Source organism: Micromonospora sp. NPDC007220 (assembly GCF_040634035.1).
Classification (GTDB): domain Bacteria; phylum Actinomycetota; class Actinomycetes; order Mycobacteriales; family Micromonosporaceae; genus Micromonospora; species Micromonospora reichwaldensis.
Genome location: NZ_JBEYEU010000007.1, coordinates 55456 through 167496, shown reverse-complemented (window position 1 = coordinate 167496; position 112041 = coordinate 55456). Strand labels below are relative to the sequence as shown.

The 112041-nt window shown below is 72.8% G+C and carries 106 protein-coding genes, 2 tRNA genes and 2 pseudogenes (2 of these 110 cut by a window edge); 47 read left to right on the top strand and 63 right to left on the bottom strand.

The annotated features are described in order from the left end of the window. Both ABZ573_RS16445 and ABZ573_RS16440 read left to right on the top strand, forming a co-directional pair. On the top strand, positions 1–697 hold the 3' end of the coding sequence (locus ABZ573_RS16445) for an HAD-IC family P-type ATPase (protein ID WP_151452772.1). The gene continues 3734 nt to the left of window position 1, outside the view; only the last 697 of its 4431 coding nucleotides appear in the window; its start codon lies off the left edge, out of view; the stop codon is at positions 695–697. A 91-nt stretch (positions 698–788) separates the two neighbouring features. After that, complete coding sequence (locus tag ABZ573_RS16440; RefSeq protein WP_151452771.1) at positions 789–1592, top strand: MBL fold metallo-hydrolase; 804 nt, start codon at positions 789–791, stop codon at positions 1590–1592. A gap of 169 nt (positions 1593–1761) precedes the next feature. Here ABZ573_RS16440 and ABZ573_RS16435 read toward each other — a convergent pair whose 3' ends face one another. Beyond that, a complete protein-coding gene (locus ABZ573_RS16435; RefSeq protein ID WP_151452770.1) occupies positions 1762–2181 on the bottom strand; it encodes a CBS domain-containing protein in 420 nt (139 codons plus the stop codon). Positions 2182–2321: 140 nt separating this feature from the next. After that, positions 2322–3308, bottom strand: coding sequence for an L-threonylcarbamoyladenylate synthase (locus ABZ573_RS16430; RefSeq protein ID WP_151452769.1), 987 nt, complete (start codon positions 3306–3308; stop codon positions 2322–2324). Positions 3309–3416: 108 nt separating this feature from the next. On the opposite strand from ABZ573_RS16430, the gene ABZ573_RS16425 reads away from it, so the two are divergent. From ABZ573_RS16425 to ABZ573_RS16415, 3 genes are read left to right on the top strand one after another with little or no spacing between them, the layout of a single operon-like run. Then, a complete protein-coding gene (locus tag ABZ573_RS16425; RefSeq protein ID WP_151452768.1) occupies positions 3417–3959 on the top strand; it encodes a DapH/DapD/GlmU-related protein in 543 nt (180 codons plus the stop codon). Between the two features lie 30 nt (positions 3960–3989). Continuing rightward, positions 3990–4745, top strand: a complete 756-nt coding sequence (locus tag ABZ573_RS16420; protein ID WP_192581254.1) for an HAD family hydrolase — start codon at positions 3990–3992, stop codon at positions 4743–4745. Beyond that, positions 4742–5380 (top strand): class I SAM-dependent methyltransferase family protein, encoded by a 639-nt coding sequence (locus ABZ573_RS16415; protein ID WP_151452766.1) that lies wholly within the window; start codon positions 4742–4744, stop codon positions 5378–5380. Before ABZ573_RS16420 ends, ABZ573_RS16415 begins: the two co-directional genes overlap by 4 nt. A 50-nt stretch (positions 5381–5430) precedes the next feature. On the opposite strand, the gene ABZ573_RS16410 is transcribed toward ABZ573_RS16415, so the two are convergent. The 6 genes from ABZ573_RS16410 to gyrB all read right to left on the bottom strand — a co-directional run bounded on the left by ABZ573_RS16410 (position 5431) and on the right by gyrB (position 11529). Next, positions 5431–5506 (bottom strand) — tRNA-Ala (locus ABZ573_RS16410). A 42-nt stretch (positions 5507–5548) separates the two neighbouring features. Further along, positions 5549–5677: a DLW-39 family protein gene (locus tag ABZ573_RS16405; RefSeq protein WP_210834795.1), complete on the bottom strand. Its 129-nt coding sequence runs from the start codon at positions 5675–5677 to the stop codon at positions 5549–5551. A gap of 44 nt (positions 5678–5721) precedes the next feature. Then, a tRNA-Ile gene (locus tag ABZ573_RS16400) sits at positions 5722–5795 on the bottom strand. 221 nt (positions 5796–6016) lie between these two features. Further along, the gene (locus ABZ573_RS16395) at positions 6017–6928 is read right to left on the bottom strand and encodes a DUF3566 domain-containing protein (RefSeq protein ID WP_358118822.1); all 912 of its coding nucleotides are present in this window, start codon (positions 6926–6928) and stop codon (positions 6017–6019) included. A gap of 4 nt (positions 6929–6932) precedes the next feature. Continuing rightward, positions 6933–9452, bottom strand: coding sequence for a DNA gyrase subunit A (gyrA, locus tag ABZ573_RS16390; protein ID WP_151452764.1), 2520 nt, complete (start codon positions 9450–9452; stop codon positions 6933–6935). Between the two features lie 130 nt (positions 9453–9582). Then, positions 9583–11529, bottom strand: a complete 1947-nt coding sequence (gyrB, locus tag ABZ573_RS16385; RefSeq protein WP_151452763.1) for a DNA topoisomerase (ATP-hydrolyzing) subunit B — start codon at positions 11527–11529, stop codon at positions 9583–9585. A gap of 506 nt (positions 11530–12035) precedes the next feature. Here gyrB and ABZ573_RS16380 point away from each other — a divergent pair. After that, positions 12036–12590: a hypothetical protein gene (locus tag ABZ573_RS16380; RefSeq protein WP_151452761.1), complete on the top strand. Its 555-nt coding sequence runs from the start codon at positions 12036–12038 to the stop codon at positions 12588–12590. On the opposite strand, the gene ABZ573_RS16375 is transcribed toward ABZ573_RS16380, so the two are convergent. Further along, a complete protein-coding gene (locus ABZ573_RS16375; RefSeq protein WP_358118819.1) occupies positions 12575–13051 on the bottom strand; it encodes a MarR family transcriptional regulator in 477 nt (158 codons plus the stop codon). The genes ABZ573_RS16380 and ABZ573_RS16375 overlap by 16 nt on opposite strands. Positions 13052–13145: 94 nt before the next feature. On the opposite strand from ABZ573_RS16375, the gene ABZ573_RS16370 reads away from it, so the two are divergent. Continuing rightward, positions 13146–13373, top strand: a complete 228-nt coding sequence (locus ABZ573_RS16370) for a hypothetical protein (RefSeq protein WP_132235445.1) — start codon at positions 13146–13148, stop codon at positions 13371–13373. Positions 13374–13376: 3 nt separating this feature from the next. On the opposite strand, the gene ABZ573_RS16365 is transcribed toward ABZ573_RS16370, so the two are convergent. The 5 genes from ABZ573_RS16365 to dnaA all read right to left on the bottom strand — a co-directional run bounded on the left by ABZ573_RS16365 (position 13377) and on the right by dnaA (position 19789). After that, a complete protein-coding gene (locus tag ABZ573_RS16365; protein ID WP_358118817.1) occupies positions 13377–14006 on the bottom strand; it encodes a DciA family protein in 630 nt (209 codons plus the stop codon). Continuing rightward, positions 13996–15129 (bottom strand): DNA replication/repair protein RecF, encoded by a 1134-nt coding sequence (gene recF / locus ABZ573_RS16360; RefSeq protein WP_358118815.1) that lies wholly within the window; start codon positions 15127–15129, stop codon positions 13996–13998. Before recF ends, ABZ573_RS16365 begins: the two co-directional genes overlap by 11 nt. A gap of 17 nt (positions 15130–15146) precedes the next feature. Then, positions 15147–16019 carry a phosphogluconate dehydrogenase (NAD(+)-dependent, decarboxylating) gene (gene gnd / locus ABZ573_RS16355; protein ID WP_132235451.1) on the bottom strand — a complete coding sequence of 291 codons (873 nt, stop codon included), beginning with the start codon at positions 16017–16019 and terminating at the stop codon, positions 15147–15149. Between the two features lie 41 nt (positions 16020–16060). Beyond that, positions 16061–17194: a DNA polymerase III subunit beta gene (dnaN, locus tag ABZ573_RS16350; protein WP_358118812.1), complete on the bottom strand. Its 1134-nt coding sequence runs from the start codon at positions 17192–17194 to the stop codon at positions 16061–16063. Between the two features lie 762 nt (positions 17195–17956). Continuing rightward, the gene (gene dnaA, locus ABZ573_RS16345; RefSeq protein ID WP_327030046.1) at positions 17957–19789 is read right to left on the bottom strand and encodes a chromosomal replication initiator protein DnaA; all 1833 of its coding nucleotides are present in this window, start codon (positions 19787–19789) and stop codon (positions 17957–17959) included. Between the two features lie 633 nt (positions 19790–20422). Here dnaA and rpmH point away from each other — a divergent pair. The 9 genes and pseudogenes from rpmH to ABZ573_RS16300 form a co-directional block, all read left to right on the top strand. Next, positions 20423–20560: a 50S ribosomal protein L34 gene (gene rpmH, locus ABZ573_RS16340; RefSeq protein ID WP_088959667.1), complete on the top strand. Its 138-nt coding sequence runs from the start codon at positions 20423–20425 to the stop codon at positions 20558–20560. Positions 20561–20596: 36 nt separating this feature from the next. Next, complete coding sequence (rnpA, locus tag ABZ573_RS16335) at positions 20597–21013, top strand: ribonuclease P protein component (protein WP_132235457.1); 417 nt, start codon at positions 20597–20599, stop codon at positions 21011–21013. 44 nt (positions 21014–21057) lie between these two features. After that, entirely contained in the window at positions 21058–21297 is a 240-nt protein-coding gene (gene yidD, locus ABZ573_RS16330; RefSeq protein ID WP_207914193.1) for a membrane protein insertion efficiency factor YidD, read from the top strand. Positions 21298–21300: 3 nt separating this feature from the next. Continuing rightward, the gene (gene yidC, locus ABZ573_RS16325; protein WP_151452754.1) at positions 21301–22287 is read left to right on the top strand and encodes a membrane protein insertase YidC; all 987 of its coding nucleotides are present in this window, start codon (positions 21301–21303) and stop codon (positions 22285–22287) included. Positions 22288–22501: 214 nt separating this feature from the next. Beyond that, positions 22502–23092 (top strand): R3H domain-containing nucleic acid-binding protein, encoded by a 591-nt coding sequence (locus ABZ573_RS16320; protein ID WP_151452753.1) that lies wholly within the window; start codon positions 22502–22504, stop codon positions 23090–23092. A gap of 236 nt (positions 23093–23328) precedes the next feature. Beyond that, the gene (gene rsmG, locus ABZ573_RS16315; RefSeq protein WP_358118941.1) at positions 23329–24048 is read left to right on the top strand and encodes a 16S rRNA (guanine(527)-N(7))-methyltransferase RsmG; all 720 of its coding nucleotides are present in this window, start codon (positions 23329–23331) and stop codon (positions 24046–24048) included. Between the two features lie 277 nt (positions 24049–24325). After that, positions 24326–25630 carry an AAA family ATPase gene (locus ABZ573_RS16310; RefSeq protein ID WP_358118809.1) on the top strand — a complete coding sequence of 435 codons (1305 nt, stop codon included), beginning with the start codon at positions 24326–24328 and terminating at the stop codon, positions 25628–25630. A gap of 27 nt (positions 25631–25657) precedes the next feature. Further along, positions 25658–26704, top strand: a complete 1047-nt coding sequence (locus ABZ573_RS16305) for a ParB/RepB/Spo0J family partition protein (protein WP_358118807.1) — start codon at positions 25658–25660, stop codon at positions 26702–26704. A 1550-nt stretch (positions 26705–28254) separates the two neighbouring features. Beyond that, positions 28255–28848, top strand: a pseudogene (locus ABZ573_RS16300) (hypothetical protein); the annotation flags it as partial. A gap of 329 nt (positions 28849–29177) precedes the next feature. Here the strand turns inward: ABZ573_RS16300 and ABZ573_RS16295 are convergent. Both ABZ573_RS16295 and ABZ573_RS16290 read right to left on the bottom strand, forming a co-directional pair. Further along, positions 29178–30176 carry a D-alanine--D-alanine ligase gene (locus tag ABZ573_RS16295; RefSeq protein ID WP_151452750.1) on the bottom strand — a complete coding sequence of 333 codons (999 nt, stop codon included), beginning with the start codon at positions 30174–30176 and terminating at the stop codon, positions 29178–29180. Positions 30177–30183: 7 nt separating this feature from the next. Then, positions 30184–31497 (bottom strand): PLP-dependent aminotransferase family protein, encoded by a 1314-nt coding sequence (locus tag ABZ573_RS16290; RefSeq protein ID WP_358118804.1) that lies wholly within the window; start codon positions 31495–31497, stop codon positions 30184–30186. A 294-nt stretch (positions 31498–31791) separates the two neighbouring features. Between ABZ573_RS16290 and ABZ573_RS16285 the strand changes: the two genes are divergently transcribed. Then, complete coding sequence (locus ABZ573_RS16285; RefSeq protein ID WP_132235474.1) at positions 31792–32457, top strand: GNAT family N-acetyltransferase; 666 nt, start codon at positions 31792–31794, stop codon at positions 32455–32457. Between the two features lie 58 nt (positions 32458–32515). On the opposite strand, the gene ABZ573_RS16280 is transcribed toward ABZ573_RS16285, so the two are convergent. The 7 genes from ABZ573_RS16280 to murJ all read right to left on the bottom strand — a co-directional run bounded on the left by ABZ573_RS16280 (position 32516) and on the right by murJ (position 41084). Then, entirely contained in the window at positions 32516–33679 is a 1164-nt protein-coding gene (locus ABZ573_RS16280; RefSeq protein ID WP_151452748.1) for an N-acetylmuramoyl-L-alanine amidase, read from the bottom strand. A 150-nt stretch (positions 33680–33829) separates the two neighbouring features. Next, positions 33830–34153, bottom strand: coding sequence for a thioredoxin (gene trxA, locus ABZ573_RS16275; RefSeq protein WP_151452747.1), 324 nt, complete (start codon positions 34151–34153; stop codon positions 33830–33832). Between the two features lie 32 nt (positions 34154–34185). Next, on the bottom strand, positions 34186–35139 hold the full coding sequence (trxB, locus tag ABZ573_RS16270; protein ID WP_327030040.1) for a thioredoxin-disulfide reductase: 954 nt from the start codon (positions 35137–35139) through the stop codon (positions 34186–34188). A 177-nt stretch (positions 35140–35316) separates the two neighbouring features. Further along, positions 35317–36429, bottom strand: coding sequence for a hypothetical protein (locus tag ABZ573_RS16265; protein WP_358118801.1), 1113 nt, complete (start codon positions 36427–36429; stop codon positions 35317–35319). Next, positions 36426–37190 (bottom strand): RNA polymerase sigma factor SigM, encoded by a 765-nt coding sequence (sigM, locus tag ABZ573_RS16260; protein ID WP_225852282.1) that lies wholly within the window; start codon positions 37188–37190, stop codon positions 36426–36428. The genes ABZ573_RS16265 and sigM overlap by 4 nt, the downstream gene beginning before the upstream one ends. Before the next feature lie 64 nt (positions 37191–37254). Further along, positions 37255–38859, bottom strand: a complete 1605-nt coding sequence (locus ABZ573_RS16255; RefSeq protein ID WP_151455435.1) for a protein kinase family protein — start codon at positions 38857–38859, stop codon at positions 37255–37257. 461 nt (positions 38860–39320) lie between these two features. Next, a complete protein-coding gene (gene murJ / locus ABZ573_RS16250; protein ID WP_358118798.1) occupies positions 39321–41084 on the bottom strand; it encodes a murein biosynthesis integral membrane protein MurJ in 1764 nt (587 codons plus the stop codon). A 132-nt stretch (positions 41085–41216) separates the two neighbouring features. On the opposite strand from murJ, the gene ABZ573_RS16245 reads away from it, so the two are divergent. Next, entirely contained in the window at positions 41217–42677 is a 1461-nt protein-coding gene (locus tag ABZ573_RS16245) for a CCA tRNA nucleotidyltransferase (RefSeq protein ID WP_151455437.1), read from the top strand. A gap of 143 nt (positions 42678–42820) precedes the next feature. On the opposite strand, the gene ABZ573_RS16240 is transcribed toward ABZ573_RS16245, so the two are convergent. The 4 genes from ABZ573_RS16240 to ABZ573_RS16225 all read right to left on the bottom strand — a co-directional run bounded on the left by ABZ573_RS16240 (position 42821) and on the right by ABZ573_RS16225 (position 46630). Continuing rightward, positions 42821–44338: a flotillin family protein gene (locus ABZ573_RS16240; protein ID WP_101413437.1), complete on the bottom strand. Its 1518-nt coding sequence runs from the start codon at positions 44336–44338 to the stop codon at positions 42821–42823. Positions 44339–44366: 28 nt separating this feature from the next. Beyond that, positions 44367–44888 carry a hypothetical protein gene (locus ABZ573_RS16235; RefSeq protein WP_225852283.1) on the bottom strand — a complete coding sequence of 174 codons (522 nt, stop codon included), beginning with the start codon at positions 44886–44888 and terminating at the stop codon, positions 44367–44369. A 90-nt stretch (positions 44889–44978) separates the two neighbouring features. Further along, positions 44979–46118 (bottom strand): hypothetical protein, encoded by a 1140-nt coding sequence (locus ABZ573_RS16230; protein ID WP_327030037.1) that lies wholly within the window; start codon positions 46116–46118, stop codon positions 44979–44981. Continuing rightward, positions 46115–46630, bottom strand: a complete 516-nt coding sequence (locus tag ABZ573_RS16225) for a SigE family RNA polymerase sigma factor (protein ID WP_327030036.1) — start codon at positions 46628–46630, stop codon at positions 46115–46117. The genes ABZ573_RS16230 and ABZ573_RS16225 overlap by 4 nt, the downstream gene beginning before the upstream one ends. A gap of 254 nt (positions 46631–46884) precedes the next feature. Here ABZ573_RS16225 and ABZ573_RS16220 point away from each other — a divergent pair, with 254 nt between their 5' ends. Continuing rightward, a complete protein-coding gene (locus ABZ573_RS16220; protein WP_151455442.1) occupies positions 46885–47364 on the top strand; it encodes a methylated-DNA--[protein]-cysteine S-methyltransferase in 480 nt (159 codons plus the stop codon). A 26-nt stretch (positions 47365–47390) separates the two neighbouring features. On the opposite strand, the gene ABZ573_RS16215 is transcribed toward ABZ573_RS16220, so the two are convergent. The 3 genes from ABZ573_RS16215 to ABZ573_RS16205 form a co-directional block, all read right to left on the bottom strand. Beyond that, the gene (locus ABZ573_RS16215) at positions 47391–48125 is read right to left on the bottom strand and encodes a hypothetical protein (protein ID WP_327030035.1); all 735 of its coding nucleotides are present in this window, start codon (positions 48123–48125) and stop codon (positions 47391–47393) included. Between the two features lie 143 nt (positions 48126–48268). Continuing rightward, positions 48269–49348, bottom strand: coding sequence for an inositol-3-phosphate synthase (locus ABZ573_RS16210; RefSeq protein ID WP_089002814.1), 1080 nt, complete (start codon positions 49346–49348; stop codon positions 48269–48271). A 23-nt stretch (positions 49349–49371) separates the two neighbouring features. Then, complete coding sequence (locus ABZ573_RS16205) at positions 49372–50010, bottom strand: PadR family transcriptional regulator (RefSeq protein WP_358118794.1); 639 nt, start codon at positions 50008–50010, stop codon at positions 49372–49374. A 174-nt stretch (positions 50011–50184) separates the two neighbouring features. Here ABZ573_RS16205 and ABZ573_RS16200 point away from each other — a divergent pair, with 174 nt between their 5' ends. The 4 genes from ABZ573_RS16200 to ABZ573_RS16185 all read left to right on the top strand — a co-directional run bounded on the left by ABZ573_RS16200 (position 50185) and on the right by ABZ573_RS16185 (position 55839). Then, positions 50185–50652: a DUF5318 domain-containing protein gene (locus ABZ573_RS16200; protein WP_358118792.1), complete on the top strand. Its 468-nt coding sequence runs from the start codon at positions 50185–50187 to the stop codon at positions 50650–50652. Between the two features lie 197 nt (positions 50653–50849). Further along, positions 50850–53783, top strand: coding sequence for a transglycosylase domain-containing protein (locus ABZ573_RS16195; protein WP_358118790.1), 2934 nt, complete (start codon positions 50850–50852; stop codon positions 53781–53783). Positions 53784–53901: 118 nt separating this feature from the next. After that, positions 53902–55461, top strand: a complete 1560-nt coding sequence (locus ABZ573_RS16190) for a glycosyltransferase 87 family protein (RefSeq protein WP_358118788.1) — start codon at positions 53902–53904, stop codon at positions 55459–55461. Between the two features lie 45 nt (positions 55462–55506). After that, positions 55507–55839 (top strand): hypothetical protein, encoded by a 333-nt coding sequence (locus ABZ573_RS16185; RefSeq protein WP_358118786.1) that lies wholly within the window; start codon positions 55507–55509, stop codon positions 55837–55839. Positions 55840–55845: 6 nt separating this feature from the next. Here ABZ573_RS16185 and ABZ573_RS16180 read toward each other — a convergent pair whose 3' ends face one another. After that, positions 55846–58047: a hypothetical protein gene (locus ABZ573_RS16180; RefSeq protein WP_358118784.1), complete on the bottom strand. Its 2202-nt coding sequence runs from the start codon at positions 58045–58047 to the stop codon at positions 55846–55848. Further along, positions 58044–58835 (bottom strand): deoxyribonuclease IV, encoded by a 792-nt coding sequence (locus tag ABZ573_RS16175; RefSeq protein ID WP_151456172.1) that lies wholly within the window; start codon positions 58833–58835, stop codon positions 58044–58046. The genes ABZ573_RS16180 and ABZ573_RS16175 overlap by 4 nt, the downstream gene beginning before the upstream one ends. 639 nt (positions 58836–59474) lie before the next feature. On the opposite strand from ABZ573_RS16175, the gene rpsF reads away from it, so the two are divergent. From rpsF to rplI, 4 genes are all read left to right on the top strand, one after another. Continuing rightward, positions 59475–59765 (top strand): 30S ribosomal protein S6, encoded by a 291-nt coding sequence (rpsF, locus tag ABZ573_RS16170; protein ID WP_121397433.1) that lies wholly within the window; start codon positions 59475–59477, stop codon positions 59763–59765. Between the two features lie 81 nt (positions 59766–59846). Then, positions 59847–60386, top strand: a complete 540-nt coding sequence (locus ABZ573_RS16165) for a single-stranded DNA-binding protein (RefSeq protein WP_199729229.1) — start codon at positions 59847–59849, stop codon at positions 60384–60386. 41 nt (positions 60387–60427) lie between these two features. Beyond that, entirely contained in the window at positions 60428–60667 is a 240-nt protein-coding gene (gene rpsR / locus ABZ573_RS16160; protein WP_007073789.1) for a 30S ribosomal protein S18, read from the top strand. A gap of 14 nt (positions 60668–60681) precedes the next feature. Further along, positions 60682–61128 (top strand): 50S ribosomal protein L9, encoded by a 447-nt coding sequence (gene rplI / locus ABZ573_RS16155; protein WP_151456174.1) that lies wholly within the window; start codon positions 60682–60684, stop codon positions 61126–61128. A 216-nt stretch (positions 61129–61344) separates the two neighbouring features. Here rplI and ABZ573_RS16150 read toward each other — a convergent pair whose 3' ends face one another. Then, positions 61345–62952 (bottom strand): hypothetical protein, encoded by a 1608-nt coding sequence (locus ABZ573_RS16150; protein ID WP_358118781.1) that lies wholly within the window; start codon positions 62950–62952, stop codon positions 61345–61347. A 377-nt stretch (positions 62953–63329) separates the two neighbouring features. Here ABZ573_RS16150 and ABZ573_RS16145 point away from each other — a divergent pair, with 377 nt between their 5' ends. Continuing rightward, positions 63330–66032, top strand: a complete 2703-nt coding sequence (locus tag ABZ573_RS16145; RefSeq protein WP_358118780.1) for a replicative DNA helicase — start codon at positions 63330–63332, stop codon at positions 66030–66032. A 15-nt stretch (positions 66033–66047) separates the two neighbouring features. Here ABZ573_RS16145 and ABZ573_RS16140 read toward each other — a convergent pair whose 3' ends face one another. The 5 genes from ABZ573_RS16140 to ABZ573_RS16120 all read right to left on the bottom strand — a co-directional run bounded on the left by ABZ573_RS16140 (position 66048) and on the right by ABZ573_RS16120 (position 71701). Further along, entirely contained in the window at positions 66048–66728 is a 681-nt protein-coding gene (locus ABZ573_RS16140; protein ID WP_151456177.1) for a maleylpyruvate isomerase N-terminal domain-containing protein, read from the bottom strand. A gap of 119 nt (positions 66729–66847) precedes the next feature. Then, positions 66848–67264 carry a zf-TFIIB domain-containing protein gene (locus tag ABZ573_RS16135; RefSeq protein WP_327030029.1) on the bottom strand — a complete coding sequence of 139 codons (417 nt, stop codon included), beginning with the start codon at positions 67262–67264 and terminating at the stop codon, positions 66848–66850. A 22-nt stretch (positions 67265–67286) separates the two neighbouring features. Further along, positions 67287–67919, bottom strand: a complete 633-nt coding sequence (locus ABZ573_RS16130) for a phosphoribosyltransferase family protein (RefSeq protein ID WP_358118777.1) — start codon at positions 67917–67919, stop codon at positions 67287–67289. Positions 67920–67928: 9 nt separating this feature from the next. Next, entirely contained in the window at positions 67929–69233 is a 1305-nt protein-coding gene (locus ABZ573_RS16125; protein ID WP_358118775.1) for a glycosyltransferase 87 family protein, read from the bottom strand. A 65-nt stretch (positions 69234–69298) separates the two neighbouring features. Next, positions 69299–71701, bottom strand: coding sequence for a bifunctional diguanylate cyclase/phosphodiesterase (locus ABZ573_RS16120; RefSeq protein ID WP_358118939.1), 2403 nt, complete (start codon positions 71699–71701; stop codon positions 69299–69301). 999 nt (positions 71702–72700) lie between these two features. On the opposite strand from ABZ573_RS16120, the gene moaC reads away from it, so the two are divergent. The 4 genes from moaC (at position 72701) to ABZ573_RS16100 (ending at position 75447) form a co-directional block, all read left to right on the top strand. Further along, positions 72701–73192: a cyclic pyranopterin monophosphate synthase MoaC gene (gene moaC / locus ABZ573_RS16115; protein WP_358118773.1), complete on the top strand. Its 492-nt coding sequence runs from the start codon at positions 72701–72703 to the stop codon at positions 73190–73192. After that, positions 73189–73659 (top strand): MogA/MoaB family molybdenum cofactor biosynthesis protein, encoded by a 471-nt coding sequence (locus tag ABZ573_RS16110; RefSeq protein ID WP_358118771.1) that lies wholly within the window; start codon positions 73189–73191, stop codon positions 73657–73659. The genes moaC and ABZ573_RS16110 overlap by 4 nt, the downstream gene beginning before the upstream one ends. Positions 73660–73741: 82 nt before the next feature. After that, positions 73742–75001 (top strand): molybdopterin molybdotransferase MoeA, encoded by a 1260-nt coding sequence (locus ABZ573_RS16105; protein WP_358118769.1) that lies wholly within the window; start codon positions 73742–73744, stop codon positions 74999–75001. Then, positions 74998–75447: a molybdenum cofactor biosynthesis protein MoaE gene (locus ABZ573_RS16100; RefSeq protein ID WP_327030025.1), complete on the top strand. Its 450-nt coding sequence runs from the start codon at positions 74998–75000 to the stop codon at positions 75445–75447. The genes ABZ573_RS16105 and ABZ573_RS16100 overlap by 4 nt, the downstream gene beginning before the upstream one ends. Before the next feature lie 16 nt (positions 75448–75463). On the opposite strand, the gene ABZ573_RS16095 is transcribed toward ABZ573_RS16100, so the two are convergent. Together ABZ573_RS16095 and ABZ573_RS16090 are read right to left on the bottom strand one after the other, a co-directional pair. After that, the gene (locus ABZ573_RS16095; RefSeq protein WP_151456337.1) at positions 75464–76906 is read right to left on the bottom strand and encodes a glycosyltransferase 87 family protein; all 1443 of its coding nucleotides are present in this window, start codon (positions 76904–76906) and stop codon (positions 75464–75466) included. A 215-nt stretch (positions 76907–77121) separates the two neighbouring features. Further along, positions 77122–77667 carry a DoxX family protein gene (locus ABZ573_RS16090; RefSeq protein WP_151456336.1) on the bottom strand — a complete coding sequence of 182 codons (546 nt, stop codon included), beginning with the start codon at positions 77665–77667 and terminating at the stop codon, positions 77122–77124. 125 nt (positions 77668–77792) lie between these two features. Here ABZ573_RS16090 and ABZ573_RS16085 point away from each other — a divergent pair, with 125 nt between their 5' ends. After that, entirely contained in the window at positions 77793–78347 is a 555-nt protein-coding gene (locus ABZ573_RS16085) for an N-acetyltransferase (protein WP_151456335.1), read from the top strand. A gap of 26 nt (positions 78348–78373) precedes the next feature. On the opposite strand, the gene ABZ573_RS16080 is transcribed toward ABZ573_RS16085, so the two are convergent. The 3 genes from ABZ573_RS16080 to ABZ573_RS16070 all read right to left on the bottom strand — a co-directional run bounded on the left by ABZ573_RS16080 (position 78374) and on the right by ABZ573_RS16070 (position 81360). Further along, positions 78374–79615: an ATP-binding protein gene (locus tag ABZ573_RS16080; protein ID WP_151456334.1), complete on the bottom strand. Its 1242-nt coding sequence runs from the start codon at positions 79613–79615 to the stop codon at positions 78374–78376. A gap of 141 nt (positions 79616–79756) precedes the next feature. After that, positions 79757–80794, bottom strand: a complete 1038-nt coding sequence (locus ABZ573_RS16075) for a hypothetical protein (protein ID WP_358118765.1) — start codon at positions 80792–80794, stop codon at positions 79757–79759. A 23-nt stretch (positions 80795–80817) separates the two neighbouring features. Further along, positions 80818–81360, bottom strand: coding sequence for a hypothetical protein (locus ABZ573_RS16070; protein ID WP_192581353.1), 543 nt, complete (start codon positions 81358–81360; stop codon positions 80818–80820). Positions 81361–81587: 227 nt separating this feature from the next. On the opposite strand from ABZ573_RS16070, the gene ABZ573_RS16065 reads away from it, so the two are divergent. Continuing rightward, positions 81588–82616 carry an EamA family transporter gene (locus ABZ573_RS16065; protein WP_358118763.1) on the top strand — a complete coding sequence of 343 codons (1029 nt, stop codon included), beginning with the start codon at positions 81588–81590 and terminating at the stop codon, positions 82614–82616. Positions 82617–82625: 9 nt separating this feature from the next. Then, positions 82626–83348: a prepilin peptidase gene (locus ABZ573_RS16060; RefSeq protein WP_358118761.1), complete on the top strand. Its 723-nt coding sequence runs from the start codon at positions 82626–82628 to the stop codon at positions 83346–83348. A gap of 102 nt (positions 83349–83450) precedes the next feature. Here ABZ573_RS16060 and ABZ573_RS16055 read toward each other — a convergent pair whose 3' ends face one another. The 6 genes from ABZ573_RS16055 to ABZ573_RS16030 form a co-directional block, all read right to left on the bottom strand. Beyond that, entirely contained in the window at positions 83451–86645 is a 3195-nt protein-coding gene (locus ABZ573_RS16055; protein ID WP_358118759.1) for a UvrD-helicase domain-containing protein, read from the bottom strand. 100 nt (positions 86646–86745) lie between these two features. After that, positions 86746–87990 (bottom strand): metallophosphoesterase, encoded by a 1245-nt coding sequence (locus ABZ573_RS16050; RefSeq protein WP_132235534.1) that lies wholly within the window; start codon positions 87988–87990, stop codon positions 86746–86748. A 13-nt stretch (positions 87991–88003) separates the two neighbouring features. Then, complete coding sequence (locus ABZ573_RS16045; RefSeq protein ID WP_151454019.1) at positions 88004–88243, bottom strand: MoaD/ThiS family protein; 240 nt, start codon at positions 88241–88243, stop codon at positions 88004–88006. A 134-nt stretch (positions 88244–88377) separates the two neighbouring features. Next, complete coding sequence (gene moaA, locus ABZ573_RS16040; RefSeq protein ID WP_151454012.1) at positions 88378–89391, bottom strand: GTP 3',8-cyclase MoaA; 1014 nt, start codon at positions 89389–89391, stop codon at positions 88378–88380. Beyond that, complete coding sequence (locus tag ABZ573_RS16035) at positions 89388–90302, bottom strand: fructosamine kinase family protein (protein ID WP_151454011.1); 915 nt, start codon at positions 90300–90302, stop codon at positions 89388–89390. The genes moaA and ABZ573_RS16035 overlap by 4 nt, the downstream gene beginning before the upstream one ends. 135 nt (positions 90303–90437) lie before the next feature. Beyond that, the gene (locus ABZ573_RS16030) at positions 90438–91829 is read right to left on the bottom strand and encodes an MFS transporter (protein ID WP_151454010.1); all 1392 of its coding nucleotides are present in this window, start codon (positions 91827–91829) and stop codon (positions 90438–90440) included. 167 nt (positions 91830–91996) lie between these two features. Here ABZ573_RS16030 and ABZ573_RS16025 point away from each other — a divergent pair, with 167 nt between their 5' ends. From ABZ573_RS16025 to ABZ573_RS16015, 3 genes are all read left to right on the top strand, one after another. Continuing rightward, a complete protein-coding gene (locus tag ABZ573_RS16025) occupies positions 91997–92578 on the top strand; it encodes an NAD(P)H-dependent oxidoreductase (RefSeq protein ID WP_151454009.1) in 582 nt (193 codons plus the stop codon). 77 nt (positions 92579–92655) lie between these two features. After that, entirely contained in the window at positions 92656–95346 is a 2691-nt protein-coding gene (locus ABZ573_RS16020) for an AAA family ATPase (protein ID WP_358118756.1), read from the top strand. A 98-nt stretch (positions 95347–95444) separates the two neighbouring features. Continuing rightward, complete coding sequence (locus ABZ573_RS16015) at positions 95445–96485, top strand: DUF4192 domain-containing protein (protein WP_151454007.1); 1041 nt, start codon at positions 95445–95447, stop codon at positions 96483–96485. Positions 96486–96490: 5 nt separating this feature from the next. On the opposite strand, the gene ABZ573_RS16010 is transcribed toward ABZ573_RS16015, so the two are convergent. From ABZ573_RS16010 to ABZ573_RS15990, 5 genes are all read right to left on the bottom strand, one after another. After that, entirely contained in the window at positions 96491–97663 is a 1173-nt protein-coding gene (locus ABZ573_RS16010) for a serine hydrolase domain-containing protein (RefSeq protein ID WP_358118753.1), read from the bottom strand. Between the two features lie 201 nt (positions 97664–97864). After that, positions 97865–98299: a hypothetical protein gene (locus tag ABZ573_RS16005; RefSeq protein ID WP_327030015.1), complete on the bottom strand. Its 435-nt coding sequence runs from the start codon at positions 98297–98299 to the stop codon at positions 97865–97867. A 15-nt stretch (positions 98300–98314) separates the two neighbouring features. Then, positions 98315–98767 carry a hypothetical protein gene (locus ABZ573_RS16000; RefSeq protein WP_151454004.1) on the bottom strand — a complete coding sequence of 151 codons (453 nt, stop codon included), beginning with the start codon at positions 98765–98767 and terminating at the stop codon, positions 98315–98317. A gap of 71 nt (positions 98768–98838) precedes the next feature. Beyond that, entirely contained in the window at positions 98839–99219 is a 381-nt protein-coding gene (locus ABZ573_RS15995; RefSeq protein WP_151454003.1) for a hypothetical protein, read from the bottom strand. 122 nt (positions 99220–99341) lie between these two features. Then, on the bottom strand, positions 99342–100184 hold the full coding sequence (locus tag ABZ573_RS15990) for a helix-turn-helix domain-containing protein (RefSeq protein WP_358118750.1): 843 nt from the start codon (positions 100182–100184) through the stop codon (positions 99342–99344). Positions 100185–100209: 25 nt separating this feature from the next. Here ABZ573_RS15990 and ABZ573_RS15985 point away from each other — a divergent pair, with 25 nt between their 5' ends. After that, complete coding sequence (locus ABZ573_RS15985; RefSeq protein WP_132240483.1) at positions 100210–100716, top strand: VOC family protein; 507 nt, start codon at positions 100210–100212, stop codon at positions 100714–100716. Between the two features lie 63 nt (positions 100717–100779). On the opposite strand, the gene coaD is transcribed toward ABZ573_RS15985, so the two are convergent. Beyond that, positions 100780–101202, bottom strand: coding sequence for a pantetheine-phosphate adenylyltransferase (gene coaD, locus ABZ573_RS15980; protein ID WP_151454001.1), 423 nt, complete (start codon positions 101200–101202; stop codon positions 100780–100782). A 163-nt stretch (positions 101203–101365) separates the two neighbouring features. Between coaD and ABZ573_RS15975 the strand changes: the two genes are divergently transcribed. Beyond that, the gene (locus ABZ573_RS15975; RefSeq protein WP_151454000.1) at positions 101366–102154 is read left to right on the top strand and encodes a class I SAM-dependent methyltransferase; all 789 of its coding nucleotides are present in this window, start codon (positions 101366–101368) and stop codon (positions 102152–102154) included. A 72-nt stretch (positions 102155–102226) separates the two neighbouring features. Here ABZ573_RS15975 and ABZ573_RS15970 read toward each other — a convergent pair whose 3' ends face one another. The 5 genes and pseudogenes from ABZ573_RS15970 to ABZ573_RS15950 all read right to left on the bottom strand — a co-directional run bounded on the left by ABZ573_RS15970 (position 102227) and on the right by ABZ573_RS15950 (position 105570). Beyond that, complete coding sequence (locus tag ABZ573_RS15970) at positions 102227–103159, bottom strand: alpha/beta hydrolase (RefSeq protein WP_358118747.1); 933 nt, start codon at positions 103157–103159, stop codon at positions 102227–102229. Between the two features lie 395 nt (positions 103160–103554). Next, positions 103555–103665: pseudogene (locus tag ABZ573_RS15965) on the bottom strand (DUF397 domain-containing protein); the annotation flags it as partial. After that, positions 103662–104333, bottom strand: coding sequence for a hypothetical protein (locus tag ABZ573_RS15960; protein WP_358118745.1), 672 nt, complete (start codon positions 104331–104333; stop codon positions 103662–103664). The gene ABZ573_RS15960 and the pseudogene ABZ573_RS15965, both read right to left, overlap by 4 nt. Positions 104334–104641: 308 nt before the next feature. Continuing rightward, positions 104642–104836, bottom strand: coding sequence for a DUF397 domain-containing protein (locus tag ABZ573_RS15955; RefSeq protein ID WP_151453997.1), 195 nt, complete (start codon positions 104834–104836; stop codon positions 104642–104644). Then, entirely contained in the window at positions 104824–105570 is a 747-nt protein-coding gene (locus ABZ573_RS15950) for a helix-turn-helix transcriptional regulator (protein WP_151453996.1), read from the bottom strand. The genes ABZ573_RS15955 and ABZ573_RS15950 overlap by 13 nt, the downstream gene beginning before the upstream one ends. A 253-nt stretch (positions 105571–105823) precedes the next feature. Here ABZ573_RS15950 and ABZ573_RS15945 point away from each other — a divergent pair, with 253 nt between their 5' ends. The 3 genes from ABZ573_RS15945 to ABZ573_RS15935 all read left to right on the top strand — a co-directional run bounded on the left by ABZ573_RS15945 (position 105824) and on the right by ABZ573_RS15935 (position 107250). Next, positions 105824–106105, top strand: a complete 282-nt coding sequence (locus tag ABZ573_RS15945; RefSeq protein ID WP_151454017.1) for a hypothetical protein — start codon at positions 105824–105826, stop codon at positions 106103–106105. Beyond that, complete coding sequence (locus ABZ573_RS15940) at positions 106102–106347, top strand: flavin reductase (protein ID WP_358118742.1); 246 nt, start codon at positions 106102–106104, stop codon at positions 106345–106347. The genes ABZ573_RS15945 and ABZ573_RS15940 overlap by 4 nt, the downstream gene beginning before the upstream one ends. Before the next feature lie 207 nt (positions 106348–106554). Further along, on the top strand, positions 106555–107250 hold the full coding sequence (locus ABZ573_RS15935) for a GAP family protein (protein WP_358118740.1): 696 nt from the start codon (positions 106555–106557) through the stop codon (positions 107248–107250). A 9-nt stretch (positions 107251–107259) separates the two neighbouring features. Here ABZ573_RS15935 and fdhD read toward each other — a convergent pair whose 3' ends face one another. Next, entirely contained in the window at positions 107260–108111 is an 852-nt protein-coding gene (fdhD, locus tag ABZ573_RS15930) for a formate dehydrogenase accessory sulfurtransferase FdhD (RefSeq protein WP_151453993.1), read from the bottom strand. A gap of 132 nt (positions 108112–108243) precedes the next feature. Here fdhD and ABZ573_RS15925 point away from each other — a divergent pair, with 132 nt between their 5' ends. Then, positions 108244–108858, top strand: coding sequence for a response regulator transcription factor (locus ABZ573_RS15925; RefSeq protein ID WP_358118737.1), 615 nt, complete (start codon positions 108244–108246; stop codon positions 108856–108858). An 18-nt stretch (positions 108859–108876) separates the two neighbouring features. Here ABZ573_RS15925 and ABZ573_RS15920 read toward each other — a convergent pair whose 3' ends face one another. Next, positions 108877–109134, bottom strand: coding sequence for a hypothetical protein (locus tag ABZ573_RS15920; RefSeq protein ID WP_151453991.1), 258 nt, complete (start codon positions 109132–109134; stop codon positions 108877–108879). A 317-nt stretch (positions 109135–109451) separates the two neighbouring features. Here ABZ573_RS15920 and ABZ573_RS15915 point away from each other — a divergent pair, with 317 nt between their 5' ends. The 3 genes from ABZ573_RS15915 (at position 109452) to ABZ573_RS15905 (ending at position 111522) form a co-directional block, all read left to right on the top strand. Continuing rightward, positions 109452–110072 carry an NTP transferase domain-containing protein gene (locus ABZ573_RS15915; protein WP_358118735.1) on the top strand — a complete coding sequence of 207 codons (621 nt, stop codon included), beginning with the start codon at positions 109452–109454 and terminating at the stop codon, positions 110070–110072. Continuing rightward, entirely contained in the window at positions 110069–110335 is a 267-nt protein-coding gene (locus ABZ573_RS15910; protein WP_151453989.1) for a DUF6457 domain-containing protein, read from the top strand. Before ABZ573_RS15915 ends, ABZ573_RS15910 begins: the two co-directional genes overlap by 4 nt. 80 nt (positions 110336–110415) lie before the next feature. Further along, on the top strand, positions 110416–111522 hold the full coding sequence (locus tag ABZ573_RS15905) for a YbjN domain-containing protein (protein ID WP_151453988.1): 1107 nt from the start codon (positions 110416–110418) through the stop codon (positions 111520–111522). Positions 111523–111628: 106 nt separating this feature from the next. Here ABZ573_RS15905 and ABZ573_RS15900 read toward each other — a convergent pair whose 3' ends face one another. Beyond that, a protein-coding gene (locus tag ABZ573_RS15900) for a beta-propeller domain-containing protein (RefSeq protein ID WP_358118732.1) crosses the window boundary here: on the bottom strand, positions 111629–112041 show its 3' portion. Its footprint extends 1471 nt past the window's final position; only the last 413 of its 1884 coding nucleotides appear in the window; its start codon lies off the right edge, out of view; its stop codon occupies positions 111629–111631.

Below are 112041 nucleotides of genomic sequence, written 5' to 3'. Positions count from 1 at the left end.
GGCGGCCGACCTGGTGGTCACCGACGACCGGCTGGAGACCATCATCGCCACCCTGGTCGAGGGCCGGGCGATGTGGTCCTCGGTACGCCACGCGCTCAGCATCCTGGTCGGCGGGAACCTCGGCGAGATCGCGTTCAGCGTGCTGACCGCCGCCGCGACCGGCCGCTCGGCGCTCACCGGCCGGCAACTTCTCCTGGTCAACCTGCTCACCGACCTGGCACCGGCGTTGGCGATCGCGATCCGGCCACCCGACGCGGACCACGCCGACGGCCTGCTCCGGGAGGGCCCCGACACGTCGCTGGGCGAGACGATGACCCGGGAGATCGGGCTGCGCGCCGCCGCCACGACGCTGGGCGCCACCGCTGGCTGGACGTTGGCCCGCTACACCGGGCGACGCAGGCGGGCGGGCACCGTCGCACTGGTCTCGCTGGTCGGCACCCAGCTCGGGCAGACGGTGCTGGCCGGCGGCACCAGCCCGGCCGTACTGGCCTCCACCGCCGCGTCGCTCGGGGCGCTGGTGGTGGTCGTCCAGACACCGGGGGTCAGCCACTTCTTCGGCTGCACACCGCTCGGCCCGGTCGGCTGGACCATCGCGACGGGCTCCGCGCTCGGCGCCACCTTCGCCAACGGCGCGCTCACCCGCCTCGTGGAGCGCCTGCCCGGCTCCGGGTCCGGCACGGACGACGAAGCGGCGTGAGCGGGCCCGGCGTCCGCAGTCGACCAGCACGCCGTGACCCCGGCCCGAATGGGCCCGCCGATCACGGGTAGGGCTACCGGTGGAGGTGCACATGTCGACGACACAGCCCGAGGTCACGTTCATCGGCACCGCCACCACGGTGCTGCGGATCGGCGGGTTCACCCTGCTCACCGACCCGAACTTCCTGCACCGGGGCCAACGCGCGTACCTGGGCAAGGGGCTCTGGTCGCGACGGCGCACCGACCCGGCGCTGCGGATCGCCCAACTGCCGTCGCTGGACGCGGTCGTCCTCTCCCACCTGCACGGCGACCACTTCGACCGCGTGGCCCGCCGGGAACTCGACCGGGAGTTGCCCATCGTCACCACTCCCGCCGCCGAGCGGAAGCTGCGCCGCTGGGGCTTCCGGGCCGCCGAGGGGCTGCCCACCTGGAACTCCCGGGAGCTGCGCCGCGACGGCGAGACGCTGCGGCTGACCTCGATGCCGGGCAGGCACGGGCCGGGCGCGCTGGACCTGCTGATGCCCGACGTGATGGGCACGATGATCGACCTGGAACGTGACGGCAGCCGCCGGTTCCGCCTCTACGTCACCGGCGACACGCTCAACCGGCCGATGCTGGCCGAGATCCCCGAGCGGTACCCGGACATCGACGCGATGCTGATCCACCTCGGCGGCACCCGGATCGCCGGCATCCTGCTCACCATGGACGCGCGGCAGGGCGCCGACCTCGTCGAGTTGGTCCGGCCGAAGCTCACCGTGCCGATCCACTACGACGACTATCCGGTGTTCCGCTCGCCGCTGGGCCACTTCGTGGCGGAGGCCCGGCGGCGCGGCCTCGCCGGAACCGTCCGCACCATCGCCCGCGGCGAGACCGTCCCGCTGACCCCGCCGGACTGAGCCGCCGGCCCCCGGCCCATCCGGTCCCGCCAGCGCCTCCTCCCGCGCATCCGGCCCACCCGGTCCCGCCAGGGCCGCCTCCCGCGCATCCGGCCCGTCGGTGCCCCGCGTACGCCGATCGCCGCCTCCCAGCCGGGGCCGGAGGGCGGCGATCGGTCGTGACGTGCGGTCAGACGCGCTCGGAGATGGCCTCGATGAGGTCCCCCACCGGGCGCTCGGGCAGGGAGCGGGCCACGTCGGCGACGGCCACGATGCCGACGAGCTCGTGCCCGTCGATCACCGGCAGCCGGCGCACCTTGTGCTGGCTCATGGTCCGCAGGATCTCCGCCGCGTCGTCGTCGGCGCCGATCGTCACCGCCTCGCCCTGGGCGAGTTCACCGGCGGTGACGCCGCCCGGGTCGCGGCCCTCGGCGAGGACCTTCACCACGATGTCGCGGTCGGTCAGCATTCCCTTGAGGCGGTTGTCGTCCCCGCAGATCGGCAGCGAGCCTACGCCCAGCTGGGCCATCTGCTTGGCGGCCGTCTTGAGGTCGTCCTGCTCACGGATGCAGGTCACGTCGTTCGTCATGATCTCGCGTGCGGTCGGCACTGGCTGACACCTCACTTCCAGGGGGTCGTTGCCGTTTCTCCTACCCCCGTCCTCCCGGCCCATGCGCCCGGGAGGAACCGCCGGCACCGACAGCGTTCGCGCCCGCCGGGAGGCGGCGCCGCCCGACCCGGGTGCCCGCGTCAGGCCGTCGGGTGCCAGGTGGCGGCGGCGCGGCGCAGCCGGTCGTTGACCGCGCGGCCGACGCCCACCTCGGGAACCGGCTCGACCAGGATCTCGCCGACCCCGGCGGCGTCCAGCTCGTGCAGCGCGTCGAACAGCCGCGCGGCGGCCTCCGTCAGGTCGCCGGCGGCGGAGAGCACCTCCACGGCCGCCCAGTCGCCCGCCGGCCGGTCCCGGAAGGCCAGGAAGCCGCGCCGGACCCCGTCGGCCGCCGGCGGCTCGCCGCCCGAGGCCAACCGCAGCGGCGTACGCGGGGCGTAGTGCGCCGCCAGCGTGCCGGGCGCGACGGGCTGACCGGAGCTGCCCGGGCGTACGGTCACCGGGCCGGCCGCCTCCTCCAGCGCCTCCACGGGCAGCGCGCCGAGGCGCAGCACCACCGGCCGCCCGCCCCGGGCGTCCACGATGGTCGACTCGATGCCGCACCGCGTCGGCCCACCGTCGAGCACCACGTCCACGGCGGCACCCAGGCCCCGCACCACGTGCTCCGCCCGCGTCGGGCTGAGCTGGCCGAACCGGTTCGCGCTCGGCGCCGCCACCGGCACCCCGGCCTCGGCGATGAGCGCCCGCGCGTACGCGTTGTCCGGCACACGGACCGCCATCGTCGCCAGCCCGGAGGTGACGATCGGCGGGATCGCCGCCGGCCGGTCCACGATCAGCGTGAGCGGCCCGGGCCAGAAGCGCTCGGCCAACGCCGTCACCGCCGCCGGCACCGCCCCGACCAGCTTCTCCAGCTCGGCCGCGTCCGCGAGGTGCGTGATCAGCGGATCGAAGCTGGGCCGCGCCTTCGCCTCGAAGATCCGGGCGGCGGCCCGGGCGTCCAACGCGTTCGCGCCGAGCCCGTAGACGGTCTCGGTGGGAAAGGCCACCAACCCGCCGGTACGCAGGACGGAGGCCGCCTCGGCGATGCCGCTGTCGGCCGGGAGCACGCGTGGGGATCCGGTGGTCACGCCTCCGACGCTAACCTGCCGAGGCGGGCGGCTCGTGGGCGGCCGGGCGGAACCGCGGTGCCCTGCGCCGGCCGCGCCCACGCGTGAGCCGACAGGAAGGATCGTGGCGTGTCCAGCGACCGTCTGATGCGTATCCACAGCCCCGAGTTCCAGGCCATGGCCGAGCGGGTCCTGCGGGTCACCGAGCTCACCTCCCGTCTGAACGTCCTGCCCTTCGAGGACGAGGCGGGCAAGGCGAAGCTGTTCGCACAGATCCTCGGCAGGCCGCTGCCGAAGAGAGTCACGATCTATCCACCCTTCTACACCGACCACGGCCTCCGCCTGGACCTCGCGGAACGCGTGTTCGTCAACCAGAACTGCACGTTCCTGGACTACGCCGGCATCCGGCTCGGTCAGGGAGTGATGGTCGGGCCGAAGGCCACCTTCATCACCGTCGGCCACCCGGTCGATCCGGAGGAGCGACGGGGCTGGCTCAGCGGAGGGCCCATCGACGTGGCGGAGAACGTGTGGATCGGCGCCGGTGCCACGATCCTCCCCGGCGTCAGCATCGGCCGGGACGCGGTGGTCGCCGCCGGCGCGGTCGTGGCCGAGGACGTACCGCCGGCCAGCCTGGTGACGGGCGGCAAGGCGACCGTGTATCGACAGTGGTGACGCCTGTCCCGGTGCGCGAGGATGACGGGCATGCTTCGTCCCCCTCGGGCTCTCCTGCTGGACTTCGGCGGCGTCCTGGCCGACGCGCCACCCCAACCGCCGGCCCCGCCGGGTCTGGTGCGGCGCCTCGCCGAACTCGTCGACGGCGCCGTACCGGACGAGCAGATCACCCGTGACCTGGGCGAGGGCTCGCGGGCCTACGCCCTGTGGCGCGACGACGTGGGCAGGACGGACGACCCGGTCGAGCTGCCGCACGCCCAGGTGTGGGCCGACTTCGTGACCCGGTCCTGGCCGCAGGAGGCCCGCGCCGCCGTCGAGCGGGAGGCGACCCCGCTGGCGTACGCCTGGACCTGGCGCCGGGAGTGGGCGGTGCGTCCCGGCATCGGCGAGGCCCTGCGGCACGCCGCCGACGCCGGCCTGCCGATGGCGGTCGTCAGCAACACGCTCTGCGGCGCCGCCCACCGGGACTTCCTGGCCGCCGCGGGGCTCTCCGGGCTGTTCGGGGCCGAGTTCTACAGCGACGAGGCCGGGCCCCGGAAGCCGAACCCGGAACTGGCGCTGCTGGCGGCACGCGCCATCACGGTGCCGATCGGCGACTGCTGGTTCGTCGGCGACACCGTGCACCGCGACGTCGTGTGCGCCCGTCGCGCCGGCACGGGCGCCGCGATCCTGATGCGCTCGCCCCGCACCGACCGGGAACCGGCGCTCCCGGGAGTCGAACCGGACGCGCGGATCGAGGACGGCCACGGGCTCCTCGCGCTGCTGCGTGAGCACGCCCGCCCGTGACCGGCGGTACCGACTGGCAGGCGTGGCACGAGCCGTACGCCGACGTGGACTCCCCGCTGTCGCGTCGGCTGCGGCTGGTGCAGCAGCACATCGCCTCGTGGCTCGACGAGCGCTCCGAGGAACGGCTGACGGTGGTCAGCGCCTGCGCGGGGCAGGGCCACGACCTCATCGGTGTCCTCGCCGCACGGCCCGCCTCCCCGCGCATGCACGTGACCCTGCTCGAGTACGACGCCGGCAACGTGGCCGCCGCGCGGGCCGCCGCCGACCGGGCCGGCCTCTCCCACCTCGTGATCAGGCAGGCGGACGCGGGCCAGCTCTCCTCCTACGCCGGGACGGTTCCGGCCGACCTGGTGCTCATGGTCGGAGTCTTCGGCAACATCCCGGACGCCGACGTGCAGCGGACGGTCGCCGCCCTGCCCCAGTTCTGCGCGGCGGGTGCCACCGTGATCTGGACCCGGGCGCGGCGGGCACCGGACCTCACGCCGGCCGTACGGGGGTGGCTTCGCGACGCCGGCTTCGTTGAGGAGGCGTTCCACGCTCCGGCCGACGTGCGGTTCTCCGTCGGCGTCCACCGGTTCGAGGGCACACCGCGACCTCTGGACGCCACGGGAACGCTCTTCACCTTCCTGCGCTGACCGGTGATGCTGTCGCGAGCGTCAGGAACGAGATCAACCAAGGGAAGTGCTGGTGGAGCCCAGGGGACTCGAACCCCTAACCCCTGCCTTGCAAAGGCAGTGCTCTGCCAGTTGAGCTAGGGCCCCGGGAGGCGGACGAAGCCGCCGGTGCCGGCAGTGCCAGCGAGGTCAGCGCAGGTCGGGCGCGGTGGTCGCCTCGTGCCACAGGGCGCGCTCGTCGTTGGAAGCCTTGACCTTCCTGGCCACCACGGCTGCCACACCAACGACGCCGGCCAGGATCAGAAGCTTCTTGAACATGGGGCCTACCCCTCGCGCTCGACTGCCGTCGGACGAATGTGCGGTGGGGCTAGCTGGAATCGAACCAGCGACCTCAGAGTTATCAGCTCTGCGCTCTAACCGACTGAGCTATAGCCCCGCGTGGCGACGAGCAAGGTTAACCCATCCGTCCGTCCGGCCCCAAATCGGGGGCCGCCGCGACGTCCGGGCGTTGCCGTCGCTTCTGAACCTACCGGAGGCTTCCCGCCCGGCCCAGCCGATTACGTCGCCCGCACGCCCCGCCCGGACGCCCGGTGACGTGCTCCGGACGCACGGAAGCCGGGGCTCCGCGCTCGGCGGTGCCCCGGCTTCCGAGGTGGTTCAGTCGCGCTCGGCGAGGGTCAACTCGATACCGCCGACCAGGTCCGCGCAGACGTTGTAGACGAAGGCCCCGAGCGTGGCGAGCGCCGTGAACAGCACGACGTTGACCAGGCCGATCAGCGCCGAGCTCAGGATCACGCCCTTGGCGGTGATCTGGAAGCCGCTGGTGCTCTGGCCGCCGCCCGCGCTGACCAGGTCGGTCAGGCTGTCGTTGACGCTGGTGAACACGCCCATCGCGTCGAGGGCCAGGTAGAGCACCGAGGTGGCCACCACCACGACGATGAAGAGCACCACCGAGACCGCGAACGCGAACTTCATGACGGACCAGGGGTCGATCCGCTTGAGGTTCAGCCGGGCCCGGCGCGGCCCGCGCGACGCGGCCGAACTGACCGACGTACGCGCGGCGCGTACCGCATCACCCACACGGGCCGCCCCGACGGCGGCGGCGCCGCTGATACCCGGCGGCAGGCCGCCCCCGTTGGCGGGGCGGCCGGCGCCGGCCGGGCCGCCGCCGTCCGGCTGCGGCTTCGCGGTGCCCGTCACGCGGGGCTGCGTGCCGGTGGTGCCGGTGATCCGCGGCTGTGTCCCGGTGGTGCCGGTCGACTGGGCGGCACCGACCTTCAGCGGCTGCGTCGTCGTCGGTGTGGCGGCGGCCGGCTTGGCGGCGGGGGCCGGCTTGTCGACCCCCACCGCTTCGGTCCGGTCCGCCGCGTCGCCGTCCTCGGAGGGCTTGTCCGGAGGCGGTGTCATCCCGGGCGCCCGGGTGAATTTCGGGGCAGGCGCGTCGGCGGGGACGGTCGCCCGACCCACGGCCGCGCGGCCGGTCGCTGGTGTGCCGCTCTTCGCGGCCTCCTCGTCGACCGGGGTGGCCGAGGTCCCCGTGTTCCCCGACTTCGCCTGTGTCTCCGTCATTCAACTAGTCCTGTTCGTCAGGCTCGTCGGCATTGCGAGCAATCGCCACGATAGTCACGCCATCCGGAAGGTCCATCAGCTTGACCCCCATTGTGTTCCGGTCACGCGTACGGCGTACAGGCTTCACCGGAGTCCGGATGACACCACCGTTGCTGGTGATCGCGAACAGCTCGTCGTCCGGGTCGATCACCACCGCGCCGACCAGACCACCGCGCCGCTCGGTGATCTTCGCAGTCAGCACGCCCTTACCTCCCCGGCCCTGCACGGGGTATTCCTCGATCGGGGTGCGTTTCGCATATCCCCCGTTCGTGGCCACCAGAACGTCCAGTCCCTCGCGGACCACCTCCATGGCCAGCAGGACGTCTTCCTCGCTGAAGCGCATGCCGATCACGCCCGAGGTGGCCCGCCCCATCGGGCGCAACGCCTCGTCGCTCGCGTTGAACCGGATCGCCTGCGCGTTCTTCGAGACCAGCAGCAGATCCTCCTCCGGCGCGACGAGCGCCGCCCCGACCAGCTCGTCCTCGTCGCGCAGGTTGATCGCGATGATGCCGCCGGACCGGGGGGAGTCGAACTCCTCGAGCCGAGTCTTCTTCACCAGGCCGTTCTTCGTGGCAAGTACCAGGTAGGGAGCCACCTGGTAGTTCGGAATCTCGATGATCTGCGCGATCTGCTCGTCGGGCTGGAACGCAAGCAGATTGGCCACGTGCTGGCCCTTGGCCACCCTACTGGCCTCCGGCAGTTCGTACGCCTTCGCCCGGTAGACGCGCCCCTTGTTGGTGAAGAAGAGCATCCAGTCGTGGGTCGAGCATACGAAGAAGTGGCTGACGATGTCGTCCTGTCGGAGCGTCGCACCGCTGACACCCTTGCCGCCGCGCCGCTGTGACCTGTAGAGGTCGACCTTGGTCCGCTTCGCGTAACCCGTACGGGTGATCGTGACCACCACGTCCTCGCGGGCGATGAGGTCCTCCATGGAGACCTCGCCCTCGAACGGCACGATCTTGGTGCGCCGCTCGTCGCCCCACTTGGCGACGATCTCGCCCAGCTCCTCCGAGACGATCCTGCGCTGCCGCTCGGGCTTGGCGAGGATGTCCTTGAGGTCGGCGATCTCCACCTCCAGCTTTGCCAGGTCGTCCAGGATCCGCTGCCGCTCCAACGCGGCGAGCCGGCGCAGCTGCATGTCGAGGATCGCGGTCGCCTGGATCTCGTCGATCTCCAGCAGCCGGATCAGGCCCTGCCGGGCGTCCTCGACCGTGGGCGAGCGCCGGATCAGGGCGATCACCTCGTCGAGGGCGTCCAGCGCCTTGGACAGACCGCGCAGGATGTGCGCCCGCTCCTCCGCCTTGCGCAGCCGGAACGCCGTCCGCCGGCGGATCACGTCGATCTGGTGCTCGACGTAGTAGCGGATGAACTGGGCCAGGTTGAGCGTGCGCGGCACCCCGTCGACCAGCGCCAGCATGTTGGCGCCGAAGGTCTCCTGGAGCTGGGTGTGCTTGTAGAGGTTGTTCAGCACCACCTTGGCGACGGCGTCGCGCTTGAGCACGAGCACGATCCGCATGCCGGTACGCCCGGAGGACTCGTCGCGGATGTCGGCGATGCCGGCGAGCTTGCCCTCCTTGATCAGCTCGGCGATCCGCTCGGCCAGGTTGTCCGGGTTCACCTGGTAGGGCAGTTCGCTGACGACCAGGCAGGGGCGACCCCGCTTGTCCTCCTCGACCTCCACCACGGCCCGCATCCGGATCGACCCGCGCCCGGTGCGGTACGCGTCCTGGATCGCCTGCGTGCCCACGATCAGGCCGTGGGTGGGGAAGTCCGGCCCCTTGACGATCTCCAGCAACGCGTCGAGGGTGGTGGCCTCGTCCTCCTCCGGGTGCTCCAGGCACCACTGCACGGCCGCGCCGATCTCGCGCAGGTTGTGCGGCGGGATCTTGGTGGCCATGCCGACCGCGATGCCCTCGGAGCCGTTGACGAGGAGGTTCGGGATCCGCGACGGCAGGATGGTGGGCTCCTTGGCCCGGCCGTCGTAGTTGTCCTGGAGGTCGACGGTGTCCTCGTCGATGTCCCGCAGCATCTCCATGGCCAGCGGGTCCAGCTTGCATTCGGTATATCTCATCGCGGCAGCAGGATCGTTGCCCGGCGAGCCGAAGTTGCCGTTGCCGTCGACCAGCGGGTAGCGCAGCGACCAGGGCTGCGCCATCCGGACCAGCGCGTCGTAGATCGCCGAGTCGCCGTGCGGGTGGAACTGACCCATCACGTCGCCGACCACACGGGAGCACTTCACGTAGCCCCGGTCCGGCCGGTAGCCGGAGTCGAACATGGCGTAGAGGATCTTGCGGTGGACCGGCTTGAGCCCGTCCCGGACGTCCGGCAGCGCCCGCCCGACGATGACGCTCATCGCGTAGTCGAGGTAGGAGCGCTGCATCTCCACCTCGAGCCCGACCGGTTCGATGCGGTCGTGCGCGACGACGGCGGCAACGGTCTCCGGGAGCTCGGGCTCGTTGGGTGTGGACTCGGGGATATCGGTCACTGTTAACCCTTATCAGACTCAGAGTCGTTTTCGTGCTGTGGATAACGGCTGTGGATACCGGCCGTGCTGTGGATAACTCTGTGGACAGGCGGGTCGGCCGGTGGATGACCGGCCGGCCCGCCGGGACCCGTCAGATGTCCAGGAACCGGACGTCCTTGGCGTTGCGCTGGATGAACGAGCGGCGCGCCTCGACGTCCTCACCCATCAGCACGCTGAACAACTCGTCGGCGGTGGCCGCGTCGTCGAGCGTGACCTGACGCAGCGTACGCGTTGCCGGGTTCATCGTGGTCTCCCACAGTTCGGGGTAGTTCATCTCGCCGAGGCCCTTGAACCGCTGGATGTCGTCCGGCTTCGCGTTCGGCTTCTTCTGCTGGCGCAGCGCGATCAGGCCGTCCCGCTCGCGGTCCGAGTACGCGTACTGCGCGTCGTCGCCGCGCTTGTTCCACTTGATCTTGTAGAGCGGCGGGGCGGCCAGGTAGACGTGCCCCATCTCGACCAGCGGGCGCATGAAGCGGAAGAGCAGCGTGAGCAGCAGCGTCTGGATGTGCTGGCCGTCGACGTCGGCGTCGGCCATCAGCACCACCTTGTGGTAGCGCAGCTTCTCCATGTCGAAGTCGTCGTGGATGCCGGTGCCCAGCGCGGTGATCAGCGCCTGGACCTCGTTGTTCTTCAGCACCCGGTCGATCCGGGCCTTCTCCACGTTGAGGATCTTGCCGCGGATCGGCAGGATCGCCTGGGTTCGCGGGTCGCGGCCCTGCTTGGCGGAGCCGCCAGCCGAGTCGCCCTCGACGATGAAGACCTCGGACTCGCGCGGGTCGGTGGACTGGCAGTCGGCCAGCTTGCCCGGCATCGAGCCGGACTCCAGCAGGGACTTGCGCCGGGCCAGCTTGCGCGCCTGCTGCGCGGCGATCCGGGCCCGGGCGGCCTGGGACGCCTTCTGGATGATGATCTTCGCCTCGGCCGGGTTGCGGTCGAACCAGTCGACCAGCCGGTCGTTGCAGACCCGCTGCACGAAGCTCTTCACCGGGGTGTTGCCCAGCTTGGTCTTGGTCTGGCCCTCGAACTGCGGGTTGGCCAGCTTGACCGAGATGATCGCGGCCAGGCCCTCGCGGATGTCCTCGCCGGAGAGCTTCTCGTCGCCCTTGAGCAGCTTCTTGTCGGTGCCGTAGCGGTTGACGACGCTGGTCAGCGCGGCCCGGAAGCCCTCCTCGTGGGTGCCGCCCTCGTGCGTGTTGATCGTGTTGGCGAAGGTGTAGACCGACTCGCCGTACGACTCGTTCCACTGCATGGCGATCTCGACCGACATGCCCTCCTCCTCGGCGCCGAACTCGACCACGGTCTTGTGGATCGGGTTCTTCGAGGCGTTGAGGTGCCGGACGAAGTCGGCGATGCCGCCCTTGTAGCAGAAGGTGACCTCGCGCGGCTTGCCCTCCTCGCCCTCCGGGACCCGCTCGTCGAGCAGGTGGATGGTGAGGCCCCGGTTGAGGAAGGCCATCTCCTGGAGCCGCCGGTAGATGGTCTGGAAGTCGAAGTCGACCGTCTCGAACACGTCGGCGTCGGGCCAGAAGGCCACCGCGGAACCGGTGCGGTCGGTCGACTCGCCCTTCTCCAGCGGGGTCGGCTTGGAGTTGTGGTACTGCTGCCGCCAGACGAAGCCGGACTTGTGGATCTCCACCGCCATCTTGGTGGAGAGGGCGTTCACCACGGAGACGCCGACGCCGTGCAGACCGCCGGAGACCGCGTACGCCTTGCCGTCGAACTTGCCGCCCGCGTGCAGCACGGTCAGCGCCACCTCGACACCCGGCTTCTTCAGCTTCGGGTGCAGGTCGACCGGGAAACCCCGGCCGTTGTCGGTGACCCGGACCCCGCCGTCGGCGAGCAGCACCACGTCGATGGTGTCGCAGTGGCCGGCCAGCGCCTCGTCCACCGCGTTGTCGACGACCTCCCACACCAGGTGGTGCAGACCGCGCTCACCGGTCGACCCGATGTACATACCGGGGCGCTTCCGGACCGCCTCCAGCCCCTCGAGAACGGTGATCGACCCGGCGCCGTACTCCTGCTTGTCCTGCGCTGCCACCTTCGGCCACTTTCTCGCGCCGTCCGCACCTGGTGGCGCGTCGGGCGCGGGTTCGGCGGACAGGACGCGACGTCGACGCGCAGACCGGCACCGGGGACAATTCCGGGGTACGGGTCGAACGCGCCGGTCGCCGCGGTTGCCCGCGGATCGCGATCGGCTCGACCCGACGTGGACAATGATCGCGGGCCCCGCTCCGGGCCCGTGTCTCGTCGCTCCGCACCGGGTCTTCGTCTCAGGGTCAATCTTACTGTGCGCGGACGACAGAACCACCACTCGGCACCCCTGCGAGGCGGCTGAGACCGACGTAGCCGGCCGAACCGCGCCGCCCGCGACTCCCCCTACACGCCAGGGTGCGTTCGGGGGCGGCGCCGCCTGACGATCGGTGCGGGTCGGACGGCGGGAACGCCACCGCCGCCACGCCGTCGGCCCGGCCTTGATCTTTTCGGGCCGGAACCGGACGATCGAGCCGTTACGAACTATCCGTGCTCTCGAAGAGGTGACGCCCGATGGGGCTGGACAACGTCGCGGTGCAGTGGCCGCGGACCGGCCGCTTCTACGATCCGGTCGCGCCGGCCGAGTTCGTCGACTTCGGCGACATCGTCGACATGCCCCGCATCTCCGCGCCCACCGCGGCGCTCGCCGAGTTGATCGCCAAGACCGGCACCGTGCGGGCGACCGTGTACACCGAACTGGTCGACCTCCTGCTCGGCCTGGAGGGTGTGCTCTACGCCACTGACGCGGCGGCCGAGGACGAGGATCCGGTGATCGATCCCGACGGCTGTGCCTGGGTCGCCGGCGGCATCGAGCGGTTCGTGACCGGCCACCGCCCGCACGGCGAGGCCGTCACCTTCGACTCGGTGAGCCAGGTGCTGCGGTCGCTGCTCGCCGACGGGCGGTTGGCCGAGCAGCAGCTGCGCTGGCTCGACAGCCGCCTGGACGCGCTGCGCGACGAGAGCGGCGAGCCGCCGCAGTGGAACTTCACCTGCGCCGAGCTGGCCGTGCTGGCGGCCTTCTACCGGCGCTGCGCCGACCGCGGCTTCGCCGTCTACGCCGACGCCTGACCCCGCTCGCCGGCGGACCCGCGGTTGGCGGCGTCGATGACCCGGGTCAGCACGGCGTGCAGGTGGCGCAGGTCCTCGACCGGCATGCCGAGCCGTTCGACGATCGCTGGCGGGATCTGCTCGGCCCGCGCCCGCAGCGCCTGGCCGGCGGCGGTCAGCGTCACCGCGAGGCTCCGCTCGTCGGCGGGGTCGCGTTCGCGCCGGACGTAGCCGGTCGCCTCCAGCCGCTTGAGCAGGGGCGACAGTGTGCCGGGGTCGAGCTGGAGCAGGCGGCTGAGGTCGCGTACGGACAGCGGCGCGTGCTGCCAGAGGGCGAGCATCACCAGGTACTGCGGATGGGTGAGCCCCATCGGCTCCAGCAGGGGCCGGTAGACGGCGACGACGCCGCGTGCGGCGACGGAGAGCGCGAAGCACACCTGCTGTTCCAGCGCCAGGGGATCCCCGTCGGGCTGGTCGGTCACGGGCGGGCCTCCTCGTCGTCGTTGCGAGCGTACCAATGATTGGTGTACCAATGATTGGTACGCCAATCGTTCCCGTCGCACCGGAGGCCAGGCGATGACCGAGGAGAAGCCCACCCCGAAGGCCCCGGGCGAGGGCGGCCGCCTGATGGCCTGGGCGTTCCGGCGCCTCGCCGGCCCGCCGGAGGTCCAGGGCGCGGTGCAGGGCGGCTCGAACCACGCCCGGGAGGCGTGGAAGCGAGACCTGGAGCGGCGCAAGCAGTGGAGTCGCGAGCAGCGCGAGCGCAAGCGCGCCGAGCGGGAGGCCCGGCGCGAGGGTCGCTGACCGTCAGCCGTAGGTGTCCCGCGGGCCGCGGCCACGGACCCGGCGCGGGCCCTTCGACCAGGAGGGCGCTGCCGGGCCGTGGATGTGCAGCTTGCGCACCACGTTGTGGCCGACCTCGCTGGCGATCTGCTTGAGCAGCGAGCCGGCCAGCAGCCGCAGCTGGGTGGCCCACGCGGTCGAGCGGGCCTCCACGGTCAGCTCGCCGTCCTCCAGCTTCACCGGCCGGCTGTGCTGGGCCACATCCGGGCCCACCACCCGCTCCCAGGCGCCGAACACCGTCGCCTCGGCCGCCGGCTGCTGCCAGCCACGCGCCTTGACGAGCCGGTTGAGCACCGCGCCGAGCAGCTGCGGATCGCGCGGGTCCGGCCCGGGGCCGGAGTAGCCGCGCAGCCGCCGCTGGCCGCCCTCGCCGTCGCCCCCGCCGGAGGTACGCCGACGCGTACGGGCCGCCGACTCCCGACGGGCGCGCGCCGCGTCCAGCACGGCCCGCGCCAGCTCCGGGCCGCTCGCCCCGGCCGGCGGCGCGTCGCCGCCCGTCGCGCTGCCACCCGTCGCGCTGCCGGAGTCGCCGCCGGTCGTTCCGCCGCCACGGCCCGGGCCGAGCCGGGCCGGCGGAAGCTGCTCATCCGGCACGTCGCACCGTCCCCTCGCTCACGGCGTACCGGGCGCCGCGCAGGGACACCGGCACGTCCTCGTCGACCGCGCAGGTCACCAGCAGCTGGCTCGCCCCGCCGACCAGCTCCGCCAGCCGCTCCCGCCGCCCGGCGTCCAGCTCGGCGAAGACGTCGTCGAGCACCAGCACCGGCTCGATGCCGTCGGAGCGGAGCAGGTCGTAGGCGGCGAGCCGCAGCGCCAGGGCGTACGACCAGGACTCGCCGTGGCTCGCGTACCCCTTGGCGGGCAGCGGGCCCAGGGTCAGCGCCAGTTCGTCGCGGTGCGGGCCGACCAGGGTGGTGCCCCGCTCGACCTCGGCGGGGCGGGACTCGACGAGCGCGGCGGTCAGCGCCGCCGCCAGGGCCTCCCGGTCGGTGGTGGGCTCCGCCAGTTCCACCGACGGCCGGTACGCGATCCCGGCGGCCCCCCGTCCCGCCGCGACAGCGTCGTACGCCTTCGTCACGTGCGGGCCCAGCGCGGCGACCAGTTCCAGCCGGCCGGCGAGCAGCTCGGCGCCGTGTCGGGCCAGGTGGGTGTCCCAGACCGCGAGGGTCGACAGGTCCCCGCCCCGCGACCCGCCCGTCTTGCGGGCCAGGTACGCGGTGCGCAGCAACGCGTTGCGCTGCTTGACCACCCGCTCGTAGTCGGCCCGCACCCCGGCGAACCGGGGCTGGCGGCTGACCAGCAGGTCGTCGAGGTAGCGGCGGCGCTCGGCCGGGTCGCCCCGGACGAGCTCCAGGTCCTCCGGGGCGAACAGCACGAGCCGGAGCGCGCCGAGGACGTCCCGCGCCCGGCGGGCCGGCGACCGTCCGAGCCGGGCCCGGTTGGCCTTGCCCGGAACGATCTCCAGCTCGACCAGCAGCTCGCGCCCCTCGTGCACGACCGCGCAGCGGATCACCGCCGAGGAGGCGCCCATCCGGACGAGGGGGGCGTCCGTGGCGACCCGGTGCGAATCCAGGGTCGCCACGTAGCCCAGCGCCTCGACCAGGTTCGTCTTGCCGACGCCGTTGGCGCCGATCAGGACGTTCGCCCCCGGCTCCAGGTCCACGCCGACCCGCTCGTACGAGCGGAAGTCGACCAGTTCGAGCCGGCGGACGTACACAGGCGCGGGGATTCCGGTCAGCGCTTGCGGACGGCGTGACCGCCGAACTGCTGGCGCAGCGCGGCGACGGCCTTCATGGCGGGCGAGTCGTCCTGGCGGGAGGCGAAGCGGGCGAAGAGCGAGGCGGTGATCACGTTCAGCGGCACGGCCAGCCGGACCGCCTCGTCGACCGTCCAGCGGCCCTCGCCCGTGTCCTCCGTGTAGCCGCTCAGCTCGGCCAGCTCCGGGTCCTCGTCGAGGGCCCGGTCCAGCAGGTCGAGCAGCCAGGAACGGACCACGGTGCCCTCGCGCCAGGACTTGAACACCCCCGGCACGTTGGTGACCAGCTCGGACTTGGCCAGCAGCTCGTAGCCCTCGGCGTAGGCGTGCATCAGGCCGTACTCGATGCCGTTGTGCACCATCTTGGCGTAGTGCCCGGCGCCGACCGGCCCGGCGTGCACGAAGCCGAATTCGCCCTCCGGCTTCAGCGACTCGAAGATCGGCATGAGCCGGTCGACGTGCTCCTGGGCGCCGCCGACCATCAGCGCGTAGCCGTTCTGCCGGCCCCAGACGCCACCGGAGACGCCGGCGTCGAGGTAGCCGATGCCGCGCTCGTTCAGCCGCTCGGCGCGGGGCGCGTCGTCGCTGAAGCGGGAGTTGCCACCGTCGATGATGATGTCGCCCTCGCCGAGGACGTCGGCGAGTTCGTCGATGGTCGCGTCGGTGACACCGGCGGGAACCATGACCCAGATCGCGCGGGGCGACTCCAGCTTCTCCGCCAGCTCCGCCAGGGTCGCGACATCGCTCAGCTCCGCGTTGTGGTCGAAGCCGACCACCTCGTGCCCGGCGGCGCGCAACCGCTCGCGCATGTTGCCGCCCATCCGGCCGAGCCCTACCAGGCCGAGCTGCATGTGTTCCTACCTCCGTGCGTCGGGGTCTTCTCGGGGTGCGATCAGCGGGAGACGCGGATCGGCATGATGAGGTACCGGTACCCGGGGATGACCTCGCCATCCTCGCTGGCGGGCGAAATCACCGCGGGCTTGAAGGCGTCGACGAACGAGAGCACGGCGAACTGGGCCCCCAGGTTGGTCAGGCCGTCGATCAGGTACTGGGGGTTGAAGCCGATGGTCAGCGGGTCACCGGTGAAGGTGGCCTCCATGGCCTCGCTGGCCCGCGCCTCCTCGGTGCCGCCGGCCTCGACCACCAGGCCGTCGGTGCTGAAGCTGAGCAGCACCGGGGTGGTCCGCTCGGCCACCAGGGCGACGCGCTTGACGACCTCGATCAGGGTGCTGACGGGCACCCGCGCCTCGGCGTTGTGGCTGGCCGGGAAGAGCGAGCGCACGGGCGGGTAGTTCGCGCCGTCGAGCAGCCGGCTGGTGGTGCGCCGGGTGCCGCCCGCGAAGCCGATCATGCCTTCGCCGGCCGCGCCCTGGGAGAGCGCCATGACGACCTGGCCGCCGATCGGGCCGAGGGCCTTGGCGGTGTCGTGCAGGGTTCGGGCCGGCACGAGGGCGTTGACGCTCACCTCGGCGTCGTCCGGGTTCCACTCCATCTCGCGCAGGGCCAGCCGGTAGCGGTCGGTGGCGAGCATGGCCAGCGTGCCGCCGGAGAGCTCGATGCGTACGCCGGTCATCATCGGCAGCGTCTCGTCGCGCCCGGCGGCGATGGCCACCTGCGCGACCGCGGCGGCGAAGGCGGCAGCGTCGACGGTGCCGGTGCTCTCCGGCATCTCCGGCAGGGACGGGTAGTCCTCGACCGGCATGGTGGGCAGGGTGAACCGGGCGCTGCCGCAGACCAGCTCGAGGTGCGCGCCGACGGCGGCGATGTCCACCGGCTTGGCGGGCAGTGCCTTGGTGATCTCGGCCAGCAGCCGGCCGGAGACCAGGGCGGCGCCGTCGGCGTCCCCCTGCACCTCGACGGTCACCTGGCTGGAGACCTCGTAGTCGAAGCCCGAAACCTGCAGGTTGCCGTCGGTGACGCGCAGCATCACGCCGGCGAGCACCGGTACGGACGGCCGGTTGGGCAGGCTCTTCGCGGTCCAGGCCACGGCCTCGGCGAGCGCGTCGCGCTCCACTCGGAACTTCATCAATGCCTCCGCGTCGACGTCAGCGACAACTCTCTCATGCCGACCGCTGCCTACCGACCCGCCTGTCCGTGCGGGTACCCATCGCACCTTAGGGCGCGTGGGCATCGGCTGTGCGCCCGACCCCGTGGACTCCTGGTGCCGGGAGGCCGTCCACGACGGCGTTCCGGCCAATCCACAGGAAGTCCAACGGTGATGATTGGTTTTTGTTCTCTTAGAAGAGATAACTCGTCATCTTCATCGCACCTGTGCAAACTGTGGAGAACCCGCGTTTGCGCAGCTCAGACACGTTATCCACCGGTGGTTTACCTGTGGAGAACCCGGGGTAAAACTCGCGTCCCGGTCCACAGGCGGCCAGCGCCCCCGAGTTGTCCACCGCCGTCCACCGGTTATCCACCGGTTATCCACCGACTTTCTCCCCAGACCTGTGGACAGGCGGAAGCCGCACCGACGGCGTCATCCCCAGAACCTTCAACAGGTTTCCCACAGGTAGATCGTCTTCGGTGGACAACCAACCGGTTGTCCCCAGGCGTCCACAGGCTCGTCCCCAGGGTTTGTCCACAACCTGTGGGTAACTGGGGGGTGGACGGACCGTAGTTTCCCACAGGCTGTGGACAACGAGATGTGGACAACGATCCGGGCGGTGGACGGTCACGGCTCAGATGCTGTGGCCTAGACCATGTCGAGGGTCAAGCCGGGACCGGGTGTGGAGGACGAAAAAGCGCCCGACCGATGGTCCGGTCGGGCGCGTCCGTTAGCCGTCGCTCAGGTGTTCTGCTTGATCCGGTTGGTCAGCTCGGCGATCTGGTTGTAGAGCGACCGGCGCTCGGCCATCTGCTGGCGGATCTTGCGGTCGGCGTGCATGACCGTGGTGTGGTCCCGGCCGCCGAAGGCCTGCCCGATGCGGGGCAGCGACAGGTCGGTCAGCTCCCGGCACAGGTACATGGCCACCTGGCGGGCGTTCACCAGCACCCGGGAGCGGGAGTGGCCGCGCAGGTCCTCCAGGCTCACCCCGAAGTAGTCGGCGGTGGAGACCATGATCTGGTCGGCGGTGATCTCCGGCCCGGCGCCGTCCGGGATGAAGTCCCGCAGCACCTCCTCGGCCAGCGCCAGCTCGACCGTCGAGCGGGTCAGGCTGGCGAACGCCGTCACCCGGATCAGCGCGCCCTCCAGCTCCCGGATCGAGTTCGACACCCGCGAGGCGATGAACTCCAGCACGTCCGGTGGGGCGTAGAGGCGCTCCTGCGCCGCCTTCTTCTGCAGGATCGCGATCCGGGTCTCCAGGTCCGGCGGCTGGATGTCGGCGAGCAGTCCCCACTCGAAGCGGGTACGCAGCCGGTCCTCCAGGGTCGCGAGCTGCTTCGGCGACCGGTCCGAGGTGATCACGATCTGCTTGTTGGCGTTGTGCAGGGTGTTGAACGTGTGGAAGAACTCCTCCTGCGTACGCTCGCGGTTCTCCAGGAACTGGATGTCGTCGATCAGCAGGATGTCGACGTCGCGGTAGCGCCGCTGGAACGCACTGGTCTTGTCGTCCCGGAGCGAGTTGATGAAGTCGTTGGTGAACTCCTCGGTCGAGACGTACCGGACCGAGCGCGCGTTGCCCAGCGTCGTGGCGTAGTGCCCGATGGCGTGCAGCAGGTGCGTCTTGCCCAGCCCCGAGCTGCCGTAGATGAACAGCGGGTTGTACGCCTTCGCCGGCGACTCGGCGACCGCGACGCTCGCCGCGTGGGCGAAGCGGTTGGACGAGCCGATGACGAACGTTTCGAACATGTACTTCGGGTTGAGCCGGTTGCCCCCGCCGTCGGCGCCGGGCATGCGGCGGTCGTCCCGGCCACCGGGCCGGTGATCCGCGCCACCCCGTCCGGGCCCGTTGTCCGTGCCGGTGTCGCGGGGCAGCGCCCGGATCACGTGCTGGTCCCGGGGGGAGACGGCGTCCTCGCGGTAGCGCGGCTCGTACCCCCGGGTGTCGGCGGTCGGCCGGTCCAGCCGGGCTGCCTGCTCGTCGTAGCTCCGGCGCTCGGACGGGTGCCGGAGCGGCCCCGACCGGTCGGGGCGCGGCGGCTCGGCGAAGGCGGTGCTGAACAGGGCCTCCTGCCCGTCCCGGTCGTCCGGCCGGTGCCCGTCGTCGCCCGGCGACGACGTGTCGGGCCGGCGCCGGGGGTGCGCCTGTTCGGGGATGAGCGGCGACTGCCCGGCGTCGTGGTCCCCGCCGTCGCGCTGCCCGGGCAACCCGTCGTAGCCGGCGTCGGCGTAGCCGGGCGGCCCGCCGTCGTGGTCGGCCGGCCCCGGCTCGGGAACACTGCGGTAGACGGTCCCCGCCGGGCGGCCGGAACCGTCGTCGGGCACGCGTACGGTCACCGCGACCTGGATCGGCCGGCCCAGTCGGCGGGTGAGCGCCTCCGTGATCGCCGGGCGCAGGCGGGACTCGATCACGTCCCGGGTGAAGGCGTCCGGGACGGAGAGCAGCGCCGTGTCCTCGACGATGGCCCGCAGCCGGGTCAGCCGCAGGTACGCCCGCTGCTGCGCGGAGATGATCTCGTCGGCGAGCTCGTCGGTCGTTGCTGTCCACACCGCGGCAAGGTCGGTCGTACCGGTCACCGTCGTGCCACCCCCTCGCCTCTGCTCCGCCGACGCCGCCGTCTTCTCCGGTCGGCCGTCCCGGGCCCGCCGCGTACGCGCGGGTGGAACGACACCCACCGGACGGCCGACCGGTCCTCGTCCACAAGTTATCCACAGCCTGTGTACGCACCGATTGTGGCCGCCCGCCGGACGCGGGTCGGACCTGCCCCCTGCCTGAACGGGCGCTGAAGCGGGTTCACCGTGCCGAACGATTCACTACCTTGTCCGGTCTTGCCCGCCGGCGACGACCGGACCTTTCGACGCTGACCGCAATCGGGCACGGTAACAGCGTTGTCGGCGCGCCATCAACCGCCGACGCGCGGCGACCCTCGTCGACATCAGCGAAAACCGCCGCTCCGGTCGCCGGGAGGGCCCGGTGTCCGCCCTGCTGAGGGTGTTTGACGGTCGTTGCCGCCCTGCGTAGGCTGGAACGGCTGCTCTCTCGCCCTCTGCTAGGGTGTTAGGTGCTTGCTGTCCGCGGTCGCTTCCCCGCATCGCCGAGGTTCCGCGCCGCCGGGCAGCACCGATCGGGGGCCACCGCCGAGGTGGCCTGGACCACCACACGATCCCGGCGACCCCTCGCCCGGGGCGTACGAAAACGGAGAGCCTGACGTGAGCAAGCGCACCTACCAGCCGAACAACCGCCGGCGCGCGAAGACCCACGGCTTCCGGCTGCGCATGCGCACCCGTGCCGGCCGCGCCATCCTTTCGACCCGTCGCTCCAAGGGCCGCACCCGCCTGTCGGCCTGAGGCCGACCGGGTCAGGTCCGGGGGACGTGGGCAGTCGTGCTGGCGGCCGCACAGCGACTGCGGCGCAGCACTGACTTCGCCGCAGCGGTCCGGGGTGGTCGACGCGCCGGCCGTGGCGCGGTCGTTGTCCACCTGAGTCTGCCGACAACCCCCGACGCCGCGACAGCAACCTCGCCGGAGCCGGCGCGGAGCAGCGGTGCGGAGCAACCCTCCGCACCGGCCCGCGCCGGCTTCGTCGTGTCCAAGGCCGTCGGGAACGCCGTGGTCCGCAACCGGGTCCGGCGTCGCCTGCGGCACCTGGTCCGCGAGCGGCTGGCGGCTCTGCCCGCGGGAAGCACCCTGGTCGTACGCGCGCAGCCCGCCGCGGCCGACGCCTCGTACCCGCGACTCGGCGCCGACCTGGACGCGGCGATCGTCGCGGCGAAGGCGCCCCGCGGGCGGCGGTCCCGGTGACCAGCGGACCGGCCGAGCCCCGGCCGACGACGATCGGTGCCCGGGTGCTGAGCGGGCCCGTCATCGCGTACCGTCGGTGGATAAGTCCGGCTCTGCCGGCCCGCTGTCGGTTCTACCCGTCGTGCAGTGCCTACGCCCTGGAGGCGGTGGCGGTGCACGGCGCGATCCGGGGAGCTGGCCTGACAGCCCGGCGGCTGTTGCGCTGCCACCCCTTTCACCCAGGTGGACACGACCCGGTGCCGAAGCCGGGCGGCCGCCGCCGCGCCGATGTGACTGGAGCCTGAGAATTGAGTCTCGACTGGATCTACTACGCGATTTCGTGGATCCTGCTGGTCTGGCACGGGGCCTGGGACTTCGTCGGGGTGCCGGATCCGGCGGTGATCGGCACCAACTGGGCCTGGATCCTCGCCATCATCTTCCTGGTGGTCACCGTCCGGGTGATCCTCTTCCCCGTCTTCGTCAAGCAGATCAAGTCGCAGCGGGCGATGCAGGCGCTCCAGCCACAGGTGAAGGCGCTGCAGGAGAAGCACAAGGGTGACCGGGAGACGCTCCAGAAAGAGATGATGGAGCTCTACCGGAAGGAAAAGGCCAACCCGCTCATGGGCTGCCTTCCGATGTTCCTCCAGATTCCCGTCTTCCTGGGCCTCTTCCACGTGCTCCGTCGGCTCAACCCGGACAAGAGCGAGGCCGGTAAGACCCTCTACGGCTGGACGATCAGCCAGTTCGAGAGCGCCTCGTCCGCGAAGCTCTTCACCGCCCCGATCGCCGGCAAGTTCGGCTCCACCGCCGAGGAGCTGACGCGGCTCGGCGCCAACGGCACCACCGTGAAGATCATCGCCGGGATCCTCGTCCTGGTGATGATGGGCACCACCTACCTCACCAGCCGCCAGATGATCCTGAAGACCGGTTGGGCCGAGGACCCGCAGCAGCGGATGATCCAGAAGCTGATGCTCTACGGCATCCCGCTGTCGCTGCTCATCTCCGGTGCCATCTTCCCCATCGGTGTGATCATCTACTGGGTCACCAACAACCTCTTCACCCTTGCGCAGCAGCAGTGGGTGCTGCGGAAGTTCCCGCCGCCGCCCACCGCCACCAGCAAGCCGGGCACCTCGTCCCGCAACCCGGTGCAGCCGGCGAAGACGGGCGGCCTGCTGGGCCGCACCAAGTCGGCCCCCCCGGCCCCGGCCAAGCCGGTCGCGCCGAAGGTCGCCGGCCCCAAGCCGGGCGCCAAGCCGGTCAACCCGAAGAAGGGCCCCGCCAAACGGCAGGGCTGAGAACGTCCGGGCCGCCGTCGGGAGACCGGCGGCGGCCCGTTCCGCACCGCGCAGCCGCCGTACGGCCGGCGCCGGGGCGGAACCGCCGCGCGCGGCGCGGCCACGGGCGAAACTGCCCTACGACAGACGTGCCCGTGGGCACCGGCGACCTCCCGCCGGCCCCGGGAAACCAGCGGACCCGACGGTCCGGCCGAGCGAGTACGGAGATGAGACCGTGACCGACACCAGCACCCCCCGCGCCGACGAGTCCCTGGACGAGGAGGGGACCGAGCCGACCGCGGTGAACGGCGAGACCGAGGAGACCGACGAGGAGTCGGGCACCCGGGAGAAGAAGGCCGTCGGCGAGAGCGAGCTGTTCCGGCAGAGCGAGATCGCGGCCGACTACGTCGAGGGCCTGCTCGACATCCTCGACTACGACGGCGACATCGACGAGTTGGTCTCGGCCGGTCGTCCCGTCGTCGAGGTGGTCGGCGGCCGGCTGCAGAACCTCGTCGGCCAGCGCGGCGCCACCCTGGAGGCGCTCCAGGAGCTCGCCCGGCTGGCCGTCTTCCGGCAGACCGGCACCCCGAGCCGGCTGCTGCTCGACGTCGGCGGCTACCGGGCGACCCGCCGCAAGGAACTCGCCGCCGTCGCCAAGAACGCCGTGGAGAAGGTCAAGGAGCACGGCGAGCCCGTGCGCCTGGAGCCGATGTCCGCGTTCGAGCGCAAGTGCGTGCACGACGTGGTCAACGCGATGAGCGGCGTGGAGAGCGAGTCCGAGGGTGTCGAGCCGAACCGGCGCATCATCGTCCGGCCGGCGGACTGACCCGGGTGACCCACGACGACACCACGGCCGGTGCCGTGGACGGCCCGGGTGGCACGCCGCCCGGGCCGTCGCCTGTCCGGCCCGAGCCGACCGTGACTTCCGACGCCGCGCCGTCGATCGACGCCCCTGAGGGCGCCCCGTCCTCGACCGTCGCCCCTGAGAACGCCCCGTCACCGACTGACACCTCCGAGGACGCCCTGTCCTCGGCCGTGACGGCGGAGGACGCTTCTCCGGCCGTGGCGGTGCTGCCGCCGGAGTTGGCCGCTGCGGCGCGCACCCTCTTCGGCGACCGCCTCGACCTGGCCGCCGCGTACGCCGAACTGCTCGCCACCGACGGCGTGGTCCGCGGCCTGATCGGCCCGCGCGAGGCGCCCCGGATCTGGGATCGCCACCTGCTCAACTGCGCGGCGGTCGCCGAGCGCATCCCGGAGGGCGTGACGGTGCTCGACGTCGGCTCCGGGGCCGGGCTGCCCGGCCTGGTGCTGGCCATCGCGCGACCCGACCTGACGGTGACCCTGATCGAACCGCTCTCCCGGCGCACCTCCTTCCTCATCGAGGCGGTGCAGCACCTCGGGTTGGCGAAGATGGTCCGGGTGTTCCGGGGGCGCGCCGACGAGGCGGCGACCGGGTCGACCGGCATCGGTCCGCTGAGCGGGGACGTGGTCACCGCGCGCGCCGTCGCACCGCTCGACCGGCTCTCGACGTGGTGCCTGCCGCTGGCCGTGCGCGGCGGTCGGCTGATCGCGCTCAAGGGGGCGTCCGCTGCGGAGGAGATCGCCGAGCACGCGCAGACCGTGGCCCGACTCGGTGGCGGTGAGCCCGAGGTGCACCGCTGCGGCGAGGGAGTGATCGACCCGCCGACGACGGTGGTGGAGATCGTGCGGGAGCGGATGATCGGACCGGCCCGGCCGAAGGCCGCGAAGAGCGCTCGCGGCGGCCGCTCCCGGCGGCGGTGAGTCCCTCTCGGACACCCACGCGGGATGTCCGCCTACCGGCTTCCCGGCCGGCGGTTGCGTCGTTGAACCGGTACGGGTGGACGGAAGGATGAGAACCCGACGTGGACCGGTCGCGCCCGTGAGCCGTAGGCTGGCTGCGCGTCGATAGTGTGGAGCGGGCGGCAACGGACGTTCACCGGTCCCGCCGCTCCCGCCGGGCCGTACGCTCCGCGGTGCGATCGCGTACGGCCAGTTGACGGGGTGCGGACCGACCATCCGAAGCGGGCAGGGATGACAGGTGCATGACGACGGAAGGTACGACGATCCACGCGTGACGGGGCCAGCGGGCGACCCCGTTTCACGTGAAACCGACCACCCGAGCTGGTCGCCCGACGGGCCGACGAACCCGCCGCAGGACGGGGACGCGGCCGTTCGGTCGGGCGGCGCCGAGCCGGACGTGCCGGAGCCTCCGGCGATCCGCGCCACGGCCGACGTACCGCGGGCCGGCAATTCGGCCGGCGGCCGGGTGGTTGCCGTCCGGCGCAACCCGTCGGCCTCGGCGCGGTTCGAGTCCGCCGTGCCGCAGCAGCCCACCCCGGACTCCGTGCCGGACGCGACTCCCGAACCCGTTCCCGTCACCGACCCGTTCGCGCCCCCGGCCGGCTCCCCCGGAGCCACCGTCGCCGAGGCCGCGTACGTTTCACGTGAAACCCCGACGCGCGAAGAGGATGACCCACCGTTGGCTATGGAGGCGATGCGCGCCGTGCAGATCCTTAATCCGAGTGGCGAGGTGACGATGCCTCGCCCGAAACGGACCCGGGTCATGTGCGTCGCGAACCAGAAGGGCGGCGTGGGAAAGACCACGACCACGGTCAACCTTGCGGTGGCGCTAGCCCTGCACGGCAACCGGGTGCTGGTGGTCGACCTGGACCCGCAAGGTAACGCCTCCACCGGGCTGAACGTCCCGCACCACACCGGTGTGCCGGACGTCTACGACTGCCTCATCAACAGCGTGCCGCTGGAGGAGGTCGCCCAGGGCGTCGAGGGGATCCCCAACCTCTGGTGCGTACCGGCGACGATCGACCTCGCCGGCGCGGAGATCGAGCTGGTGTCGGTGGTGGCCCGCGAGTCCCGGCTGGCCCGGGCGATCGCCGCCTACCCCGGCCACTTCGACTACGTCTTCATCGACTGCCCGCCCTCGCTCGGCCTGCTCACGGTCAACGCGCTCGTGGCCGCGCAGGAGGTGCTCATCCCGATCCAGTGCGAGTACTACGCGCTGGAGGGGCTGAACCAGCTGATCAACAACATCAACCTGGTGCGCCAGCACCTGAACCCGAAGCTCGACGTCTCCACCATCCTGCTCACCATGTACGACCGGCGCACCCGGCTGGCCGACGCCGTCGAGCAGGACGTGCGGAACCACTTCGGCGACAAGGTGCTCCAGGCAGTCATCCCCCGCAACGTCCGCGTCTCGGAGGCACCCAGCTACGGCCAGTCGGTGATGACCTACGATCCGGGATCGCGGGGGGCGACGAGCTACTTCGAAGCCGCCCAGGAGATCGCCGAGCGTGGCGTCAAGGAGCCGGTGGGCCGGAATGCGTAGTGCGGAACAGTCGCTGGGAGGCGTGGCATGAAGAACCGTCCTCGGGGCGGTCTGGGGCGAGGCCTGGGGGCGCTCATCCCGACCGGGCCGGCGCCGACCGCCGTAGTTGAGCCGACCACCGCAGAGGAGTCGCCAGCTCCCGTGGAGGCGGCTGCTGACACTGCCGCGGCTGCGTCGGCGGGACCGATGCCGGCCGTGGCGATCCCACCGGTGGTGGCGCAGCCCGAGCCGCAGGCCGAGCTCAGCCCGGTGCCGGGTGCCCGGTTCGCCGAGATCCCGGTCGACGCCATCGTGCCGAACCCGAAGCAGCCGCGTCAGGTCTTCGACGAGGACGCCCTGGAGGAGCTGAAGACCTCCATCCAGGAGGTCGGCTTCCTCCAGCCGATCGTCGTACGACAGCTCGACGACGAGAAGTACGAGCTGGTCATGGGTGAGCGGCGCTGGCGTGCCGCGCAGGCCGTCGGGCGGGAGAACATCCCGGCGATCGTCCGGGACACCCACGACGACGCCATGCTCCGGGACGCGTTGCTGGAGAACATCCACCGGGCGAATCTGAACCCGCTGGAGGAGGCTGCCGCGTACCAGCAACTGCTGGACGAGTTCGGCGCCACCCACGAGGAGCTCGCCCGGCGCATCGGGCGGAGCCGGCCGCAGATCTCGAACACCATCCGGCTGCTCAATCTGCCCGCGCAGGTCCAGACCCGGGTCGCCGCAGGGATCCTCTCCGCCGGGCACGCCCGTGCGCTCCTGAGCCTCGACGAGGCCGAGGCGCAGGAGCAGCTGGCGCGCCGGATCGTCGCCGAGGGGATCTCGGTCCGCGCGACCGAGGAGATCGTCGCGCTGGCCCTGAGCGACGGTACGAGCAAGAAGGAGACGGCCAAGCGTCGTCCGAAGCCGCATGCTCCCGCACTGACGGATCTCGCCGACCGCCTCTCCGACCGGTTCGACACCCGCGTGAAGGTGGACATCGGCCGGAGCAAGGGCAAGATCACCATCGAGTTCGCAACGGTCGACGACCTGGAGCGGATCGTGGACCTCATCGGCGTCGGTCAGGAAGAGGAGCCGGAGGCCTGACCCCGGTCGGCGGTCCTGCGGGACAACGCCGCCGCGTTGCGCGACGGGGCTCGGCGTCACGATCGGGCCCAGCGTCGTTGCGAATGGCACCACTGCCGGCCGCGTGATCCCGGATCACGCGGCCGTTGCATGTGCTGCGGGTTGCGCATCCTCGATCAGCGCGTTCAGAGGATCCGGGCGGGTGGCGGCGTTTCACGTGAAACCCGGGATCGGGTCAGGGCGGTTCTTGAGCCGCCTCGACCGTTTCACGTGAAACCGGCCGGGCCTGCGATCTGCGAAGCGGTGGGTGGGCAACGGCGAGGGCGGGACCCTGAGCCCGGAGGAGCCTGACCGGATCCAGAACCTGCCGCGCCCCTCGGTGAGCCGGTGGCGGAAACGCCGCCGAGGAAACCACAGCCGAGTCACCGACGATCCTCAGTGCCTGCGCCAGCGCCCTCAGCGCGCGTTGAGGGCGCTGGCGCTGGTATCGGTACCCGCAGGGCTGGGCCCGCTCGACAGGGCCGCTCAGCGCCGCGAGAGGGCGGGGGGAGTCGACCCTCCCATCGCTACCAGGCCCGGCATCGGCACCTCCTCGCTGACGCGGGAGGTGCCCGCTCAGTGCCCTGCCCGGCCGGCCGGGTTGTCCTGGCCGTTCCGTTGCGTGGCTGACTCCTTGTCTCAGCGGTTCCAGGCTTCTCGGTCTCCCGGCCTCTTCACCCTCCCCGCCCGGCAGCCCGGACGCGTCCTGCGTCGAGTGTCAGCCGGCATCCATGTGGCCACGGCCGCTGCGGACACGCGTGGGTCGATGCTGCCGCCGTCCACCGCGTTCGGATGGTCGCTCGGCGGTTGCTGCCTGACCGATCAGGACTGGCCCGTCCCTACCTCCGTCCGTTCACCCCTCCGCTCCCAGGCCCCCTCCGGACAGGCTGCACACGATGCACCCTCCCACCGCACCGAACCGGCGTGGATGACAACCGGTCATGACGCTCGTCGAACTATGCGGGCACGCCGATGAGTGCCTTCCGCCGCCACACGCCGGCCCGCGCCTCCGATCGCCTGCCGCCCTGCGCGGGGCGCGGTCCGCGGGCGGCGCAGCACTGGCCGGGGTTCGGTGCATGTCGCGCTGCGGAAGCGGTGGACGGCCCAGGTCGTTCGCGTGGCGACGACCTGGGACAGCGGGGACAAGATCCTGAAGGCAACGGTGAGTCCGAACCACGGCGATGCCGACCACGGCGTCCAACGGCGGCGGGAGCGATGACGGAACCCACCCGACGTGCCTCCGTTTCACGTGGAACCGACGACTCCACCCCGGCGGAGGATCCGTGCTCCCGTGCCCGAAAGTTATCCACAGGGGTTATCCACAGGCGCCCTCGTTTCACGTGAAACCCCGCGTGAAATGGGGTGACAGCCTGTGGATGACGGCCTGTGTCCGGCGTCTCATCAACCTGTGGGCGCCTGTGGATACCTGTGGACAGAGCCACTCTCGGTCCTCCCGTCATGGCTGAACTGGGGCCGTCCGGCCGATCGTTCGGGTAGGGACAGCGGTGCCGAGACCGGTTAGTGTCAGCGTCGTGCACGACACCCCTCCCTCCGTTCCGGACTTCACCCAGTGGCCGTCCTTTCCCTTCGAGGGCGACCTTCGTGTCAAGCAACTCGATGACCCGGTCCCGGTCGAGCCGCCGCGCAAGGGCGAGGGAAACCGGGACTGCACCGCCTGCAACGCCCCCGACGACGCCTACATCTGGGTGGGTGAGCGATGGCGGGTACGCGCCATGGACCGCCCTACCGGGCTGCCGATGGTGCTGATCCTGGAATCCCGCTCGCATCTCGACCTCGGCGACCTGCCGAATCTGCTCGCCGCCGAACTGGGCGTGATGACCGTACGGCTGGAGCGGGCCATCCGGTCCCTCGACGGGGTCGCCCGGGTGCACGTCAACCGCTGGGGCGACGGCTCGGCGCACCTGCACATGTGGTTCCTCGCCCGGCCCTACGGTCAGCTCCAGCTGCGGGGGACCTTCCTCTCCCTGTGGGACTCGATCCTGCCGCCCATCTCCGAGGCGCGGTGGCGGGAGAACCTGGCCATGGTTGCCGCCTGGCTGGCGGAGTTCGGGGGCCGACCGCTGGCGGAGCCACCGCGCATCCAGTGGCAGGCGCCTTCCAGCTTCACCGGGCAGCCCCCGGCGGAAGACGCTCCGGCGGAGGGCGAAGCGGTGTCCGTGATCGAGTCCGCCGAGGAGACCCCGCCGGCGCAGGAGTCGGAGGGCGAGGCGTCCCCCGCGGACGCCGGACGGTCGGGCAGCCAGCCGTAGAACCGGCGCGGCCACCCGAGGAATTACCTCCGGGTGGCCGCGCAGCGGACAGCCCGGCCAGCGCGGCGAGCCAGGTGGTCACCGCCAGTCCGGACAGCGAGGCGGCGGACCGGACGGGGCGACGGCCGGCGGCGGCACCTCACCGCCGAACCCCCGTCCGGAAGGTGGGCCGGTGGACCGGTCGGTCAGGGGTGGCGGGCTGCGGCGCGGGCCACCAGGGTGCCGACCATCCTGCCGAAGTCGAGACCGGCGGCCTGGACCGCGAGCGGCAGCAGTGAGGTCTCCGTCATCCCCGGTGAGACGTTGACCTCCAGCACGTGCGGCTGGCCGGCTGAGTCCACGATCAGGTCGACGCGGCTCAGGTCGCGCAGCCCGAGCGCGGTGTGCGCGGCCAGCGCGACGTCGGCCACCGCACCGGCCACCGCCGGCTCCAGCCGGGCGGGGGTGTGCCAGGTCGTCCGGCCGGCGGTGTAGCGGGCGGCGTAGTCGTACACCCCGTTGCGGGGCACGATCTCCACCGCGGGCAGGGCGCGCGGCCCGTCGCCCAGGTCGACCACCGAGACCGCCACGTCCATGCCGGGCACGTACCGCTCGACCAGCGCCGTGGGGTCGTACGCGAAGCAGCCGACCATCGCGGCCGGCAGGGACGCGGCGTCCCGGACCACTGCGGCGCCCAGCCCCGAACCGCCCTGGGCGGGCTTCACCATGAGCGGCAGCCCCAGCCGCTCGACGATCCGGTCCAGCACTGCCACGGCGCCCAGCTCGGAGAACCGGTCGTGCGGGAGGGCGACCCAGTCCGGGGTCGGGATGCCCGCCTCGCGGAGCACCGCCTTGGCCGAGGGCTTGTCCCAGGCGAGCCGTGACGTGCGGGCGTCGCACCCCACGTACGGGACGCCGCAGAGGTCGAGCACGCCACGCAGCGATCCGTCCTCGCCGGTGGCGCCGTGCAGGGCGATCACGACGGCGTCCGGCGGATCGGCGCTCAGGGCCGGCAGCAGCGCCACGTCGGCGTCCCGCAGCTCGGCGTCCATCCCGACCGCGCGCAGCGCGTCGAGCACCCGGCGACCGGACCGCAGCGAGACGTCACGTTCGTAGGAGAGCCCGCCGGCGAGCACCAGCACCCGCAGGTCGGCGGTGACGGCGGAGTCGGTCACGACGGAACGGTCGGCAGCGGTGGGAACCATGCCGGAATCATGCCAAGTCGGGTCCCGGCGTGTCCGCGCCGGCCTGCCCGCGCCGCGCTCCGGGGCGGCCGACCGTGCCGAAGACCCGCCGCATGGCGATGTCCTGCTCCATCACGCCGGCCAGCCGGCGCACGCCCTCGCGGATCCGCTCCGGGGACGGGAACGAGAAGTTGAGCCGCATGTTGCCGGTGCCGGTGCCGTCGGCGTAGAAGCCGGTGCCCGGGACGTACGCCACCCGGGCGGCGATGGCCCGGGGCATCATCGCCTTGGAGTCGAGGCCGTCGGGCAGGGTCGCCCAGACGAAGAGGCCGCCGGCCGGCGTCGTCCACGTAGTGCCGGCGGGCATCAGGTCGTCCAGCGCGGCGAGCATCGCGTCGCGCCGTTCCCGGTAGACCTCGCGGTAGACCTTGAGCTGCTCGCGCCAGGGCATGGTGCCGAGGTAGGTGGAGACGGCGGCCTGCGCGTAGCCGCTCGGGCAGAGGATCTGCGCCTCGCTGGCGATGACCAGCTTGTCGCGGACGGCGTGCGGCGCGAGGATCCAGCCGACCCGCAGGCCCGGGGCGAAGGTCTTGGAGAAGGTGCTGAGGTAGAAGACCCCGTCGCGCCGCCGCGCGCGCAGCGGCGCCGGCGCGTCGCCCTCGAAACCCAGCTGACCGTACGGGTCGTCCTCGACCACCAGCAGGCCGGCGCGCTCGCAGATGTCGAGCACCCGCTCCCGCCGCTGCTCGGTCAGCGTCACGCCGGTCGGGTTCTGGTAGGTCGGGATGGTGTAGAGGAACTTGACCCGCCGGCCGGCGCGCGCCTGCTCGGCGATGGCCGCCTCCAGCGCCTCCGGGACCAGCCCGTCGTCGTCCATCGGCACGTGCACGACCTGCGCCTGGGCGGCCTGGAACACCCCGAGCGCGCCGACGTAGGTCGGGCCCTCGGCGAGCACCACGTCCCCGGGGTCGAGGAAGAGTCGGGCCACCAGGTCGAGGGCCTGCTGCCCGCCCACGGTGACCACCACGTCGTCCGGGGAGGCGCCGCAGGCGGCGTCGATGCCGGAGAGCGCCATCACCTCGCAGATCCGCTCGCGCAGCTCCAGGGTGCCCTGGCCGATGCCGTACTGGAGGGTGGTGGCGCCGTGTTCGGCGCCGAGCCGGCCGAGCATCTCGCCGACCGCGTCGAGCGGCAGCGCCGCGATGTAGGGGGCGCCACCGGCGAGCGAGACCACCTCCGGCCGACTGGCCACCGCGAAGAGCGCACGGATCTCCGAGGCGGTCATGCCCCGTACGCGGCGGGCGTACCGGTCGGTGTAGTCGTCGAGCGTCGTGCCGGTCATGACATCACCTCGATGGCTGCTCGGGTGGCTCCCGCCCCGGCGTACCCGGGACACCTGCGACCATGGCGACGCGGGACGCCGAGTGTCGATCCTAGTCGCCGTCTGCCAGGGGCGTAACCGCGAAGTGACCGGCGTCCACATCGCGGACCCCGGCCGGCGCCCCGGAAGGAGAGGCATTCGCGAGTCCCCTCCCGCAGCGTCCGTTTGCGGCGTACGATCGCTCGTCGGGGGCAGGTAGGCGGTGTTGTCGTTCCGTGCCGGTCTCACCTCCGAGCCTAATGTGGGGATACACCAATGTCGCGACGTCTGGTCAGCTTGACCCTCGACACCCTGGAGGACCTGCCCCGCCCGTGCCGGCAGTGCGTCTACTGGGAGCTTGATCCGGTCTCGGCGGACCGGGCCTGTGCCGCGGGCGACCCGGGGCTGGAGAAGGAGGCCTGGGTCTCGCAGACGCTGCTGGAGTGGGGCTCCTGCGGCAAGCTCGTCTACGTCGACGGCATGCCGGCCGGCTTCGTCCTGTACGCCCCGCCGGCCTACGTGCCCCGCTCGATGGCCTTCCCCACCTCCCCGGTCTCCGCCGACGCCGCGCTGCTGATGACGGCCAACGTGGTGCCCGCCTTCGCCGGCGGCGGGCTGGGCCGGATGCTGGTCCAGGGCGTCGCCCGGGACCTCACCAAGCGCGGCATCAAGGCGATCGAGGCCTTCGGCGACGCCAAGTTCGGCGACGCGGCCGACCCCGCCGGCGCCTGCGTCGCCCCGGCCGACTTCTTCCTCTCCGTGGGCTTCAAGACGGTCCGCCCGCATCCGCGCTTCCCCCGCCTGCGGCTGGAGTTGCGTACCGCGTTGAGCTGGAAGTCCGACGTCGAGTACGCGCTGGAGAAGCTGCTCGGCTCGATGAGCCCCGAGACGCTGCTCCGCCCGGTCCGTCCGGCCCCGGCCACCCGCTCGACGGCCGGCTGATCCCGCGCCGGCGCGTCCGGCCCCGGCGGCGGAGTCCGGTCGGGAGTCGGCAGGCGCCTCAGTCGACGACCGTGCCGGCGGCCACCACCGCCCGCAGTGCGCTCACGTCGATCGAGCCGGTGGGGACGTCGCGCTCGACGGGGAAGTACATGCGCTGCACGGCGGCGACGACGGCCTCCACCACCCTGTCCCGGAACCGGGGGTCGACCAGTCGGGCCCGGTCGGTGGGCGAGGTGAGGTAGCCGACCTCGACGCGTACGGCCGGCATCCGGGTCAGCCGGAGCAGGTCCCACGCCTTCGCGTGCGTACGACAGTCGCGCAGCCCGGTGCGGGCGACGATCTCCCGCTGCACCAACCCGGCCAGCCGCTCCCCGGTCGCCGAGGTCACCCCGTTGTCGGTGCCGTAGTGGTAGGTCGCCACCCCCTCGGCCTCCGGGTTGACGTGCTCGTCTACGTGCAGCGAGATGAACACGTCGGCGCCGAGCGAGTTGGCCAGCTCCGCCCGGTCGACGTCGGGCAGGCAGTCCTCCTGGGCCGGCCCACGGGTGAGCTGCACCCGGACGCCCGCGGCGGCGAGCCTGCCCTCCAACCGGCTGGCCAGGTCGTACACGAGATCCGCCTCGGTCCACCGCAGCGATCCGTCCGGCACCACCACGCCCGGGTCGGTGCCCCCGTGCCCGGGGTCGATGACGACGGTCCGGCCCACCAGCGCCGGGCCGGACTGCCGGATGGCGTCGGACTCGCGCAGCCACTGCGGCCGCCCGCCGACGACCTTGCGGCCGAGCCGGCGCAGCGCGTTCATGGTGTGCGGACCGCACGAGCCGTCGGGCGTCAGCCCGACCTCGCGCTGGAACTGGGCGACCGCCCGGGAGGTCCGTACGCCGTAGATGGCGTCCGCGCGCCCGACGTCGTACCCCATCTCCAGCAGCCGCTCCTGGAGCGAGCGGACGTCCTCACCGGTGAGCGGCTCCGGAACCGCGTGGTAGAGCGTGCGGGCGCCCAGCCGCCAGCGGGCGGCGTCCAGGGCCCGCCAGGTCTCCGCACCGACCCGGCCGTCCACGCTGAGCCCACGCGACTGCTGGAAGGCCCGCACGGCCCGTTCGGTGTGCGTGTCGAACTCGTCGGCGCCCGGTGCCGTCGGGACGAGCAGGTCGAGGCCGGTCAGCACCGTACGGATCTCGGTCACCGCGGGTCCACGGTCACCGGGTCGGATCGGACGCACGCACGACCCCCTCTGCACGGACGGTTGCTGGCCGGGCGGCCCCCGCTTGAGGCTATGCGTTCCGGGGGCTCCGGGTGCCCCACGTCGGGAAAAACGCGTCGACCCCGTGCCCGGCGGACCGGGTACGGGGTCGACGCGCGTCGGTGCTGCTCAGAGCGCCGATTCGATGAGCCTGACGAGCTCGCCCTTCGGCTTGGCGCCGGCGATCGACTGCACCGGCTCGCCGTTCTTGAAGACGGTGAGGGTGGGGACCGACATCACCCGGTAGGTGCGGGCGGTCTCCGGGTTCTCGTCGATGTTGAGCTTGACGATGGTGACCTGGTCGCCCATCTCGCCGGCGATCTCCTCCAGCAGCGGAGACACTTTGCGGCACGGGCCGCACCACTCGGCCCAGAAGTCCACCAGAACCGGCTTGTCGGACTTCAGCACGTCGGCGGCGAAACTCGCGTCGGTGACCGACTTCGTTGCTCCCACTATGACCCTCCTCCGGGATGTGTTTCGGTTGTTCAGCCCTGCAGCGTGGCGATGAAGCGCTCGGCGTCCAGCGCGGCGGCGCAGCCGGTGCCGGCGGCGGTGATCGCCTGCCGGTACGTGTGGTCCACCAGGTCGCCGGCGGCGAAGACCCCGGGCACGCTGGTCCGGGTGCTGGGCGCCTGGACCTTCACGTAGCCCTCGTCGTCCATCTCCACCTGCCCCCGGAAGAGCTCGCTGCGCGGGTCGTGACCGATGGCCACGAAGACGCCGGTGACGTCGAGGACCTTGGACTCGCCGGTGTGCGTGTTGCGTACCCGCACCCCGGAGACCTTGCCGTCGTCGCCGAGGATCTCCTCGACCGTGGTGTTCCACTCGACCTTGATCTTGTCGTTGCTCAGTGCCCGCTCGGCCATGATCTTGCTGGCCCGGAAGGAGTCCCGGCGGTGGATGATGGTGACCGAGTCGGCGAACCGGGTGAGGAAGCTGGCCTCCTCCATCGCCGAGTCACCGCCGCCCACGACCACGATGTGCTGGTTGCGGAAGAAGAAGCCGTCACAGGTCGCGCAGGACGAGACGCCGTGGCCCAGGTACTCCTGCTCGCCGGGCACGCCGAGCGGACGCCACGCGGAGCCGGTGGAGAGGATGACCGCCCTGGCCCGGTAGGCGGTCTGGCCCACCCAGACGGTGCTGACGGCGTCGGAGCCCACGCTGCCGGTGTCCTTCAGCTCGACCCGCGTCACGTCGTCGGTGAGGAACTCCGCGCCGAACCGCTCGGCCTGCTTGCGCATGTTGTCCATCAGCTCGGGGCCGAGGATGCCGTCGGCGAAACCGGGGAAGTTCTCCACCTCGGTGGTGGTCATCAGCGCACCGCCGGACTGCACGCCCTCGATGATGAGCGGCTTGAGGTTGGCGCGCGCCGCGTAGACCGCCGCCGTGTAACCGGCTGGCCCGGAGCCGATGATGATCAGGTTGCGGACCTCGTCCACTGCCGTCTCCCGATTGTGTTGTTCGCCATCGGCGCGCACCGATGCCGATCCGATGCCGACGCCGCTCGGTGCCGGCACTTCGATGTGCAGAACGTCATCGTACGAACCGGGGATTCCCGAGCCGGTCATCCGGTGGGTCAGGTCACGTGGACGGCCAAACGGCCGGTGACCGCGAATTCACCCTACCCGCGTGCGGTAGCGGCTGTCCGAGCCGGACCCGGGCACACCGCATTCCGGCCCGCTCGCCCAGGCCCAGTGCGCTCCCGTGGCGTCGGTGAAGCGCACGATCAGCGCCGGACGCCCCTGGAACCGGGCGTAGTCGACCACGTCGACCACCAGCGGACCGTTGCCGTGCTCGGCCTTGATCTCAGCGATGCAGGCGCCCAGCGCGGCGGGGTCGGTGAGCCGGTCGAGCCCGGTGACGGAGCCGGGCAGCCGCCCGCCCTCCGCCTGGACGCCGGGCTGCTCCCCGGGCGGGCCGCCGGTGAACGGCCGTGCCTTCGGCGACGACGGAAGGGCGGCCAGGGACTCCTGCGTGTAGTCCGTTCCGCTGCGCACCGACGGCTCGCCGGCGATCCGGAAGGGCGTGGCGGCGGGGGCGGCGTCCTCACGGTTCGTCGTCGCGGGCAACGCCGTGTCCGCGGCGCCGCCCATCTGCTGGTCCCTGGTGAGCTGGTCGACGCCGAGCCCGACCGCCGCGATCGACACGGCGGCCAGCGCGACCGGCCCGGCCAGCCGGGACCAGCGGCGCCGTCGTCGCCCGGGCCCGGTGGCCCCGCTGCGGCCCGGCTCCGACCGGGGTACGCCGGCAGGACGTCTCCCGGACCCGCCGAGCGGCTGTGCCGGCACCGCCCCGATGCCCGTTCTGACCGTTGGTTGACCCTCCGCCGGCCGTTCCTCGGCGGACGTCGCGTCGTCCCCCGCCCCCCGGCCGCCCGGCTCAACCCGGCCGGGCCCCGACCGGCCCGGCTCGGATCGGCCCGGACCTGCGGAGTCCGCAATGGCGAGGTCGGACGTGGTGCCGGGGTCGGACGCCGTGGCGTGGGCCAGGGCGGCAACGATCCGGTCGGTGACGTCGGCCGGCATCTCGGGTGCGGACGCGCCCCAGGTGGCCAGGTCCGCGTGGACGTCCGCCACGGCCGGGGCCAGCAGCGCGTACGCCTGCGCCCAGCCGGGGTCCTCGTCGACCAGTCGGGCGACGAGATCCTCGTCCGGGGTGCCGTCCAGCGCCCCGCCGAGGTAGTCGGCGAGCAGGTCGTGGTCGACCTCCCTGTACCCCCCGGCAGTCACGCGTCCTCCTGGTGGAGATCCCGCCGGGACCGTCCCGACCCCGATCGGACGCCCTCGGGCGACCGCGGGTTCCCTCGGGTGACGGCCGGCACGTTCGGGCCCGTCGCCGGGGCCGGCTCCGCCCGCTGCGGGGTGGCCTGCGGCTCCGTCTTCTGCCTGGCGGGGCGCAGGTGCCCGAGCTGTGTCGCCAGGCGGGCCCGGCCCCGGGCGCACCGGCTCTTGACCGTCCCCTCGGCCACGTCGAGGATCCGGGCCACCTCGGCCACGGGGTAACCCTGCACGTCGACCAGGATCAGCGCCGCCCGCTGCTCGGGCGGCAGATCGGCGAGTGCCTGCCGGACCACGAGCGCCGTGTCGTGGTCCTGGACGGGTGCCGCCGGCTCGACGCCCCCGGTGCCGGAATCGGTGTCCCGGACGCCGTCCGGCAGCGGCACCGTCGGGTGCGCCTGGCGGCGGCGGATCCGGTCCAGGCACGCGTTCACCACGATCCGGTGCAGCCAGGTGGTGACCGCCGAGTCGCCCCGGAACCGCCCGGCGGCGCGGTGGGCGGAGAGCAGGGCGTCCTGGAGGGCATCGGCGGCCTCCTCGCGGTCGCCAAGCGTACGCAGGGCCACCGCCCAGAGCCGGTCCCGGTGCCGGTGGAAGAGCTCGGCGAAGGCGTGCGGGTCGCCGGCCACGTGGGCGTGCAGGAGATCGAGGTCCGCCGGCCCGGACGGTGGCACCGACGACGAGACCGGCGGACCCGCCGGTCCACCGGTCACCCGTTCGCCGCGTACGCCCATCACCACGTCCGGCGGATGCGGTGCCCGGAGCGCGGTGGCCGCCTCACGACCCCTGGACCGTGATCTCCTGGACGCCGAGCTTGTAGCCGCCGTCGCTCGACGGCAGCTCGGTGATCCAGAACAGCAGGTAGCGGTACTTCTGGTCGGCGTTGAAGCCGTTGAAGGTCATCTTGGTGCCCTCGTGCTCCTCGAACGGCTGGCCGATCGCGGTCTTCCTGTAGTCCGCGAAGAGCTGGGCGTCCCCGGAGGACGACGACGGCCGGTCGGTGGTGCCGGCGTAGAGCTGGGCGGAGGCGCCCCGGGCGGACAGGAGCACCTGCACGGACTTGACCGTGTGCTCGCCGCCGAGATCGATCCAGACGCCCATGCCCTTCTTGAGGTTGCCGAAGTTGGCGCGCCCCCGGTAGGTCTGGGTCTCCCAGCCCTCGTCCTCGTCCCCGTCGTACACCTTGTCGGCGTTGCGGACCTCGGTCCGGTCGCCCTCCGGGTCGATGATCCGGGCGGTGCTGATCTTCAGCGGCCCGGCCGTGATGGCGGCCGGGGTGGCGTCGCCGGCGGGCGCGTTCGACGAGGGCGCCGCGACCGGGTTGGTCTGTGGGTCGTCGTCACCGCCGCCCAGGGCGGTGATGCCGATCAGCAGGCCGACCAGCGCGACCGCCAGCAGGCTGGCGATGCCGATCGCGACCTTGCGTCCGCCGGCGGCGGCGAGCGGCGACGGCTCCTCGCCGGTGTCGGCCGCGAAGCGCAGCGGGCCGGCGCTGTCGAGGAACTGCTCGTCGGCCGGCACGTCCAGCCGGGCCAGCTCGGCCGCGAGCACGTCCGACGAGGGCGGCTCGATCTCGGCGTCCAGCAGGTCCATGGTGAGGTCGTCGAGGTACGCCGGCACGCCCGCCCGCACCTGCCGGGGGGCGGCGATCGCGCCGGCCGCGTCGCGTACGGCGTCGGGGATGGCGGCCCGGCCGTGGCCGGCGGTGGCGCCACGCAGCGGGGCCTCGGCGTGCGGCCAGTGCCCGGTCAGGGCGAAGTAGAGGACCCCGCCGATCGCGCGGACGTCGCTCTGCTGGCTGTCGGCGCCGTCGGTGCGCGCGTCGGCCAGCACCACCCGGCCGTCGTCACTGATCATCACCGTGCCGGGGTGGACGTTGCCGTGCACCATGCCGGTGGCGTGCACGGCGGCGAGGGCGCTGGCGACCGCGTTGCCGATGGTGGTGGCGCGCGCCGGGTCCATCGGCCCGTCGGTGACCAGCTCGCGCAGCGACTGCCCGTCGACCCACTCCCGCACCACGTACGCCCGCTCGGCCTCGTCGATCGCGTCGTAGACGCCGACCAGGTTGGGGTGGATGACACGGCTGGCCGCGACGGCGCCCTGGAGCATCTCGGTGGCCGAGTCGCCACCCGGGTAGCGCAGCACGACCGCGACGGGACGGCGCAGGATGACGTCGACCCCGCGCCAGACCAGCCGACCCGCGCTGTCGTTGTTGATGTGCTCGACCAGCTCGTAACGCTCGGCGAGGATCTCACCGGCCGTGGGAGCACCGAAGGTCATGACCTGAGGAGCGCTCTCCTCCGCCTCCTGACCTTCGCCGACCTGGGTCACCCGTCCTCCCTCGGTGATCGTGTCGATCGATGGACCCGCGCTGCTGGGCATGTGGCTTCCCGCTCTGCCTTCGAAGGAACCGGCCGACCGGTGTCGACGCGGAGCGCCGGCGCCTGCCGTACCCGTCGAGAGCGACCTTACCCGGGTTGGCCGTCTCCCCGACATGTCATCTTCGCGCCGCTCCCGGGCCGAGCTGCCGGCAGGCGGCCGACTTGTCCGGTTGCTCCCGTTGTCAGCCACGTTGCTGGCACATGTACTGGCCAATCTAGAGGTTGGCCGCAAGCGTCCGCAGGGAGGGGGCCGGCCGTTGCGGCGACCGCGCCGACGCAGCCGGGTTCCCCCCGACCGGACCGCCATGCTCAGCCGTACGGCTGGTTATCCACAGGCCCTTTCGGTGCCTGAGCGGCGAATCGCGGAGTTATCCACAGGCGCATCCCCAGGCTGGTGATCCTCGTTCACAGAGAGTGCAGTCCGCCCGCAGCGTGTCGTCCGCCCCGAGAGACGGGTTTCGGTCAGCGGCCCAGCCGGCGGCGGACCATGCCCACGACCTCGGTGATCTCGCCGATCCGCAGGAGCATGGCCAGCCCGAGGTACGTCCCGCCGATCACCGCCCCACCGACCACGAGCTGGACGACGGCCTCCAGGCGGCTCGGCGTGTCGTCGCCGGGCAGCAGCTTGACCACGATCAGGCCGACCACCGCCGCGCCGAGCGCCGCGACCGCGACCCGCGCGCTGGTGCGCATGATCTCGCCGAGGCCGATCCGACCCACCCGGGGACGTAGCAGCCAGGCGGAGGCGATCGCGGCGGCCAGGTAGGAGACGGCGTTGCCGATCATCATGCCGGCGCCGGCGAAGCTTGCCGAGAAGACCGCGAAGAGCACGATCTGCACCCCGATGCGCAGCGCCACCACCGGAATGTTGATCAGCGCCGGGGTGCGGGTGTCCGGCAGGGCGTAGAAGGCGAACGTGAAGAGCTGGCTGACCGCGAACGGCACCAGGGCGAGCGCGGCGGCCAGCAGCACCACCGAGGTGGCGGTGGCGTTGCCCTCGTCGAAGGCGCCCCAGCGGAACAGGGTGAACGAGATCGGGGAGGCGAGCACGGCGTAGCAGACCGCGATCGGGGCGAGCACCGCGGTGACCGTCCGGGTGCCCCGGGACAGGTCGGCCGCCACGTCGGCGTACCGGCCGTCGGCGGCGGCCGCGCTCATCCGGGGCATCAGCGCGGTGATGATCGAGACGGCGATGATGCCGTGCGCCGTCATCAGCAGCAGGAAGACGTTGTTGTAGATTAGCGGGCCGGCGGCGTTCTCCCTGCCCGCCCGGTTCAGCAGGTTGAACAGCACGATCAGGCCGATCTGGCTGACCGCGACGTAGCAGAACATCCACGCCCCGAGCCGGCCCAGCTCGCGCAGGCCGAGCTTGCGGAAGTCGAAGCGCAGCTTCCAGCGGAAGCCGACCTTGCGCAGCGCCGGCAGCAGGCCGGCGGCCTGGATGGCGACGCCGAGCAGGGTGCCGCCGCCGATCAGCAGGATCCGCCCGGTCGTCATCTCGTCCGGCTTGATGATGTCCGCGCCGAAGATCGCGATGTAGAGGCCGGCGGTGGCGATCACCACCAGGTTGTTCAGGATCGGCGCCCACATCGGGGCGGCGAAGTGGCCCCGGGTGTTGAGCACCGCGCTGATCAGCGCGCTCAACCCGGAGAAGAAGATCATCGGCAGCATCAGGCGGGCCAGCCCCGTGACCAGCTTCGAATATTCGCCGGCCGACTCACCGCTGCCGTAGAGCATGGTCAACCACGATGCCGACAGCACTGCCAACAACGCGGCCACGCCGAGCGCCAGCACCGCCAGGGTGAGCAGCCGCTGGGCGTACGCCTGGCCGCCGTCCGCGTCCGACTTGCGCCGCCGTACCAGCACCGGGATCAGCACGCTGGTGAGTACGCCGCCGAGCAGGAACTCGTAGACCATCCCGGGCAGGATCTGCGCGGTGGTGTACGCGTCACCGACCAGCGCGCCGCCGAGCGCCGCCGCGATCACCAGGTTGCGCAGGAAGCCCGTACCGCGGCTGACCAGGCTGCCCATGGCCATCACCGCGCTGTTGGTCGCGGCGCTGGCCTCGGCCACCTGCTCCTGTGGCGGCGCGGTCGACTCCATGGCCGGCTGGTTGAGCGGCTCGGCGGAGATGAACGTGGCGCCGTCCGACGGCCCGCCGGGCGTCGCGCCGCCGGGTGCGCCGCCCTGTGCGGCGTTCGCGCTGCGGTAGAGACCGCCGCTCATCTTGTCGCCTCCAAGGCAGGGGAACGTCGGAGCCGGGCCCGGGCCCGCACGTCACAGACGATAGTCAACGGCCACCCGTTACCCGCGCCCGGCGGACCGCATCCCCGTCGGGACCGATAGTCTGGCGCTCCCATGTCCGAAGCCTCCGCTCCCCACGCCGCCGACCGCCGCGAACTCACCGCCGCACAGCGCAACGCCGTTGCCGAACTGCTCCGGGTCTCCCCGGTCGCCGACGAGTTGGGCCGCCGGTTCGCGCGGGCCGGCCACGAGCTGCACCTGGTGGGCGGTTCGGTACGCGACGCCCTGCTCGGCCGCCTCGGCGACGACCTCGACTTCTGCACCGACGCGCACCCCGACGAGACCCTGCGCATCGTGCGCGGCTGGGCCGAGTCGATCTGGGAGACCGGCCGGGAGTTCGGCACCATCGGGTGCCAGCGCGACGGGCTGCGGCTGGAGATCACCACCTTCCGTGCCGAGTCCTACGACCAGGTCAGCCGCAACCCGATCGTCGAGTACGGCACCGACCTCGCCGAGGACCTGCGGCGGCGCGACTTCACCATCAACGCGATGGCGGTCAGCCTGCCCGAGCACCGGTTCACCGACCCGCACGGTGGGCTGGACGACCTGGCCGCCAAGGTGATCCGCACCCCGGGCACCCCGGCGGAGTCGTTCGGCGACGACCCGCTGCGGATGCTGCGCGCGGCCCGCTTCGCCGCGCAGCTGCGCTTCGCGGTGCACCCCGACGCGTACGCGGCGATGACCCGGATGGCCGGCGACCTGGACCGGATCACGGCCGAGCGGATCCGCGACGAGTTCACCAAGCTGCTCTGCGGCGCGGACCCGATCACCGGGCTGCGGCTGCTGGTCGACACCGGGCTCGCCGAGCGCTTCCTGCCGGAGCTGACCGGGCTCAAGCTGGAGATCGACGAGCACGCCCAGCACAAGGACGTCTACGAGCACACCCTGACCGTGGTGAGCAACGCCGTCTCGTACGAGACGGAGGGGCCGGACTTCGTCCTGCGGATGGCCGCGCTGATGCACGACGTCGGTAAGCCGGCGACGAAGGCGGTGGGCTCGGACGGCCGGGTCAGCTTCCACCACCACGAGGTGGTCGGCGCCCGGCTCACCAAGGCCCGGCTGAAGGCGCTGCGCTACCCGAAGGAGATCACCTCCAAGGTGACCGCGCTGGTGGCGCTGCACCTGCGCTTCTACGGCTACGGCCGGGGCGAGTGGACCGACTCGGCGGTGCGCCGATACGTCGCCGACGCCGGTGACCTGCTGCCGCGGCTGCACAAGCTGACCCGGTCGGACTGCACCACCCGCAACCGCCGCAAGGCGGCCCAGCTCGCCGCCGACTACGACGCGCTGGAGGAGCGGATCGCCCGGATCGCCGCCGAGGAGGACCTGGCGCGGGTCCGGCCCGACCTGGACGGCAACGCCATCATGGAGCTGCTGGGCGTACCGCCGGGACCCGTCGTCGGACAGGCCTGGAAACACCTCAAGGAGCTGCGCCTGGAGCGCGGCCCGCTGGACCGCGACGAGGCCGAGGCGGAGCTGCTGCGCTGGGCCCGCGACGAGGGCATCGTCGAGTAGCCCGGCCAGGGCGCCACGGATCTGTCGGCCTTCAGGGAGCCGGTCCGACGCGGGCCACGCCCGGACGACACGAGAAGGGCGCCGCTCCCGGCCGGGGACGGCGCCCTGTCGCGCTCAGCGGATCCGACCGCTGCCGGATCGCGTCAGCGGGTCTCGACCGCCGTGCCGTCGACGGGCGGCTTGCCGTTGCCGGTGGTCGCCGCCGCTGAGCCGAGCTTGCCAAGCAGGCCGGCCAGGTCGATGCCGGTCAGGTCGCTGCCGAGCTGGAGCCCCTGGGCCACGTTGCCCGCCACCGACTTGGTCAGCGACGAGGCGCCGTCGGTGGAGATGACGGTCATCTTGTCGATCGCGCCGATCGGGGCGCTGGCCGCCTCGACGACCTGCGGCAGCACCTTGACCAGCAGGTCCAGCACGGCGGCTTCGCCGTACGCCGCGAAGGCCTCGGCCTTGCGGGCCATCGCGTCGGCCTCGGCCTGCCCCTTGGCCAGGATGGCCGCGGCCTCGGCCGCACCCTCCCGCTCGACCGCCTCGGCGATTGCGGAGCGGCGGCGCTGCTCGGCCTCACCCTCCTTGGCGCCTTCGATGGCGTTGGCCTCGGCCAGCGCGGCCCGGCGGGCCCGCTCGCCCTCACCGGTGAGCCGGGCCTGCTCGGCGGCGGCCTGGGCGGCGGCGATGACGGCCTGGCGCTGCGCGTCGGCGTTCAGTACGGCCGCGTTGCGGGACGCCTCGGCCTCCTGCTCCACCTTGTACCGGGCGGCGTCGGCCGGCTTGCGCACCTCCGTGTCGAGCTGACGCTGCTTGAGCTCGGCGTTGCGCTCGGCGACCTTCTGCTGCTCGGAGAGGATCGCCTGGTCCCGCTCGGCCTGGGCGAGCGGCCCGGCGGCGGCGGACTTCGCCTTGGCCGCGTCGATCTCCGCCTGGATGGCGGCCTGCTTCAGCGACAGGTTCCGGTTGGCCTCGGCGATGGCCTCCTCGGCGAGCAGCCGCTCCTGCTCGGCCTGCTGCCGGGCCCGCGCCTCGGCGATGGCCGCGTCCTTGAGCACCCGGGCCGCCTCCGGCCGACCCAGGTCCTGGAGGTAGGAGCCCTCGGCCAGGATGTCCTGGAGCTGGAAGGTGTCCAGCACCAGGCCCTGGTTGGTCATCGAGTGCTCGGCCTCCTCGGCGACCGCGCTGGCGAACGCCGCCCGGTCCCGGATGACCTCCTCGACGGTGAGCCGGCCGACGATCGAGCGCAGCGCGCCGGCCAGCACCTCGCGGGTGAAGTCCTCGATCTCGTCCTGCTGGTGCAGGAAGCGCTGCGCGGCGGCGCGGATGGCGTCCTCGGTGCCGCCGACCTTGACGATCGCGACGCCGTGCAGGTCGGCACGGATGCCCTGCTTGCTGACCGCGCCCTTGATGCCGACGTCGATCCGCCGGCTGGACAGGTCGAGCGACTGGAGCTTCTGCACCACGGGCAGGACGAAGACGGACGCGCCGAGCACGACCTTCTGCCCGGAGTTGTCGGTCGACCGGCCGCCGTCGGCGGTCTGCGTGGTGCGGCCCTTGCGGCCGGTGACGATGAACGCCTCGTTCGGCCCGGCCACCTTGATGCGGGAGAGCACGAAGAGCACGAGCACGAGGACGAGGAGGACCGCGCCGCCGATGGCGATGAGAAGGGGCATGTGACCGTCCTGTTTTCTATGAGGGGGTTCAGTAGGTCTCGACGTGCACGCTGGTCTCGCTGAGCGCCTCGACCACGAAGATCTGGGCGCCGACCGGGATCGGCCGGTCGGCGCGGGCGTTGAGCTTGACCGGCTGGCCGGCCACCCGGACCCGGACCTCGCCGTAGCCGTCGGCGGGCACGGGGGTGACCACCAGGCCGAGCGCGCCGACCAGGTGGTGGCGGGTGGGGGTGGGGTCGGTGCGCATGTCGCGGGCCGCCCGGCTCAGCCGGGCCGCGGCCCAGGCGGTGGGCACGGCCGCGACGACGCCGCCGGCCAGGGCCACGGCGATCATGCCGGGCGTACGCCCACCGACCAGCTCGTTGACGATCGCGGCGCCGAAGCCGAGCGCTCCGGTGAACCCGGCGACCGCCTCCACCGACACCGGACCGTCGAAGTCCGGGTTGCCGAAGTGGAGCAGCTCGCCGCCGAGCAGGGCGAGCGCCAGTACCGCGACGCCCGCGCCGCCGATGATGAGGAAGATCAGCGTCCCCGTGGCCACGGCCTGCACGGTATCGGTGCCCCGCAACGTCGGCCGGGACGCCGGCGGCTCAGCAGGGCCGCGACGTGGGCCGTTCAGCCGGGCGCGACGTGGGGCCGCTCAGCGGGGCGCGATCGCGAGGGTCAGGTTGACCTCCAGCGACGCGGGGAGGGCCTGCCGCGCCAGTTCCCGACCGTCGAGGTCGACCAGCACCATCTCGGCCGTCCAGCCGGCGCGGTGCAGCAGCCGGTCGTCGGCGACCCAGACGGCGTCCTCGGCGGGAGCCGGGCCGATCACCCGCCCGGTCGCCACCTCCGCCAGCTTCGGGCCGTCCTGGCCCTTGACGACCACGAGCCGCCCGTCCGGCGACCACGACCAGGGGCCGGCGGGGTCGCCCGGGACGGGCACGAACCGGGTCGGCCGGCCGTTCGTGGCGGAGAAGAACTGCACGCCCCGGCGCGCGTGCGGCCGGGACTCGGAGCGCGGGGCACCGGGATCGGTCTGCTGGAGCGCGACCTCCCGGCCGTCCCGGCTCCAGGTGAAGAAGCAGCGGTCGGTGCAGAAGTACCGGTCGGTGTCCACCGGGAAGGTGCGGTAGGCGCCGGTGGCCGCGTCGAGCACGCCGAGGGAGAAGCTGGCGCTCTCCTTGTCCAGCAGGGTCAGCGCCAACCGCCGCCCGTCCGGCGACCAGTGCGGGGTCATGATGTGGCTGCCGGTGCGGATCCAGCGGACCGTCCCCTGGCCCAGGTCGAGCAGGCCGATCCGGCCGGCGCGTTCGTAGTCGACGACGGCGGCGGTCCCGCCACGGGGCGCGGCCCACGTCTCCTCGTACCGGCGGTCGGCGGCGACGTACCGGCCGCTCTCGCGGTCCAGGGCGTACCCCTGCACGGCGGGAGTGCCGGTGGAGGTGGCGCCGGTCAGCACCCAGCCGCCGGGCAGCGTCACGACCACCCGCGTCCAGTCGCCGGTCGGCGCGGGGACGACGGACATCGTGCGCGGGGCGGCCGACACCGTCGCCACCGGGGTGACGACCGGTGCCCAGGTGGCGGTGTCCGGGGGTGCGCCGGGTCGCAGCCAGGCGTACGGCCCGACGAGGGCGACCAGCGCCGCTAGGGCGCCTCCGGCGGCGGTCGTGCGGCGACGGCGACGCAGCCGTCGGCCCCGGCGCAGGGCCCGGTCGGCGAGGTCGGGCGCCGCCCGGGCCTCGGCCGCGATCTCCCGTACGGCGGAACGCAGGACGTCCTCCCCGGAGCCGTTCATCGGACCTCCTCCGTGACGCTGTCGTCGAGGACGGGTACCAGTTGCCGCAGCCTGGCCAGTGCCTTCGAGGTCTGGCTGGCGACCGTGCCGGCCCGGCAGCCGAGCAGCGCGGCGGTCTGCTCGACGCTGAGGTCCTCCAGGTAGCGCAGGGTCAGCACGGCGCGTTGCCGGGGCGGCAGCGACAGCAACGCGTCGCGCAGCAGCATCCGCAGGTCGGCGTCCTGACCGCTGTCCCGGCTGCCCACCCGCTCGGGCAGCACCGCGACCGGCACCTCGGGCCGCCGGGACCGGCGCCGCCATCCGGAGACCTGGTCGTGGTAGAGGATCCGCCGCACGTACGGCTCGGCGTCGCCGCGGATCCGGGGCCACCGGGCGTACGCCTTGGCCAGCGCGTTCTGCAGCAGGTCCTCGGCGCCGCGCTGGTCGCCGGCCAGGGCGTATGCGATGCGCAGCAGGACGTTTCCCCGTTCGTTGACGAACGCGGTGAACTCCCCGTCGGTCCCTTCGGTCACCGCCCACCTCCGGTAGCTCTGACGCTCCCCGGCGTCCGAACTTTGCCGTCGCCCGCAATCCAGATGTTGACAAGATCCGGATCGGGCGCCGATCTCGACATCGACGAGAAGGAGCCACCCTTGTCCTCGGCAACCCCTGACCACCGTCGGCAGCTGACCGGCCCGGCCGCCTCTCGTCGGCGACCCGGATGCCCGGCGGCCCGTCCGGCGGCTCGGGCGGGAGGCACTGTCGGGGCACCGGGGACAATGGGGAGATGCGCTGGACCGTGCTCGACTCCCCGATCGGCGAGTTCTCCGTCGCCACCGACGGCACCCACGTGTGCCGGGCCCACTTCGGCCGGGTCGACGCAGCGACCGAGGAGCCGGGCGACGAGGCGGCCCGACAGGCGCTGGCGGAGCTGCGGGCGTACTTCGCGGGCGAGCTGACCGGGTTCGCGGTGCCGCTGGCCGCGCCGGGCGGGTCCGACTTCGAACGGGGCGTCTGGCGGGAGATGACCCGCATCCCGTACGGGGAGACGCTCACCTACGGCGAGGTGGCCCGCCGGCTCGGCGACCCGGGTGCCGCCCGCGCGGTCGGGGTGGCCTGCAACCGCAACCCGATCCCGGTGCTCGTGCCGTGCCACCGGATCGTCGGTGCCGGCGGCAAGCTGGTCGGTTTCGGCGGCGGCCTGGACCGGAAGGTGAAGCTGCTGGAGCTGGAGGCCGGGGTCGCCCTGCGCCGCGCCTGGTCCTGACGCGGTCCCGCCCGCACCCGCCCGGTTCAGCTCGGGGCGGGCAGACAGCCGCCGTCGGCGATGCGGGTGCCAATCTCCACCGTGACGTCGCCCGCCCGGACGCTGCCGAAGACGCACGCCCGGCCGGTCCAGCCCGCGAAGACCAGCCCGTCGACGGGGCCGAGGTCGAGCCGACCCGGTGGCCGCACGGTGACCCCGGTCAGCCCCGTCGCCACGATCGCCCGCCGGACGGCCTCCTGCCCGGGCTCGTCCCGGCCGCCGGCGGTCAGCAGCTTGAGGCTCTTCCTGACGTCCGCAGCGCAGGCCCGGGCGCCGCTGGCCGCCTCCTCGCCGAGCGTCCCACGCTGCCGGAAGGCGTCGTTGGCCGCCTGCTGGCGGCGGAACTCCTCCGCGCGGCGCTGCTCGTCGGTCAGCGGCTGTCGGGTGCCGGGTGGACGCGACGTGACGGCCGGGACCCCGCCACCGGACGGGGCGACCTGCCCGGGGCGCGCGACCGGCGTGCCCGCCCTGACGCAGTCGGCCTCGGGCGGCGCTGGGGAGGTGACTGGGCGGGCCGAGCCGACGCCGCCGTCCGGTGCCGTGCTGGCTGCCGGTGCCGTGCCACCGGCTGTCGTGGTGCCGTCGGCCGGTGCCACGCCGCCGGCCGGCGCGCTGGTCGGGTCGGATCCCGGTGCCGCGCAGCCGACGAGGACCGGAAGGAGCACCGCGACGGCGAAAGCCCCGACGACCCGTCGCGCGCCGCCATGAGGGAGGGACGTCACGTCGGTCAGCGTAACGGCGCGTCGCCGTCCCTTCGACCCCGTGTGCGGCCGGTGGCCGTTGCGCGTACGGCTGCGGAAGGGCTGGACGCGGCGAGGGCCGGGTCCGTGCGGACCCGGCCCTCGATGGTGCTGGTGTCGGCGCGTCAGCGCTCGGCGTCACCGGCGATGAACGCCTCGACGGCGGCGTGCGCGTCGTGGTCGGCGTACTGCACCGGCGGGGACTTCATGAAGTACGACGAGGCCGACAGGATCGGGCCGCCGATCTTCCGGTCCAGCGCGATCTTCGCGGCGCGGACGGCGTCGATGATGACACCGGCCGAGTTCGGCGAGTCCCACACCTCGAGCTTGAGCTCGGCGTTGAGCGGGGTGTCGCCGAAGGAGCGGCCCTCCAGGCGGATGTACGCCCACTTGCGGTCGTCCAGCCACGGCACGTGGTCCGACGGGCCGATGTGCACGTCGCTCTTGCTCATCTCGTGCGGGATCTGCGAGGTGACCGACTGGGTCTTCGAGATCTTCTTCGAGACCAGGCGGTTGCGCTCCAGCATGTTCATGAAGTCCATGTTGCCGCCGAAGTTGAGCTGGTACGTGCGCAGCAGTTCGACGCCACGGTCCTCGAACAGCTTCGCCAGCGCGCGGTGCACGATGGTGGCGCCGACCTGGCTCTTGATGTCGTCACCGACGATCGGCAGGCCCGCGTCCTCGAACTTCTTGGCCCACTCCGGGTCGGAGGCGATGAAGACCGGGAGCGCGTTGACGAACGCGCAACCGGCGTCGATCGCGGCCTGGGCGTAGAACTTGTCGGCCTGCTCGGAACCGACCGGCAGGTACGAGACCACGACGTCGACCTGCGCGTCGCGCAGCGCCTGGGCGACGTCGACCGGCTTGGCGTCGGACTCCTCGACGATCTCGCGGTAGTACTGGCCCAGACCGTCGAAGGTCGGACCGCGCTGCACGGTGACGCCGGTCGGCGGCACGTCGCAGAGCTTGATGGTGTTGTTCTCGCTGGCGACGATCGCCTCGGCGAGGTCCATGCCCACCTTCTTGGCGTCCACGTCGAACGCCGCGACGAACTGCACGTCCGAAACGTGGTAGTCGCCGAAGGTGACGTGCATGAGACCCGGGACGCGGTCGTTCGGGTCGGCGTTCCGGTAGTACTCCACGCCCTGTACGAGGGACGAGGCGCAGTTACCCACACCGACGATGGCGACGCGGACGGAGCCCATAGCGTCTGCCTCCTTCTTCTTCATCACGGCCGCTCTTTCCTGGACTCTCCAGGCGGAGGCGGGCTGTTGTCTTCTCGTCGGCCGCCGGCCGTCCCGGTTGACGGGACCGTCGGGGCACGGCCGGAGCGCTCGTTGGCGATGAGCTCCTCCAGCCAGCGGACCTCGCGCTCACAGGCGTCCAGGCCGTGGCGCTGCAGTTCCAGCGTGTAGGCGTCGAGCCGCTCGGCCGCCCTGCCGAGCACGTCGCGAAGCCCTTCACGGCGTTCCTCGATCTTTCGCCGGCGACCCTCGAGGATGCGGAGCCGGGTCGCCTGGTCGGTCCGGGCGAAGAACGCGAAGTGCACGCCGAAACCCGTGTCGTCGTACGTCTCCGGCCCGGTCTGCGCGATCAGTCGGGCGAAGCGTTCCTTGCCCTCCGCCGTGATCTCGTAGACCACCCGACCTCGTCGGCTGGTCAGCGCGGGAACCTCCTCGACCGTGGCGGGTGCCTCCGCGGCCTCGGTGATCCATCCCGCCGCCTGCAACCTGCGCAGCGTGGGATAGAGCGAGCCGTAGCTGATCGCCGCCCTGATCGCACCGAGCTTGGCGGTCAGCTCCTTGCGCAGCTCGTAGCCGTGCATCGGAGACTCCTGCAGGAGGCCGAGGATGGCGAGCTCGAGCACGGGCCATCCTCTCTGTACCCTCTACGCGGAGCGGTAACCGCCGCGATGTATCGGACCGATACATCGCACGCTAGCGGATCGCCGTGATCAGGGCAAACCTCCGCTCCGAGGTTCTCCGGTCACGCATCGTCACCGTGGTCGCCCCGTCCGACGAGACCGCGTACCCTTCTCCGCATGCGTACGCAGCGCCAGGTAGTCGACTACTCGCTCCGGAAGCGAGCGGTGCTGCGTGAGCTCCTCGCGGGCCGGGTCGGCACGTACGACGTCTGCGACGCCTCGCCCTACCTGAAGAACGCCGCCCGCTTCCACGGGGAGCCGACCGACGAGCGGTGTCCGATCTGCCGGAGCGAGAACCTGACCCACGTCCACTACATTTACGGCGACGAACTCAAGCAGTCAGCCGGCCAGGCCCGGACACTGGCCGAGTTGCCGGTGCTGGCGATGACGGTGCGTGAGTTCCAGGTCTTCGTGGTGGAGGTGTGCCTCGGCTGTGACTGGAACCATCTCGTCGAGCAGTACCTGCTCGGCCGGGACGGCCTGACCGGGAGTCCGGAGGGTGGGCAGGAGCAGGACGTGGTGGGCGGCGCGGCCGCCTCGGGCAACGGTGCGGGCAGTCGACGGAGGCGAGAGGCGCAACGGTGATCTTCGCTCGATCGGCCGACCCCGGCCAGCGTACGCACGCCTGGGGAGACCGACGGATCGTTGGTCTGATTGGCCCGATTGATTCGCAAGTGGCACCTGTCGACCGGCACGCACGTGCCGCCCTCGACAGGTGTCCCATCTCACGGCAAACCGGTGGCGGCGCAGTCGCGTCCCACCGCGACGGCAGGGTGTGAGGAATGAACTCGTACGGCGATTCCAGTTCCCCGCGCGGGCGGGCCCAGATTCCGGGCCAGCACGGCGACCCCGGCGGTGACGCCTCCGGGGGCGGCTGGTCGGCTGCACAGGACGGTACGGCACCCGCGGGCCGCGCCTCGGTCGCGCCCCGCGCCGCCGGCGGGCGGGCCTCGGTCGGCGGCTCGGACGCCGTTCCGCCGCGCGGCGGCTCCGTCTCCGGTTCGGCCTCCGCGGCCGTCCCGCCGCGCGCCGGAACAGCCTCGGTGGGCTCCGCCTCGGTGGGTTCGGCCTCGGTCGGTCGGGCGGCGCCCGGCCGGGCCGTGCCGGTCTCGCCTGCGCCCGGCGTCGGCCGGGCGGCGGGCTCGGGTCGCGCTTCGGTGCCGGTCTCCCCGGCCGGCGGGCCGGCGGGTCGCGCCTCGGTGGGTTCCGCCGCCGTCGGCGCCGCCCCGGCCGGACGGGCCAGCGTCGGATCGGCGGCGGTCGGCGGCGTCAGCGGACGTGCCTCGGCCCGGGCGAGCGTCTCCCCGGCGTCAGGCGGCCCTGGCAGTCCCGGCGGGCCGACCGGCCCCGGCCGGCGTGCGCGCGGGGCGGGTGATCCGGCCGGCGCGTCGCGGGCGAAGAAGCGCAAGCGGGTCAACATGCTGATCGCCGCCTTCGCCGTGTTCATCATGCTCGCCGGGCTCGGCGTTGTCGGCTTCACCTACTACTCGACCAACGTGGTCCTTCCGGAGGACACCACGCCGCCGCAGGCGACCACCCTCTACGCGTCCGACAACAAGACGATCATCGCCAAGGTCGGCACGCAGAACCGGACGCTGGTCACCATCGACCAGATCCCGACGCACGTGCAGGACGCGGTCGCGGCGGCCGAGGACCGGAACTTCTACCAACACTCGGGTGTGGACTACAAGGGCATCGTCCGGGCCGCGTGGAACAACGTCACCGGCGGCAGCAAGCAGGGCGCCTCGACGATCACCCAGCAGTACGCCCGCAACGCCTTCGACAGCCTCAACGAGGACACCTACGCCCGGAAGGTCAAGGAGGCAATCTTCGCCTCCAAGCTGAACGACGAGTACACCAAGCCGCAGATCATGCAGCACTACCTGAACATCATCTACTTCGGGCGGGGCGCGCACGGCATCGAGGCGGCGGCGCAGACGTACTACGGCAAGGCGGCGAACAAGCTGAGCGTGGCCGAGGGCGCGGTCCTCGCGGCGCTGATCAAGCAGCCGGAGGCCAGCGCGGGCCACAAGGGCTACGACCCGGCGGTCAACCTCGCCGACGCCAAGTCCCGCTGGGAGTACGTGATCGGCGGCATGGTCGCCGAGGGCTGGCTGAACGCCCCGGGCAAGCCGGCGGCGCCCACCCTGGCCGAGTACCCGATGCCCAAGAAGCCGAACCAGGGCGGCGCCGGCATCGACTTCGGCGTCAACACCCCGTACGGCAACGTGATCAACTACGTCAAGCAGGAGATGCGGGACAAGGGCATCTGCGTCGACAAGGAGGAGCAGATCACCGACGCCAAGCCGCTCTGTTCCCAGGCGCTCATGTCGGGTGGCTACAAGATCCGCACCACGATCGACACGAAGATCCAGGAGGCGGCGGTCGAGACCGCCCAGCGCAAGACCAAGGGATCTGAACTCGCAGGCCAGCCGCCGAACCTGATGGCGGCGGTGGTCGCCATCGAGCCGAAGAACGGTCGCGTGCTCGCCTACTACGGCGGCGACAACGGGACCGGCACCGACTACGCCGGCAGGAACATCGACTCCTCCGGCAACCCCTACGGCGGTCACCCGCCGGGCTCGAGTTTCAAGATCTACACGCTGGCGGCGGCGCTCAAGGAGCGCAAGGCCCTCGAGTCGCGCTGGAAGGGCAAGGCCTTCACGCCCGAAGGCACCAAGTTCAAGGTCAGCAACGCCGGCGTGGACAACCCCGAGTGCGGCAACTCCTGCACCCTGACGGTCTCCACCCTCAAGTCGCTGAACGTGCCGTTCTACCATGTCACCCAGGACATCGGCCCGGACAAGGTCGTCGACATGGCGGCCAAGGCCGGCGTCAGCATGATGTGGCGGTCGGACACCGACCCGCCGAAGGGCTACGACCTCACCAAGGAAGACCCGAAGAAGATCGCGCCGAACCCGTTCTTCCACGTCGTCGGCTACGGCCAGTATCCGATCACCGTCCTGGACCACGCCAACGGCGTCGCCACCTTCGCCAACCAGGGCCGCTACCACAAGGCCCACTTTCTCTTCTCCGTCGAGAAGAGGGACGAGGCCACCGGCAAGTGGAAGAAGATCGCCGACGAGGGTTCCCTCAAGGGTGAGCAGCGCATCGACAAGGACGTCGTGGCGGACGTGACCTCGGTGCTGGAGCAGTACCCGGCGCGGGTCAACCACAAGCTCGACGACGGCCGGAAGGCCGCTTCCAAGACCGGCACCTGGGAACTCAAGGCGGACAGCGACGACAACGGCGACGCCTGGATGATCGGCTACACCCCGCAGATCGCCACCGCCGTCTGGGTCGGCAACGTCAAGGACCGCAAGCCGCTCAAGCTGAAGAACGGCGACAAGATCAGTGGCGGCAACCTGCCGGGCACCATCTGGGAACGGTTCATGGACGAGGCACACAAGGTCAAGAAATGGGAGAAGAAGGACTTCCCGCCTGCGGCGAACGTCGGCGATCCGAACACCGGCAACGGTGAGGCACCCCCGCCCCCGCCGCCCCCCTCGGGCCAACCGACCTGCGACCCGCTGGGCCTGTTCTGCCCGGGCGGCAACAACGGTGGTGGGAACAACGGCGGTGGCAACCCCCCGGGCGGCCCTGGTGGCCCCGGTGGGCCCGGCGGGCCCACCACCCCGATCGATCCGCGCCCGGGCCGGGACGGCGGCGGCGGCGGGCTGCTACCGAGCCTGACACCCAGACCGGACAACGACTGATCGACGAACGCCGCCGGCGGCCGGAGCAACTCTCCGGCCGCCGGCGGCGTTTCGCGTACCGACGTTTCGCGAGTGGGAGGGGGACGCGGAGGCCCGATGTACGGCAGGATGCACCTTCATGAGCACGCAGTCGACGCGAGGCATCGACGACGCCGGTGCCCCTGACCATCCGTCCCGCTCCGACGGCTTCGTCCGGGGCCTCTCCGGCGCCATCGGCGGCCCGCTGGGCGACCACGCCGTCGCCCTGGACCGGCCCGCCGGGCGGGAGAACCGGTTCTGGACGGCGACCCGCATCGTCCTGGCCCTGGTCTGCCTGACCCTGGCGTTGCACTGGGTGCAGAAGTCGCCCTGCCAGGACGGCGCCTGGCAGAACAACGTGCAGTACACCCGGTTCTGCTACACCGACGTGCTGGCGCTCTACTACGCCGAGCGGCTCAACGAGGGCGCGGTGCCCTACCAGGACCACCCCGTCGAGTACCCGGTGCTCACCGGGTACTTCATGGGCGCCCTCGGCCTGCCCGTGCACGCCCTCGGCCAGAACGACCCGGGGCTCAACCAGGGCATGTGGTTCTACAACCTCAACGCGCTGGTGCTCGGCGCGCTGGCGGTCGCCACCGTGGCGATGCTCCTCGCCCTACGCCGCCGTCGACCATGGGACGCCGCGCTCTTCGCGCTCGCCCCCGCGCTGATGCTCACCGCCACGGTCAACTGGGACCTGCTCGCCATCGGCCTGGCCGCGTTCGGCCTCTTCGCCTGGGCCCGCAGCCGACCACTGGCGGCTGGCGTCCTACTCGGTCTCGCCGGGGCGGCCAAGATGTGGCCGCTGTTCATCCTCGGCCCGATCCTGGTGCTGGGACTGCGCGCCGGGCGGCTCCGCGCCGCCCTCACCGCCCTCGGCGCGGCCCTCGTCTCCCTGGTCCTCGTGAACCTTCCGGTGGCCATTCCCTACCGGGAAAACTGGGACCGCTTCTTCGAGCTGAACTCGACCCGGCCCATCGACTGGGGCACCCTCTGGTACATCGGCCGCTACGTGGACGGAAAGTTCGGCAACGCCAACCCCGCCGACCTCGGGCCGTTCGAGTGGCTCAACGCCAACATCCCGACGCTGAACACCCTGTCGTACGCCCTCTTCGGGCTGGCCTGCCTCGGGGTGGCCGCGCTGGGGCTGCTGGCCCCGCGCCGGCCCCGGCTCGCCCAGCTCGCGTTCCTGGTGGTCGCCGCCTTCCTGATCTTCAGCAAGGTGTGGTCGCAGCAGTTCGTGCTCTGGCTGCTGCCGCTGGTGGTGCTCGCCCGCCCGAAATGGGGTGCCTTCCTCGCCTGGCAGGTGGCCGAGGTCTGCTACTTCGTGGCGTTCTACGGCGAGCTGCTCGGCGCGGCGACCAGCAAGCCGGTCTTCCCGGAGGGGGTCTTCGTGCTGGCGTCGACGCTGCGCCTGGCCACCGTCGTGCTGCTCTGCGTGCTGGTCGTCCGGGAGATCCTGAACCCCGAACTGGACGCGGTCCGCAAGACCTATCCGGACGATCCAGACGGTGGCGTGTTCAACGGCACCAGGGACGCACCCTGGGTGGCTCGCTGGCGTCGACCAGCCCCGCCCTCGCCGCAACCGACGGAGTTGGCGGCCAGCTCGGCCGCGGCCGGCAGCGGGGGCGGGGGCGGGCGGACGGTGGCCGGCGAGTGACGTCCTGATGGCGCCCTGTCGGGGGTCCCTACCCCGTCGACCGGTGTGAGCGCCGTCGACGCGATCCTGCCCGCGCTGCTCGTCACGGTCTGGCTCGGCCTGGCCCTCGTCCGGCGGGCGTCCGGGTGGTTCTTCGGCCTGGGCGGCTGTGTCGCGCTGCTCTGCTTTCCTGCCGGAATCATCGCTGGCAGGTTCGAGCTCGGCGACACCGACTGCACACCGGGGAACCTGTGTTTCTCCGCCAACATGGTCGACTGGTGGTTGAACGGGCTGTTCGGTCTGTTCACGGTCGCGGTGTTGGCGATCCTCTCCGGTGCCCGCAAGCTCTTCGGGGGATCGGACGACCGGGAGGCTGCTGCGAGATCAACGCGAGGGTGATGAGGGTCACAGGCGGTAGATCACGATGTTCCCTACTTCCTCGCGGGTGATGCCGAGCCCGTCGACCGGCGCGTCCACGGTGACCTCCCACGGCGTGCCGACGATGTGGTCCCGCATCAGCAGCACGTTGCGTACGCCGAGGACGCGCAGGTAGTCGACGCTGGTCTGATCGGGGAAGGCCAGCGTCACCCGGCGTACGTCGTCGAGTTGGCGCGGGGTGAAGCCGCTGCCCCCGTTGACCACGTCCTGGAACTTGCTGGTGGACCAGAGCATCACCGGCTGGTCGAGGCTCTGGCTGCTCGGCAGCACCAGCAGCGGCCCGTCCACGGTGCGCATCGCGGCCGGCTGGGACGGCACGACCGGGTGCGGCGTGGCGTTCAGCCCTTCGCCGAGCACCAGCACCAGCGGCAGCAGAGTGGCCAGCCGCAGCCACGGGCTCGGCCAGGAGGGGATCCGCTCGGCGTAGACCTCCCGTACCCGGGTGGCGAACGCGCTGACCGCGCCCGCCGCGAGCAGCCCGAGCAGCAGCGTGGTCCAGAGCATCAGCCGGCCCGGGGTGCGGATGCCGTTCCAGCCGGGCAGGTGGTCGAACAGCGGCACGTAGGTGAAGGTGCCGTCGAAGAACCGGGTGCCCATGGCGAGCACCATCGTCACCACCACCCCGGCGAGCAGCAGCAGCCGGTGGCGCAGCTTCCACACCGAGAAGAAGAGCCCGCCGGCGGCGAGCGCGTAGAGCACGAAGCCGGGCAGCAGGGTCATCTCCGGGTGCCAGGGCAGCGCCGCCCGCGCGCCCTCGTGCAGGGCGCCCCAGACCCGCGACTCGGCGGGTGCCGTGAAGAAGCCGGCCGCCGGCGGCGAGTAGACGCCGATGTCGCCGATGGAACGCTCCGCCTGCGGGTGCGCCCCCGCCACCTTGAAGTACGGGATGGCCAGCAAGCCGCCGACACCGGCGAAGAACAGGCCGCCGACCAGGTCCGCGATCAGCAACCGGCGGCCGAACGGGCGCTTGACCGGCCGGACGACCCACCGCCGCAGGAACCAGGTGACGGCCGCGACCAGCACGGTCCCGGCGAGGAAGTACGCGAACGGCAGCCCGATGCCGAAGCCGAGACTGAGTTGCCAGGCCGCCACGAACCAGCCGGCGTAGACCCAGCCGTCGTGCCGGCGCTCGGGACGGTACCCGTGCCGCAACGACCAGCCGTGCCCCCGGGCGAGCATCGCCAACGCCAGCGGGATGCCGCCGTTGGAGATCACGTGCAGGTGCCCGGCCTGGGCCAGCAGCCACGGCGCGTACGCGAAGCTCGCCCCGGCCACCGCGGAGCCGATCCGGCCGGCGCCGAGCTGACGGGCCAGCGCGTACGCCCCGAGCATGGCGAGCGCGTGGGCCAGCACGAACATGATGTTGTAGCGGAGCACGGCGGCTTCGGGACCGGTGCCGATCATGCCCGCCGGGGCGTAGCCGAGCAGGGTGTCGGAGAAGGCGAAGCTCCAGGACTCCGGAAAGAAGGTGTTCGACTGCCACAGCTGCGCCGGGTTGGTCAGCAGGATGTGCCCCGACCAGGCCATCTGCCACGCCTGGAGGCTGGGGTCCCAGTAGTCCTGCGGCAGGGTGTGTCGCGGGTAGCGCAGCGTGGGCCAGGTCAGCAGCACGGCCAACGCCAGCGAGGCGAGCGTCGCGAGCGTCCACTCGTGGATCAGCCGGCGGCCCACCGCCCGCGCGGCGCGCCCGAGCCGGGAGGGCACCGGTTCGGGGGCGGACGCGAAGGCCTCCCACCGGTCCGGCTTGCCCTCCTTGTCACCCCCGTCCTGGCTCTTGCCGGCCGCCTTGTCGTCGCCCTTGCCCGCGCCCTCCTTGCCCGCGCCGTCGCCGACGGCCCCGGCCACACCGGCTGAGCCCGCCTTGACGTCGGGCTTGTCGGCCGCACCCGCCTTGGCGCCGTCCTTGCCCGCCTTGGTGTCCGTCTTGCTGGCTGCACCCGCCTTGGCGCCGTCTTTGTCGGTTCCGCCAGCCTTGGGCTCGGCCGCCCCGGCCTTGGATCGGGCCCCGCCGGTCCTGGGTTCGGCCCCGGCGGTCCTGGCGGCGGCCGGGCCGGTCGTGGCGCCGGTCGTGTCGGTCTTTCCGGCGGCTTCCGTCTTCCCGGCGGCGTCGGCCTTCTCGGCGGCGGAGTCGGGACGGGGGCTGCCGGAGGCGGACTGCTCGGTCGTCATGCCGCCGGGCTCCCCGTGCCCAGCCGGTCGCGTAGGAAGGCGATGTCGGCGCCCTGACCGTCGACCCCGCCCGGGGTCTCGACGATGACCGGTGCGCCGGCCGCGCGGATGACCGCCACCACCAGCTCCGGGTCGATCGTGCCGCCGTCGAGGTTGTCGTGCCGGTCCTGGCCGGAGTTGAACGCGCCCTTGGAGTTGTTGGCGTGCACCAGGTCGATCCGGCCGGTGATCGCCTTGACCCGGTCGACGAGCCCGAGCAGCTCCTCGCCGCCGGCGTGGGCGTGGCAGGTGTCCAGGCAGAAGCCCACCTCGTGATCGCCGACGGCGTCCCAGAGGCGGGCGAGCGCGTCGAGCCGCCGGGCGCAGGCGTTGTCACCGCCGGCGGTGTTCTCGATCAGGACGGGCACGCCGAAGCCGCCGGAGTCCGCCGCGTACGCGAAGGTCTTGCGCCAGTTGTCGAAGCCGACGGCCAGGTCGTCGCCGGCATTGACGTGCCCGCCGTGCACGATCAGCCCCTTGGCGCCGATGGCGGCGGCCGCCTGGGCGTGCCCGAGCAGCAGCTTGCGGCTGGGGATCCGGATCCGGTTGTTCAGGGTGGCGACGTTGATGACGTACGGCGCGTGCACGTAGAGGTCGACGCCCGCGGCCCGCAGCCGGTCCGCGTCCTCCCGCGGCTTCGGCGCCTTCCACCCCTGGGGGTCGGAGAGGAAGAACTGCACGGCCTCGGCCCCTCGGGCGGTCGCCTCCGCCACCGGGTCGGTCGAATCGACGTGGGCTCCGATACGCATGCACGGGAGCCTACGTCGCGTCGCCGACAGCCGGGATGACGGCGGTGGCGGACTCGCCGTTCCTCGCGTCACCTCCCAGCGGCGGCGGTCGTTGATGCGAGTGGGATCCACGGTTGCCGCAGCCGGCCCGGAACGGCCGCTGGTCGGCCCGTCCCGGAGGCGCGTCGAACCGCCCGAGAGCGGGGGCACCCCGTCGCGCGGCCCGGCGCGGCGGGGGCCCGCCCTGACGGAACCGGGCTCATCGGGAAATTTGTCGGAGAATTCCGCCATTTCCCCCGACAAGGGGCAAGAGCCGTTGTAACGTCAGGTAACAACACGATAAAGCTCCGCGGGGCGTCCCCGGTCCAACCTCATCGGTGTGGTCGTTCCTCCCCAGGTCCCACCCAAGGAATGCGGACGGGACGCCCCGCGGCCTCGTGTACGGGGGCTCGCATCGACAGCGACGTCGACGCGGGCCCCCGTCGCCTCGCCCGGTGGAAGGGCCCCGCCGACCACCCCGGGCATGATCGTCGGGACCGGGTATCCTGGTCCGGTTGTCCGCGTACGGCCGGGTTCCCCCGGAACCGGCGCGGGCCACGACGCACGACCTCCTGCCACGGAAGGACCGTGGCCGCTTAGCCCACAGGAGGTGAGCACGTCTTGCGTCATTACGAAGTCATGGTGATCCTCGACCCCAGCCTCGAGGAGCGCACCGTCGCCCCGTCCCTCGACACGTACCTGAACGTGATCCGGACTGCGGGTGGCTCGGTCGAGAAGACGGACGTGTGGGGCCGCCGGCGCCTCGCGTACGAGATCAACAAGAAGGCCGAAGGCATCTACGCCGTCATCGACCTGCAGGCGACGCCCGCAGCGGTGGCCGAGCTGGACCGTCAGCTGCGGCTCAACGAGTCCGTGCTGCGCACCAAGGTCATCCGGCCGGAGATGCGCTAAAGCATTCAACCCCGGTCCACCCGGATCAGCCTCATCGGCACTGTCGGAGGGCTCTGAGAGCCTGTACGGCAGAACTGATGAGTGCGCGAGGAGATGGTCATGGCAGGAGACACCACCATCACGGTCATCGGCAACCTGACCGATGACCCCGAGTTGCGGTTCACCCCGTCCGGTGCGGCGGTCGCCAAGTTCCGGGTCGCTTCGACGCCCCGGTTCATGGACAAGGCCTCCGGCGAATGGAAGGACGGCGAGCCGCTCTTCCTGGCGTGCACCGTGTGGCGGCAGGCGGCGGAGCACGTCGCCGAGTCGCTCCAGCGGGGCGCCCGCGTGATCGTCTCGGGCCGGCTGCGTCAGCGGTCGTACGAGACGCGCGAGGGCGAGAAGCGCACCGTCATCGAGCTCGAGGTCGACGAGATCGGCCCGTCGCTGCGCTACGCCACGGCGAAGGTGCAGAAGATGTCCCGCTCCGGCGGCGGTGGCGGCGGCTTCGGTGGCGGTGGTGGTGGAGGTGGCCAGGGCGGCGGCGGAGGCAACTTCGACGACCCCTGGGCCTCGGCTGCACCGGCACCCTCGCGCGGTGGTTCGGGTGGCGGCAACTTCGACGAGGAGCCCCCGTTCTAATGGCGCCGAGCGCCCGCGATCGCAAACCAGGAGCACGAGCAATGGCCAAGGCCGCTGCACTTCGCAAACCGAAGAAGAAGGTGAACCCGCTCGACAAGGACGGGATCACCTATATCGATTACAAGGACACCGCGCTGCTGCGCAAGTTCATCTCCGACCGCGGCAAGATCCGCGCTCGGCGGGTGACCGGCGTGACCTCGCAGCAGCAGCGGCAGATCGCCCGTGCGGTCAAGAACGCCCGTGAGATGGCGCTCCTGCCGTACACGGCCACGGCCCGCTGAGAGGAGGCACCGATATGAAGATCATCCTGACTCAGGAGGTGTCCGGCCTCGGTGCCCCGGGCGACATCGTCGAGGTCAAGAACGGCTACGGCCGTAACTACCTGCTGCCGCAGGGCTTCGCGATCGCCTGGACCAAGGGTGCGGAGAAGCAGGTCACGGTCATCAAGCGGGCCCGTTCGGCCCGTGAGATCCGCGACCTCGGTCACGCCAACGAGGTCAAGGGCCAGCTCGAGGGCCTCAAGGTCAGCCTGAAGGCCCGCGCCGGCGACGGCGGTCGGCTCTTCGGCTCGGTCACCCCGGCCGAGATCGTCGACGCCGTCAAGGCCGCCGGTGGTCCGGTCCTCGACCGTCGTCGGCTGGAACTGTCCGGTCCGATCAAGTCGACCGGCTCCTACCCGGTGCAGATCAAGCTGCACCCCGAGGTGAGCGCCAAGTTCGACCTCAACGTCGTCCAGGGCTGACACCTCACCCGAGCACCACGACAGGGCCCGCACCGACCGGTGCGGGCCCTGTTCGTGTACGGCCTGCGGCGTACGCTCCCGCTCGCGCGGTCGGCCAGCTCGTCGCGGTGCGGGCCGACCAGGGCGGCGGTGCGTCAGCCACCGGCCGGCCACGCTGATCACCAGCCAGTGCCTTCGGCTAGCAGCGGCAGCATGGTCGTGTCGTCGCGCTGATCGTCAGCCGATCGGCTGGCCCGTCACCGCGCTGATCATCACCGTCGAGAGACCGCCGCCGACCACGGCCGCCGCCAGCGCGACGCTGGCCGAACGCCACGTCGTACCGACCCGGCGCAGCAGCAGCGCCACGACCAGGCTGCTGGCCAGCGCCAACCCGAAGCGCGGCAGGCCCGCTGCCAGCGAGCCAAGCGCCCGCGCCCGAGGCGAGTCGCAACCCCCTCCGCTGATGTCGGTGACACACCCCGCCGGCACCTGTCCGTCCAGGGTCAGCAACCAGACGAAGATCAGCGCCGCCGGCACCAGATAGCACGCGACCGTGTAGAGCAGCGACCGCCACGGACCGCCAGGATCGGGATCGAGCAGGTCGTCCTCGATACGACGGCCCCACGCCCCCGCCCCGGCGGTCCCGGCCCTACGGCGTACGGCCGACGCCGTCGCGGCACCGACCGGCTCGGCTACGCGCCGACGCGGCGCGGGACGCGGCCGCGGCGCGGAGTAGGGCACCACGGGTGACCGGGGCGCCGACGCCGGCGGGTCCATCCAGCGGGGATCGTCGCCCGCCAGCCGGGTGCCCGACCAGAAACCCTCGCTCCGGTCGTCCTGCCCCGGCCAGGACCATTCCTGCACGGCGCCCCCGCCGGAGCCCGGCGCGGTCCTGTCCCACCCGCCGTCGTCGGAACATCGCTCCCACGCGCCGGTGTCGTCGGACCGGCGCCACTCACCGGTGCCGTCGGTCCGGTCCCACCGACCCGTGCCGTCGCTCCGGTCCCAGCTGCCGGTGTCGTCGGCCCGGTCCCACCGGCCGGTGTCGGCGTGGTCCCAGCGGTCGACCTCACCGGCCGGGTGCCACGCGTGCACACCCGACGCGTCCCACGCGTCCACCGCCGGAGGGGAGGGTGGGCTCTCGGACGCGGCGAGGTGCGACTCCCGGTCCCAGGGATCGACGGCGGGGCGGTCCTCCGCCGCCCGCCGGCCCCGGCGGGCCGGCCGCTCGGCCTCCCGATCCGGTACGGACCCGGACGCGTCCGCCTCCTCCAGGCCGGACCAGACGACCTGCGGGCGTTGCGACGGCAGGCGCCTCGGCCGGCTCGGCGGCGCCGAGCCCGAGACGGGGTCGTCCTCGGCCCGCCGCCGCCCGGAGTATCCCCGCTCCTGCGGACGGTCGAACGTCCACTCCCCGGTGTGCTCCGACTGCTGGGCAGCGCCGAACGTCCACTCTCCGGTGTGCTCCGACTGCGGAACAGCGTCGATCGCCGGGGTCTCGCGCCAGCTCGTCTCGCTGACCCGGTGCCAGCTGTTCGTGGTCTCCGTGGCCCGCCAGGCACCGGAGTGCGGTTGGTGGGCCTCGATCCCCACCTCGTCGTCGGGCGCGGCGTGACGGCCACCGCCGTCGGCGCTGCGGATCCCCGACTCCAGGGCCCAACGCGGCAGGTAGCTGTCGACCGGCTCCTGCTGCCCGCGCTCGACAGCCCGGCGCCGGCTCGGCGTGCGGTGCCGCGCGGGAGCGTGCTCGTACGGATCGACCGGTGCCGGGTCGGCGGGATCGTCCCAGGAGGCGACCGACTCGCGCGGACCGCCCTCTCCGCGTCCCCAGTCCCGGTTACTCACGGCCGGAGCGTGACCCTTCTCAACCGATTGCGCAATCCGCTGTGCAGGTGTAGCCGTTCGCTGGAGATAGTACGGGACGTTCGACCGCGCAGTTCGACCGAAAACTTGCCGTCCACAGGCTGGGGATTGTGTTTCCGCAGGTCAGCACCTTGCAGCGGAGAATTCCCCAGCCGTTGTCCACAGGCTGTGCACACCCTGCGCACATGCTTGTCCCCCGGCGTCCACAGGTTGTCCCGAGGCTCGTCCACCGACGTGGTTGAGGGGCTGACCTCGGGTTCCGTATGGTTGGCCCCCGACCGGTCGTGCGATGACCCCCGATCGACCGGCAGGTCGAGGTTGTCCATCCCGGCGACAGGGCTGGATCCAGATCCGACGCAGTGGAGGGGGGACCCGTGTCGGTCACCGACGACATGCGGGCGGACTCGCGATCGGGCGGGGGGCACGCGTCCCCGCCGCCGCAGCGCGACGGCCAGTTCGACAAGACCCCGCCCCAGGACATCGCCGCCGAGCAGTGCGTCCTCGGCGGCATGCTGCTGTCCAAGGACGCCGTCGCTGACGTCGTGGAGATCCTCAAGACCAACGACTTCTACCGGCCGGTGCACGCCACCATCTTCGACACCATCCTGGAGATCTACGGCCGGGGCGAGCCGGCCGACTCCATCACTGTGGCGGCGGCCCTGGCCAACTCCGGCGATCTCGTCCGGATCGGCGGCGCCCCCTACCTGCATACGCTGATCGCCAGCGTGCCGACCGCCGCGAACGCGGCCTACTACGCCCGCATCGTCAGCGAGCGGGCGGTCCTGCGGCGTCTGGTCGAGGCCGGCACCAAGATCGTGCAGCTGGGCTACGGCACGGCTCAGGGCGGCAGCCGCGACGTCGACGACGTCGTCGACCTCGCCCAGCAGGCGGTCTACGACATCACCGAGCGCCGCGTCAGCGAGGACTTCGCCGTACTCGCCGACATGCTCCAGCCGACACTGGACGAGATCGAGGCGGTGGGCGCCCAGGGCGGCATGATGACCGGCGTCCCCACCGGCTTCACCGACCTGGACCGCCTGCTCAACGGCCTGCACGCGGGGCAGTTGGTGATCGTTGCCGGACGCCCTGGGTTGGGCAAATCGACAGCAAGTATGGATTTCGCCCGAAACGCTGCAATTCGGGCAAATCAAGCGTCGGCCATCTTCTCGCTGGAAATGAGCAAGGTCGAGATCGTCATGCGGTTGCTGTCGGCCGAGGCGCGCGTGCCCCTGCACGTCCTGCGCAGCGGCCAGCTTTCCGACGACGACTGGACCAAGCTCGCCCGCTGCATGGGCGAGATCAGTGAGGCGCCGCTCTTCGTCGACGACACGCCGAGCATGAACCTGATGGAGATCCGGGCCAAGGCGCGCCGGCTCAAGCAGCGGCACGACCTCAAGCTGATCGTGGTCGACTATCTCCAGCTGATGACCTCTCCGAAGCGCACCGAGAGCCGGCAGCAGGAGGTCGCGGACCTCTCCCGTGGCCTCAAGCTGCTCGCCAAGGAGGTGGAGTGCCCGGTGATCGCGGTCAGTCAGCTGAACCGTGGCCCGGAGCAGCGCACCGACAAGCGACCGCAGCTGTCCGACTTGCGTGAATCGGGCTGCCTGACGGCGGAGACCCGGCTGATCCGGGCCGACAACAACTCCGAAGTGACCCTCGGCGAGTTGCTCGCCGACGGAACCAAGGACGTCCCGGTATGGGCGCTGGACGAGACACTGCGCTACACCCCGCGAACGATGACCCACGTCTTCCCGAGCGGCAATCGGGAGGTGTTCCGCATGAAGCTGGCCTCGGGTAAGCAGATTGACGCGACGTCGAACCATCCGTTCCTCACCTTCGCCGGATGGTTGCCGCTCGGGGAGTTGGCGCCGGGAGCGCGTCTCGCCACCCCCCGGCACGTTCCGCCTCCACTCACGATCCGACCGTGGGCGGAGCCGGAGGTCGTCCTGCTGGCGCACCTGCTAGGCGACGGCTCGTTCGTGCGCCGGCAGCCCATTCGGTACGCGAGCCGCGACGAAGGCAACCTGCAGGCTGTGGCGGAGGCCGCCAAACATTTCGGCATCACCGCCATCCGTGACAACTACGAGGCGGCCAGGGTCACCACCCTGAGGCTTCCCGCTCCCTACCCTCTCGCTCGCGGCCGGCGCAATCCGATCGCCGAGTGGTTGGACGGTCTGGGACTGTTCGGCCTGCGGTCGCATGAGAAGTTCATCCCGGCGGCGATCTTCGGCATGCCGAAGGAGCAGATCACACTTTTCCTCCGGCACCTGTGGGCCACGGACGGCTCGGTGACCGTGAACAAGTCCGGCCGCGGTGGCCGCATCTACTTCTCGTCGACAAGCCGCCGGATGCTAGAGGACATATCCCGGCTGCTGCTGCGATACGGCATCACCGCTCGGATCAAAGTGGTGCCGGTCGAACGTCACCGACCTCAGTACACGCTTGACGTTTCCGGACGGGATGACCAGTTGCGGTTCCTCCGGGAGATCGGCGTGCACGGAGACAGGGCGCTCAACTGCGTCGAGCTGCTCACATCGCTCACGGCGATGCGCAGCAACACCAACGTCGACACGGTGCCGCGCGAGGTGTGGGGCCGGGTCCGGGAGATCCTGGCGGAGAACGGCATGACCCACCGCGAGTTCGCCGCAGCGATCGACTCCCAGTTCTGTGGCAGCACGTTGTGGAAGCACGCACCAAGTCGATCCAGGCTTGCGAAGATCGCATCGGTCCTCGAAGCCGCCGACCTCGACCTGCACGCCACGAACGACATCTTCTGGGATGAGATCGTGTCGATCGAGTCACTCGGCAGCCACGACGTCTTCGACGCCACCGTCCTCGGTACCCACAACTTCATCGCCAACGGCATCGCCACCCACAACTCGATCGAACAGGATGCAGACGTCGTCATCCTGTTGCACCGCGACGACTACTACGACAAGGAGTCGCCGCGTGCCGGGGAGGCGGATTTCATTGTTGCCAAGCACAGAAATGGCCCCACCGACACGGTGACGGTGGCCGCGCAGCTCCACCTGTCGCGCTTCGTGGACATGGCCATCGTCTGAGGGCGGCCGCGCCGGTCAGCCCAACAGGGGGAACCAGCCGGCGACCTCGCCGAGTTCGAGCTGGTCGCGGTCGGTGAGCGGCAGTCGGCCGGTGGCCTTGAGCAGGTAATCCGCGTCGCTCCACGCGGCCGGCCGGACGGCGTCGTCGCTGAGCAGGCCGTCCATGGTGGTCACGGCGACCCGCGTGGCCAGCACTCCGGGCAGGGGCGCGTCGGGCAGGTCGAGGACCAGGTCCAGGTGGTGCACGACGGCCTCGGTGGTCAGGGTGGCGAGCAGGTCCGGCACCCGCAGCACGTGCCCCTGGGTGGTCACGTGGCCGTCGGGGTCGGCCGCGCCCGCGGCGCGTACGGCGGCGGGTGCGGTGTTGGTCCAGAGCCGGACGATCCCGCCGGGGCGGTCGAAGGCGGCTGCGGAGCGGCGGGCCCACCAGGCGTGCCGCGCGCCGTCACCGTCCCTCTCGGCCGGGAACGCGCGCCAGTAGGTCACGTCGTCCACGTCGGGCGGGCCCTCGGCGGGGCTGGCCAGCGCGACCAGCGCACGCTGGGCGTCGCAGAGCACGTGGAACAGCAGATCCGCGACGAGCCAGCCCCGGCACCGGGTGGGCCGTTGCAGGTCCGCGTCGTCGAGGTCGGTGACGACGCGGGTGATCCCGTCGTACGCCTGCGCCAGCGCGAGGTGTCGTCCGCGGTGCGTCATGGAGCGCAGCGTCGCACGGCCGCCGCCGCTCGGCACGGCGAACGGCGGCGGAACGGGGCGTGGCACCAGACCACGGGTGACCGGGCCGGTCGAGGCGCCGGCCCGGTCGACGGAGTGGCTCAGCCGAACATCTCGTCCAGGAAGCTCTTGTGCTTCTTGCGCTTGTAGTGGCCGTGGTAGCCGTGGTGCTGCTGGCCGTAGGCGGGGGCCGGCGGGTAGCCGTGCACCGGCGGGGGCGGCGGCGGGACGGCGCCGTAGCCCGGCTGGTGCGGAGCGGGTGCGGGCGGCGGGGGCGGCGGGGGCGGGTAACCGCCCTGCTGGTGGCTCGGCTGGCCGGGGTAGCCGCCCTGCTGGTGGGCGGGCTGTGCCGGGGCCGCGCCCTGCTGGCGACTCCAGTTGGCCTCCGCCTCGAACAGCTTCTCCAGCTCACCGCGATCGAGGAAGATCCCCCGGCATTCGCCGCACTGGTCGATGGTGACGCCGCTGCGCTCGTACTGGCGCATCTCTCCGTGACACTTGGGACAGGTCAGGCTCATCCTCCGACCGTACCCGGTCAGGTCACGCAGTCGCTGTCAGCGCTTCCGTGACTTCGGAGTCGGCGACCTCGTGGAAGTCCTCGTAGTAGGTGCTCACCGCCATGAACTCCGGCGGGTGCTGGGCGCAGACGACCTGGTCGGACTCGGCGGCCAGCATCTCGTACGCCTCCTGGGAGCCGACCGGGACGGCCACCACGACCCGGCGGGCGCCGAGGTGACGGGCGACCTGGACGGCGGCGCGGGCGGTGGCCCCCGTGGCCAGGCCGTCGTCGACGATCACGGCGGTGCGCCCGGTCAGGTCGAGCGGCGGCCGACCGGCGCGGTAGAGCCGTTCCCGCCGTTCCAACTCGGCCTCCTCGCGGCGGACGACCTCGGCGACGTCGTCCTGCGTCAGCCGACTGGCGACGACGTCGTTGAGGACCCGCACGCCGCCGGGGCCGAGCGCGCCGAAGGCCACCTCGGGCGCCCACGGCATGCCGAGTTTCCGGACGACCAGCACGTCGAGGGGGGCGCCGAGACGCTCGGCGACCACCCGGGCCACGGGCACGCCGCCGCGTACCAGCCCGAGGACGATGACGTCCGGTGCACCGATGAGTGCGGTGAGCCGTTCGGCGAGCGTCCGGCCCGCCTCTTCGCGGTCGCGGTAGGTGGTCATGCCTCAGGTCTACGCCGTGTCGCCGGCCTCCGCCCGCCGGTTCGCGGAAACCGGGGGGTGCAGGGCGGGGGCCCACGCGAGGAGGGCGAGCGGGTAGAGCAGGTAGCCGAAGCGGGTCGTGGGCATCAGCAGGATCGCGGCGAGCAGGCCGTACCCGCAGATCAGGGCGGTGGCGGCGGCGGTGCGGGGCGGGCGGCGGGCGAGCCGGACGGCGATGGCCAGCCCGGCGGCGAGCAGGAGGGCGACGGCGACGGCGCGGCCGGCGGGCAGCGCGGTGGCGATCAGGTGACCGGGGAACGGCGACTGGGCGGGGCTGGTCACCAGGCCGTGCCCGAGCGGGAAGCGGAGCACGTTCTCGACCAGCGCGTCGCGGTCGACGAGCAGGGCCGGCAGCAGCGCGGCGGCGGGCACGCCGATCGCGCCCGCGGCGACCCGCAGGCCGGCCCGCCGGGTCAGCCCCCAGATGATCAGCACGAGGGCGACCGGCCAGGCGAAGAGCTTCAGCGCCCCGGCCAGGCCGACCGCGAGACCGGCCCGGCCCGGCCGGCCGGCGGCGGCGAGGGCGAGGGCGAGCAGGCAGAGCGCGAGTACGGGCAGGTCGTCGCCGCCGGTGGCGAGGGTGAGCGCGCAGATCGGGAGGACGGTGGCGGCCTGTACGCCCCGGAGCAGGGCGGCGCCGGTGTGGTCGTCCGCCCTCCGGCGTGCGCCGCGGGTGAGGGCGCGGACGGCCAGGGCGAGCGCCAGCGCGGTCCCGACGGCGAACCAGACGCGGGCGTCGGTCCACCAGGCGTCGACGGCCGCCCGGGGCAGCCCGAACAGTGCCATTCCCGGCTGGTAGGGGGTGTAGCCGAGCAGTTGTTCGCCGGGTGGCAGGGCGGCGATGGCGTCGTGCCCGAGGTACGGCGTGCCGGTGTCGACGAGCCGCCGGCCGGACTCCTCGACGACCAGCACCTCCTCCTGCGCCCGGTCGGTGCGTCCGCCGGCCCGTTGGAGGCTCTGCCAGGCCAGCGGCAGCAGGGCGGTGGCGAACCAGGCGAACCCGGTGACCGCCCAGCGGGCCCGCAGCCCGGCCGGCGGCGATGCGGGGTCGCGCCGCCGCAGCAGGAGCTGGCCGGTCGCGGCGAGGGCCGCGAGGAGGTATCCGACGGCGGCGACGGCGCCCCAGGCCCGGTGCGGGAGCAGGGTGGACGTGGCGGCGGTGATCGCGGCGAACGCCGCCGACCCGGCGTACAGGCCGAGGTCGAGGGCGAGGCCGCCGGCGGCGGAGTCGAGGCGCTGCCAGCCACGGCGGCGGGCGGTCGGGGCGGCGGTCACGCGGGCCAGTCTGGCAGCAGGTGCGCGTCGCCGCGTCAGGCGGGCAGTTGGCGCCTGCCGCCGCGTCAGGCGGGCAGGTGGCGGTCGGTGCGGCCACGCCCGCCCGGCCGGCGGCCCGGGGCGAGCCGGATCACGGCGCCAGCGTCGTGCAGTGGAGGGGCGAGGGTGCCGGGGCTGCCCCCGGAGCCGCGCCGGAACGCCGCGAGGAGCGTGCCGGCGGGCACCGGCCGGGCGAAGAGGTGCCCCTGGCCGGCCGTGCAGCCCAGCTCCCAGAGGGCCCGGCGCTGCGGCTCGCTCTCCACGCCCTCGGCCACCACGTCGAGCCCGAGGCTGCGGCCCAGGTCGAGGGTGGAGCGGATGACGGCGGCGGCCTCGGCGGAGGTCTCCATGGCGGTCACGAAGCTGCGGTCGATCTTCAGCTCGTGCACGGGGATGCGGGAGAGCAGCGACAGGGAGGAGTAGCCGGTGCCGAAGTCGTCGAGCGCCAGCCGGACCCCTTCGTCGCGCAGCCGGCTGAGCACCCGATCGACCACGTCGAGCTGGCTGAGGGTGAGCGTCTCGGTCAGCTCCAGCACCAGCCGGTCGGGGGGCAGGTCGTGGGCCCGCAGCCGGGCGAGCACGGAGCCGGGGAAGCGGGCGTCGAGGAGGCTGCGCGGCGACACGTTGACCGCCACGGGCACGTCGAAGCCGGCGTCCCGCCAGCTGCCCGCCGCGATCAGGGCCTGGTCGAGGATCGCCTCGGCGAAGGCGGGGAGCAGGCCCGAGCGTTCCACCGCCTCCAGGAAGCGCAGCGGGTCGATCATTCCGTGGGTGGGGTGGTGCCAGCGGGCGAGGGCCTCCGCGCCGGTGACCCGGCCGGTGCCCAGGTCGACGATGGGTTGGAAGTTGACGGTGAACTCGTGGTCGGCGACGGCGCGCGGCAGTTCGCCGCCGAGGGTGAGCCGGCCGAGGTCGGCGGTGTCGCGGGTCGGTGCGTACGTCGAGGTCCGCTGACCGGCCCGTTTGGCCTGGTACATCGCGACGTCCGCGCGGCGCAGCAGCTCCGGCATGCCGCCGGTGGCGGGTGCGGCGGCGATCCCGCCGCTCGCCTCGACGCTGATCCGCATGCCGTCGAGGTCGAACGGCTCGTGCAGCGTGGCGAGCAGGGTCTCCGCGCGGTGCGCGGCCACCGCGGGGGCCGGCAGACCCCGCAGGAGTACGGCGAACTCGTCGCCGCCGAGCCGGGCCACCAGGTCCCCCTCCTGGGCGGCGTCGCGCAGCCGCTCGGCGACCTGCACCAGGACGTGGTCCCCGGCGGCGTGCCCGAGGGTGTCGTTGACCTCCTTGAAGTGGTTGAGGTCGATCAGCACCAGCGCGGTCACCCCGTCGGCGTGCCGGGTGTCGAGCTGTTCGGTGCCCTGGTCGAGCAGGTGCCGGCGGTTGGCCAGCCCGGTCAGCGCGTCGTGGGTGGCGGCGTACGCGTGCTCGTCGGCGACCCGGGCCAGCTCGGCGTACGCCTGCGCGTTGCGTACCGCCGTGCAGAGCGCCGAGGCGAAGGTGCGCAGCGTGTACTGCTCCCGTTCGGAGAGCTGCACGGGCCCCCGGAACCGCAGCCGCAGTACGCCCACGTCGACCGTCCGGTCGTGCCCCTCCAGGGCGGCGGGGACCACGGTGCCGTCCACGGCGGTCGGTTCGCCGGCCGGCCCGTCGTACGTGATGGCGACGGCACCGCCGCGTACTGTCCGGCCACCGTCGCGCAGCTCGATCTCCACCTCGTCGGCGGAGAACAGCTCGGCGGCCTGGGTGACCGCGGTGGTGAGGACCTTGTCCAGGTCGACGACGTTGAGCGCGTCGGTGGTGCGGGCCAGCCGCTGCCACGCCTGCTGCTCGGTGCGGGCCTTGACCCGGTTGGAGTAGAGCAGGTGGAGGCTGAGTACGAGGGGCGGCACCGCCAGCAGGAGCCGGGGATCCCCATGGAGGATGAACAACGTGGTGACGATGAGGACGAAGCGCGCCAGCGCGCTCGTCAGGCGCAGCCCGAGGTCCTCGCGGAAGAGTTGCCTGAGCCGGGTGCCCGTGGCGAGTGCGATGACCGGGAGGGTCAGCAATTCGTCGAGGACCACCGTGACGGCGTAGGCGACCCCGATCGGGCCGAGGGCCGGCCACAGGTCGGTGATCGGTGGCGATCCTCCGGCCGCGTGGAGGGCTGCTCCGCCGCCCACCGCCAGCAGCATGGTCTTGGCCACGCCGAAGGCGGCCTTCAAGGGCGGGAGCTTGGCGAGGTACTGGGCTATCGCCACCCCGATGCCGGTGGTCAGGATCACCAGCGGAGTTGGCGCAACCGCCAGGCTCAGGATGATCGCTGTCTCACTCCAGGAGATCGCGTGGACCGTCGCGCGAATCCGGATCCGCCACTTGATCGTCATGGCGAGGAAAGCCAGACAGATCAGAGTGAGCGAGAGCGTCAGGTGGTTGCGTGACCAGCCCAGCTGGGTCAGCTCGCGGAGACACAGGGCGGCCGCGATGGCGGCCGCAACGCAGACGAGGCCGACGTGCAGCGTGAGCCGCCGCTCGGCCTCTGTCTTGCCCACGTTCAGTCGTGTCACGGCATCCCGACTGCTTCCGGCTGCAAAGCACGCCAAGATTACCCGCGGTCACGCGCCAGCCACAATGCTCAGTTCCACTCGTGTGCCGACATCGCTATCCCTCCCCGGTTTCGCGTTGGCCCTTGCGCGGCTGTGTTCCGCGACGCCGACAGCCTAAGTGCGGTTCGGCCAATTATGGAGGGATATATGTGACTATGGGCAATGGATGAGAACCGTGCCCTGCGACGTGACTTTCTGCTTCTGGCCGGGAACTCAGTGCTGTGTTTCTGCCGACTTCCGGTTAACGCTAGATAATGAACCGGTGGCGGCGTCGGCGCATCGGACACGACGGTGCAGTTTGCAGCGGCCGACAGCGTGGCACCGGGTCGTGGCCCGTGTCCTGGGCACATCGCGTGGTCGGGGCCACCGCTTCCGTGCCGGTGCGCCCATCCGCCCGGGTGGTTCCGTCAGCGCTCACCGCCTGCCGCCGCTCCCGGCGAGGTCACGGAACGACCGGAGCAAGATGCACTCCGTATGTTGCCCGTTGCCGCCCCGATCGATACGGCCGGAAGATTCTCCCGATGGTGATGATCGCTTCCGTGGCGTTGCGGAGTCAATGACGTCCGTCGTTCGAGGACGGCATGCCGGGCCACCGTCCACCGGGAAGGGAGGGCTATCGGCCCGGTCCATGAAGTGGGATGGAAACGGCCGCGGGACAACGGGCCGGAAACGCGTTCCGAATTCGCGACAGGGGTGGCCCACTCGCCCGGAGTCGCGGCCGTCGCGCGATCGAAAGGCACGTCGGTTCAGCCGGTGCGGGGCCCATCGTCGCCCGGCGCCGCGACGCTGCGTGCCCGCGCCGGTGATCCCCTGCACCCGTACCGGAAAGATAGGCTCGCGGGCGTGACCGATCCCGCGCAGCTCACCCACGTCGATCCGGCGGGCGCGGCCCGCATGGTCGACGTCTCCGCGAAGGCGGTCACCGGCCGCCTGGCCGTCGCCGCCGGCCGGCTCCGCACCACACCAGAGGTCGTCGAGCTGCTGCGCCGCGACGGGCTGCCCAAGGGCGACGCGTTGGCGGTCGGTCGCCTCGCCGGCATCATGGGCGCGAAGCGCACCCCCGACCTGATCCCGCTCTGCCATCCCATCGCCCTGCACGGCGTCACGGTCGACCTGACGCTCACCCACGACACCGTCGAGATCACCGCCACCGCGCGGACGGCGGACCGCACCGGCGTGGAGATGGAGGCGCTGACCGCGGTGGCCGTCGCCGGGCTGGCGCTCGTCGACATGGTCAAGGCGGTCGACCCGGCGGCCAGCGTCGACGCGGTCCGGGTGCTGCGCAAGGAGGGCGGCAAGACCGGCCTGTGGGTCCGCCCGCAGGAGCGGCCGTGATCCGGGCCCGGGTCGTCGTGGCGTCCAACCGGGCCGCGGCGGGGGTCTACGCGGACACCAGCGGTCCCCTGCTCGTCGCGGGCCTGCGCGACCTCGGCTGCGAGGTGGACGGGCCCGTGGTGGTGCCCGACGGCGAACCCGTGGGCGAGGCGCTGCGCGCCGCCCTGGCCGACGGGATCGACGTGGTGCTGACCAGCGGCGGTACGGGGATCAACCCCTCCGACCGCACCCCGGAGGTGACGCGGGCGCTGCTCGATCACGAGATCCCCGGCATCGCCGAGGCGATCCGGGCGCACAGCCGCGACAAGGTCCCCACCGCCGCGCTCTCCCGGGGGCTCGCCGGCGTCGTCGGCCGGATGCTGGTGGTCAACCTGCCCGGGTCGACCGGCGGGGCCAGGGACGGCCTCGCCGTGCTCGGGCCGATCCTCCGTCACGCCGTCGACCAGCTCCGCGGCGGCGACCACTGACGACGCGGGAGGGCCGCGACCAACCGGTGGGCGCGGCGCCGCTGACGGCGCGGCCGGCATGCCGCACCGTTAGGCTCGGCCGGTGAGCACGGAAACCGCCCCGGCCGCCGAGCCGGCCACCGCGCCCCCGCCCGCCGGCTGGGAGGAGGCCCGGTCCCGGGTGTACGCGGTCGGCCTGGCCGCCGCGCTCCCCGCCGTCAGCCGGCCGCTCGCCGAGATCGACGGGCACACCCTCGCCGAGCCGCTGGCCACCCGCACGGACCTGCCCGCCTTCCCCACCTCCAGCGTCGACGGCTGGGCCGTGCGCGGCACCGGGCCGTGGCGGCCGGTCGGGCGGGTGCTGGCGGGCGGCACCCCGGCCCCGCTGACCGACGACGGGACGACCGTCGAGATCGCCACCGGCGCGATGGTGCCGGAGGGCACCACGGCCGTGCTGCGGGTGGAGGAGTCCCGTCGTACGCCGGAGGGCCTCGTCGACGGCACGCCGCGGCCGGCGCCGGAGTGGCGCGAGCCGGGCGAGGAGGCCTACGCCGGGGAGGAACTGGTCCCCGCCGGCACGCCGGTGGACCCGGCGCTGATCGGCCTGGCCGCCTCCTGCGGGCACGACAGCCTGCTGGTGCGGCGGCAGCCCCGCGCCGCGCTGCTGGTCTTCGGCGACGAGCTGCTGACCGCCGGCCCGCCCGGCGCCGGACGGGTGCGCGACGCGCTCGGGCCGGCGGTGCCGGCCTGGCTGCGCCGGTACGGCTGCCTGGTCCGCCCGTCGGACATCGTCGGACCGGTGGCGGACACGCTCCCCGCGCACGTGGCCGCCCTGCGCGCGGCGCTGAGCACCGCCGACCTCGTGTGCACCACCGGCGGCACGATGCACGGGCCGGTCGACCACCTGCATCCCACGCTGGAGGCGCTCGGCGCGGACTACGTGGTCAACACGGTGGCGGTGCGGCCCGGTTTCCCGATGCTGCTGGCGCGGCTGGTCGACGCCGACGGCCGGGTCCGGTTCGTCGCCGGGCTGCCCGGCAACCCGCAGTCCGCCATCGTCGCCCTGGTCTCGCTGGTCGCCCCGCTGCTGGCCGGCCTGGCGGGCCGCCCGATGCCGGTGCTGCCGCACGTCACGCTCGCCGAGCCGGTGCGCGGCCGGGGCGCGTACACCCACCTGGCGCTGGTCCGGTTGGACCGGACCGCCGGCACCGCCCACCCGGTCCGGCACGTCGGCTCGGCGATGCTGCGCGGGCTGGCGGGCGCCGACGGGTTCGCCGTCATCCGCCCCGGCACCTCCGGCGAGCCGGGGGACCGGGTGCCGGTCGTACCGCTGCCGCTGCTGCCCGGGGAGCGTGCGTGGTGACCACGCCGACGACCGACGCGTCGGGCCGGCCCGCGACGTTCGGCGAGGTCACCGACCGGCCGCTCGACCTCGCCGCGCACGAGGCGGCGGTCGCCGACCGCCGGGCCGGCGCGGTGGTCTCGTTCCAGGGGGTGGTCCGCGACCACGACCACGGCCGCGCGGTGACCAGCCTGGAGTACGAGGGCCACCCGAGCGCCGGGCGGATCCTGCGCGAGGTCGCGGCCGAGATAGCCGCCGACCCGGACGTGTACGCGGTTGCCGTGTCGCACCGGGTGGGCCCGCTCGACATCGGCGACGCGGCCCTGGTGGCGGCCGTCAGCACCGCCCACCGGGCCGCCGCGTTCGCGGCCTGCGCCCGACTGGTCGACGAGGTCAAGGCGCGGCTGCCGATCTGGAAGCGACAGGTCTTCGCCGACGGCACCGAGGAGTGGGTGAACTGCCCCTGAGGGGCGGCCCACCCGGTCAGCGGCGCAGGCTCGGCGCGGCCTGCCGGCCGAACCGGTCGGCGTAGAAGGCCGGCTCGGCGCCAGGGCGCCACGGCAGGGCGGCGACCAGCAGGATCAGGGCCAGCGCCAGGGAGTTCTCCATCAGGGCGCCGAAGAGGCCGTCCTGGTAGTGCGACACCTCGGGGAGCTGGTGCTCGTACGGCCAGATCGGGGAGACCAGGAAGAGCAGGTAGAGCCCGACGGCGGCGACGCCGTGCCGGAGCCCGGTCAGCGTCGGGTACCAGATCGGCGGGCGCAGCCCCGTCACCCCCGGCGGCCCGCCGTACCCGCCCTGGCCGGCCCGCTGCGCCAACCCGCGGCTGGCCTCGCGGCGGCGTACGGCGGCGTCGGCCAGCACGATGATCGCCGGGATCACCCAGACCAGGTGGTGCGTCCAGGAGATCGGGCTGATCACGTTGGCGGTGAGGCCGACCAGCGTGAACGCGGTCAGCTCGTCGCCGTCGGCGCGGGCGTTGACGGCGCGGGAGAGACCGACCGCCAGCATCAGCACCGAGAACGCCAGCCAGAGCAGGCCGGGCGTCTCGATCGAGTCGTACAGCCGGGCCAGCAGCCCCGCCAGCGACTGGTTGGGCGTCATGTCGGCGGCCCCGACGCGCTCGGTCTGCCAGAGCACGCCGCCGAAGTAGGCCCGCGACTCGGTGCCGACGACCGCGAAGGAACCGACGGTCACCGCGATCACCGTGCCGATCGCGGTGGTCGCGGCACGCCACTGCCGCGTGATCATCAGGTAGGCGATGAACAGCGCCGGGGTCAGCTTGACGGCGGTGGCCAGGCCGATGCCCACGCCGGCCCACGCCCCGCTGTAGACGAAGCGCAGCAGCGGGCCGTCGGTCGGGGGGATGTGGGTGCCCCGGCGGGCCCGCCAGCGCAGGCCGATCAGGTCGGCCATGATCAGTGCGAAGAGGAGCAGGTTCACCTGGCCGTAGCCGAGGGTCTCCCGGGCCGGCTCGACGGCGACCGCCAGCGGCGTCGCGATCCCCACGGTGAACCAGAGGGGCCAGCCGAGCCGGTCGACGATCGGGCGGAGCAGCCCGGCCAGCACGACGGCCAGGGCGGCGATGCTGGCGAGCGCGTTGACCATCCCGGCCAGCTCGACCGGCAGGTGCGCCATCGGCAGCATCACCAGACCACCGAACGGCGGGTAGGTGAAACCCAGGGTGGTGCCGGGTGCGATGAACTCGTAGAGCTCGTGACCGCTCGCCCACCACACCACCGCGCCGTGGTAGATCTTCATGTCGAAGAAGTTGTACGGCCGCCCGAAAGCACCGATGGCGAGCCATGCGGCATAGGCGACGGCGGCCACGATGCCAGCCCGTACGACTGTCCTACGATCGATCCCACGCGTTACGCGACGGACTGGGGCGAGGCGGTCCACCCGTCTTCCGACGGTCGCCGGCATGGCGTGGCCACCCCCGTACCAAGGTCGTCCTACCCGTCCAGGTCCTGCACGGAGCCTAGAACGGCGCCTCACGTTAATGCCTCCCGCGTTATGCGACCGTGTCCGATCCCACACATGTTTTTGACATTTCCACCGCGTTAACGCCTGTCGGGTGGTTCAGGTGATTCGCGGCGTTGACACGTGAAGGCCCGGGCGGGGGGAGGTATCGACGCAGGTCAGCCAGGCAGTCGACGGGCCGTCGCTGCCGATCGTACGGCGATCCGGGCCTCCCTGCGGGCGGTACGGACGGCTCGCTGCACGGAACGTCGGGAGTGGCCGATCCGGTGACCGGTCCGCCACCGCAGCCCCGGCCTGCCGCCGGTGTCGGCGGCGGCGAGCAGCAGCCCGCCGAAGAGGCCGAGGTTCTTCAGGAAGTGGATCTGGTTGTTGCGCCGTGCCGCCGGGTCGTCGTTGTTCCAGAAGGGATGCCCGGCGAGGGTCACCGGGACCAGCGTGCCGGCCAGGACCAGCGCCGCCGGCCGGGCGAACCGTCCGGTGGCGAGCATCAGCCCGGCGCCGACCTGCACCGCCGAGTTGACGCGGATCAGCGTCTCGGTGTCGGTGGGGATGCGGGGATCGGCCTTCTCCAGCAGCGGAGTCACCCGGTCCGTCACGGGCTTCGCGGCCGGGACCAGCCGCCCGGGGTTCCGGAGGTTGGTGAACCCGCTGACCACGAAGATGCCGCTCAGCATGGCGCGGGCGAGGGAACGTACGGGTTTCATGGGTCAGTCATACCCCGTCGTCGGCCCGGCTACCCCCGCAACCGCCGATCCGGATCGGCGGACGTGCACCTCGCGCCACGCCGATTCGAGCGACCGTCGCTGATGGACGGCCTGTGAGGGGTAACGTGCCCCGCGTGACGACGCTACGGCTGCGACCCGAGGACCCGGCCGACACCGGCGCGGTCCGGCGGGTGCTGGCCGGCGCGTTCGCCCGCCCCGACGTGACCGCGCCGCCCGAGGTGGGGCTGGTCCAGGAGCTGCGGGACAGCGACGCCTGGCTGCCGGAGCTGGCGATGGTCGCCGAGTACGGCGGCGAGGTCGTCGGCTACGCCCTGCTCACCCGGGTCCGGGTGAAGTCCGACGACCACACCGCGCCGGCGCTGGCGCTCGGCCCCGTGGCGGTCGCGCCGCACCGGCGGCGGATCGGCCTCGGCACGGCGGTGGTGCAGGCCGCCATCGAGGCGGCCACGGAGTTGGGCGAGCGGCTGGTGGTGGTGCTCGGCGACCCGGGCTACTACCACCGGTTCGGCTTCGGCCGGGCCGACCGGATGGGCCTGACCAGCCCTTGGTCGGGTCTCGGCGATCCCTGGCAGGCGCTGGTGCTGCCGCCGACCACGAGCGGCGAGGGTCCGCCGCCGCGCGGCGAGGTGCTCTTCCCGCCGCCCTGGTCCAAGGTCTGACGCCCGGCGCGGTCCGTGGTGGCCGGTCAGGCCGGTTGGGTACGCAGGTAGCGGCCGAAGTGCGGGACGGTGAAGGCGACCGTGCCGCGTTCACCGGAGTAGATCAAGCCCTTCTTGATCAGCGCGTCCCGGGCCGGGGAGAGGCTGGCCGGCTTGCGCCCGAGGGCCCGGGCGATCTCCGCCGTCGGCACGGCGGCGTCCATGTCGTCGCGTCCCCCGCCGTCCGCCTCGCCCTCCACCAGGGACAGCGTGGCCATGGCCCGCATGTACTCGCGTTCGGCCGGGGTGGCCCGTTCGAAGCGGGAGCCGAAGAAGCCCACGGCCAGCTCGGCCTCGGCCTCGGGCGCGGCGACCCGTACGTCGGCGGAGGTGATCGGCGAGCGGGGCGCGTGGTCCCAGGTCGCCTTCCCGTACGCCTGGACGAAGTAGGGATAGCCGCCGGACTTCTCGTAGAGCAGGTCGAGCGCCTTCTGCTCGTACTCGACCTCCTCGCGCTCGGCCGGCGCGCAGAGCGCCTGGTCGGCGGCGATCCGGTCGAGCCGGTCGATGCGCTGGTAGCGGAAGAGCCGCTCCGAGTACGACTTGGCCGCACTGAGCACGGCGGGCAGGTGCGGCAGCCCGGCGCCCACCACGATCAGCGGCGCGCCGAGCTGGGACAGCTCGTGGCAGGCGGCGCAGAGCGCGGAGACGTCCTCCGGGCCGAGGTCCTGCATCTCGTCGATGAAGATCGCGATGCCGGTGCCGACGTCGGCGGCCACCGCGGCGGCGTCGGTGAGCAGCTCGACCAGGTCGATCTCGATGTCGCCGGAGTCGGCGCGGCCGGTGGCGGCGGGCACGTCGATGCCCGGCTGCCACCGGTCGCGCAGCTTCGGGGCGGCGGTGCCGCGGCCGGTCGGCGCGGTCCGCTGGGCGAACGCCCTGAGCACGCCGAGGAAGGCGTCGATCCGGTCGGGCGCGCGGTGCCGGGGCGCCAGCTCCCGGACGGCCATGTGCAGCGCGGCGGCGATCGGGCGGCGTAGCGACTGGTCCGGTCGGGCCTCGATCTTGCCGCTGCCCCAGAGGTGGTTGATCGCCTGGGAGCGGAGGGTGTTGAGCAGCACCGTCTTGCCGACCCCGCGCAGGCCGGTGAGCATCAGGCTGCGTTCCGGCCGGCCCCGGGCGATGCGCTCCAGCACGACGTCGAAGACGTCCAGCTCGCGCCCCCGCCCGGCGAGTTCGGGGGGACGCTGACCGGCTCCCGGGGCGTACGGGTTGCGGACCGGATCCACGCATCGCACAGTATCGGGCCGTCTAGCTGGGGGACTAGACATCCGTAGATGGGGCAACCGGCGTGTCGGGTCACCGGGATCGGTCTCGACACAAAACTAGGGCTGTCTAGCGTCCATGCTAGACAGCCCTAGTTTTGGCAATCAGCGCTTCTTCAGGCAGAGCACGTAGTCGAGGAAGTCGATCGAGTTGTCGTGCACGTAGTTCGCGGTCGCCTCCGGGGCCCGGGTCTTGCACCGGTCGCCGTCCGCCGTGCCCGGGATCCGCAGGAGCACCTCGTACGTGTTGGGACCGCAGGGCACCTTACGCAGCTCGGCCTTGCTGGCCGTGCCGTCGTTGACCACGCAGTCGCCCTTGGCGAACTCCTTCCTGCTGGGGCTCGGTGCGGCGGTGGTCGGCTCCGCGCTGGGCTCGTCCGTGGGCTCGCTCGTCGGCTGGGCCGTCGGCTGGCTCGTCGGCTGGCCCGTCGGGCCGGCGGTGGCGTTCCCCGTCGGGGCCGCGACCGGGTCGTCGTCGCCGGCCTGCCAGAATCCCCAGCCGGCGAGGCCGAGGCACGGGCAGAGCAGGAGCACCGCCACCAGACCGATGATCAGCGCGACCTTGCCACCGCTCTTGTTCGCGGGCGGAGCGGCCGGCGGCATCGCGTACCCGCCGGGCCCCGGCGGCGGGGCGCCCCACTGGTTGCCCGGCGTGGGTGCCGGCCCGGCCGGCGGATACGGACCCGCCTGCGGGTATCCCCCCTGGCCCGCCGGCGGCTGCACCCCGGGCGGCGGCGGATAGCCGGCCCCGGAGGAGGGCGGCGGGTATCCGGCTCCGGACGTGGGCGGCGGGTATCCGGCCCCGGAGGTCGGCGGCGGGTATCCGGCTCCGGACGTGGGCGGCGGGTACCCGGCCCCGGAGGAGGGCGGCGGGGGGTAGCCCGGTTCCGGGGCCGGCGGCTGCGCGGGCTGGTTCCACGCCGGGTCCTGCTGGCCCCACTGCGGGGTGGCCGGCGCTTCACCCCCGTACGGCGGCTGGCCCCACTGCGGTTCGCCGCCGGGCTGCGGCTGGCCCCACTGCGCGGCTGCCGGCGGCTGCCCCCACTCCGGCAGGGTCGGGTCGATGGGGGGCGGGCCGCCCGGGGTGCCGGGCGGGCGCTGGTAGGGGTCGTCCGGCTGTGCGGGTGATCCGTAGGTCGTCATCTCTTCCTCAGGGGTGCGGTGGCTCAGCGCTGCTTCAGGCAGAGCACGAAGTCGAGGGTGTCCAGCTCGCTGTCGAAGAAGTACCAGTTGGTGTAGCCGTCAACCTTGGCGCACTTCGCCGCGGCGTCCTTCTCGCCGCTGGTCGCCCCGTCGATCCGGCGCAGCACCTCGTAGGTCTGCGGCGCGCACTCGCTGATCAGCAGCTTGGGCTTGCCGCCGGCCGGCCCGTCGTTGCGGACGCACTGGCCGGCCTTGACGAAGCGCGGATCGGTGGAGGACTCGGGGGCGGGTGTGCTCGGCGCGGCGGCCGTCGCGCCCGCCGGGGATTCCGGCGGGTCGGTCCGGGCCGCGGGCGCGGGCCCGCTCGGCGTGGCGACGGGCTTCCTGTCGTCCTGGTCGAGCAGGTAGAGCACCGCGGCCCCGCCGACCAGCACCAGCAACGTCACCGTGGCCAGCACCGCGACGACCGGGGCCGCCCGCCCGCGCCGGCGTCGCGGTGGCGGGGCGGGACCTTCCGCGTACGGGGAGGGGCCGGCGGTGCCGTCGCTCCGGGCGGCGTACGGCACCGGGCCGTGCCCCGGCGTGGGCGGGCCGTACGCGTCCGCCCAGGGCTCCTGCCCCGCAGACCCGGCCGACGGACCGTACGACTCGTCGGGGTACCGCCCGTGCCACGGGTCCGGGTTGCCGCGACCCGGTGGTCCGTAGTTCGCCATGCACGCCTCCCGTGCGAGTGGTGAGAGGCCGGCCACCAACCGGGGACGCCGACGCCGACGTCACCGTAGCGTGTCCACCGATGAGCCCACCTCCACCGAGTGCGCAGCCGCCCGTCGACGCAGGTACCCGGCCCGGCCCGGCCGCCGGGGCGGGTCGTCCGGCTGCTGCCACGCCGGCCCTGCTCTGGACCGCGCTGCTGCTGGTCTACGTCCTGTGGGGCTCCACCTACCTGGGCATCAAGATCGTGGTGGAGTCCATGCCGCCGCTCGGCTCGGCGGCCGCCCGGTTCGCCGCCGCCGGCCTGGTGCTGGCGGTCGTGCTGCGGGCACGGCGGGGGCGGGGCGCGCTGCGGGTGGACCGGCGACAGCTCGCCTCGGCCGCGCTGGTCGGGATCCTCCTGCTGGCCTGCGGCAACGGGTTGGTGGTGCTCGCCGAGTCCGGTCCGGTGGGGGTGGCGGTGCCGTCCGGGGTCGCCGCCCTGCTGGTGGCGACCGTTCCGCTGCTGGTGGTGCTGCTGCGTACGGTCACCGGCGACCGGCCCCGGTCGTGGACGCTGGCGGGGGTGACGCTGGGCTTCGTCGGCCTGGTGCTGCTGGTGCTGCCGACCGGCGGGGCGGACGCCGTGCCGCTCGCCGGGGCGCTGACCGTGGTCGCGGCGGCCACCTGCTGGTCGGTCGGCTCCTTCCTCTCCGGGCGGATCCGGATGCCCGCCGATCCGTTCGTCGCCACCGTCTACGAGATGTTCGCCGGGGCGGCGGCGTTGGCCCTCCTCTCGGTGGGCCGGGGCGAGCTGCGCGGCTTCGACCTGGGCGCGGTGACCACCCGGTCGTGGCTCGCGCTCGCGTACCTGATGGTGGCCGGCTCGCTGGTCGCCTTCACCGCGTACGTCTGGCTGCTGCACCACGCCCCGATCTCGCTGGCCTCCACGTACGCCTACGTCAACCCGGTGGTCGCGGTGGCGCTCGGCGCGTTGTTCGCCGCCGAGCCGGTCACCGCGCGGGTGGTGCTCGGCGGCGCGGTCATCGTCGCCGGGGTGGCCCTCGTGGTGAGCACCGAGAGACCCCGACGTCCCGTCCGGGGGGCCGCGCCGGAGCCGTCGCGCCGGTAGCGTCCGCCCGTGTCGACCGGGCTGCTGGCATGCGTGGCGCTGCTCGGCGCCCTGGCCGGCCTCGCCGCACCCCGGGTCGCCCGCCACTTCACCGCCCCGCTCGCACCCCGAGTCGCCGGCGCCGCTTCGAACGCGGTGCGGGACGCCGGGTCCACGCCGCGCGTCGTCGAGGCCGCGCCGGGCGTGGTGCGCGTGGCCGGGACGGTGCCGTCCGCCGGGTGGGGCGCGACGGCGGGTGCGGTCGCCTTCGCCGGGCTCGCGGCGGCCCTGGGGGCGGATCCGGTCCTGCCGGTCCTCCTCGTGCTGGCCGCCGTCGGGCTGGTGCTCGCCCTGGTCGACCTGGCCTGCCTGCGGCTGCCCGACCCGCTGGTCGGTGCCGCCGCGCTGGTCGCCGCCGGCGGGCTGACCGGCGCGGCGGCGACGGCCGGTAGCCCCGGGCGCCTGCTCGGCGCGGTGGCGGGGGCGGCGCTCTGCTTCGCCTGCCACGTGGTGCTGGCGGTGCTGCCCGGCTCCCGGCTGGGCTTCGGCGACGTGAAGCTCGCCGCCGTCCTGGGCCTGCCGCTCGGCTGGCTCGGCGGGTCGTCCCTGGCGCTCGGGCTGATCCTGCCGCACCTGCTGCACGGTGTGCTGGTGCTCGTCCTGCTGGTGTCCGGCAGGGTGCGTCGCGACACCCCGCTCCCGCTGGGCCCGGCCCTGCTCACCGGCGCCTGGCTGGCCGCCCTGGCCGCCTGACGAGGCGACCGGCGGTCAGCCCCAGCCCGATCCACCAGAGCCAGCCGAAGCCGACCAGCGCCGCGGCCGCGACGACCACCGGCGGGCTGCCGGCGGGGCCGGTCAGATGAGGCGGAGCTGACGGTCGCGGGGGCGGCGGGGTTCGGCCTCGCCGAAGCGCTCGAAGAGGCCCGGGTCGATGACGTCGAGGAACGGCGACGGGGCGCACTCGCGTTCCGTGCCGTGCCGGCTGCGGCGGGCCGCGTGGGTCACGTACAGCCGGTCCTGGGCCCGGGTCAGCCCGACGAAGAAGAGCCGCCGTTCCTCGGCGATCGCGTCGTCATCGGGGGTGCTGCCGGGCCAGCGCAGCGGGAGCAGCCCGTCCTCGGCGCCGACCAGGAAGACCACCGGGAACTCCAGCCCCTTGGCGGCGTGCAGGGTGAGCAGGGTGACCGCCTCGGCGCGCGGGTCGAGCGCGTCCACCTCCGCCCCGGTGGCGAGCTGGGACAGGAACAGCGGCAGGTCGTCGCCGCAGCGGCGGGCCAGCGGGGTGAGCAGGTCGACGGCCGAGCGGACGTCCTCCGGGCGTACCGCGCCGGCACCGTCCAACGTGGGCACCGCGAAGCGCTCCGCCAGCACCTGCCCGGCCAACCGGACCCGGGCGGCCAGCGAGCCGTCGAGCCCGTCGGCGTGGCGCAGCTCGCGGGCGATGGCGGACACCCCGGGCCGGTCCCGCAGCCGGTCGTGCGAGCGCTTCTGCACCGGGATGTTCGCCCGCGCGAGCGCGTCCACGATCGGTGCGGCCTGCGCGTCGGTGCGGTAGAGCACCGCGATGTCCGAGAACGAGAGCGAGGTGGACCGGCCGTCGATCCGCCCCGAGTCCAGCGACCGGTGGGAGAGGCCGCCGACCAGCTCGTCGATGGTGCGTACGACGAAGTCGGCCTCGTCGGCGACGGAGGCCGCCGGGTAGCGACCCACCAGCGGGGCCTCCGGGTCGAGCCGGGCCGGGTCGAGTCGGCGGCCCCGGACCAGCGACGACGGCGCGATGGCCTGCACGGCGGCGGCCAGGATGGGCGCGGAGGAGCGGTAGTTGCGGTTCAGCCGCACCAGCCGGGCGTCGGTGAAGTCCTGCGAGAAGCGCAGGAAGTAGCCGACGTCGGCGCCCCGGAAGGAGTAGATCGCCTGGTCCGGGTCGCCGATCGCGCAGAGGTTGCCGTCGGCGGGGCTGAGCAGGCGCAGCAGCTCGTACTGCACCTCGTCGACGTCCTGGTACTCGTCGACGAAGATCCAGCGCCAGCGCTCCCGGTAGTGCCGTACCAGCTTCTTGTCGGCCCTCAGCAGCGCGACCGGCAGGGTCAGCAGCTCGTCCAGGTCCACCAGGTCCTGCTTGCGCAGCAGCGCCGCGTAGCCGGCCTCGTCGTCGCCGGCCTCGGCGCGGGCCTCCGCCCGCTGGGCGTCGTCGGCGATCCGGAAGTCCGCCGGCAGGCCGACGGCGTCGGCGTTCTCCCGCAGGATGGTCAGGCCCAGCGAGTGGAAGGTGCCGACGGTGACGTCCTCGGCGACCGGGCCGAGCAGGCTGTCGAGGCGGTGCCGCAGTTCCTCGGCGGCCCGTCGGGTGAACGTGATCGCCAGGCACTGCTCCGGGAAGACGTTCAGCTCCGCGCAGAGGTAGGCGATCCGGTGGGTCAGCGTCCGGGTCTTGCCGGTGCCCGGCCCGGCGACGATGAGCAGCGGCCCGCCCGGCGCGGAGGCGGCCACCCGCTGCATGGCGTCCAGGCGGTCCAGCAGGCCGGTGCCGACCTCCTCCATGCCGGCGAGCATCGGCTCGAACGGCTCGTGCGGCGAGGGCGTCGGCGCGATCGGGGGCGGGGGCGCGGCCGGCGCGGCCTTGCGCTTCGGTTCGGGCTTGGCCGCCGCCGGGCGCTTGGCCCGGGGCTTCGGCGCCGGCTCCGCCGGGGTGCGCTGCGCCGGCACGGGTACGTCGAAGAGCGTCTCCTGGGCCCCGCCGGCGTTGCCGCCCAGCTCGGCCGGGTCGAAGAGGGTGATGACGCCGTACTCGCCGTCGTAGCCGGGGACCCGGCGGACGTCGCCCCGGCGCAGCCGGCCGATGCCCTCGGCGAGCAGTTCCCCGCCGACCCGGCCGATCTCGTCGAGCGGCGTGCTGGTGAGGATCTCCAGCTCCGGGCCGAGGGCGGCGATCAGCTCGTGGAGCTTCCCCTCGACCCGCTTGGACCGGGCGCCCACCTTGTTGATCTCGCCGAGGATCTCGGCCAGCGGCACCAGGTGGGTGACGTCGGGGGCGTGCGTGGGCCGGTGCCCCGACGGCCGGTCGGCCAGCTCCTCGATCCGGCTGAGTACGCCCACGGTCAGCGGCTTGCCGCACTCCGGGCAGCGGCCGTCGGCGGCCCGGGTCCGCTCGGGCGACCAGTTGATCCCGCAGAGCCGGTGCCCGTCCCCGTGGTACTTGCCCTCCTCGGGGAAGAACTCGATGGTCCCGGCGAGCCCGTCACCGGTACGCAGGGCGTCCCGGATCGCGAAGTAGTCGCGGGCGGTGGCGAAGACGGTCGCCTCCCGGGCCAGTGCCGGCGGCGAGTGCGCGTCGGAGTTCGACACCAGCCGGTAGCCGTCCAGGCTGCCGACGCGCCAGTTCATGTCGGGGTCGGAGGAGAGGCCGGTCTCCACGGCGAAGATGTGCTCGGCCAGGTCGGCGTAGCAGTCGGCGATCGCGTCGAAGCCCGACTTGGAGCCCAGCGCGGAGAACCACGGCGTCCAGATGTGCGCCGGCACCAGGTAGCCGTCGGCGCTGGCCTCCAGGGTGATCTCCAGCAGGTCCCGGGAGTCCAGGCCGAGGATCGGCCGGCCGTCCGAGCCGAGGTTGCCGATCCGCCCGAGCGCCGTGTTGAACCGGGCCACCGCGTCCAGATCGGGCAGGTAGATCAGGTGGTGCACCTTGCGGGTGCGGTCGTCCCGCTTGTAGATCGTGGAGATCTCCACGCTGAGCATGAACCGGACCGGGTCCGCCTCCGCCTCGCTCGCCAGCCGGGGCGGCAGCCGGCGGGCGATGTCCCGCTCCGCCTCCGGGCTGAGCCGGTGCAGGCCGGGCTCGGCCGGGTGCAGCGTCTCGCGGAGGTGGTCGTACCAGGCGGGGTGGGTGAAGTCGCCGGTGCCGAGCACCCCGATGCCCTTGCGCCGCGCCCACCAGCCGAGGTTGGGCAGGGTGAGGTCGCGGCTGCACGCGCGCGAGTACTTCGAGTGGATGTGCAGATCCGCGACGAACGGCGGGACGCCGCCGGGGGGTGCGGGACTGAACGGAGGCACGCCGCATCCTGTCACGCCCGCGCCATTACCCACCCGTCGCCACGCACACCCGTGACCTGAGCATCCGGTGCTGGACAACGCCGGCCGCCCGCGCTATGGGTCAGCGGGAGCGCAGCTCCACCAGGGTGATCTGCGGCTCGGCGCCGACGCGGACCGGCGGGCCCCAGAAGCCGGCACCGTTGGTGACGTAGACCTTGGTGCCGTCCACCTCGCCGAGGCCGGAGACCACCGGCTGCTGGAGCTTCACCAACAGGTTGAACGGGACCATCTGGCCGCCGTGGGTGTGCCCGGAGAGCTGGAGGTCGACGCCGAACTTCGCCGCCTCCGTCGCCGCGACCGGCTGGTGGGCGAGCAGCACCACCGGGCGGTTCGGGTCGCGGTCGCCGAGCGCCGCCGCGTAGTCCGCCGGGGCCGCCAGACCGGTGCCGGCGGCGGTGACGTCGTTCACCCCGGCCAGGTCGAGCACGCCGCCCCGGGCCTGGATCTCCGTCCGCTCGTTCTGCATGACCCGCAGGCCGAGCCGGTCCAGTTCCTGCACCCACTCCTCGACACCGGAGTAGTACTCGTGGTTGCCGGTGACGAAGTAGCTGCCGTGCCGGGAGCGCAGGCCGCGCAGCGGCTCGGCCGCCTCGCCCAGCTCGGCCACCGAGCCGTCGACCAGGTCGCCGACGACGGCGACGATGTCGGCGTCCAGGCGGTTGATCGCGGCGACGATCCGCTCGGTGTGCGCCCGTCCGCGCAGCGGACCGAGGTGGATGTCGGAGACCGTGGCGATCCGCAGGCCGTCCATGCTGCGGGGGAGCTTGGCCAGCGGGATCTGCACCCGGTCGAGCTGCGGCGGGCCGAGGGCGGTGCGGATGCCGTACCCGGTGAGGCCGGTGGCGGTGAGCCCGGCGAAGATCGCCGTCCCGCGGGCGAGCAGCAACCGGCGGGAAGGGTCGTGGTCGGGCTGCGCGACGGCGTCGGCGGCCGGCGGGTCCGCCGGACCCGCCGCGCCGACCATGGCGGGCTCGGGCGCGGCGGCGGTGGGCTCCGCGGCGGCGACCCGGCGGCGCAGCACGAGCTTCGCCACCGCCATCGGCACTTCCAGCGCCACGAGCAGGACCAGCAGGTAGAACATGACGGCGAGCCAGAGGTAGCCCGGCCACGCGAGCCAGTAGAGGCCCGCCTGGGTGCCGGCCATGGTCGCCGGTACGAGCAGCGCGAGCACCAGGGCGGTGATCCCGCCGATCCGCCGCCACCGGCCCGGGGCAGTGGTGTCCCGCACCAGGCGCTTCCACAGGTAGAGGTGGATCAGGCCGGTGACCAGCGCGATGGTGGCGACGAACGCCAGTGCCGCCAGCATGTGTGCGCCTCCCTCAGCCGCCCGCGAAGGGCGGCAGGACGTCGATCGTGGCCCCGGCCGGTAGCGGTGCCCGCCGATCATGACAGGTCACGCCGTCGACCAGGAAACTCGCCGCCTTCAGGACGACGGCGAGCCGCTCACCGTGCCGGGCGGTCAGCTCCACGACGAGTTCGTCCAGGGACCGCCCGGCGGATGCGGTCTCCTCGGTCCGGCCGGCGGCGGCCCGCGCCCCGGCGAAGTAGCGGACGGTCACCGGCGCCCCGGCGTCGGCGGCCTGGGCGGGCGGCCCGTTGACCGTCGCGCGTGCCTGGGCGGGTGGCCCGGGGTCAGCCGGGCGTGCCTGGGCCGGTGGTCCGGTGTCAGCCGGGCGCGTCGGTTCTGCCACGGTCAGCCTCCGATCGCGGACATCGGCCGGGCGGGCTGGAGGAAGGCCGGGTCGTCGATGCCGTGCCCGGCCCGCTTGCCCCACATCGCGGCCCGCCAGCGCCGGGCCAGCTCGTCGTCGTCCGCCCCGGCCCGCAGGGCGCCGCGCAGGTCGGACTCCTCGGTGGCGAAGAGGCAGGCGCGCACCTGCCCGTCGGCGGTGAGCCGGGTGCGGTCGCAGTCGCCGCAGAACGGCCGGGTGACGCTGGCGATCACGCCGACCCGGGCGGGGCCGCCGTCGACCAGCCAGGTCTCGGCCGGTGCCGCGCCACGCTCCGCCGGGTCGGGGACCAGGTCGAACTCCCCGCGCAGGGCGGCCAGGATCCCGTCGGCGGTGACCATGGTGGCCCGGTCCCAGCCGTGCTGGGCGTCCAGCGGCATCTGCTCGATGAACCGCAGCTCGTAGCCGTGGTCGAGGGCGAAGCGGAGCAGTCGGGGCGCCTCGTCGTCGTTGATGCCCCGCATCAGCACCGAATTGATCTTCACGGGGGTGAGTCCGGCCTCGGCGGCCCCGGCCAGCCCGGCCAGCACGTCCGCCAGGCGCGGGCGGCGGGTCAGCCGGACGAACCGCTCCGGATCCAGCGTGTCCAACGACACGTTCACCCGGTCCAGCCCGGCGGTGCGCAGCCCGGGGGCGAGCCGGTCCAGCCCGATGCCGTTGGTGGTGAGCGAGATGCGGGGGCGCGGCTCCAGCGCCGCCACGGCGGCCACGATGTCGGCCAGGCCGGGCCGGATCAGCGGCTCCCCGCCGGTGAACCGGACCTCGGTCACGCCGAGCAGGCGCACCGCGACCCCGACCAGCCGGACGATCTCGTCGTCGTCGAGCAGTTGCGGGCCGGGCAGCCAGGCCAGCCCTTCGGCCGGCATGCAGTAGGTGCAGCGCAGGTTGCACTTGTCGGTGAGGGAGACCCGCAGGTCCCGGGCGACGCGGCCGTACCGGTCGGCGAGGGCGCCGTCGGTCGGCGGGGCGGCGGTCACCCGTCGACGGTAGCGCGCCCGAGCCCGGCCAGGGCCGACCGGGCGGTACGGGCGACCGCATCCCGATACGCCGCGCCGAACAGTGCGGTGTGCACCAGCATCAGATGGAGCTGGTGCAGCGGCACCCGCTCCCGCCACCCGTCGGCCAACGGCCACTGCTCCGCGTACGCGGCGAGGATCCGGTCGAGGTGCGGCGCGCCGCCGAAGAGGGCCAACTGCGCCAGATCGGTCTCGCGGTGACCGCCGTGCGCCGCCGGGTCGACCAGCCAGACCCGGTCGTCCGCGCCCCAGAGCACGTTGCCCGGCCAGAGGTCCCCGTGGATCCGGGCCGGCGGCTCGTCACCGCCGAACTCGCCGATCCGCTCGACGACCTGCTCGACCAGACCGGCCTCGGCGCCGGTGAGCGCGCCGCCGTCGACCGACATCCGGAGGTACGGGACGAGCCGGGCCCGCGCGAACCAACCCGACCAGGGGCCGTCATCGGGCGTGTTGTCCGCCGGGAGCGCCCCGATGAAGCCGTTCCACCCGGCCCCGAAGGCCGACGCCCCGGCCCGGTGCAGCCCGGCCAGCTCCCGACCGAACCGCTCGGCCACCTCGGGCGTCGGCTCGCCGGGCTCGATCCACTCCAGCGCCAGCAGCCCGGGCAGCGCCACCACCACCTCCGGTACGGCGACCGTCCCGGCCTCGCGCAGCCAGCGCAGGCCGGCCGCCTCGGCGGCGAAGAAGCCCTCCGGCGCGGGCCTTCCGGCGGCCTCCGGCCAGGTCTTGGCGAACACCGAGTGCCCGTCGTCCAGCGTCAGCCGGGACGCGGCACAGATGTCGCCGCCGGCGACCGGCGTCTCCCGGATCCGCTGGTGGGTCAGGAAGGTCGGCAGGTGCTCCGGGTGCGCCCGCAGGTACGCCAGATCCATCTGCGCAAGGTAACCCCTCCCGCCGGCCGTACGGGTGCCGGCCGCACAGTGTCGGCGGCTCAGCCCGCCGGCTGCGCCCGGTCGCGTGGCACCGCCGTCACCACATGTCGGCGCCCATCCCCGGATCGCGCGACCTCAGTCGTCGGCGCGGGCGGGCCCGGGGGCGGTGCGCCGCCCCCGGGCGGCCAGCAGCGCCAGCACCCCGGCGGCCTGGATCGCCGTGAGCACCACCAGGGCGGTACGGAAGCCGGCCAGCCCGCCCCCGGCGACGGTCCAGCACAGCGCGGCGACCGCCGGCGCGAGCGTCGTTGCGATCATCCGGACGGTGCCGCCGACGCCGCCGGCGGCACCGGTCGAGCCGGTGGGCGCCGTCGCCATGACCGCCGCGATGACCGGGGTGTTGAACAGGCCGAATCCGACGCCGATCAGCGCGACCTGCCAGCCGAGGTGCACCAGCCCGGCGTCGGCGGAGAGGGTGACCGGCAGCAGCGTGGCCCCGGCGGTCAGCCCGGCGCCCGTCGCCGCCGTCGGCAGCGCGCCGACCCGGTCGGCGAGCCAGCCGGCGACGGGCGAGGTGACCGTCATGGCGCCGATCTGGACCAGCAGCAGCATCCCGGCCACCTCGGGGCCCTCGTGCAGCACGTCGGCGACGAAGTACGGCAGCAGGAAGACCGTCACCGCGACGTTGAAGCACACCAGGAACAGCCCGAGGGTGGTGAACCCGAAACGGCGGGCGCGGACCAGCGCGACGACCGGCCGTGAGGCGGGCAACCGCGCCCAGGTCAGGCCGAGTCCCACGGACAGCGCGCCGAGCCCGGCGGCCAGCACCGGCCGGGCCGTGATCTCGTCGACGGCGACGAGCACCGCGGCGACCGTGCCGCCCAGCAGCACCGCCTCGCGCAGCAGCGGCAGCCCCGGGGCGGGCAGCCCCCGGCCGTCGCGGGGCAACGCCCGCAGGCCCAGCCAGAGCGCGACCGCGACGAGAGGCAGCTTCAGCAGGAACACCGCGCGCCAACCGACGGCGCCGGCGACCAGCCCGCCTGACGAGGTGCCGGCCATCCCGCCGACGGTCATGATCGTCACCACCGCGCCGATCACGCGGGCCCGCTGGTCCGCCCGCACGGTCGCGGCGATGACCGGCAGGTAGACCGCCAGGGTGAGCCCGCCCGCGACGCCCTGGAGCAGCCGTACGGCCAGCAGCACCCACAGCGCCGGGGCGAGGGCGGCGAGCACGCTGGTGACCCCGACACCGGCCATGGACACGGCGAGGATCAGCCGGGGATCCGCCCGGTCGGCCCAGCGGCCGGCCGGGATGGCGATAGCGGCCATCGGCAGCGCGTACGCGAGCAGCACCCAGGTCGTGGCGGCCGGGTCGGCGCCCAGGTCGGCGCCGATCGAGGGCAGTACGACGCCGGCCATGCTCATCTCGGAGGTCGCCACGAGCATGGCGAGGGCGACCGCCACGACCGGGGCCCAGCGGGTGCGGACGGCCGGAGCCGACGACTGCGGTGCGGGTGCGGTGGTCATGGGCACCGACGGTAGGGACGCGAACCCTCGTCGGGCATCTGTCGAACGACCGTACCGGCCACCGGGGCCGGGCCGGGCCGGTCGACCGGTCAGTTGACAGATGGCGGGGCCCCGCCGGCTGCCTAGCGTGGTCGGCACACCCACCCCGAACGCACTGGGAGAGCACCATGACCACGCAGAAGCTGCGGCTCGCCGTCATCGTCGGCAGCACCCGGGCGGGCCGGTTCGGCCCGGTCGTGGCCGACTGGTTCGTCGACCGGGCGCGCCGGCACGACGGCTTCGAGATCGACGTGGTCGACCTGGCCGAGGTCGACCTGCCGCCGACGCTCACCGCGTTCGGCGCCCCGCAGCCGGCGGCGGTGGACGCGCTCGCGCCACGGCTGGCCGCCGCCGACGCCTTCGTGGTGGTGACACCCGAGTACAACCACAGCTACCCGGCCTCGATCAAGACCGCGATCGACTGGTACCGCGACGAGTGGCGCGCCAAGCCCGTCGGCTTCGTCTCCTACGGCGGGGTCTCCGGCGGGCTGCGCGCGGTGGAGCATCTGCGCCCGGTCTTCGCCGAGGTGCACGCGACGACGGTGCGGGACACCGTCAGCTTCCACGGCTGCTGGGACAGGTTCGACGAGGCGGGGGCGCCGGTGGAACCGCAGGGCTGCGACAACGCCGCCAAGACCGTCCTGGACCAGCTCGGCTGGTGGGGGCGGGCACTGCGGGAGGCCCGCCAGCGCGTCCCGTACGCGGCCTGAGGTCCGCGCGGGAGAGCGTTGCCGGACAGCGCGCGGTACGTGTCGACGGGCCCGGTGGCCGCGTAGCGTTGACCCCCGTGCTACACGGCCGAAGCGAGGAGACCGCCCGGATCGACGCCCTGCTCCGGCAGGCGCGGGCCGGGCGCAGCGGTGTGCTCGTCCTGCGGGGCGAGGCCGGCATCGGCAAGTCTGCGCTGCTCGGCGACGCCGCGGACCGCGCCGACGACATGCGGGTGCTGCGCACCGACGGCATCGAGTCGGAGGCGGGCTTCCCGTTCGCCGGGCTGCACCTGCTCCTGGGCCGCGAGATCGACCGGATCGACGCCCTGCCCGCCCCGCAGGCCCGGGCGTTGCGGGTGGCGCTCGGTCAGGAGGCCGGCGGCGACGTCGACCGCTACCTGGTCGGGCTGGCCGTGCTGACCCTGCTGGCCGAGCTGGCCGAGGAACGCCCGCTGCTCTGCCTGGTCGACGACGCGCACTGGCTCGACCCGGCCTCGGCGCAGGCGCTGCTCTTCGCCGTCCGACGGCTCGACGCCGAGCCGGTCGCGGTGATCGTCGCGGTCCGCACCGACGAGGTGTCCCCGTTCGACCCGGCCGGTCTGCCGGAGCTGCCGGTCGGGCCGTTGGGCGAGTCGGCCGCCGCCGAGGTGCTGGCGCAGCGGTCGGAGCCGGTACCCGGCCACCTCCGGCCCGATCTGCTCACCGAGGCGCAGGGCAATCCGCTCGCCCTGCTGGAGTTGCCGGTCGACGGCATGCCGCGCCGGCTGCCGTCCTCGCGCTACCAGCGACTCCACGAGGTCTTCGCCGAGCGGGTGCGGCGGCTGCCCGAGGCGACCCGGCGGCTGCTCGGCGTCGCCGCCGACGCGTCCTCCGCCGACGCCTCCGTGGTGTTCCCGGCCGCCGAGCGCCTCGGCTGCACCCGGGACGACCTGGCCCCCGCCGAGCAGGCACAGCTCGTGCGGCTGGTGGACGGCCGGCTGGTGTTCCGTCACCCGCTGGTGTTCTCGGCACTGCGGGACACCGTGGAGGCCGGCAGCCGGATGGCGGCGCACGAGGCGCTCGCGGCGGTCTACGCGGCCCGGGGCGACGTCTGCTCGTACGCCTGGCACCGGTCGGCGATGGCGACCGGGCCGGACGAGGAGGCGGCGGCCGCACTGGAGACCGCCGCGCGGAGCGGGTCGGCGCGGGGAAGCGCCGTGGTCTCGGCGATGTACGAACGGGCCGCCGGGCTCACCGCGGACCGGGCCCGGCGCGGGCGGCGGCTGACCGTCGCGGCGGAGGCGGCGGCCGACACCGGCCAGCTGGACCGGGCCGCGACGCTGGCCGACCAGGCCGCCGACCACGTCACCGATCCCGTGCGACTGGCCGACATCGCCCTGGTCCGCGCCATGGTGCTGGACTCGGTGGACCGTCCCAGGGAGGCCCACCGCCTGCTCTCCGAGGCCGCCGTGGCGGTGGCCGCCCTCGACCCGAGCCTGGCCGGTCACCTGCTCTTCCGCGCGGGCCGGGCGGCCGCCCACGCGGGCGACTTCGACGCGCTGGACCGCACCGCCGCCCGGGCCGAGGAACTCGGCGTGCCCAGCGCCCACCTGGTCACCGCGCTGTCGCGTGCGTTCGCCGCGCAGAACGCCCTCACCGACGCCGCCGTCGCACCGCTGCGGGTCCTGGTCGAGGAGACGACCGGCTGCGACCGGCACCTCGAACTGCTCGACATCGGGTGGTGGCACATCATGCTGGCCGACCTGGAGAGCGCGGACGACGTCGCGGCGCGGCTGGCCGCCGTGGCCCGTCAGCAGGGTGCCGCCGGCCTGCTGGCCTCGGTGCTGCCGCTGCTCGCCCGCGCCCAGCTCATGCGGGGCCGGCACGACGACGCGGAGGCCAACGCGACGGAGGGGCTGCGGATCGCCGCCGACACCGGGCAGCGCCGGCACGCCGTCTACCTGACCACCGTGCTCGCCGGCCTGGCCGCCATCCGGGGTGAGGAACAGCGGTGCGTCGAGCTTGCGGCGGCACCGATCGCGCGGGGCGTGACGCCGGGCAACGTCCACGCGGCCGGCGCGCTGAGCCTGCTCGACCTGGGCCTCGGCCGGTACGAGTCGGCCTTCGGCCGACTCTCCGGCCTGCTGGGCGCGCGGCACCGGGGCGGCGCGATGGCCAGCCTTCCCGACCTGGTGGAGGCCGCGATCCGGGTGGACCGGCGGGAGGACGGGCTGGCCGCCGCCCGGCAGTACGCCGAATGGGCCGGGCGCGTCCGGCAGCCGTGGACGGGGGCGGTCGCACTGCGCTGCCAGGCGCTGCTGGACGGCAACGCCGACGGCCAGTACGCCCGGGCGGTGGCCCTGCACCGGGAGGGCGGCACCCCGTTCGAGCAGGCCCGCACGGAGCTGCTGTACGGCGAGTGGCTGCGCCGGGCACGCCGGATCAGCGAGGCCCGGATCGTGCTGCACTCGGCGCTGGAGATCTTCGACCGGCTCCAGGCCCACCCCTGGAGCGCGCGGGCGCGTGCCGAGCTGCGCGCCGCCGGGGAGAGCGTGCGGGCCGCCGACCCGGGCGTCGTGCAGCGGTTGACCCCGCAGGAACACCAGGTGGTGCAGTTGGCGGCCCGCGGGCTGAGCAACCGGGAGATCGGCGCGCAGCTCTTCCTCAGCCCCCGGACGGTCGGCTACCACCTCTACAAGGCGTATCCCAAGCTGGGCGTCGGATCCCGCAGCGAGCTGGCATCCCTGGTGGCGGCCCGGCCCGATCACCCTGCCCGCGTCGAGGCGTAAGCCTCCGAGCTGGGGAAACACGTTCCGTGACTGTGGATAACCCGCATGTCATCCACAGGGGTCACTGACGGTGCCGACTGCGTTGCAGGCTGCCAGTCATGACCCCGACCGACCGCCCCCGGCTCGCCGTCCGTTCCCCCGCCGACCTGATCGCCGCCGTGCCCTTCCTGCTCGGCTTCCACCCGACCGACAGCGTCGTCGTGGTGGCGATGCGGGGCCGCCGGATCACCTTCGCCGCCCGCGCGGACCTGCCCGACCTCGCCGACCCGCGCGACCCCGCCGGGCACCTCGCCGGCGTCGTGGCCCGGCAGCACGCCGAGACCGCCACGGTCCTCGGCTACGGCCCGGCGCCGCTGGTCACCCCGGCGGTCGACGCCGTGCGCGCCGCGCTCACCGCCGCCGGGCTCCCCGTGCTCGACGCCCTGCGCGTCACCGAGGGCCGCTACTGGTCGTACCTCTGCACCGAGCCGGCGTGCTGCCCGCCCGACGGCACCCCCTACGACGTCGGCGCCAGCGAGGTCAGCGCGGCGGCCGTCTTCGCCGGCCAGGTCGCCCTGCCCGACCGGGCCGCCCTGGTCGCGCAGGTCGCCCCGGTGACCGGTCAGGCCCGTTCGGCCGTACGCCGGGCCACCGCCCGCGCCGAGCGACGCCTCGCGGACCTGCTCGACCGGGCGCCCGCGACCGACCCGCGCGGCGAGCGGACGCTGCGCTCCGCGGGAGCGGCGGCGGTACGCACCACGCTGCGTCGGCACCGGCGGGGTCAGCGGCTCACCGACGACGAGGTCGCCTGGCTGAGCGTGCTGCTGACCCACGTGCCCGTCCGCGACCACGCCTGGGAGCGCACCGACGGGCGGGACGAGGACATCGCGCTCTGGACCGACGTGCTGCGCCGGGCCGAGCCGGAGCTGATCGCCGTGCCGGCCGCGCTGCTGGCGTTCGCGGCCTGGCGGGCGGGGCAGGGCGCGCTGGCGGCCGTGGCCCTGGAACGGGCCCTGGCCGAGCATCCCGGCCACTCGATGGCGCTGCTCCTCGACGACCTGCTGCGCCGGGGCGTTCCGCCGTCGGAGCTGGACGGCTGGCCGGCGGTGGGATCGCCCGGAGTGCTACGCCGCCGGCGCAGCCGACGCGGCCCCCGCTGACCCCCTCAGAGCATCCCGAGCGCGGCGCCGATGACGGCCTGAGCCGTACGGCTGAGCTCCTCACCCTTGGCGTCGGTCGCGGTGATCGAGTACTGCATCCTGAACCGGCCGTCGCGGGTGGCCGCCACGCCGGTCAGGTAGCCGAACCGGGAGCCCGTCTTGATCCACAGGACTTCGCCTCCGGGCAGCGGGAACGCGGTGAGCCCGGCGCTGTACCGGGCCGGACCACCGGCGACGTCGGAGACCGCGGGCAGGGTGAACATCTCGGCCAACTGGGCCGGCGGCACGACCCGGCCGGCGAAGAGCGCGGCGACGAACGTGTCCAGGTCGGCGAGGCTGGAGATGACGTTGCCGGAAGCCGGCGTGAAGGTCTGGCTCCACGTCGTGGCGTCCACCAGTTCGGTGGCCCCGTCGCGTACGACGGCCTGGTACCCGCGTGCGTGCGGACCGAGGATGCGCGGGTCGTCGCCGGGGGCGTACGTGTCCCGCAGATGGAGCGGGCGGGCGATCCGCCGGTCCAGCTCCCGCGCGTACGGGTGGCCGGTGACCTTCTCCACCAGCAGGCCGGCGACGATGTAGCCCATGTTGGTGTAGTGCTGCTTCGTCCCGGGCTCGAACTTCCGGGGGTTGCGCAGGCCGAGTCGCACGATCTGCTCCGGGGTCCACCGGTCGTACCGGTGGGCGAGCTGCCACTCGATGCCGTCCGGCATGGTCGGGCTGGGGATGCCGTTGGTGTGGTCGAGCAGCTGACGGACGGTGACGGTCGGGTAGTCGGCGGGCAGCAGCCCGGGCAGGTGACGCTGGACCGGGTCGGCCAGGTCGATGCGGCCCTCGGCGACCAGTTGCAGCACCAGTGCGGCGGTGAAGACCTTGGTGACGCTGCCGATCCGGAAGCGTGCGTGCGGCGGCACGGGGGCCTGACTGCGCAGGTCCCGGACGCCGGTGGCGCCGGTCCAGCAGCCGTCCGGGGTGGTGATCCGGACCTGGGCGCTGGTGGCGTCGGAGTTGGGTAGTCCGGCGATCGCCTGCCGGAGTGGGCCGGGGTCGAGGGTGCCGGGGCGGCAGTCGACGGCGGAACGGGCCGGGGATGCGGCGGTGACCGCGCCGGGGGCCACGACGGTCAGCACGGTGGCGAGCGCCGTCGCCACGAGGGCGGTCCGGCTGTTCATGATTCTCATGACATCGAGCCTTGTCTCCCGGCGCCGGTCGGGACATCGGGGAGATTCCCCTGGCGCCCCCGGACCGGAAGACCGGGGAGAACCCCGCCAGGAAGGGGGCCGGCCGGCCCCCTTCCCCACCTCCACACGCGTCGGCGCAACGTGGCTGGCCGGGCGAGCCTGCGGCAGGTCAGGCCCGGCGACGTCCTGTTGCGACCCGGCTCAGCCCGCGTAGATCGTGGTCCACCCGGTGGCCCAGGCGAAGCAGGAACCGTTCTTGCCCAGGCCCTCGCGGGCGCGGATCTTGGTCACGTTGATGGCGAAACTGTAGTGGCCCGCACCGATCGGAGCGCTCTTGCCGCTTCCTTTGCTCATGTAGTCGATCTCGGTGCGGCCCGGATTCGAGGAGTAGCTGTAGTAGGCCTCGGTCTGCAGGCAGGCCGAGTAGCCGTCGGCGGCGGTGTCCTCCAGCGTGCCGCGCAGAATGACGCGTCCGTCCTCGACGCCGACAGACCCCGCCGCGTGCGCCCCCGCCACATCTCCGTTGGTGTGGTAGAGCGACCAGTTGGCGACGGCCAACGCCGGCGATGCCGTGAAAGCGAGGACGGCTGCGGTCGTCGCCGCACAGATGGTGAACCTACGGCCCGTGATGCGCATTGATCGCCTTTCCGGCTAGAAGGCCAGTGACTTGTAGCCGGACGCGTAGACGCACGTCCCGCTGCTGTTCGTGATGCCCTCGCGGGCCTTGATCGTGCTTACGTTGCTGGCAAAGCTGTAATATCCGGCGCTGCCCAGGCTCTTGCTGTTGCCGTAGCCGCCCACCCGGTCGTACTCCCTGCGGGTGCCGCCGTCCGAGTAGGTCGCGAAGAACTCCAGGCAGGCGGACTTCCCATCGCTCTTGGTGTCCTCCAAGGTGCCGAACACGCACACCCGACCAAGGCCGTCGCACTGGGTGGTGGTGTATCCGTCGGCGTGCGCACCGACGACATCCCCGTCGCTGTGGTACAGCGTCCAGCACTTGCCGAACAGGATGTCGCAGTCGGCTGCGGCAGCCGGGCTGGCGACGACCGCCGTCGACACGGCCAGCCCCACGGCAACTGCCAGCAGTAGTCGTACTGGTTTCATCAGGGCTCCCTTTCCATGGGAATCGAGCGATCTCCCTTGGGCGACCGCAGAGTGCTCTCGTGCGGATCAGGTCAGCATTGGTGGGAAGCGGGCGGGTGCGGCAGGATCCAACCGTTGCTGCGCAGGAAGGATTCGGAGATGTAGCCCTGCTGCTGGGTGCCGGCCTTACGTACGTGCCACCAGAGCGGGCTCGTGACCCCGTGGGCGGTGATCTTCTCACCGACTCGGTAACAGTGCAGATAGACGTCAGATCCGCTGTTCCAGGTGCCGTTCGAACTGCAACTACGCCACGGGCCGCTGCGATAGTTGACGTCGTCGCCGACGGTTACGGCTGTCCAATTGCTCGGATTGGACCACGGATAACTGCAGGCGGCGGAAGCCGTGGGCGTCCCGGCGACAACGCCAGCGGCACCCGAAACGAGGACGAAGATCGATGCCAACAATCTGCGCATGGCGCGTAGTGGACCATGGCCTTCGATCGTCCAACAAGCACAGTTGGCAGAAATACCGCGAAGGTCCACGGACGTGTACCGCGGAAGTTTAGGGGCGAATACCGCGAGAGTTTACGGCGAACCTACGACCCGTCCTCCTCGCCCGTGACCCGCTGCCGGTAACTGTTCAGGGAGAGGCCGAGCACCGACCGGAACTCGTTGGCGAGGTGGGCGTGATCGCTGTAGCCGAGGTCGGCCGCGACCGCGGCCAGGGTCGTGTCCGGGTCGGTACGCAGGCGTTCGGCCGCCTCCTGTAGCCGACGCCTGCGGATCATCGTCGACGGCGGCAGCCCGACGTACCGTCCCGCGAGCCGCTGCAACGAGCGGGTGGACAGTCGTACGCGTACGGCGGCATCCTCGACCGTCCGGATCGCCGGATCCGTGTCGATGGCCTCGGCCATGGCGTTGGCCAGCAGCGCCTCGTCGTTCGGCGGTGGGATCGCCTCGCTGAGCCACCCCGCGAAGGCGTCGACGGCCCGGCGGTGCCGGGCCCGCCGGTCGCCCGGCCCGGTCATCTCGCGGTGCACCCGCGCGTGCAGGTCGGGCAGGTCCACGGCCTCGTAGCGGTCCCGCAGGGCCGCCGGATCCGCGACGAGGTGGGGTACGGCCGCCGGCCGCAGCAGGGCGCCGACGGCCCAGCCCGTTCCGGTGAGGTCACGGTGCGAACTGCCGGTCGTCGGTCCGGAGATGCCGACCGCGTCCGGTTCGACGACGAGGTTGCAGGCGGGGAAGGCGATCAGGTGCTGCCGGGAGGACCGCCCCGGCTGGATCTGCCACTCCGGGATCCAGAACCACCGCACCAACTGCCGCACCGCGTCCGGCGGCGGGAGCCGGTCGAACGTGGGCAGCCGCGCCGGATAGAGGACACCCCGTGGGCTCGCCCCACCCGGGTCGGGAACCTGGCGCGAATCTTCAAGCCGGCCCACGCCCGCCGTTCCTACGATCGGTCACATGACTGCAACGACCCGAGCCGCCGACGGTGAGCACACCACGAACGGTACGCCGCACGGCGCCACCAGCCTGACCCCCTTCCTGGCGATCCCCGACGCCCGCGGCGCCATCGACTTCTACCGGGAGATCTTCGGTGCCCGGGTGGTCGACGTGACCGAGATGGGCGGGGTCGTGGCCCACGCCGTTCTCGACTTCGGCCACGGGCTGCTGCAACTCGGCGAGCCGATGCCCGACTACGGGCTCGTCGCGGCCCCCGAAGGGGACCAGGACTGCTACTCGATGGGCCTCTACTGCCCCGACGTGGACGCCGTCGTCGCCCGGGCCGAGGCGGCCGGCGCCGTCGTCCGTGAGGCGCCGTCCACGTTCGTGTCCGGCGACCGGTTCGCCAGCATCAGGGACCCCTTCGGCGTACGGTGGTCGGTCATGACCCGGGTGGAGGACCTCTCCGAGAAGGAGAGCGCGCGACGGGTCGCCGAATGGGCCGAGCAGCAGAACCAGGCGAGCTGACACGGGGCGACAGCGCCGGCCGCTCGCGTGATGCCCAGCCGTCCGCGGCTGCGTGAACGAAGGTCACTTTCCCAGCGTGCGCACCGCGGTCGAGGACACCGCAGCCAGTTCGGGCTGCGCAGGCAGGAACACCGTGGGGACACCGAGCGACTCGTTCATCGCGGCGAGCCGGTACTCGCTCTGCAGGTCGGTGGTGTTCCGCAAGCCGCGGACGATCACCCCTGCTTCGTGGCGACGGCAGTAGTCGGAGGTCAACCCGCTCCAGGCCGCAACGCTCACGGAGGTCCATTCGACCGGCAGAATGGCCCGGACAGCGGCCGCTCGCGCCTCTTCGTCGGTGCACGGATTCTTGAGGCTGTTGACCGCGACGAGCACGACCACTTCGTCGAAGAGGCGGCGTGCCCGGTCCACCACATCCAAATGCCCGGGAGTGAAGGGATCGAAGCTGCCGGGGTAGACCGCCCGCACGCCTCTGCCGGTGCTCATGGCCCGACTGTAGGTATCGGCTGTCGGATCCGCTCGCCCCTCGCCGTGGGCGGTACGTCACAGCCACAGGGACTCGCCCTGCCCGACGCAAGCAGCGACACCCTGGCCATGCCCTGAGCAGAATCGCTCGCTTCCCGGTCTGCTTCCCCGGCAGGCTGTCGAGATGAGAGCGAGCTTCAGCGGTGAGGTGGCGACGTACTACGCGAGGCACCGGCGTGGTTACCCGCCCGAGGTGCTCGATGCCCTCGTGGGAGCGTTCGGCCTCAGCGCCGAGGACGCGGTGGTCGACCTCGGCTGCGGCACCGGCCAGTTGAGCCTCCCGCTCGCCGCCCGGGTCGGGACCGTCATCGGCGTGGACCCGGAGCCGGACATGCTGGTTCTGGCCCGCCAGGCCGCCCTCGACGCCGCAACGGTCAACGCCTTGTGGATGCTCGGCACTGACAACGACCTGCCCGCACTGGGTCGGCTACTCGGCGGACGGACGATCGGCGCGCTGACCGCCGCCGTCGCCATCCACTTCATGGACCGCGACGCGCTGTTCAGGGCCGCCCGGCCGCTGCTGCGTCCCGGCGGTGGCGTCGCCGTCGTCACCAACGGAGCGCCGCTGTGGCTCCAGGACGCCGATTGGTCCAGGGCACTGCGCGATTGCCTGGAACGGCTGCTCGGGCACCCCGTCACAGCTGCCTGCCAAACCGACGACGCCGGCCGCCTACGCAACCAGGACGCCCTCGTTCGCGCCGGCTACCGGTACGCGGAGTCGTCGGTGCGGTACGACGCACCGCTCACCGTCGATGACATGGTCGGCGGCGTCTTCTCCGCCCTGTCGGCCGACCAGCTGCCTTCCACGCAGGGACGAGCCACGTTTGCCGCAGAGGTGCGCGACGCCCTCGGCGGACGCGACGAGGTCACCGAGGGGGTCCGCGTCTGGCTCCAGTTCGGTACGCCCGACTGAGAGAGGCCGCACCTCGCCCAGCTAAGCCTTCCACCTCCATGGCCCGCCGGCATCGGAGCGCGCCCCGGATGGTCAGGCCCGCTCGGCCAACTCGACCACGAACGCGTGCCACGCCGCCACGTCATCGAACTGTGGGGAGCCGCCGGTCCAGCCAGGCGAGCAGGATCTGTGCGTACTGCGGGCTGATGCCGGCCAGGTTCTCGGCCTCGTGCAGGGTGGGCGCATGGTCGCAGCCGGCCAGCCGGCCAGCCGGGCGATGGTCAGGTCTGCCGCAACGGCCGCCCGGCGCCACACCGTCAGGCTCTCCTCGATCGGGATCCAGGCGTCGGTGTCGCCGTAGCAGAGCAGCACCGGGCAGGTCAGCGCCGCGAATACCGGTTCCGGATCGAAGTCCATGTCGGCCCAGGCGCCGGGCTCCGGCACCTCGCGCGGCAGGAACGCCAGCGGGAACCAGGGCCGCTCGCCGGCGGCGTCCAACTCCGCCTGGGCGACCGCCCGGGACAGCCCGCCGCGAAGGTACGCCTCTGTGACCCCACGCAGCCGGTCCAACTCGGCGAGGTCGGCGTCGCCGTACCCGTGGCGGCGAAGTTGCTCGGCGGTGCCGTACCGCATCTGCCGGGCCGGGCTGACCCCGCTGCACCCGACGAGCACGAGGAGGTCGACCGGGTGGCGGCTGGCGGTCAGCGCCGCCGCCCAGGCCCCCTGGCTGAACCCCCACAGTCCGACCGGGACATCACCGACCTGCCGGCGCAGCACGTCCAGGGCCGCCGCCGCGTCGTCGGCCTGGGCGTTCATCGGCACGTCGCGTCCGTCGATCCGGGGGCGCCGGTCGTAGCGCAGCACCGCGATGCCGGCAGGCGGCAGCAGCCGGGCCAGGTGCTCATAGAGGAAGTACGACCGGTTGTCGGCGTGGGAGCCGTGCAGCACGGCGAGGGCGCCCCGGGCCGGCCCGGCCGGCAGGTTCAGGGTGGCGGGGAGTTGCTGCTCGCCGACGCTCAGCTCCATGCAGGGCAGTCAAACACCGACCGGGCGTCTCCGTCTCGCCGGTGAGGAGCTGGCGGCGCGCCGATGCGGTCCACCGCCAGGATCGGGCGGCCCTTGCGGCTCGCGTGGGACTGTCGAGCTGATGTCGCAGACGATTCACCGCCATCTGGTGTCGCAGCGAACCAGGCATCGCCTGATGTCACAGACGACTCAGCTCGACAGCGTCGCGCGACCTGTTTGCCCGCGGGCGGGCTCCGTCACCGCCGCAGGAGGCGCGAATCATCCGGTCGAGGCTGCGTGACGAGGCGCCAGCTCGACTGCTGGCGGTCACGAGCCGTCTCCCGCGCGGCGCTCGGGTTTGGCTGGGTGTCCGCGATCCTGCTCGCCCGCGCCGGGCCCGACGTGCGCTTCGGACGTCAGGCCCGCTCGGCCAGTTCGGCGACGAACGCGCGCCAGGCCGCCGGTGTGAAGGCGAGCGCCGGACCGGCCGGGTCCTTCGAGTCAGGGACGGCGACGACGCCGTTCAGAGGGCGAACTGCCGGGCCACCTGGTCGGCGACCTCGTCTTCGCACATCCCGGGGACCAACCGTATCGCCCGCACACCGAGCCGGTCGGTCTCGACGATCAGGCGCTCGGTGAACAACCGGTCGCGTTCGCTCAGATTCTGCCTCGCCCGTTCCGGATCACTGGTCTTCGCCGGGATCTGCCAGGTCGACCCTCGCTCGGCGAGGGCGGCGTCGCGGAAGTCCGCCGTCGGCAGCAGCCACACCGCGCGATCGACCTCGGCGAGCAGTGGCTTGACCAGGTGCGGGAGGAGCCGGAAGCCCTCGGCCACCACGCGAGTGCCTGCCGGCAGGCTCAGCAGGTCGTCCACGATCAGGTGGAACGCCTCGCCGTGGAACCAGTGGAACGTGTCCAGCATGATCTCCGGGGAACGGGTGAGCCAGCGCTCGTCCATGTCCATCGCCTTGAACCGGTCCAGGCAAGGCGCTTCCTCGGCGGTAACACGGTCGGCGTGGTCACCCATGACATCGTCGGTGGCGTACAGATGCAAGCCGTACCGGTTGGCGAGCCGACGCGCGATCGTCGACTTACCGCTCGCAGGTCCACCGCCGATCCAGAACACGTTGCCAAGGCCCTCACGTATGGCATCCGTCGTCAGGTCAGCCTGTCGGGTGTGCATCCCCTCGGCCATGGCTCCGCTTGCGCAGGTGCCGAGGTGCCCTTGAAGGTGGTCCACACACCATGTGTAGCGGATACGCCATCCGACGGGAGGACTGCCGGGCGGTCATCGTCGGTGCGGCCTCGCCTGTTTCGCGGTCCCCATGAGATTGGCGGTCCGTAGGCGTGACTGACGTTGTGGCAGGCCGAGAAGCCGACCGCGGCCCAGTCGCTTTCCCGTCTCCAGCGGAAGAGTTCGGGGGCCTGGCGAGGGGCGGGAGGAGGGCTCGCGTCCTCCGCGTCAGCCGGTCTGGGGGAAGGGCGTGACCGGGTCCCGGGTGTTCAGGCCCGCTCGGCCAGCTCGGCGACGAACGCGCGCCAGGCCGCCGGTGTGAAGGTGAGTGCCGGGCCGGCCGGGTCCTTCGAGTCACGGACGCCGACGACGCCGGGAAGATTGTCGGCGACCTCGACGCAGTTGCCGCCGTTCGAGCTGCTGCGGGTGCTCTTGCGCCACTGCGCGCCGATCAGGTCAGCCATGATCTTGCCTCAAGGAAGTCGATGGATTGGTCTCGCGGAAGCGCGAGCGATCTCACGGTATCCCACACGGCCCAGAGCGGAGCAACGTCATTTGTGATGCGGCCGGTGGCCTGATCGTCGAGGTAGCCGACGTCCTCCCCGTCGCTCGTCGTGGCGATGACGAACGGTCCGGCCTGCCCCGGGTGGAAGCCCGCCTTCAACGGCAGGACATGCACCATGACGTTTGGTCGTGCGGCCACCTCAGCCAAGTGGTCGAGCTGGGGCACCATGACTGCCGGCGTGCCTCGCCGCAACGCCGCCTCATCGATCACGAAGACTGAGAGGGGCGGGCGGGGCCGCTCGAATACCGCAGCCTGCCGTCGCAGCCGCGTTTCGACGTAGCCGGCTGCGTCGGCTACGAGGGGGCCGCTGGCGAGTACCGCGCGGGCGTACTCCTCGGTCTGAAGTAGCCCGGGAATGACAGTGGATTCGTAGCAGCGCAGGCCGGCTGCCTCGCGCTCGATGTCCGTCCATGGCTGGAACCACGCTGGCTCTCTTCGCTTCAGTGCGTCCGGCCAGAGCTCTTCTATGTCCTTGTTCAGGATCTCGGCGACCCGGGCACGGTGACGGGTCTGCGGGATTCGTCCCTGGCTCACCCAGCGTGCCGCCGTCTTCGGATCGACGCCGATCTGAGCTGCGAGGCTCTCCGCAGTCTCGCCGGCCTTCGCCATCGCTACCTGAACCGCCCGGTTCATCCCCGCTCCTCGCCTGAACGTCCTGAATATCCCCGGTACAGACTGCTACGCGGTGTGATCGGCTGGCAACCCTCGGCAGGGTGCCAAGTGGACGGCGCGAGCCGGTGGAGGCATCCCGAGGCCCGCCGGTCGTGCCGCGAGGGGGTCGCCGCCGGGCGAGCATCCGTGGCGGCCCCCTCCTCCACACCGACGGACGAGGGGAAAGACCTTGCCGGAGCGCCAGCCGGACCCGAAGCCCGACCCGAAGCCCGCGCTGCGGCAGATCAGGTCGGGTGACGTCCTGCACCTGACCCGGTCCGCGAGCCCGCAGTTCGTCCGCCCGATCTCCGTGCGCGTGATTCGCGTCCTGACCGACTGGCACACGTACCACGGTTGGTGCTGGATCGACGTCTACCAGCTGGGCGCGCGCGGCGACGCCGTGGACCGGCGCTCGCTCTACGTGTGGTGCGAGGGGGTCCGCTGGCGTACCGCAGCTCCGGCCTCGTCGGCGCAGGCCCACCGCCGTCCCGTGACCCGCCGCCGGGTCACAGCGTGACCCGGCGCCGCGACCACCTGCCCACCCGGCCCACCTGGCGCTGCGCGGCCTGCGGCATCGCCTGGCCGTGCTCGGCGGCGAAGCTGCGGCTGCTCGCCGAGTACCGGACGGACCGGCCGGCCCTGCTGATGCACCTGGCGACCCTTCAGGCCGAGGCGGGCGAACAGCTCGCCGCGCTGGACCACGCCACGACGCCGGCCGGCCTGACCGCCCGCTTCACCGCCTGGGCCCGCCCGCGCTGACCGCGCCATCGGAAGCACCGGCACGGCAGACAGCGGCACGGCAGACAGCGGCACGGCAGACAGCGGCACGGCAGACAGCGGCACGGCAGGCACCGGCAATGCTGGTCTCCGTCGAAAGATGTAGTGGACGTTCGTTCCGTAGGGCGAGTCGACAGGATCGACGCCGGCACAGAATGGGTCCGTGCCCCAACCCACCGCAAGCACCGCATGAGCGTCGGACTGCTGCTGACGCTCGCCGGCCTGGCCCTGGTCGACAGCACGAGCATCGGCACGCTCTTCATCCCCGTCTGGCTGCTGCTCGCTCCCGGGCCGGTCAACGCCCGACGGATCCTCGTCTACCTCGGCACGATCGCCGTCTTCTACTTCGGCGTCGGGCTGCTGCTCGCCCTCGGCGGCAGCCGGCTGGCCGACGTCCTCGGCGGGGCGATGGACAACCGACCGGTGCTCTGGGCACAGCTCGTCCTCGGGGTCGGGCTGTTCCTGCTCAGCTTCCGCTACGACAGCAAGCGGCGTCCGCGCAGCGGCGGGGTGCTGCGCTGGCGGGACCGGGCCACCGCCGGCGACTCCTCCGCGCGGTGGCTGGTGGGGCTGGCGCTGCTCGCCGCGCTCGCGGAGGTGGCGACGATGCTGCCGTACCTCGGCGCGGTCGGCCTGCTGACCACCTCGGGTCTCGGCGCGGCCGAGATGGTGGGGCTGCTCGCCGGCTACTGCCTGGTCATGATCCTGCCGGCGGTGCTGCTGCTGGCGGCCCGGATGGCGCTGCCGAGGCTGGTCGAGCCGGTGCTGGCCCGGCTCAACGCCTGGATCATGCGAACCTCGGGCAGCATGCTCGGCTGGATCCTCGGCATCGCCGGCTTCCTGGTGGCCCGCGACGCCGCGGTCCGGTTGGGGCTGTTCGGCTAGGCCGACGGATCAGGTGGTGATCCGGTCGGGGCGGGCGTAGACGTTCATCGCCTCGCCGCGCAGGAAGCCGACCAGCGTCAGCCCGGCCTCCTCGGCCAGCTCCACCGCCAGGGTGCTCGGCGCGGAGACCGCCGCGAGCAGCGGCACCCCCGCCATCCACGCCTTCTGGGTCAGCTCGAAGCTCGCCCGCCCGGAGACCAGCAGGACGTGCCCGGCCAGCGGCAGCCGCCGCTCGCGGACCGCCCAGCCGATGACCTTGTCGACGGCGTTGTGCCGGCCCACGTCCTCGCGCAGCACCACCAGGTCGCCGTCGGCGGTGAACAGGCCCGCCGCGTGCAGGCCGCCCGTGCGGTCGAAGCCGCGCTGAGCCGCGCGCAGCCGGTCCGGCAGCGCGGTCAGGACCGCCGCCGGCACGGTCAGCGGGTCGTCGCCCACCGCGAAGACCGATCGGGTACGCACGGCGTCGATGCTCGCCTTGCCGCACACCCCGCAGGAGCTGGTGGTGTAGAAGTTCCGGGCCGGATCGACGGCGGGTTCGGGCACACCGGGCGCCAGCACCACGTCCACCACGTTGTACGTGTTGGGTGTCTCCGCGCCGGCGCAGAGCTGCGCGGTGCGTACGTCGTCGGCGGAGCGGATCAGCCCCTCGGTCAGCAGGAAGCCGATCGCCAGGTCGAGGTCGTCGCCCGGCGTACGCATGGTCACCGCGAGCGGCCGTCGCCGGCCGGGACCGGCCGCACCGACCCGGATCTCCAGCGGTTCCTCCACGGCGAGGCTGTCCTGCCGGCGTACCGAGGTGCGGCCGGTCGCCGCGTCGAGGTCGATGCGGAGCACGCCGCGCCGGTCAGTCGCCCGTCCCATCCCGCCATCCTGCACCCCCGGGCCGGGACACCGCGCGGCGACGACCCGTCCGTACCCGCGATGTACGCGACCTGTACGCCGCCCGCCGTACGGTGTGACCGTCCGCAGGAGGAAGTCCGGAGAGGGTGGGCCATGACCGTCAGGGTCGCTGTCGTGGACGACGGGTCGCTGACCTTTCGGGGGGTCGCCGACGCCCTCGGGCGGGCTCCAGGGGTGACCGTGGTCGGCGTGTTCCCCTCGGTCGAGCCGGTCGCCGCCCTGCGGGACGCGCCGCAGGTCGTCGTCGCCGACCGCTGCGGGGAGTCGAACGCCGGCCCGTGGTGGCCCGACGGGCCGGCGTTCGTCGTCCTCGCCACGTGCCAGGACGCGGTACGGGTGCGGGCTGCCCTGGACGCGGGCGCGCTCGCCTACCTGGGGCGGGACGTCGACGAGGCCACCCTGCTGCGGGCGGTCCACGCCGTCGGGCGGGGCGACCTGTACCTCGACGGCGCGGCGCGGGTCGCCCTGCTGCCCGACGCCGTCGCCGATGTCTGCGACGGCGGTCCGCCCATGCTGACTGCCCGGGAACGGGACGTGTTGCGGCTCGTCGCCGAGGGCCTCACCCACCAGCAGATCGCCCGCAGGCTCTGCCTGTCCAAGTCGACGGTCGACACCTACACACATCGCCTGCGACAGAAGACGGGCGCGGTGAACAAGGCGGGACTGACGCGGATCGCGATGGCGTTCGAGGTGGACCCCGCCGCCTAGGACCGATGGACCGGCACGTCAGCCCCGGGTCTGCACGAGGAACGAGTAGCCGATCTTCTTCGTGCCGTTCCAGTTGTACATCGGGTAGCAAGGCCCCGGCGACGTCCACGAGCTGACGTACGCCGGCCGGGCCGCGTTGCACGCCTTGAGCGTGGAGTAGAGCGGGCTGTTGTAGGCCGCCTGGGCGGGCGCGGCCAGGCCGAGCACCGTACCGCCGGCCACGGCTGCGACCGCGATGAGGCTGCGGACGCGCGGGCGGCGCGGAGTCTTCGCCATCGTTGCTCCTTTCTTCGCTTCGGCCGTCAGGGGCCGAGGGTGTACCGGTTGGAGAATCGGGGTGGGACCGGCGGTCGCCACCCCCGTGGGCCGTCTCTGATGGGCACGGCAGAACCGGACCCGAGATCTGCCGTGCCCCGTCCCTCGCCGAGCCCGTCGCTCGGGAGGGCCGCGTTACAGGACCAGGCTGCACCGGCGGCCGTCCACGATCACGTCCCACTTCTGTGTAGGCCGCCGCTCCACACGGGAGAGCCGGGCAACCTCTCGCCCGTTGCCTCGCATCTCCCGGCGAGGCGTCGGGCGGATACCGTGGCCCGGTGGACGCGTACGCGGCGGTGGTGCTGGCGGGTGGGGCCGCGCGCCGGATGGGGGGCGTCGACAAGCCCGCCCGGACGGTCGGCGGCCGGCCCATGCGGGACCGGGTGCTCGCCGCGGTCGCCGACGCCGCACCGCGCATCCTGGTCGGCCCGGCCGGACCGGTGCCCGCCGGGGTGCGGGTGACCCGGGAGGAACCGCCGGGCGGCGGCCCCGTCGCCGCCGCCGCGGCCGGGCTGGCCCTGCTCGACGCCGGTACGCCGGTGGTCGCCCTGCTCGCCGCCGACCTGCCCCTGCTCACCCGCGCGGCGGTCGGGGAGTTGCTCGGCCACCTCGACGCCGGTCACGACGGCGCCTGCTACGTCGACGGCGACGGGCGGCGGCAGACCCTCTGCGGCGTGTGGCGGGTGGCCCCGCTGCGCGCCGCCCTGGACCGCCTCGCCGCCGAGCGCGCCAGCGGGCAGCCCGACGGGTCCGCCGCGTCGCTGGCGGGGGCGCCGATCAGGGCGCTGCTCGCCGCGCTGCGGGTACGCGAGGTGCCGTGGGCCGGTGCCGGCCCGCCGCCCTGGTTCGACTGCGACACTGACGAGGACGTACGCCGGGCGGAGGAGTGGGCGCGATGACGGTCATGGACGACTGGGTGACGGCGGCCTGTGCCGAGCTGGACCTGGATCCCGCCCAGGTGCCGGTGCCGGCCGTGCTCGACCTGGCCAAGGACGTGGCGCACCAGGTGCTGCGGCCGGGCGCGCCCGTCACCGCGTACCTGCTGGGGCTGGCGGTCGGGCGGGGCGCGGACCCGGCCGGCGCCGCGGCCCGGCTCAGCGCGCTTGCCGCGGACTGGCCGGTCGGGCTCGGCGCCGAACGCCCGGGCGGGACACCCGCCTGACCTCCGCTGTCCGATCACGGTCGGGCTGATTCGCCTCCCCCGTTCCGTGGGTAGGGTGACCGTGACGGACGGAGGCGATCATGACGGCGGACCACCCCTCGGCGCCGGGCGGCGACTCGCCCGGCACCCTGCCGGCGCACCACGAGCCGATCCTGCTCGACGAGCCCAGCACGGCCGACCTGCGGGCCAAGGTCACCCAGGCCTGGCACGAGTTCGCCCGGGCACTCGCCGAGCGGTTGGCGGCGCTGCCCACGGGCACGCACGTGGAGCTGACCCTCGACCCGACGGCCTCCGGCACCGGCGACGCGGTCTACTCGGTCAGCATCGACGTCGGCGAGGAGGGCCGGCTGGCCGCCCGCGCGGTCGGCAACGCCACCCTGCCGGAGGGCTACCGGCTGGACCGGGCCGCCGTGGCGGACATGATCGCGCTCGGCTGGTCGCCGCCCGGCGTGGTGCCGGGCTCCGGCGAGCACTTCGGGCTGGACAGCGGCACCGCCGAGGCCGCCCGGCTGGCCGCCCTGCTCACCCGGACGCTGCGCGACGTCTACGGCGCCCCCCACCCCGCCTTCCTCGTCTACCTCATCCACGACGCCGAGGGCGAAGCGCTGCCGGTGGAGCCGCTGGGCACCGCGCGCAGCGAGTTCGGCCCCGACCGCAACGTGGAGGCCGACCTGGACGAGGCGCTCGCGGCGGCTGCCGCCGCCCAGGCGCCCGAGCACGACACGGCCGCGCTCGCCGAGCAGGTCCGCACGGTCGTCTCGACCATGCTCAAGTCGGAGCCGGACCGGTTGCAGGTCGACTCCGACGGCGACATCAACATCCGCGCCGGTTCGGCGATGGTCTTCGTCCGGGTCCGCGACAACCCGCCGCTGGTGGACGTCTTCTCCCCGGTGCTGACCGAGGTCGAGCCGACCGAGCGGCTCTACGTGAAGCTCTCCGAGCTGACCAACCGGATGCCCATCGGCCGGCTCTACTGCGCCGACGACACCGTGTGGGCGTCCATCCCCGTCTTCGGCCGCAACTTCCAGGCCACCCACCTCATGCTCGCGGTCCAGGTGATGACCGGGCTCGCGGACGAGCTGGACGACCGCCTGCACGGCGAGTTCGGCGGGAAGCGGTTCTTCGGCGAGGGCGACAAGCCGGTCAAGCGGGACCAGGAGGAACACCGCACCGGCATGTACCTCTGATCCACACCCCACCACCGGCAGGCGGCGAGGTGGAGCACGGACCGGTGGTGGCGGGTGGAGCCCGGAAACCCCGAGAAACCGGGCCCCACCCGCCGGGGAGGGAGGATCAGGTCACGGGGAGCCAGTCGAGGCTCCGGGCGGTGGTCGGATCGGTGGCCCGCAGGCCGGCGGCGGAGACGGTCCAGAGCACGTCCCCGACCAGCAGCGACCGCAGGACCGGGCCCGCCGGGCCGGTGTGGGAGACCGTGCCGACCTCGCCGATGTCGGTCCCGGACACCCGCAGCAGGCGTACGTCGTCGCCGACCGGCAGGGCGACCAGGCCCGTCTCCGGGTGATGCAGGAAGGCGTGCGTGTCGTGCTCCAGCGCGGAGTACGCCTTCGGCACGTGCCACTGGTCGAGCCGGCTCGGCCGGGCGGGGTCGCGTACGTCGAACAGCGAGACCTGGAGCCCCTGCGCCCGTCCCCGCCGGTCGGCCTCCTGGCCCACCCCGAGCAGCCGGCCCTCCGGCAGCGGGTGCA

What these genes read in the sequence shown, in the direction of transcription:
- ABZ573_RS16440 (WP_151452771.1), top strand. Translation starts at nt 789, where the DNA reads ATGTCGACGACACAGCCCGAGGTCACGTTCATCGGCACCGCCACCACG.
- ABZ573_RS16420 (WP_192581254.1), top strand. Translation starts at nt 3,990, where the DNA reads ATGCTTCGTCCCCCTCGGGCTCTCCTGCTGGACTTCGGCGGCGTCCTG.
- ABZ573_RS16405 (WP_210834795.1), bottom strand. Translation starts at nt 5,677, where the DNA reads ATGTTCAAGAAGCTTCTGATCCTGGCCGGCGTCGTTGGTGTGGCAGCC.
- ABZ573_RS16395 (WP_358118822.1), bottom strand. Translation starts at nt 6,928, where the DNA reads ATGACGGAGACACAGGCGAAGTCGGGGAACACGGGGACCTCGGCCACC.
- ABZ573_RS16380 (WP_151452761.1), top strand. Translation starts at nt 12,036, where the DNA reads ATGGGGCTGGACAACGTCGCGGTGCAGTGGCCGCGGACCGGCCGCTTC.
- ABZ573_RS16370 (WP_132235445.1), top strand. Translation starts at nt 13,146, where the DNA reads ATGACCGAGGAGAAGCCCACCCCGAAGGCCCCGGGCGAGGGCGGCCGC.
- gnd (WP_132235451.1), bottom strand. Translation starts at nt 16,019, where the DNA reads ATGCAGCTCGGCCTGGTAGGGCTCGGCCGGATGGGCGGCAACATGCGC.
- dnaN (WP_358118812.1), bottom strand. Translation starts at nt 17,194, where the DNA reads ATGAAGTTCCGAGTGGAGCGCGACGCGCTCGCCGAGGCCGTGGCCTGG.
- ABZ573_RS16305 (WP_358118807.1), top strand. Translation starts at nt 25,658, where the DNA reads ATGAAGAACCGTCCTCGGGGCGGTCTGGGGCGAGGCCTGGGGGCGCTC.
- ABZ573_RS16295 (WP_151452750.1), bottom strand. Translation starts at nt 30,176, where the DNA reads ATGGTTCCCACCGCTGCCGACCGTTCCGTCGTGACCGACTCCGCCGTC.
- ABZ573_RS16290 (WP_358118804.1), bottom strand. Translation starts at nt 31,497, where the DNA reads ATGACCGGCACGACGCTCGACGACTACACCGACCGGTACGCCCGCCGC.
- ABZ573_RS16285 (WP_132235474.1), top strand. Translation starts at nt 31,792, where the DNA reads ATGTCGCGACGTCTGGTCAGCTTGACCCTCGACACCCTGGAGGACCTG.
- ABZ573_RS16255 (WP_151455435.1), bottom strand. Translation starts at nt 38,859, where the DNA reads ATGCCCAGCAGCGCGGGTCCATCGATCGACACGATCACCGAGGGAGGA.
- murJ (WP_358118798.1), bottom strand. Translation starts at nt 41,084, where the DNA reads ATGAGCGGCGGTCTCTACCGCAGCGCGAACGCCGCACAGGGCGGCGCA.
- ABZ573_RS16245 (WP_151455437.1), top strand. Translation starts at nt 41,217, where the DNA reads ATGTCCGAAGCCTCCGCTCCCCACGCCGCCGACCGCCGCGAACTCACC.
- ABZ573_RS16240 (WP_101413437.1), bottom strand. Translation starts at nt 44,338, where the DNA reads ATGCCCCTTCTCATCGCCATCGGCGGCGCGGTCCTCCTCGTCCTCGTG.
- ABZ573_RS16230 (WP_327030037.1), bottom strand. Translation starts at nt 46,118, where the DNA reads ATGAACGGCTCCGGGGAGGACGTCCTGCGTTCCGCCGTACGGGAGATC.
- ABZ573_RS16220 (WP_151455442.1), top strand. Translation starts at nt 46,885, where the DNA reads ATGCGCTGGACCGTGCTCGACTCCCCGATCGGCGAGTTCTCCGTCGCC.
- ABZ573_RS16210 (WP_089002814.1), bottom strand. Translation starts at nt 49,348, where the DNA reads ATGGGCTCCGTCCGCGTCGCCATCGTCGGTGTGGGTAACTGCGCCTCG.
- ABZ573_RS16200 (WP_358118792.1), top strand. Translation starts at nt 50,185, where the DNA reads ATGCGTACGCAGCGCCAGGTAGTCGACTACTCGCTCCGGAAGCGAGCG.
- ABZ573_RS16195 (WP_358118790.1), top strand. Translation starts at nt 50,850, where the DNA reads ATGAACTCGTACGGCGATTCCAGTTCCCCGCGCGGGCGGGCCCAGATT.
- ABZ573_RS16190 (WP_358118788.1), top strand. Translation starts at nt 53,902, where the DNA reads ATGAGCACGCAGTCGACGCGAGGCATCGACGACGCCGGTGCCCCTGAC.
- ABZ573_RS16180 (WP_358118784.1), bottom strand. Translation starts at nt 58,047, where the DNA reads ATGACGACCGAGCAGTCCGCCTCCGGCAGCCCCCGTCCCGACTCCGCC.
- ABZ573_RS16175 (WP_151456172.1), bottom strand. Translation starts at nt 58,835, where the DNA reads ATGCGTATCGGAGCCCACGTCGATTCGACCGACCCGGTGGCGGAGGCG.
- rpsR (WP_007073789.1), top strand. Translation starts at nt 60,428, where the DNA reads ATGGCCAAGGCCGCTGCACTTCGCAAACCGAAGAAGAAGGTGAACCCG.
- rplI (WP_151456174.1), top strand. Translation starts at nt 60,682, where the DNA reads ATGAAGATCATCCTGACTCAGGAGGTGTCCGGCCTCGGTGCCCCGGGC.
- ABZ573_RS16140 (WP_151456177.1), bottom strand. Translation starts at nt 66,728, where the DNA reads ATGACGCACCGCGGACGACACCTCGCGCTGGCGCAGGCGTACGACGGG.
- ABZ573_RS16135 (WP_327030029.1), bottom strand. Translation starts at nt 67,264, where the DNA reads ATGAGCCTGACCTGTCCCAAGTGTCACGGAGAGATGCGCCAGTACGAG.
- ABZ573_RS16130 (WP_358118777.1), bottom strand. Translation starts at nt 67,919, where the DNA reads ATGACCACCTACCGCGACCGCGAAGAGGCGGGCCGGACGCTCGCCGAA.
- ABZ573_RS16095 (WP_151456337.1), bottom strand. Translation starts at nt 76,906, where the DNA reads ATGCCGGCGACCGTCGGAAGACGGGTGGACCGCCTCGCCCCAGTCCGT.
- ABZ573_RS16090 (WP_151456336.1), bottom strand. Translation starts at nt 77,667, where the DNA reads ATGAAACCCGTACGTTCCCTCGCCCGCGCCATGCTGAGCGGCATCTTC.
- ABZ573_RS16075 (WP_358118765.1), bottom strand. Translation starts at nt 80,794, where the DNA reads ATGACGACCTACGGATCACCCGCACAGCCGGACGACCCCTACCAGCGC.
- ABZ573_RS16065 (WP_358118763.1), top strand. Translation starts at nt 81,588, where the DNA reads ATGAGCCCACCTCCACCGAGTGCGCAGCCGCCCGTCGACGCAGGTACC.
- ABZ573_RS16050 (WP_132235534.1), bottom strand. Translation starts at nt 87,990, where the DNA reads ATGCTGGCGGCACTGGCGTTCGTCGCCACCATCGCGCTGGTCACCGGC.
- ABZ573_RS16035 (WP_151454011.1), bottom strand. Translation starts at nt 90,302, where the DNA reads ATGGATCTGGCGTACCTGCGGGCGCACCCGGAGCACCTGCCGACCTTC.
- ABZ573_RS16030 (WP_151454010.1), bottom strand. Translation starts at nt 91,829, where the DNA reads ATGACCACCGCACCCGCACCGCAGTCGTCGGCTCCGGCCGTCCGCACC.
- ABZ573_RS16025 (WP_151454009.1), top strand. Translation starts at nt 91,997, where the DNA reads ATGACCACGCAGAAGCTGCGGCTCGCCGTCATCGTCGGCAGCACCCGG.
- ABZ573_RS16015 (WP_151454007.1), top strand. Translation starts at nt 95,445, where the DNA reads ATGACCCCGACCGACCGCCCCCGGCTCGCCGTCCGTTCCCCCGCCGAC.
- ABZ573_RS16010 (WP_358118753.1), bottom strand. Translation starts at nt 97,663, where the DNA reads ATGAGAATCATGAACAGCCGGACCGCCCTCGTGGCGACGGCGCTCGCC.
- ABZ573_RS16005 (WP_327030015.1), bottom strand. Translation starts at nt 98,299, where the DNA reads ATGCGCATCACGGGCCGTAGGTTCACCATCTGTGCGGCGACGACCGCA.
- ABZ573_RS16000 (WP_151454004.1), bottom strand. Translation starts at nt 98,767, where the DNA reads ATGAAACCAGTACGACTACTGCTGGCAGTTGCCGTGGGGCTGGCCGTG.
- ABZ573_RS15995 (WP_151454003.1), bottom strand. Translation starts at nt 99,219, where the DNA reads ATGCGCAGATTGTTGGCATCGATCTTCGTCCTCGTTTCGGGTGCCGCT.
- ABZ573_RS15985 (WP_132240483.1), top strand. Translation starts at nt 100,210, where the DNA reads ATGACTGCAACGACCCGAGCCGCCGACGGTGAGCACACCACGAACGGT.
- coaD (WP_151454001.1), bottom strand. Translation starts at nt 101,202, where the DNA reads ATGAGCACCGGCAGAGGCGTGCGGGCGGTCTACCCCGGCAGCTTCGAT.
- ABZ573_RS15975 (WP_151454000.1), top strand. Translation starts at nt 101,366, where the DNA reads ATGAGAGCGAGCTTCAGCGGTGAGGTGGCGACGTACTACGCGAGGCAC.
- ABZ573_RS15970 (WP_358118747.1), bottom strand. Translation starts at nt 103,159, where the DNA reads ATGGAGCTGAGCGTCGGCGAGCAGCAACTCCCCGCCACCCTGAACCTG.
- ABZ573_RS15960 (WP_358118745.1), bottom strand. Translation starts at nt 104,333, where the DNA reads ATGGCCGAGGGGATGCACACCCGACAGGCTGACCTGACGACGGATGCC.
- ABZ573_RS15955 (WP_151453997.1), bottom strand. Translation starts at nt 104,836, where the DNA reads ATGGCTGACCTGATCGGCGCGCAGTGGCGCAAGAGCACCCGCAGCAGC.
- ABZ573_RS15950 (WP_151453996.1), bottom strand. Translation starts at nt 105,570, where the DNA reads ATGAACCGGGCGGTTCAGGTAGCGATGGCGAAGGCCGGCGAGACTGCG.
- ABZ573_RS15935 (WP_358118740.1), top strand. Translation starts at nt 106,555, where the DNA reads ATGAGCGTCGGACTGCTGCTGACGCTCGCCGGCCTGGCCCTGGTCGAC.
- fdhD (WP_151453993.1), bottom strand. Translation starts at nt 108,111, where the DNA reads ATGGGACGGGCGACTGACCGGCGCGGCGTGCTCCGCATCGACCTCGAC.
- ABZ573_RS15925 (WP_358118737.1), top strand. Translation starts at nt 108,244, where the DNA reads ATGACCGTCAGGGTCGCTGTCGTGGACGACGGGTCGCTGACCTTTCGG.
- ABZ573_RS15920 (WP_151453991.1), bottom strand. Translation starts at nt 109,134, where the DNA reads ATGGCGAAGACTCCGCGCCGCCCGCGCGTCCGCAGCCTCATCGCGGTC.
- ABZ573_RS15910 (WP_151453989.1), top strand. Translation starts at nt 110,069, where the DNA reads ATGACGGTCATGGACGACTGGGTGACGGCGGCCTGTGCCGAGCTGGAC.
- ABZ573_RS15905 (WP_151453988.1), top strand. Translation starts at nt 110,416, where the DNA reads ATGACGGCGGACCACCCCTCGGCGCCGGGCGGCGACTCGCCCGGCACC.